Below are 91,403 nucleotides of genomic sequence, written 5' to 3'. Positions count from 1 at the left end.
TAAGATTTTCATAATCCTACGAATAAGCTACATAGCGAAACATCAGCGCACCAATCGAGCCACTCCTTGCATTAGCTTACTGAGATTGGGGCGACAGATACGATATACTTATTTTAACTTTATATTATATGCGTTCGTAGCTCAGTCGGATAGAGCACGTCCGAATAAGCTACATAGCGAAACATCAGCGCACCAATCGAGCAGCTCCTTGCATTAGCTTACTGAGATTGGGGCGACAAATACGATATACTTATTTTAACTTTATATTAATATGCGTTCGTAGCTCAGTGGATAGAGCAACGGTTTCCGGTACCGTGTGTCGCAGGTTCGAATCCTGTCGAGCGCGCTAAAAGAATAAACCGAGTGATAAAATCTGTAAATTAACAGATCTATCACTCGGTTTTTATATTTCCTCCGTTAACCCCTGAATCTCAGCCCTAAATCCTACCTTTACCCTACAACTAAAGATGTACTAAAACTCCATCCAATGAAGAATGGGTTCCCTTTATATAAAGTCATATATTTAAAGTAAATAAAGGAGGTCATTCAAATGGATATGAATTCTTGGTTCCTTGAAGAAATAGCACAAATCAATAAAGATGAAATAGAAAGAGAATTAAAATTTAAAGAGACCTATAAACTGTACTCAACATCTAAAAAGAAAAAATACTGGATCGATTTAAAAATCATTAAATTCTATATCTAAACAAGAGAATGCTTAAAATCATTTTAAATTTACTAAAAAAAGAGTAGATAAATTTTATATTTATAAAATTATTAGGTTCTTTTTGCTGCTTCTATTTTTTTCCTCTATCCTTTTTTCTAAATATATGTTATATTACTCTTTGCGATGAGCTAATTTGAGTAAGACGAGAGATATGCGCAAGCTAAACGCGCGGATGTGGCCGCCCGGTCTCTCGCCTCAAACGCATCAAGACGTCTGCTGCGGCAGGCGTCTTTCTTTTTGTTCATTTCTTTGTGTATAATAGTACATATTATAATTGAAGGGAATGTTTTTGTGTTAACGATTACAGAATACACTGTAGAAGAAATAAAAGATCCATTTGGTATCATTGAAGGGGATCGATATGAGTTTATTCTTTATATCAATGTACCAGAGGATGATGAATTATATAATGAAAAAGGTATATACATAAAAGCGCTTTTTGGAGTAAAGGGTGACGAGTCGAAATTAATTAAATATGACTTATATGAAGCTGAATCAAATCAGTATTTAGATTTTGATTTGGAAGAAGATGAAGAAAAAGAAGTATTCAAATTTTGTAAAACGCATTTAACAGTTGAAGATTAATATTAATGTGTTGTTAAATGACACACTTCAGCTTAGGAGATATCCTATATTGGGTATTTCGCAACACACTACTGTGTAATTGTAAACACAGTACCAATTGTGAGTACACACTTATAAAACACTAATAATTTGAAAAAATGTTGCGTTTTGAAAACCTTGATTTATCAAGGTTTTTTTGTTGTGATTTTAAATAAATAGATTTTTTGGAATATTGGCACAGATTTTGCAATATTTAAATTGATTACACAACTTGTCCTTGCAACGCGTAATTCTTTTGTCATTATTTGTAAAAATGTAAGCGTTTCATCGACGAGGAAAATTGAGGAGGTGTAGGATGAATATTTTATTGGTATGTTCTGCAGGAATGTCGACTAGTCTACTAGTTACAAAAATGGAACAAGCAGCTAAGGCAAAAGGGATTCAGGCAACAATATGGGCTGTTGCTGGTGATGAGGCAAAAGAAAATTTAGCCAAAGCGGATGTATTACTACTTGGTCCACAGGTTCGTTATCTTGCCTCAGAAATGAAGAAGCTGGCTGAACCTAAAGGGATACCAGTAGAAACGATTAATCCAGTGCATTATGGATTGATGAATGGGGAAGCTGTTTTGGAAATGGCTTTAAATTTGAAAAAATAAAACGGGGAATTAAAAATCTAGAGAGAAAAGAAGGTGTATTAGAATGATGCGTTTTGCTGAGAAGTATATAATGCCTGCCGCAGCGAAGTTTGGTAATCAACGTCATTTGTTAGCGATCCGTGATGCGTTAATTGGTATGATTGCCATTACGATGATTGGAGCTTTTGCTGTACTTATTAATAACTTAGGTGGCGCAATCCACGGCTACGATAAAATGATGGAAACAGTCTTTGGTGCAAACTGGAAAACGCTAGGTAGTGATATTTGGTGGGGAACATTTGCATTTATGACCGTATTTGCCGTAGTAGGGATTGCGCATAGATTAGCGCGTTCTTATGGTGATGAAGGTTTTGAAGCGATGCTTGTTGCATTAGCATGTTATTTTGTACTTGTTCCACAATCATTAGCTGCAGTATCTGTTACGTTAAATGGTGGTAAGACAGCTACAGGTGGAACTTGGGGCTTTATTAGTTGGAACTCATTAAACTCAACGGCTTTATTTACAGGAATTATCGTTGCGATTATTGCAACTGAAATTTTTGTACGCTTAGCTAGAGTGAAACAATTAGTTATAAAATTACCAGACGGCGTTCCGCCAGCAGTATCAAAAGCATTTGCAAAGTTATTACCGGGTATGTTAACAATTTTTATCGTTGCATTAGTTGGCTTATTGTTTAGATTATACATTTCAGATGGCGTATTCTTTAATGATTGGTTAAATTCAGTTCTTGTAAAGCCATTAACTGATGCAGCTGATTCATTAGGATTTGCGGTTGCAATTGCATTCTTTGTACATTTCTTCTGGGCGCTTGGATTGCATGGGCCAAATATTTTAGGGGGTATTACTACTCCTTTATTAACAACTCTAGGTAATCATAACATCGATTTATATGCCAAAGGTGTGACAGATTTAGATAAGTATTCCGTATTAGCAGGTCCATTCTTAGACGCATTCGTATATATGGGAGGATCAGGTACTACAATCGGTTTACTTATTGCAATGTTCTTAGTTAACCGTAAACGTCATAAACAGATGATAGCTTTAGGAACACCGCCAGGTTTATTTAATATTAATGAACCAATTATTTTCGGTTTACCAATCGTGTTAAACCCAGTATGGTTAATACCATTTATCTGTACTCCAATTATTTTAACCATTATTTCTTATTTAGCTGTTCAATCTCATATTGTTTTCCCAGTTGTTTCTACAATCCCTTGGGTAACTCCACCAGTTATAGGTGGCTATTTAGCAACTGGTGGTCACTGGAGCGGTGCAGTTTTAGCGCTTGTTAACGTAGTGATTTCAATCGTTATTTACTTACCATTCGTTGTAGTAGCAGAAAGAATGGAAGCTAGAAAGTCAACAGAAACGACAAGTAGTAATTCATTAAATGTATAATAGAATGTGAAGGAGAAGAGTGCAAATGCCTACCGACACAAATAATGAACAAATTGCATTTCAGCTTATATTACATTCTGGCAATGCTAAGAGTTTATTAATGGAAGCAATGTATAAAGCTCGTGATGGAGAGTTCGAGGAAGCTCGTGGGAAAGTAAATGAAGCGAATGCGGAACTTAGGCTAGCTCATCATTCACAAACTTCACTTATACAAAGTGAAGCAGGTGGGCAACAATACAAAATTAATATTCTTTTAGTTCATGCACAGGATCATTTAATGAACACGCTAACAACAAGAGATTTAGTAGAGGAAATTATTTACTTGCATGAAAAGATTTCACTTTAATACTTGATAAAAAAAGTGGTGTAGACTAATTCTACATCACTTTTTTTCATAGATTAGTAGAACAATATGTATAATTTAAGTGAAAATCGTAAAAGTGTTTTAAAACACTACAGTATATTGTATATAATTTACGACACACTAACTGGGTAACAACACACTAAAACAATTTAAGAAGATTAACGAACGATCTTTAACACACTAGACGGTTTAAGTTATTTTCCTTTTAAAGCAAAGAAAAAAGATTTCATGACTATGAATCCTTATAGGACAAGGTTTCTATGATTAAATTATATATTTTTCATTAAGTCAGAAAAAGTTGGCACGCCATTTGCTATATAAAGAGTGTACAAAATAAATTAATTAGCAGTTGCTTAAGAATTTTGTTTTTTACTTTCAATCAATTCTGTAAGCGCTACACTATATCTAATATTGGAGGAATAACGATGAATATTTTATTAGCTTGTTCAGCAGGAATGTCTACTAGTTTACTAGTAACTAAAATGGAGGATGCAGCAAAAGCAAAAGGGATTGACGTAAAGATTTGGGCAGTTTCAGGTGATGCTGCAAAAGAAAATTTAGATAAAGCAGATGTTCTTTTATTAGGACCACAAGTACGTTATTTAGCTTCTGAAATGAAAAAGGTTGCCGAGCCAAAAGGAATACCAGTTGATGTAATCAATCCAGTACATTATGGACTTATGAATGGTGAAGCTGTTTTAGAATTAGCACTTAGCTTAAAAAAATAGTCATGATCGTAGCATAACTTTTAAACAAAAGGGAGTCTTAAAAAATGATGAATTTTGTAGATAGATATATAATGCCAGCTGCAGCAAAATTCGGTAACCAACGTCATTTATTAGCAATACGCGATGCGTTAATCGGTATGATTGCCATTACAATGGTCGGTTCGTTTGCAGTTTTATTCAATAATTTAGGTGGAGCAATCAAAGGTTACGACAAAATGATGGAAGCTCTTTTTGGAGTGAACTGGAAGACATTAGGTGGAGACATTTGGTGGGGAACATTCGCATTTATGACTGTATTTGCAGTTGTAGGGATTGCTTATAAATTGGCTCGTTCTTATGGTGATGAAGGATTTGAAGCAATGCTTGTCGCATTAGCGTCATATTTTGTACTAGTGCCACAATCATTAAATGCTGTAACGGTTACATTAGAACATGGAAAAACAGCTACTGGTAGTGTTTGGGGATTAGTGAACTCTACTTATACTAATTCAACTGCACTTTTTACCGGAATAATCGTTGCAATTATCGCAACAGAAATTTTTGTTCGCTTATCAAGAGTAAAGCAATTAGTTATTAAATTACCAGATGGTGTACCACCAGCAGTTTCAAAAGCATTTGCGAAGCTATTGCCAGGTATGCTAACAATTTTTGTAATCGCGATTGTTGGATTGTTATTCAGATTATATTTATCGGATGGAGTATATTTTAATGATTGGTTAAGTTCAGTACTTGTTAAGCCATTAACGAATGCTGCAGACTCTTTACCGTTTGCAATCGGTATTGCATTCTTTATTCATTTCTTCTGGATGCTTGGCTTACATGGACCAAACATACTAGGTGGAATTACGACACCATTATTTACAGCTTTAGGAAACGAAAATATCGATTTAGCAGCAAAAGGTGTTACAAAGTGGAGTGAATACAATGTAATGGCAGGCCAGTTCTTTGATGCATTTGTATTCTTAGGTGGATCAGGTGCTACATTAGGGTTAATCATTTCAATGATATTAATTAATCGAAAACGTAATAAACAAATGATTGGATTAGGTGGGGCACCAGGCTTATTCCAAATTAATGAACCAGTTCTTTTCGGATTACCAATCGTCTTAAATCCAATGTGGTTAATTCCATTCATTGGTACTCCAATTATCTTAACGATTATTTCATATTCAGCGATTTCTTTAGGTATGGTTCACCCAGTAACTACAAATATTCCATGGGTAACACCACCAATTTTAGGTGGGTGGTTGATTACAGGGGGACATTGGACAGGTGCAGCTTTAGCAACATTTAACTTATTTATCTCAGTAGTCATCTATTTACCTTTCGTTGCACTACAAAGACGATTGGAATCTAAAAAAATGAGAGAAGCAGCAAATAATCAAAGTGCTGCTATGTAATGCAGTTTGAGGAGGATACGAAATGAGTACTGTAACGACGATCGAGCAAACAGCATTCCAATTAATCTTACACGCAGGAAACGCAAAAAGCTCACTAATGGAAGCTATGCAAGCTGCTAGAGCGGATAATTTAGAAGAAGCAAATAGTAAGATTGAAGAGGCAAAAGTAGAATTAAATCATGCGCACCATGCACAGACTTCTTTAATTCAAGGTGAAGCACGTGGAGAGAATGTCGCATTAAGTATCTTATTAATTCATGCACAAGATCATTTAATGAATGCATTAACGATGAGAGATTTAGTAACAGAAATAATTTTCTTACATGAAAAATTAAATAAATAAGAGAAACTAGAAAAGTAGTTTCCTAGAATAACCGGGCTACTTTTCATCTATCATTTAGAAGGAGTGAAGAAAATGAGAAACGGTATTAAAATAGCAACAATTGGTGGCGGTTCAAGTTATACTCCAGAATTAGTAGAAGGATTTATTAAACGTTATGATGAACTACCTGTAAGAGAGCTATGGCTAGTGGACATTGAAGAAGGTAGAGAGAAACTTGAAATCGTTGGAAATCTTGCGAAAAGAATGGTAGAAAAAGCAGGAGTACCAATGGAAATTCATTTAACTCTTGATCGACGTGCTGCTCTTAAAGATGCTGACTTTGTTACGACACAATTTCGTGTAGGTTTACTTGAAGCACGTATGAAGGATGAGCGTATTCCTTTAAAATATGGGGTGATTGGTCAAGAAACAAATGGTCCTGGTGGATTGTTTAAAGCACTTCGTACAATTCCAGTTATTTTAGATATCGTTAAGGATATTGAGGAGCTATGTCCAAATGCTTGGCTAGTAAACTTTACGAATCCTACAGGTATTTTAACAGAAGCGATTTTAAGATACACAAATTTCCGTAAAGTAGTTGGTTTATGTAATGTACCAATTCATATCCACATGAACATTGCAAAAGGTCTAGGTGTAGAAGCTGAACGTGTGCATATTGATTTTATGGGATTAAATCATATGGTTTACGGAACGAAAGTATTATTAGATGGTGAAGATGTAACAAGTCGTGTTGTAAGTGAGTTTGCACGCCCTGCTGAAAGTATGACGATGCAAAATATTAAGGCAATGGATTGGAATCCTGATTTTATTGAAGCACTTGGAGCGATTCCATGTCCGTATCATCGCTACTACTATCAAACGAAAGTAATGCTAGAAGAAGAGCTTGAAGCAGCGAAAAAAGAAGGTACGCGTGCTGAGGTTGTAAAAAAATTAGAAGAATCATTATTCGAATTATATAAAGATCCTAATTTAAATATTAAGCCACCACAATTAGAAAAACGCGGTGGAGCTTATTATAGCGATGCTGCATGCCGATTAATTTCATCACTATATAACAATAAAGGTGATATCCAACCTGTTAACACAATGAATAATGGTGCTATTGCATCAATTCCAGATGATTGTGCTGTTGAAGTAAGTGCTGTTATTACAAAGGATGGTCCAAAACCACTTACGATGGGTGACTTGCCGGTTGCAGTACGCGGTTTAGTTCAACAAATTAAATCATTCGAACGTGTTGCTGCGGAAGCTGGAGTAACCGGTGATTATAAAACAGCATTGCTTGCTATGTGTATTAACCCACTAGTTGGATCCGATAATTTAGCAAAACAAATTCTAGATGAAATGTTAGAAGCTCATAAAGAGCATTTACCTCAATTCTTCAAAAATGAAAAAGTAGCAGCAAATTAACGATTAAAAAGAGGGATGTAGCTCGAATGAAAGAGTGCATCCCTTTTTATCATACAAAAAGAAAAAGGGGATTGAATGATGACGAAGCTTATTGTGAATGCAGATGATTTCGGATATTCAAAAGGTGTAAATTATGGCATTATCGAGGCACATTTGAATGGAATAGTGAACTCCGCGACTATGATGATGAATATGTATGCTGTGGAGCATGGAATTGAATTAGCAAAACTACATCCTACATTAGGATTAGGTGTACATCTTGTATTAACTGCGGGCAAACCTTTATTAACAGATTTACAAACAATCGTAGATCAAAATGGCGCTTTCCTTAAAAATAGTTATTGGTATGACAATCCGGTTGCTAATGTAGAAGAAGTTGAAAAGGAATGGGATGCGCAAATTCAAAAGTTCCTTTCCTTTGGTTTGAAGCCTTCACATCTAGATAGTCATCACCATGTGCATATGATCCCAATTCTGCACCCAGTAATTGCAAAACTATCTCAAAAGTATGATCTTCCAGTCCGAATTTCTCCAAAAAGTCAAATAGACGGAATCACACCTTTTACGCATCAATTATTAACCGATTTTTATGGTAGTGATATTCCAGTAAACTATTTTGAGACAATAGAAGATAGAATAAATAATAGTATTGAGTCGGTAGAGGTTATGGTACATCCAGCATTGATAGATAATCATTTAAAAAATGGTACATCTTATTGTTTTGAGAGATTAACAGAACTAGATATCTTAACGAACTCAAAACTTCCTGAGGGAGTAGAGTTAGTAAAGTATTAATATAGTAGAGTAAAAAAAGCCAGTTTCTTCAACGAAGTAACTGGCTTTTTACTTATTTTATATAAAATTCTTCATCTAACCTGCTTATATCATTTCTAGAATAAAATTCCATTAAGTAACATATTTCATCATCAGGTATGATAATGTCACAAGCATCTTCAATTTGTTGCATTATTTTTTTAATTTTTAAATATAGCATATAGTCACTATTTATTTTATCTTCTTTATCTTTAAATGGGATTAGGGGCTGTGAGTTTTGAATTCGATCGATCATGCAACTCATATGAATTACAATTCCCATTAAATCCTCATTTTTGAAAAATTTATCTGTCTGGACTTGTATATCATTCAAGGCACGTCTAATCACACTGATTACTTTTTTAGCATCTTTTAAAGAAATAGTCTCTTGTAGTGTTTCAGCCATTTTTAAATACGTTTCTTCATAAGTTATCAATTCTTGTATCGTCTTTGTAGCCTTCATATTTAATACATCCTGTAAATGGAACGTATTAAATGGAACATTTATATCAAAATTCGAAACAATACAAACGATACTTCGTTCTTTAGATATATCATTTAACATTTTTTGTAATTCATCTTTATTTAAAAGGCTAATTGGCACGATTTCTAGCATCTCTTTATCATAGACCAAGTTATTCGCTAGTATATTTTTAATGGCTATTGCACTTCCCTGACCAGTCAGACATGCAGTTAAAATGACAGAACGATTAAATTCAGGTTGTTTCGTTTTATTCGAATGAGAATTGATGAAGAAAGTAGTTAAGTTTCTCACGTCCTGATAAAGCTCGTCTAAATTATAACCTAGTGTCGCTTTTCTAGAAGCTTCGATTACATGTGCAGTACTTACCATTTGAATTAAGCGAACAGGAATTGAAAATTCAGCTTCAATTATGTCACCGATATAAGATAATGACCCCATATCAATGCAAAGCAGAATTCCATTTAATTTACCTAATGATTTAATATAATCTTTAACTCGAATTAAAAAATCTTGTGGTGGTTCACTTAATGGCATATCGATTCCGATAACTTCCTCGTTTTCTAGTAGCTCATTTGTTACATTTGCCATCTCTCTAGCAATACCATTACCGTGAGCTAAAACTATTACTTTTACATTTGAACTAGGCACTTTAAAATCTTCGTTTCCATATACGAAAAACATCGTTATAAATGCTACTTCATCAAATGGAATTGAAACATTTGAAAAATCTTCAATCATTTTTACACATTCAATTGAAACGGAAAACTCGTTCCTATATTGATCTCGAATTTGCGTGATATTTGGATGATAAATTTTCTTGTTTGACTGTATACGTTGTAATAGCGTTTGTATATGGAGGCTAAGTGCAACAAGTATTTTTTCGTTAAATCTCTTATTTAACTTTTCTTCTGCTAGTTTAAGTACCTTTTCACTTAGTGTAACGATTTCAGGTTTGATTATTTTTTGAACATTTTCTTTGCTAGATAGTTTACGATTGATAGAAGTTAAATAATGCGTAAAATAACTTTCGATATCGTTTTCCATTAGTAAGGATAACTCGTCCTGAGCAACGCCACGTTGTTTCAGTTCTTCATATTTCGTATCAATTCGATCATAAATTGTATCTGCGGAATGATCCAATTGTTGGTTACTGGTTATACCTTTTGTTGGTGAAAATTCGAAATGCTCGTTTAACAGTGTGACAGCATGCTTCACTTTTTTTTCAATGAATAAGCCTTCCTTCACATACCAGTTCAAATCAGTACTATAAATTCGTATTTTGTCATGTTTATGAGTAATAAAATCTGCGTAAGCCTTTGCACAAGCTAATTGAATGTCGGCTTTAAGTTGACCGATATTGTTTTGACACGGATAAAATAGAAAAGAGCGAATTGTATTTGCACTTACAACGATCTCTTTTCCTAGACGAACACTTTCTTCCGTAAAAAAACGTTTAATGAGTGTCAATCTCTCTTCGTATGTTCGATCACGAAGAGCCGGCAATGTAATGACCATTGGGATTCGACGTGTAAATGTAGATAATAAAGTGGACTCGGGATCCTCTGTTGTTGCTGAAATGATTAAAACATTGGATGTTCGCTCGTTTTCTGTCTCTCCTAGTCTTCTATACAACTTATAATCAATGAACGTAAATAACATTTCTTGACCTTCAGGAGTAAGACGATGAACCTCATCTAAGAACAATATTCCATTATTTGCTTTCTCAAGTAGACCTTTTTGTTCTGTTGCACCTGTATAAGCACCTTTTCGTACACCGAAAAGCTGACCTAATAATAGTTGTGGATTATTTGCATAGTCTGCGCAATTAAAAATAATGAAGGGAGAATCCTTTTCTAAAACATTCGAACGAATCGCGTAATCATGCATTCTTTTAGCAAAAGCAGATTTACCAACACCAGTCTCACCTAGTATTAATGTATGCATACCATTTGGTGGATAGAGAATAGCTGATCTTGCTTTTTCAATGGCAGGTCTTAAACTAATATTTTCATCGTAAAAATATTCATATTTATAGTCCGAACTTGCTATCTTAATTTCAGATTTATTCGTTTGTTGTAAAGCATGAGACAGTAGCTTAAATACGACCGGTCTAGAATTTGTTTTAATTAATAATTCTTCTTTAACTAATTTATTTAAATCACTGCTAACGTTTGCTCTGTCTAAACCGAGGTTTTGAGCAATCTCATTTGCGGTAAAACCTTGCTCCTTACTTTGTAGAAAAACTTCATAAATCTGATTTTTTCTGTTCATAATGGCCCACCCATCATAAAGAGTTGTATACTTTTACTATACAGGAAAAAGTAAACGTTTTCACTATATTTAAATTAGTATAACAATTCGTCAAGTACTATGAAAAAGTTAAATATCGAGTAAAATAGTAATAAGGGAGTGAAGTAGTATGGAAATGAATTTAATGCAAAAACAATCATTGAAACTTGCAATGACTCAGGAACTACGACAAGCCATTACAATGCTTCAATTTAATGCCCAAGAACTTACTGATTTTTTATTTGAGCAATCATTAGAAAATCCCTTAATTGAAGTCGAAACTCCTTATAACGATTACACTTCTTCAAAAATCAAACAACAAACTACTTTGGGCGGACAAGGAATGGAGTTATATACTCGAAGAACAGAAACTTTACAAGAAGAACTTGTTAGTCAGTTAAATGAGTTGAAAATTGATAATGAGGAATATAAAATTATTAAATATTTGATTTATAACATAGATAAAAATGGATTTTTGATGGAATCAGATGAAGAGCTTATACATGAATTAAATATTTCTCTCGTTCAGTTACAAATCTGCATTGAAATACTTCAACGTTTTGAACCCTCAGGAGTTGGAGCAAGATCTGTTAAAGAGTGCTTATTGATTCAACTAAATGGCCTTGAAGTTGACACAACAATTGCAAAACAGGTCATTAAAGATTATTTTGATCTTTTTGTTAATAAAAACTGGAAAGAAATAGCGAAAAAACTTAAGATTAGCTTGCCTGATTTACAAAGGGAAATTGACTTAATCTTAACCCTTCAACCAAGACCAGGTTTAAATTATTTCCAAGACCAAGTAAATTATGTAGCGCCTGATTTAACAGTCGAAAAAATAGGCGGGGAATTTGTTGTACTTATTAATGATAAAATTATGCCACGTTTAAAAGTACTTAATGAATATTCTTCAATTTTAAATGGTCAACATGAGAAGGAAGTTTCAGTTTATTTAAAGGATAAAAATACTCAAGTTAACTGGTTAATGAAAAGTTTGGAAGAACGAAAATCAACGATGTTATCGGTAATGAATTGTATTCTTCGAAAGCAAATTGCTTTTTTTGAAAAAGGTCCTGCAAATTTAAAAACGCTTACTTTAAAAGAGATAGCGGAAGAACTTTCATTACATGAGTCAACAATTAGCCGTACTTGTAAAAACAAATATGTTCAGACACCGTTTGGTTTATTTGAAATGAAGAAATTCTTCCATCAAGGTGTGAGTGTAGATGGTGAGGAACTTGCATCAACGAGTGTACAGGTATTCATCAAGCAAATAGTTGATGAAGAAAACAAAGAAAAACCATTTTCAGATCAAAAGCTAGTTGAATTATTAGCTGAAAAACATGGAGTGGAAATCTCTAGAAGAACTGTAGCTAAATATAGAGATATACTTAGAATTCCTGGTTCATCAAAACGAAAGCGCTTTAGTTAAAAGGAGAATTGGATGTCGATTAAGTTAACTTTATTTACAAAAGAGAATTGTGGATTGTGCGAAGAGGCAAAAGAGGCAATTCATTTGGTCCAATTAGAATATGAAATCGAAGTAAATGAAATTGATATTTATTCTGATGATGCATTATTAGAGGAATATCAACTAATGATTCCTGTCATTCAAATGAATGGGGAAACTGTTGCATACGGAAGAATTCATAAAATTGACATATTAAATGCCATAAATGGGTAGTTATCAGTTGAAAGAAATGAATGACCCTGTTACAATGTAAATGTAGCAGGGTTAGTTCACTTCTGGAGTAAATCTTGTTCAAAAAAACAACGTTGCAAAACGCTGTAATTTTTTTAAAACAAGTGGGACATAATATGTCATAGTGGGACACATTTAGACCCGAATGAATACTCTATGAAAGAGGAGATGAAAATGAACCATATTTTAAAGCTACAACAAAAATTATTACCTGATCTAATACCTGTTATCCAAAAGAGATTTCAAATCCTACAATATATACGAATTATGCAGCCGATCGGACGAAGAAATTTGTCTGTTAGCGTAGGATTAACAGAAAGAGTACTTAGATCAGAAGTTGCTTTATTAAAAGAGCAAAGACTGATTAATGTCGCATCTTCTGGCATGACATTAACGGATGAAGGACTAAGCTTACTTCTAGACCTAGAAGAACCAATGCGTGAACTATTCGGTTTAAAAAATATCGAAGACTTGCTTAAGGAAACATTTAATCTTAAGGAAGTAATTGTTGTTTCAGGCGATAGTGACGAGCTGGACTGGGTAAAAAAGGAGATGGGTCGAGCGGCTGTTGGCTGTATAAACCAAAGGCTAGAAACAAATAATATTGTTGCTGTTACTGGTGGTTCCACTTTAGCTGCCGTAGCTGAAATGATGAATGATGACTCTAAAGATCTAAATACCTTATTTGTACCAGCACGAGGCGGTTTAGGTGAAGAAGTAAGAAATCAAGCAAATACAATTTGTGCAAAAATGGCTGAAATGGCAAAAGGTAATTATCGATTACTTCACTTGCCAGATGAACTTAGTGAAGAAGCCTACCTTACTATGATGGAAGAACCAAGAGTAAAAGAGGTTCTAAATTTAATTCGATCTTCTTCAATTGTCGTACACGGCATTGGAGATGCATTTACGATGGCAAAACGAAGACAATCTTCCTCAGAACAGTTAGAAATCTTAACTGAATCTGAAGCTGTTGGAGAGGCATTTGGATATTACTTTAATGAAAATGGTGAAGTTGTTTACAGAGTAAGAACAATTGGTTTACAACTGAATGAATTGGAGAATATACCTTATGTACTAGGAGTAGCTGGAGGATCTTCTAAAGCAAAAGCAATGGCTTCTTTCTTAAAGAAAGGTCATGTAAACATCCTCGTCACAGACGAAGGAGCAGCAAAAGAGTTAATTAAAGGATGTACCCTTTAAAATAAAAAAAGCTTCTACCTATTAAAAGGAGGAAATTAAAAATGGCAACTAAAATTGGTATTAATGGATTTGGACGTATCGGACGTATGGTTTTCCGCGCAGCTTTAAACAACCCAAACGTAGAGGTTGTAGCAATTAATGACTTAACAGATGCTAAAACTTTAGCTCACTTATTAAAATATGATTCAGTTCACGGTTCAGTAAACGCTGACGTAGCAGTTAATGGCGATTCTATCGTTGTAAACGGAAGTGAAATTAAAGTAATTGCTGAGCGTGACCCAGCAGTTTTACCTTGGAGCGATTACGGAGTAGAAGTTGTTGTAGAATCTACTGGTCGTTTCACAGATAAAAAAGATGCTGAAAAACACTTAGGTGGATCAGTTAAAAAAGTAATCATCTCTGCACCAGCTTCTAATGAAGATATCACGATCGTAATGGGTGTAAATGATGACAAATACGATGCAGCTAGCCACAATGTAATTTCTAATGCTTCTTGTACAACTAACTGTTTAGCTCCTTTTGCTAAAGTATTAGACGAAAAATTCGGTATCAAACGTGGTATGATGACAACTGTTCACTCTTACACAAATGACCAACAAATTTTAGATTTACCACACAAAGATTTACGTCGTGCACGTGCTGCTGCAATGAGCATGATTCCAACAACAACTGGTGCTGCTAAAGCAGTTTCATTAGTATTACCTCAATTAAAAGGTAAATTAAACGGTGGTGCTGTACGTGTACCAACTGCTAACGTATCTTTAGTTGACTTAGTAGTAGAATTAAACGCTGAAGTAACTGCTGAAGAAGTTAATGCTGCATTCAAAGCTGCTTCTGAAGGTGAATTAAAAGGTATCTTAGGATATTCTGAAGAGCCATTAGTATCAATCGATTATAACGGTTGCACAAACTCTTCTACAATCGATGCATTATCTACAATGACTATGGAAGGCAACATGGTTAAAATCCTTTCTTGGTACGATAATGAAACTGGTTACTCAACTCGTGTAGTTGACTTAGTAGCTCACATCGCTTCTAAAGGACTATAATTTTAATTAAAATTAATATGAGGGTGAGGGGAATTTCCAATTTCCTCCCCTCTTTTGTTTGATAAAAATCCTCTTTTGTCACTAATCCAACACAATATAAAAAAATACTCTAGAAATAAATTCCAATTGATGTACATAATCTGTTAAAATTGCGGTGACAATATCACAGAATAGATACGACTTTATATGAGACGGATCAACCAGTGAAATTGAATGGATGAATAAAAACAGTAATGGAGGCACCTACTATGAACAAAAAGTCATTACGTGACATTGATGTAAAAGGGAAACGCGTATTTTGCCGTGTAGATTTTAACGTACCGATGGCAAACGGTGAAGTAACAGATGATACACGTATTCGTGCTGCACTTCCTACGATTCAGTATTTAATAGAAAACGGAGCAAAAGTTATTTTAGCATCTCACTTAGGTCGTCCAAAAGGACAAGTAAATGAGGATATGCGTTTAAATGCTGTTGCTGTACGTTTAAGTGAAAAATTAGGTAAAAACGTTATTAAAACTGATGAGGCATATGGACCTAAAGTTCAAGAAGAAATTAGCAAAATGAACGAAGGCGATGTTTTATTATTAGAAAATGTTCGTTTCTACCCAGGCGAAGAGAAAAATGATGATACACTTGCAAAAGAATTTGCCTCTTTAGCTGATGTATATGTAAATGATGCGTTTGGTGCTGCACACCGTGCACATGCTACAACTGCTGGTATTGCAAAATATATCCCTGCGGTAGCTGGCTTCTTAATGGAAAAAGAAATAAGCGTTTTAGGTAAAGCACTTTCTAATCCAGAGCGCCCATTTACAGCTATTATCGGTGGAGCGAAAGTTCGAGATAAAATTAGTGTAATTGAAAACTTACTAGAAAAAGTAGATAACTTAATTATTGGTGGCGGTCTAGCTTATACATTCTTAAAAGCTAAAGGCTATGAAATAGGTCAATCTCTTTTAGAAGAAGATAAAATTGATTTAGCAAATGAATTTATGCAAAAAGCCGAAGCTAAAGGCGTTAAATTCTATATGCCAATTGATGCAATTATTGCTGACAAATTCGGAGAAGATGCAAATACCAGGGAGGTTGATATTGATAGCATTCCTGCGGATTGGCAAGCTCTTGATATTGGACCAAAAACAACTGCTCTTTATGCAGATGTCATTAATAGCTCTAAATTAGTCATTTGGAATGGACCTATGGGTGTATTTGAAATCGATAAATTTGCACAAGGTACTAAAGGAGTAGCGCAAGCATTAGCAGATTCTAATGCATACTCAATTATCGGTGGTGGAGACTCAGCTGCTGCTGCTGAAAAATTCGGTTTAGCAGATAAAATGAGCCATATTTCAACTGGTGGCGGTGCTTCATTAGAATTTATGGAAGGTAAAGAACTTCCAGGAGTTGCATTATTAAACGATAAATAAGTCTTATAGCTTTACAATATTTAGTAATTGAAATAGAGTAAGATGTTCTGTCTTACCAATTGTTAGGAAGGTGTTTCTCATGCGTAAACCAATTATCGCAGGTAACTGGAAAATGAATAAAACGCTTAACGAAGCGATGTCATTTGTTGAAGAAGTAAAAAATAGCATTCCATCATCTGAAACAGTAGATTCAGCAGTTTGTGCTCCTGCATTATTTATTGCACCTATGTTATACGGTGTGAAAGGAACTGATTTAAAGATTGGTTCTCAAAATGTAAGTGATCAAGATAGTGGCGCTTATACTGGTGAAATTAGCCCAGTAGCACTTAAAGATTTAGGTGTAACATATGCGATTATCGGACATTCTGAACGTCGTGAATATTATGGCGAAACAGATGAGTTTATTAATAGTAAAACAAAAAAAGCTTTCGAACATGGTCTTACACCAATTCTTTGCTGTGGCGAAACGCTTGAAGAACGTGAAGGCGGTAAATTTGAGGAAGTTATTCGTACTCAATTAACTGCAGATCTTGCAGGTCTTACAGATGAGCAAGTAAAGAATTTAGTAATTGCTTATGAGCCGATTTGGGCAATTGGAACAGGTAAATCTGCTACAGAAAAAGATGCACAAGATTCATGTAAATTTGTTCGTGATGTTGTAGCAAGTCTTTATGATGAAACTGTTGCAGAATCTGTACGTGTACAATATGGCGGTAGTGTAAAACCTGAAAACATTAAAGAATATATGGCTCAACCTGATATTGACGGTGCGTTAGTAGGTGGAGCAAGTTTAGAACCAGCTTCGTTCCTTGCATTATTGGAGGCTGTTAAGTAATGAGTAAACAACCAGTAGCGTTAATTATCCTAGATGGATTTGGTTTGCGCGATGAAACATTTGGAAATGCTGTTGCACAAGCGAAGAAACCAAATTATGATAGATATTGGAATAAATATCCTCATGCACAATTAACCGCTAGCGGTGAAGCAGTAGGGCTACCTGAAGGACAAATGGGTAATTCTGAAGTTGGTCATTTGAATATCGGAGCTGGACGAATTGTTTATCAAAGCTTAACACGTGTAAATAAGGCAATTCGTGAAGGCGAATTCGAAAAAAATGATACATTCATCGATGCAATTAAAAGTGCAAAAGAAAAAGATAAAGCATTACATATTTTTGGTTTACTATCTGATGGTGGTATTCACAGCCATATTAATCATATGTTCGCTTTATTAAAATTAGCTGCTGAAGAAGGTTTGAAAAAAGTATATTTACATGCTTTCCTTGATGGACGAGATGTTGGTCCAACTACAGCTAAAAAATATATCGATCAAACAGAAGCAAAGTTTAAAGAATATGGTATCGGAGAATTTGCAACAATTTCTGGTCGTTATTATTCTATGGACCGTGACAAACGTTGGGATCGCGTAGAAAAATGCTATTGTGCAATGGTATATGGAGAAGGACCAACTTATACAAGTCCTTATGAATTAATTGAAGACTCGTATGCGAATGGTATCCATGATGAATTCGTTTTACCTTCTGTAATGGTAAAAGAAGATGGAACTCCAGTTGCAACAATAAGTGATGAAGATTCAATTATCTTCTACAACTTCCGACCTGACCGTGCAATACAAATTTCAAATGTATTTACAAACGATGATTTCCGTGACTTTGATCGTGGAAGTAAGTTCCCTAAAAATGTTCATTTCGTTTGCTTAACACATTTTAGTGAAACAGTACAAGGTTATGTAGCATTTAAACCAACTAATTTGGATAACACTTTAGGTGAAGTTCTTGCTCAAAATAATTTAAATCAATTAAGAATTGCTGAAACGGAAAAGTATCCACACGTTACATTTTTCTTTAGTGGAGGCCGTGAAGCAGAGTTCCCAGGTGAAGAACGTATTTTGATTAACTCGCCAAAAGTTGCGACATACGATCTGCAACCTGAAATGAGTGCTTATGAAGTAAAAGATGCATTACTTAAAGAGATTGCTGCAGACAAGCATGATGTAATCATCTTGAACTTTGCAAATCCAGATATGGTAGGACATTCAGGAAAACTTGAGCCGACAATTAAAGCAATTGAAGCAGTTGACGAATGTTTAGGAGAAGTAGTTGATGCAATTCTTGCAAAAGGCGGAAAAGCAATCATTACTGCTGACCATGGAAATGCTGATGAGGAAATTACACCTGAAGGTGAACCTATGACAGCTCACACGACTAACCCTGTACCAGTGATTGTTACTGAAGAAGGTGTTACGTTACGTGAAGATGGGATTTTAGGTGACCTAGCTCCAACAATTCTTGATTTATTAAAAGTAGAACTACCAAAAGAAATGACTGGTAAATCACTTATTAAATAAGTGAACAGTTAATATAAAAGTTATTAATTATGCGTATAACGCAACAAAAGGAGAGATTTTATTATGTCAATGATTATTGATGTTTATGCTCGCGAAGTATTAGATTCTCGTGGTAACCCTACTGTTGAAGTAGAAGTTTATACAGAAGATGGTGGCTTTGGCCGTGCACTAGTACCAAGTGGTGCTTCAACTGGTGAATACGAAGCTGTTGAATTACGTGATGGAGACAAATCTCGTTACCTTGGTAAAGGTGTTGAGAAAGCTGTAGCTAACGTTAATGATATTTTAGCTGAAGAAATCGTTGGATTCGAAGTAACTGATCAAGTTTCAATCGACCGTCGTATGATTGAAGTAGACGGTACTGAAAACAAAGGTAAATTAGGAGCAAACGCAATCCTAGGTGTATCTATGGCAGTAGCTCGTGCAGCAGCTGATGAATTAGGTTTACCATTATACCAATACCTTGGTGGATTTAACGCGAAACAATTACCAGTTCCAATGATGAACATCATCAACGGTGGTTCTCATGCTGATAATAACGTAGACTTCCAAGAATTCATGATTTTACCTGTAGGTGCTGATAGCTTTAAAGAAGCAATCCGTATGGGTACTGAAATTTTCCACAACCTTAAAGCTGTATTACATGACAAAGGTTTAAACACTGCTGTAGGTGACGAAGGTGGATTCGCTCCAAACCTTGGTTCAAACCGTGAAGCCTTAGAAGTAATCATGGAAGCAATTGATAAATCTGGTTATAAAGCTGGAGAGCAAGTATTCTTAGGAATGGACGTTGCTTCTTCTGAATTCTTTAACAAAGAAACTGGTAAATACGATCTTGCAGGTGAAGGACGCACTGGCGTATCTTCAGCTGAAATGGTTGATTTCTATGAGCAACTTTGCAATGATTTCCCAATCCTTTCAATTGAAGATGGTTTAGATGAAAATGACTGGGATGGTCACAAATTATTAACAGAACGTTTAGGTAGCCGAGTACAATTAGTAGGTGACGATTTATTCGTTACAAACACTAAAAAATTAGCTGAAGGAATTGAAAAAGGTATCTCAAACTCAATCCTTATCAAAGTTAACCAAATCGGTACATTAACTGAAACTTTCGATGCAATCGAAATGGCTAAACGTGCTGGTTACACAGCAGTAGTTTCTCACCGTTCTGGTGAAACTGAAGATAGCACAATCGCTGATATCGCAGTTGCTACAAATGCTGGTCAAATTAAAACAGGTTCTGCTTCTCGTACAGACCGTATCGCTAAATACAACCAATTATTACGTATTCAAGACGAGTTAGGCGAAAGCGCAGTATACCAAGGATTAAAATCTTTCTACAACTTAAGAAAATAATTTAATCAAAACTAAGTGCATTAACAAAAAACATAATCCATTATAGACACGTTAAAAAGAGAAGGATCGTCACCTTCTCTTTTTTTTATTGCTAAAAATGTTTTGGTTTAAATATAATTTTAATTAGTAATAATTGGGATTGATTATTAAAGAATCCTAATGTTAAAATAAGAATACACGAACATTAGTTCTTGTGTTTAAGTAAGACGAATAAGGAATTAATTAAAAGTAAGAGAGGGGAAAAAATGTCTACATCTACTCCAACAGCTTCAAATCCTTCAATGGCTTCTTTGTTAAAAAATCCTTTTATCCAGACGATTCTTTCAGCAGGTTTGTTTATTCAAGTAGGTATTTGGATTCGTAATTTTGCAATATTATTATTTGTTGTGGAAAAGACAAATGGTGATGCAACAGCCGTATCACTGATTTCAGTTGCTGAATTTGCGCCGATTTTTATTTTTTCTTTTATCGGTGGAACTTTTGCCGATCGTTGGAAGCCAAAGCGAACAATGATTTGGTGCGATCTTTTAAGTGCTGTATCTATATTTGTTATTTTGCTAGCACTATTATATGGAACTTGGAAGTTTGTGTTTTTTGCTACATTAGTTTCAGCAATCTTGTCCCAGTTTTCTCAGCCTTCTAATATGAAATTATTTAAAGTTCATGTACCAGGTGAGCAAATGCAAGCAGGTATGTCTATATTTCAAACGATGATGGCAGTGTTTATGATTTTAGGTCCAGTATTAGGTACATTCGTATTTCAACAAGCTGGAATGCATGTTTCGATGGCAATTGTAGGTATTGCTTTTCTTATGTCAGCTTTAGTATTAACAAGATTACCTAAAGATCAAGAAGAAGAAAGGGCAGAACATACAACATCATTAACGGAAGAGATGAAGTTAGGATTCCAATACGTTTGGTCTAGAAAAATTCTCGTTTATTTAGGTGGAGTATTTGCAGCAGCAGGATTAGGTATAGGCCTTATTCATCCACTAGCGATTTTTTTAGTAACCGAACGACTAGGATTGGATAAAGAATATTTACAATGGATATTCGCTGCAAATGGAGCCGCTATGATTATAGGTGGTGGCCTAATAATGGTAATATCTAATAAGTTGGCACCGCATGTTTTATTATTAATTGGTATGGCGGTCAATGCGATTGGAATATTTGTAATAGGTTGGTCTGAGATGTTCTGGCTAACGTTAGTTGCTGAATTCTTTATCGGATTATTTATGCCCGCATTGCATATAGGTATTAATACAATCATCTTAAAAAATACTGATGAAAAATTTGTAGGCAGAGTAAACGGTATATTAACACCATTATTTATGGGAGCTATGGTCATTACAATGAGCTTGGCAGGGATTTTAAAGGAGCATTTTTCTTTAGTTTCTATTTATCAAGTTTCAGCATTCTTGTTCATTATTGGAATCATCATTATGGTACCGATGTTCAAGATTATGAAGAATGTCATAGTTGAGGCAAAATCAGAAAACTATTAATTAAAGCCTGATTATTCGTTAAGAGTAATCGGGTTTTTTATTGTGACTTTCGAGGAGTATATAACCACTGAAATCCAAGTGTGAAATTAAAATAAAATTGAATATTAAAGAGTTTTGGTAAATTTGTCGAAAAGATAATTTATTTGATAGTATGACAAAAGTACCTATTCAACAAGAAAGGATTATTTATTGCCTATCTATTGATATAATGGAGGAACTAGAAATTTTACTAAATATTTAAATAAAGGATGAGAAGTTTGAAAGAGAAATACGGCATCATTGATATAGGTTCAAATACAATCAGACTTGTTATATATGAAAAAAGTAAAAGCGGGCGTATAAAAGAAATTGAAAATATTAAAACGGTAGCCCGTTTACGTAAATATTTAAATGATCAAGAAGTTTTGAATACTGAAGGAAAGAATATATTACTTAAAACACTTCTGATGTTTCAGGAAATCACTCGTCATCATAAAATTAGTGAAGTCAAATGTGTAGCGACTGCAACGATTAGACAATCCATTAATCGAGACGAATTGATCCAACTAGTGGCCGAAAAAACTGATTTTACATTACAAATTTTATCGGGTTATGATGAAGCATTTTATGGATTTCTTGCTGTTGTAAATTCTACCCCGATACAAGAGGGAGTTACAATTGATATTGGCGGGGGTAGCACAGAGGTAACTTATTTTAAGAATCGTGAAATGATCCATTTTCATAGTTTTCCATTTGGAGCATTATCTTTAAAGCAGGATTTTATATCAAGCAATATTCCAACTGCTGAAGAAATGAAACGACTTACTCAATTTATACAAAAGCAATTTGAATCTTTAGATTGGCTTAGAGAAAAGCAAGTTCCGATTATCGCAGTTGGGGGAAGTGCTAGAAATGTAGTGCAAATACATCAAAGTTTGGTTAATTACCCGATCATAGGTATTCATCAATATGAGATGAATTTTGAAGAGATAAACTTTTTAAAAAAACATCTTTCATCATTAGAGTTTGACCATATTTTAAGAACGGAAGGTCTATCAAAAGATCGTGCTGATATCATTCTTCCTGCAATTGAGGTCTTTAAAGAGCTTTATTCAATTGTTAATGCGAAGAGCTTTATTTTCAGTAATAAAGGCTTGAGAGATGGTATCTTTATGGAAGAGTGTATATTAAACGGAGAAAAGTTACTTCCTAATGTATTAGACAAGAGTTTTAGTGATTTAGAAAAAGACTATGAAGTAAATATAAAACACGTAAATCATATTAAGGTTTTAGTAAACCAATTAGTAGAACAAATAAATTTATACAATTTAAATCAAATTAAGTCTGGAGATAAATTAGACATAAATCTAGCAGCACGGGTCTATAATATTGGACAATACATAGACGAAGAATCAAGTAGTCAGCATACTTTCTATTTATTATCTAATCGTACAATTGAAGGATTGAGCCATAAAGATCGCATAAAAATTGCTTTAATAGCTTCATATAAGAATAAAAATAGCTTTAAGCAATATGTTAAACCGTTTCTTGAGTGGTTTACAGCGGATGAGCTTAAGAAACTACGCTTTTTAGGGATACTTTTAAAGTTTACCAATAGTCTGAACGCATCGAAAAGAGAAGTAGTAAAGAATATTGAATTTAAATTAAACGACGATGATCTGATCGTACAACTTAAATGTATAGACGATTCAACGGTTGAAGAAATTGAATCTGAAAAACAGATAAAGCAATTAGAAAAGCTATTTAATAAATCAACATATATCTATTTTAAAAAGCACAAATCTGAGTAATCAGAATGTGCTTTTTTATTTTAATTCAAAATTGTCAGTAATTAACAAATTTTTCATATCTTTACAATTTATTAACATAGCGTTAATAATGGGTAAATTTTATTATTGTAGGATTATGGTGTAGATATTAATTAAAAAATAAAGAGATCGTATTTCTAGAATATGTTCAAAAAGGGTGTAAATGATGATAGCGACGAAAGAGTATAGTGGTAGAAAAATAGAGTTAGCAGATCCACAATATTATAATAATCGAGAATTAAGTTGGCTTGCTTTTAATGAACGTGTTTTAGAAGAGGCTTTAGACATACATAATCCATTGCTTGAACGTTTGAAATTTTTGGCAATATTTAGTTCAAATTTAGATGAGTTTTTTATGGTACGTTTTGCTGGCCTAAAGGATCAAGTAAAAGCAGGTTTTAATAAGCCAGAAAATAAGGCTGGTTTAACACCAAAACAGCAACTTTCACAAATTTCAACAGTTGGCCATGAACTTGTGAATTTACAATATAAAACATTCAGAGAAACATTACTTCCAAAATTAAAAGAAGAGAATGTTCATCTAGTAAAATATCATGAGCTTAGTGATCGTCAAAAAAATTATTTAGAAAATTACTTTGAAGAGCAAGTACTTCCCGTATTAACACCAATGGCAATCGATGCGTATAGGCCATTTCCAATGCTATTAAATAAAAGCTTAAATTTGGCAGTCTATTTAGAAGATATGGCAGGGGAAGAAGAAAAGCGCAATAAATTTGCGATTGTACAAGTCCCTTCTTTGTTAAAAAGATTTATATCAATACCTACACTTGATGAAAAGCATTGTTATATTTTATTGGAAGATGCTATTACTGCATATATACATCTTTTGTTTAGAGGTTTTATCGTACGAGAAGTAGCGCAGTTTAGAATTACAAGAAATGCTGATTTGACGATTCATGAAGAAGGTGCGAGGGATTTACTTCGTGAAATAGAAATAGAGTTAAAAAAACGAAAATGGGGTTCGGCGGTTCGACTTGAAATTGGACAGTCTGGCGCGAGTGATTACATTTTAAACTATTTATTAGATGAGCTAGATGTACACGGTAAGGATATATATAAGCTTGATGGTCCACTAGATTTAACATTTTTATTTAGTTTTTATAAGGAATTAGAAAAATATAAAGAGCATTTAGTGTATGAAACATTAATCCCACAGCCGCCACAAGACCTTGAATCTGATAAGGATATATTTGAAAAAATATTGGAACAAGATATATTGCTTCATCATCCGTATGAATCATTTGAGCCGGTATTAGATTTTGTATTAGATGCAGCAAATGATCCGGACGTTTTAGCGATTAAACAAACTTTGTATCGAGTAAGTGGTGATTCCCCAATTATTGAGGCGTTAAAGCGTGCAGCAGAAAATGGTAAACAAGTAACTGTTCTTGTAGAGTTGAAAGCTCGTTTTGATGAAGAAAACAATGTACATTGGGCAAAGGAATTAGAAAAAGAGGGTTGCCATGTTATTTATGGAATGACTCATTTAAAAACGCATAGTAAAATCACACTTGTTGTTCGTAAAAAGAATGGAAGAATTGAGCGGTTTGTCCACTTGGGCACTGGCAACTATAACGATGCAACTGCAAAAATTTATACAGACATGGGACTAATGACTGCTAATCGACAAATCGGAGTAGATGCTACAAATTTTTTTAACTTTTTAAGTGGGTTTATGGAAAAGCCTGACTTTAGGCATTTATCTGTCGCTCCGTATAGTATTCGACATGATTTTATTCGAATGATTGATGAGGAAATTGCTTTTCAAAAACAATATGGAAATGGAAGAATCATCGCCAAAATGAATTCTTTAACTGATAAGCAAATTATCATGAAGCTATATGAAGCATCTAAAGCTGGGGTAAAGATTGACTTAATTGTTCGCGGAACTTGCTGCTTGCGTCCTCAAATAAAAGGTGTGAGCGAAAATATTCGTGTCATTAGTATCGTTGGGCGATTTTTAGAGCATAGTCGAATCTATTATTTTTATCATAATGGGGAGCAGAAAATCTTTTTATCATCTGCTGATTTAATGACACGTAATATGGAAAAACGAGTTGAAATCTTTTTTCCAATTTTCGCTGATCATATAAAAAAGCGAATTATGAGTATCTTACTTATGATGCTCTTCGATACTGCAAAAGCACGTGAGCAAGATGAAAATGGTGTATATCAGTATGTAAAAAGTTCTGGGAATGAGAAATATAATAGTCAAAGTGAATTGTTTAATTTGGCGTATAACGTGTGGGATGATGAAGAGTAATAAACTGAAAGAGAAGGGGAGTTTCCTTCTCTTTTTTGTTCATATGAGCGAATTATTTTTACTAAATTTCTATTTTATAAGGATTTTAGAAATTTGTGCGACTTTCTCATGATGCTCCATTTCTATATAGTAATCATATAATACTTTAGCGTACTTGTTTATAAAAAAAGTATGTTCGTTTAACTGGAAGTTTGTAGGTCCTTTTATTATATGGTCATATAAGATTACATCTTTATTATTTTTGATGCCAGTTAAACCTTAATTATTTTTTCTCGATCTTCTTGCAAACCAAAATGCGATAATAAATGCTCCAATCGAGTCTGCGATTAGATCTGTCATCGTATCAAAATTACCGCCGCCTTGAGTATTAGTTCCAAAAAATTGGTCGCTACTGAATTCCCAAATTTCCCAAATCGCCCCACAAAATACTCCAAAACAAAATACAAATAGGAAAATGAATCCAGCGGACATTTCACTCCGAGACTGTTTGGTTGTCAATTTTCCCATTAAATCAATAGCTAAAAACGCGACTAGCGTGCCACTTAGAAAATGTAAAAACGTATCCCACCAGCCTAAACTATAAAATCTAAGCATTGAACCAAGACATAGGGACCCTATTAAAAAAGCAAAATAAGAAATAATAAACGGAAATGCAAATCGAATTTTAAAAATTTTATCTAGAATGAGTGGGACGAGTGCACAAACGAAGCCACCTAGTGCGATTGGATACCGATAAGAATCGTCTTTCATGTAAAAAATGACGAATAAGACAAGCATTACAATTGCAAAGACAATGCTTAAGATTGTTTGTATGCCTCTTTTCATTTCGAATCCCCCATTCATTTTGATTTTGTTTTATCTCAATTCAAACTTCAAAACAAAACATGCTTAATTTAAAATCCTAAAAATGAGCTTAACTTTGACATAAAAAGTTCACCAAATTGATGATAAATTGTTAAAAATTAAACTATAGAATTAGGAAATATGGATTAGTATTGAATTATGGATAAGAATGGCAATTAGTTGGGAGGATAATTATGAAATTTTTCGCATACTTAAAAGATTTTCTTTGGTATACTATAAAAACATATTTACTTCCATTTATGATAGTTATTGTTTCAATAGTAATTGTTTTTTGGAGACTATTAGGTGATGAATTTACATTTAAATACATACGATTAGAAATAATCTATTTCACTTGTTTTTTCTTATTAGTATCTTTTACAACATATGAGATGAAGGGGCATAAAAATGAATAATTGGGAAGGATTAATTTCGGCGAAGGATCGAACAAAAATCTATTTGCGAAAATATATTCCTGCTGAACCAATTGCTGTGATTCAAATTGTACATGGAATGGCAGAGCATGGTGGAGCTTATGAAAAATTTATTGAATATTTAGTTCATAATCAGTTTGCAGTGTTTATTCATGATCAAAGAGGTCATGGGAAAACAGCGGGGATTGAGGATGATCTAGGTTTTTTTGGTGAAGAAATCGGCTGGGATGAAGTGGCTAATGATATCATTTTTATAAGCAAGATGATCAGAAAAGAACTGAAAGATATTCCTTTAATTCTATTTGGGCATAGTATGGGATCTTATTTGAGCAGACGAGTTGTTCAATTAAATGGGGGACTATACGATGGGCTAATTATTTCTGGAACTGGATGTGATCCAGGAATACTAAGAAAATTAGGAGTTTTTATTTCAAGCGCAGAAGCATTTTTAATTGGAGCTAGTAAGAGAAGTAAGGTTTTAGACTTTTTAACTTTTGGAAACTTCAATAATCATTTTAAGTTTCCTAAAACAAAATATGACTGGCTAACAAGGGACGAGGCTGAGATTGATCGATATTTAAAGGATCCATTTTGTGGTTTTATTTGTTCTTCCAGCTTCTATCGTGAATTGTTAAAGGGGATTGGAATCATACATCGAAAAGATGAAATTAAGAAGACACCAACTTCACTTCCAATTTATATTTTTTCTGGAGATAAAGATCCAGTTGGTCAAAATGGTGACGGTGTAAAGAAGGTTTATGGGTTATATAAAGATATTGGGTGTACAGATGTAAAGTTGAAATTATATGAAGAAGGTCGCCATGAGATGCTTCATGAAACAAATAAAGATGAAGTACATCAAGATGTAAAAACTTGGATTGAAGAAACGATCTTAAAACATTAAATAAGTGTTGTACTCTCATGTTGAAGTATAGTATTCTTCATAGTAGAATAGGAAGTAACAGTATTTTACTGTGGAGGTGAAGAAATGCATACGTTTTTATCTGTACTTTTAATTATTGTTTCAGTACTTATGATTGTTTTAGTTCTACTTCAATCTAGTAAAAGTAACGGCCTATCAGGTGCGATATCTGGTGGTGCTGAGCAACTGTTTGGCAAGCAAAAAGCTCGTGGTTTTGAACTAGTTTTACAAAGAATAACAGTTGTTGTAGCAGTTTTATTCTTCATTCTAACGATTGCTGTAACATATTTTAAACTGTAATAAACAAGCTACCTAAAAGGGTGGCTTTTTATTTTGGTCATGTAAAATTATATCCCTAGATCAGGAAGATATTTCTTTAATAATTAGGGAAAAAAATACAGCCAGGTTTTTGGCTGTATTTTAGTATGTAGAAAATGTCCTAAGTATTAACCTTTCATTGCAGCCCATTCTTCTTTACTTGGACCGTACATTCCAGGAATAGCTAATCCTGCTTGTCTCATTAATACAGTCATTTGGCCACGGTGATGCGTTTGGTGTGAAATTGCCATACGTAGTAATGCATGGATAGGCATTTCAAGAAATCCAAAAGCGTTAATGATTTGATTTAAATCTTTTTCTTTCCACTCTTTTTGTGCTGCTTCAATCATAGCTTTACTAGCTTCTGCGTATTTTTCAGTAATTTCCTTTGCAGTTGCAGGCATTTCTTCCTTGCTCATAGATGCTTCAAATTGTAATCCTGATTGTGAAATGATCGCTTTAATTGCTGTAGTTATATGCCAAGCTAGTTCTCCTAAAGAGCTAAAATCTTCACCAATTGATTGATCAAGTGACTCATCTGTCATAGCATTTAGTAATTTGATTGTGTTTGCTTCTTCCATTTTCCATTCAGTAATAAATTCTTCAACATTATTAAACATAACGTATCCTCCTTTTGTTGGTTAAATTACCAACATTATTATTACCACACCTTTAATTAAATCATAACTAGTAATTTAAAAAAACTGTTTATTGGTAAATTATTGAATTGAAAGGTAAAATAAAAGAACAATTTCTTTACGTAAAATTAGTTAAATATTATTATTAATTACTTATATTGAAGATATCATTTTTTATTTTAAATAAACAAAATCAATTAAAGATAATATAAAAAGTAACGAAAGAAAAATGGATAGAAAAGTTTTGGAGTGAGTATATATGAGAGTAACAATGCCGAAGCCATTTACGTTTGAAGGTGGAGATCGAGCAGTTTTATTATTACATGGATTTACAGGTCATTCTGCGGATGTTCGTATGCTTGGCCGTTTTTTAGAAAAACAAGGATATACTTGTCATGCACCACATTATAAAGGACATGGTGTACCACCAGATGAGCTTGTTCATACTGGACCAGAGGACTGGTGGAAGGATGTAATGGAAGCTTATCAACTTCTAAAGGATAAAGGACATCAAAAAATTGCAGCGGTAGGTCTATCTTTAGGAGGAGTATTTGCACTAAAGCTAGGTTATACTGTTCCTTTGAATGGTATTGTCACAATGTGTTCGCCGATGTACATAAAAAGTGAAGAAATTATGTATGAAGGTGTCTTAGCTTACACAAGAGAGTTTAAAAAACGTGAAGGGAAATCTCCTGAAAAAATTGAAGTAGAGATGGAAGAGTTTAAAAAAACTCCGATGAATACATTAAAGGCTCTTCAAGGTTTAATTAAAGAAGTGCGTGAAAATGTTGATACAGTATATGCACCAACGTTTGTTGTACAATCTACTGTAGATGAGATGATTAATACAGACAGCGCAAATATTATTTATAATGAAGTGCAATCTGATCAGAAAAAATTAAAGTGGTACGAAAATTCAACACATGTTATTACGCTTGGACAGGAAAAAGACATGTTACATGAAGATGTACTAGCATTTCTTAATGAATTGGAATGGTAGAATGAAATCTTTCTGGACAAACTTAAACTAAATACCCTTTAACAGTTAGAAAAAGGAGGGAAAAGTATGAATCAACAATGGAAAGAAAAATTATTGGAATTAATGAAAAGTGAAGATTATAAGCCTTTAAATATTCAAGGGATTGAAGAGGCTATGGAGTTGACTGATGCAAGTGACTTTCGAGAAGTAGTAAAAACGCTCGTTATTTTAGAAGATGAGGGTTATATTGTACGTTCTCGAAACAATAAATACAGTTTACCTGATCAATCTAATTTAGTAAGAGGTAAATTAACTGGCCATGCTAAAGGCTTTGCGTTTGTCATTCCAGAAGAAGCAGGGGCAGAAGATGTATTTATTCCACCGTCAGATTTAAATGGCGCTTTACATGGAGACATTGTTTTAGCTCGTATTACAAAAGAAAAAAGTGATGCACGTAGAGAAGGTACTATCGTAAAAATTGTTGAACGTGGTCAAACGAAAATGGTAGGAACTTACCAGGCTCAGAAAAGTTTCGGTTTCGTTGTTCCAGATGATAAGCGATTCGGAAGCGATATTTTTATTACAAAGAGCAATTCTCAAGGTGCTGTAGAAGGTCATAAAGTTGTTGTAGAACTTACTCAATTTCCAGAGAATGGGAAAAGTGCAGAGGGTATTGTAGTTCAAGTACTAGGACATAAAAATGATCCTGGTGTTGATATTCTCTCGGTTATTCATAAGTTTGATTTACCTCAAGAATTCCCTAAGGAAGTAATGGATCAAGCGAATGCTGTACCAGATGAGATTGATGAATCCGCTATTGGCACTCGTCGCGATCTTCGTGATGAACAAATTGTAACGATAGATGGAGCAGATGCAAAGGACTTAGATGATGCCGTTACAGTAACAGCGCTTGAAAATGGTCATTACAAGTTAGGGGTACATATTGCAGACGTTTCTTACTATGTGACAGATAGCTCACCGATTGATCAAGAAGCACATGATCGTGGAACAAGTATTTACTTAGTTGACCGAGTTATACCGATGATTCCGCATCGCTTGTCTAATGGAATTTGTTCATTAAATCCAAAAGTAAATCGATTTACACTTTCATGTGAAATGGAAATTGACCAAAAAGGTGAAGTTGTTAAGCATGAAATTTTTGAAAGTATCATTAAAACAACTGAACGAATGACATATAGCGATGTAAATAAACTATTAGATGAGCAAGATGCTGAATTACGTGAACGTTACGAACCGTTAGTCCCAATGTTTGAAGAAATGGCTAAGTTAGCGAAAATTTTACGTAATAGACGTATGACTCGTGGAGCAATCGATTTTGATTTTAAAGAATCAAAAGTATTAGTTGATGAGGATGGTCATCCAACTGATGTCGTCATTCGCGAGCGTTCAACTGCAGAAAAACTAATTGAAGAATTTATGTTAGTAGCGAATGAAACAGTTGCTGAGCATTTTCATTGGTTAAATGTACCCTTCATATATCGAGTACATGAGGATCCAAAAGAAGAAAAATTACAACGATTCTTTGAATTTATTGCATCATTTGGTTATACAGTAAAAGGTGCTGGAAATGAAATTCACCCGAGAGCGTTGCAACAAGTTCTAGATATGGTTCATGGGCAACCAGAGGAGACAGTGATTTCAACAGTTATGCTTCGTTCAATGAAACAAGCGAAATATGAGGCTGATAATCTTGGCCATTTTGGATTAGCAGCAGAGTATTATACTCATTTCACATCACCGATTCGTCGATATCCGGATTTAATTGTTCATCGATTAATTCGTAAATATTTAATCGAAAGAAAAATGGATAATGAGACAAAACGTGAGTGGGATGATAAATTACCTGCAATCGCAGAGCATGCATCCAATATGGAGCGTCGCTCAGTTGAAGCAGAAAGAGAAACTGATGATTTGAAAAAAGCAGAGTACATGCTTGATAAAATTGGTGAAGAGTATGAAGGGATTATCAGCTCTGTAACAAATTTCGGTATGTTTATTGAACTGCCAAATACAATTGAAGGATTAGTTCGAGTTGCTGATTTATCAGATGACTACTATAACTATGACGAGCGTACGTACGCGATGATTGGTGAAAGAACAGGGAAAATTTTCAGAATCGGTGATGAAGTTTCTGTTCGAGTAATGAATGTTAATAAAGAAGAACGAGCTATTGATTTTGAAATAGTTGGAATGAAATCGAATAAACCACGTAGAAGCGGTGGTAGAGGACCAGTTAATCTTGGTGGCGGCTCAGGTGGTGGTAGAGGAAGAGGAGGACGCGGCAGAGGTTCTTCAGCTTCAGATCGAAATGGAGACAGCTCTCACAGTGGACGTTCTCGTGGAAGACGTGGCGATAGTTCACCTCGAAATGAAGAGAAAGATAGCGGACGTGGTGGTAAATCATCGAGAAATAAACGCGATGATCGTTTTAATCCAACGAAAAGCAAAAGTAAGAGCAAAAAGAACAAGCCTTTTTACGAAAAAGTAGCAAAAGGTAATAAAAAACGATAGTAAGGTAAAAAGCAGTGGATAAATTTGTCCACTGCTTTATGTATACAAACATAATTTATCATTATCCGACAGAAAACTACTTCCTCAATTACATGAAGGTGTCATAACACCAGTAATAGGTAGGAGATGAAAGACGGGTGGCGATAACCAAAACGCTTTCTTCTTATGCTACTATTCTGTACAATAGATAATGTAAATACCGTAGATAAAGAATGAATTCAAGTGTAGTGCTTGTTGCGTAAATAGAACTCGTCTGGTGGTTGTCATTCGCCTATACCATTCAAGAGTCGCAAATAGAACAACTGTAATACCCCTCAGTAAAAAACAGGCTGAGTACGTTTCTCCTAGCGTTAGGTGAAACCAAACCGTAGGTACTACGGGGTTAGCTTGGTAAATAAAAGTAACCTCTGCTGGTAAAGAATCACTAGTAAGTATGCTTTGTTCCCAAGAATCTCCCACTTCAAACAACCTGTAAGGGTGTTAAGTGGTGAATAGTTCAAGGTAAAATAAGTAAAGATAGAGAGGTGTTATTTATGCCAAAAGGTGAAGGGAAAGTAATTGCTCAAAATAAAAAAGCGTATCATGATTACTTTATTGAAGAAACGTATGAAACTGGTATCGTTTTACAGGGTACTGAAATAAAATCATTACGTGCTGGTAAAGCTAATTTAAAGGATTCCTTTGCACGTGTTCAGGGCGGAGAAGTATGGCTTCATAATATGCATATTAGTCCTTATGAACAAGGGAATCGTTACAATCACGAACCATTACGTACTAGAAAATTACTACTACATAATAGAGAAATCGTGAAATTAATCGGTTATACAAAGGAAACAGGTTATACTTTAGTACCTTTAAAAATTTATTTGAAAAATGGCTATGCTAAGCTATTACTCGGATTAGGTAAAGGTAAGAAACAATATGATAAACGTGATGATTTAAAGAAAAAAGAAGCAAAACGTGAAGTGGAACGTGCATTCAGAGATCGTCAGCGAATTTAATTGGATAAATGTTGAAGCGTTGGAATTCTGTATTTCTTTTAGAAACAATTGTTAATTGCATCTTTAGTTGGATATGCTATAATAAGTTTGTAAGTTAATCAGCAACACAAATTGCACGATGTGCAGTTTTTATAAATTATGAAGCCTTTGCTTTATGCTTCGTAAGTCACTCATAGCGAACAGATCTGAATAAGTTCTGGGAGCATTTTATATGGGGACGTTACGGATTCGACAGGGGTAGTTCGAGCTTAAGTTGCGAGTCGAGGGGTCGGCCTCGTTAAAACGCAAAAGCCAATAACTGGCAAAAACAACAATTTCTCTTTAGCTGCTTAATTGCACTAAAGGCTCCTCCTATGTATCGCCCATGTGCATAGCTTAGAGGGGTTCACTCATTAGTGGGCTACGCCGGACTTCGCCGTCTGAGGGGAATGGAAGAGATTAATCAGACTAGCTATCAGGAAGCCTGTCATTGGGCTGAATGGTATGCGAAATTCTAATACAGTGACTACGCTCGTAGAAGCTTAAGTGCCGATATTCTTGGACGTGGGTTCGACTCCCACCGTCTCCACCAATACATATTGTTTGGTGGTTTTTTTATGCCTAAAAATCGGGAAAATAAAGACCTCTTAAAACGTTGATTTATTATTGTTTTAAGAGGTTTTTTGTGACTTAATGCATATAAATGTCAGCATTACATTATTATGCTTTAAAATTAACCTGACAATTTTATACTTTAACATTAACTATGAGTTTTATTCTTGTTAATATTTCAATGTTCTCTTACAGTGAAGTTGAGAATTGGATTAATTGATGTTTCATGTTTCATTAACCTACTTTCAAATTGATTGGATTAAAAAAATTTATATAGGTTAATCCAAGCAAAAAGGATCTTCTTTGGGAATCCTTTTTTTATTTCATTAATTTCTGTAGAGATAAATTTCCTTGTAAGAACTTAATGAAATATTGGATACAATGTTGTCAATAAATAATAACTATATTAACTGACTAATAATTCTGAATAATTAGAATTAAATTTAGCAAAACTTCTACTTGAAGTAGTTCAGAGAGGTGAAAATAATAAATCCATTTTTCATTTACATAGATCAAAAAATGTCAAAAAATTAATAATAAAAAGTAAATTTTGTTAATGTAAATAATGGAATATAGAAATACACAATCAAGAGCTTAATAAAAAAGTGTAAATTCCCCCAAATTTGATGATTTTGCATTATTTTTTAAAAAAGGGGAATCTATCAGAATTTTCAGGTCTTTTGGACTGAAAAAACGGGATAAAAAGACTCGTTTCGACGAAAAAATGATAAAATATGTTAAATTTTATATCAAAACCAAGGATTTCTTTCGACGATTAAAGACAATTTCCTGCATATTCCCCCAATAAAGTTTTATTAACTTTTAGAGTAATATTAAGTCACAGGTTATTATTATTTAATATTCTTAAATATTTATAATAATTAATCATCAAGACGTTTAAAAGTGGGGGGAGTAACATGAAAAAGAGACAAAAGAAACGAACAATATCGGCTGTTGCGTTAAGTAGCGCGATGTTGCTAAATATGGTCTTACCACAAAGTGCCATTCTTGCACATGCGGAGTCGAATGCTGATCAGAAAAATCCATCTGATGGAACGTTCACAGCTGATGAGGTGAACAAGATTCTAGCTGGATTAACACCAGAACAAAAAGAAAGCATCAACAAACTGACTGGTGCAGATAACACACAAAAAATCCACGTCGATCAGAAAGATTTAAAAAGCGGAAAAAATATTGACGTCATCGTTCAATTTAAAGTGGATCCAGCAAAGATCCAAATCATAAAGCAATCACTTGAAAAAGGAAGCGCAAGTGCGCAAACATTTGCGGCTGATTACACAGAAGCAAAACAAAAAGTGGCGGATGCACATGCGAAATTTAAAGCGTTTGTCAAGACGCAACCAAGTAAGCAAATCACTGGTGGAAAAGAAGTTTCTTCTAATATAGAAATAACAAGAGAATACACGGATGCATTCAACGGGGTTGCGCTATCGGTACCTCCGAGTATGGTTCAATCGATTGCCAGTCAGGCGGATGTTGCTTCGATTTGGTCAGTTGTCCAATACGAAGTAGAAGAAGGAACACCTTCATCTGGTGAAACAGCGACAGCGACCGAGACACCGGCGACTGGAAAACCAACTGCAGGACTTTCATTAATGGGAATCGATAAGCTACATGCAGAAGGGAACACAGGGAAATTCCTGTCAGGTCCAAAACAAGGTCAACGAGTAAAAGTCGGGGTACTGGATACAGGGATTGATTACAACCATCCAGATTTATATAAAGTAACACACGATGCGGACGGCCATTTATATGAGGGGCACGACTTTGTTAACGCAACAGTTGATGCAGATGGAAACGAGAACCCGGTAGATGATCATGATCCGATGGAAACGATCTATCCGGATTGGGAAGCTGCAAGAGAAGCTTCACCTGGAAGTGTATCGTCTAATTACAAAGATTATATTACGGAGCATGGTACACACGTATCCGGTACGATTGCAGCAAGTACGACAGCGAATAATAACATTTTTTCAGCAGATGGTGTTGCACCTGATGTTGAACTTCACGGGTACCGTGTACTTGGTCCGGGTGGGCATGGTAATTCTTACTCCGTACTAAGCGGAATTGACCAAGCGGTGAAAGATAAAATGGACGTCGTGAATCTATCTCTAGGTGCATCGATTAATGACCCATTTTACCCGACTAGTATCGCGATTAACAATGCAACATTACAAGGTGTCGTTTGTTCAGTTTCTGCAGGAAATTCAGGACCAGGCGCCGCGACAGTTGGGGCACCAGGGGCTGCACCACTTGCCATTACGGTTGGTGCAAGTACGGTTCCAGAACAAATTCCTGTACAAACTGTCAAATTCGGTAACACGCCTTATCAAGCGCGTTTATTCGGGAAACATTTCGCAGACGCTGATGATGCGTTCAAAGGATTGTCGATTCCAGTCGTCGACGTTGGTCTAGGAAGCGAAGATGATTATGCAGGAAGAGACATGACCGGAAAAATTGCCCTTGTACAACGCGGAGGCGAGTATTTAACCCAAAAAATGGCTCACGCGAAAGAATCTGGGGCAAAAGGGATGATTATTTGGGATAACACAGCGGATGAAGCATCTCAAGGGTATACGCCAAATTTCTTAGGGATTAGCGGCGATAATGTGTATGCGATTTCCATTACACAAGCACAAGGCGAAGCGATGGTTAAAGCAGTCAAAGCCGACCCACAAAACGCAAAGATTACGTTCCCAATGACGCTGGATGCACCACTCAACAAACCGGCTGATGAATTGGCATCGTTCAGTTCAACAGGACCAGTAAAAGATTGGAGCATCAAACCAGACATCATCGCACCAGGTGTCGACATTTTCTCAACGCAACCATACGATGTGTGGGAACCAAATCCTAGTAAAGATTATAAATATGCTTATCAATCCATGTCGGGTACATCAATGGCTGCACCTCACGTAACAGGGATTTCAGCGCTTGTATTAGCTGCACATCCGGATTACACACCAGCCGATGTCAAAACGGCCTTAATGAATACAGCAAAAGATGTGAATACGGATTCAAAAACATACAGTGTGTACCAAGTTGGTGCAGGACGTGTGGATCCAGTCCGAGCAATTCACTCAAATATCAAAATTCAAGTGTTAGATAAAGCGACAAGTATCGATGGGCAAAATCAATATACACAAATCGATAACACAACAGGTAGCTTCTCGTTTGGCTTTAATGGACGCGGAGAAGGGGCAAAACCTGGTTCGGATGATGTCGTCCAGTCAAAAGAGTTTTCGATTACAAACCAAGGTTCAACAAATAAAACATTTAAGCTAAGTTCAAAGTTCATCACGACAAAATTTGCGGTTTCAAATCCAGTTGGACAAGGTACCGGAAATAATGTCAAAATCGATTTTTCGACTGGTGAGTCAAATGTAACATCTTTAAGTGTGGACGGAAATAGCGCAGTGAAAGCGAAAGCGACAATTACTGTACCAGCAAACGCAGTAGACGGTACGTACGAAGGATATGTAAATGTCGTGAATGCAAATGATGCGAACGAATCATACCGCTTGCCGTTTACAATCACTGTTGCTGAAAAAGGGATTGATTTTAGTGTAGACATCAAAGCGATGACACTAACCGAGCGTTATACTGGAAACTATAACCCAAATATTGGCGCACCTGGTTCAGGCTATCGATTCTCGGTTAACAGCTCAATGGATAGTGCCTATGTGCTATTGAAGGATAAAGATGGAAATTATATCGGAGTCGTACAAAATGTGAGCAATATCAGTGGCGCTGGTCCTGGGGTTGTTTATGGTCCGATCCAAATGCTGACTGGTGGACTCTATCTACCATTTACAAAACCATATAATGGCTCACTTGATCAAACTGGCATCGCGACCAAACCTGAGGTTCTAAAAGAAGGTGCCTATTCAGTTGAGATGGTCGCAACAGACAAAGATGGGAAAAAGTTTACAAAAGAAGACACGCTTTATGTCGACTACACAGCACCTACCTTAACGATGGATAGTGATTCGCAGCCAGGTATTTATGAAATCGACCCAACAGGATACAACCAAGGACAAGAATTCAAACAATTTTATGGGACAGTTTACGACTCGAATATTGATGTCATGAAAAAAAATGGCGAAACGTCGTTAATTGATCTTGGTACGCGTAAGCCTGCACCTGTCGATCAAGGGCAGAACACAGTGTATGGATATCAAGATGGTCCATTTGTCACGACAGTTTTTAATACGGATAAAGATGGACGATTCCATTTTGGCTTAACACCTGAAGACATTAAGGCAAGTGGAGAGAAATTTGTCATCTATCCTCAAGACTATGCTGGAGCAGGTGACTGGTATTCAACGAAGAAAAAGTATTACTTCATTAAAAAAGGTTCGCCGTATGTAACCGTTACAACTTCTGGAGGCGTAGACCCAACACTCGAAAGCAAAGGGAACGTGGTCGTTGAACCGAAAAAACCATTTAAAGTGTCACTAGCGACGAAAAATGGAATTGGCATGGCCGGCGGGACATTTACCATTAATGCTAGAGCTACCCTTGAATATTCGAATATTAAGCTTTCTGACGAATATCGTAACTATTTAAGTAGTAAAGGCATTACACCGACACTAACAGTTGGTCAACCTTATGTAGATCAACACACAGGTAGAAATTCAATCGATGTGACCATTTCAGGCGTTTCTGAAGCAGGCGCACTGACAAAAGACACGCAAGACATGAAGATTTTAGAAGCAGATTTAACGTATAAAGATGAAGAAGCATATGTTGGCCCACTCGACGAAGAGTTCGCTGTCGATCAATCGAGCTTCACAATGGCAGGAAAAGAGACAGTCGTTCCGGCTTTCTTAACGAATATGCCACTTCTCAAACAACCGATCTCACAAGTGACGGGCGGTCTGTTTGCGGAAAGCTTCAAAACAAACAATTTAAGTGGTAGCTTTACGAATATTACGAAGGATACAGGTGCGATTGTTACGGCAAAAGATGCCGATGGTAATACGTATGTAACCGATAACTCAAGTAACGCAAACACCATTGGATACTATGGTAATACAACAGGTACGTATGCGATTTCAATGAAAGCAAGTGATAAACCGTATTCAATTGAAACGTATATGCCGGGTCATTTCAAAGGCTATCAAACAACGCCAGTGATTGGTTACAATAAATTCGGTTATCAATCAGGCTCATACTTTGATTTCGCATCAATGAACACACCACTTTTACTTGGTGGAGATGTGAATGGCGATAATGTCATTGATATGAAAGATTTAGTTTCAGAAATCCAAGCATATGCTGATTTCGATTTTCTAAAAGGTGTATCAGCACCTTCTCAGGAAAAAGCGGAATTCTTTACAAATTCTATTGCTCATCGAAATAATGACATTAGCTATGCTTTCTCAGGACTAAATGGATTAGGCAGTTACTCTTTCAGTAGTATTGATTACAATGATTTTTACTATATCTTGAAAAACTTTGGTCAGAAAAATCAAAGTGCGATTGCTGCAGGTAAGGTAGTCCCAGAACCACAACTTACTTTGACAGACAATCTAACGATTACATCAAATAGAGGAAATCGTACTGCTTCTTCTGATGATTCGAAAGTGAAAACCTATACGTTATCTGCTGGTAATGGTCTAAACGATGTCTTGGCAAAACTGAATTTTGCAGGCCCGACGCAAAAGACTTCAGTAACGCAATTACCAACTTTCCAAGATTTGAAAAATGGTTCAACTGTTTCGCTTATCCCAACGAGCACTGTGCTATTAGACGATGTGATCTGGCGAAATGCGATTACAAAGGTTGAATTAGGAGTAGGCGGTAATTTCACGGATGTAACGAATGCAGTTGTACCAAATACAACTGATAAAGCCGTATCAATCACATCCGGTTATTCTAAGTTTGATCCGCAACTAGGAACCGTATTTGTACCGGCTACACTAAAATTACACGGTTCGTTATTTAATACGACTGGTACGTACACCGTTCGGATCACAGCGAATGGCTACCAACAAGTCACAACAAGCTTTACCATTGCATCTGTGCCGATTCCAACTCCTAGTATTCCAATGGTCACAGATCCAGCAAAAGCGCATGTCGGAAAAGATATCACGTTTAACTACACATTTGCTGACGATTCAAATTGGCGAAATGGGATCAATAAAATCGTTGTCAAAACAAGAGGTTATAGAACAGGAATTGACATTACGAATCTAAAAGATGCGAATGGTAATCTGTATTACGATCTTTCACAACCAGGAAAAATTACATTTAAAGCCGGTTTATTTAAAACAAATGCAACAATTGATCCGAATGTCTATACGGTTAATGCAGCGATTAATCCAGGTGGAACGAACGATTTACCAGAAACGTATTCATTCGAAATCAATTCAACTGGTTTAGACGGGACAATTTACCCGTTGGTCACAATCGGTGGAGATAGCACCTATGGTACGATGCAAGCAATTGGGTATAGCGTCTCATTTGATTCAAAAGGTGGAAGTATGGTTGACCCAATCTCATTCGGTTATAAACCAAGTCAATCTCGAAATGGTAGTGCAGGTAAATTAATTGCAAATAGCCCGCAAGCAAATGCAAGTAATCCACTATCTGTCAAATCTGGCTATAATTTTGTTGGATGGTATATTGTTGATCCAATCACGAATGAAATGACAAACGTCTTATGGGATGTAACTAAAAACTATACGTCGGATGTAAAAGTTGCGGCGAAATGGCAAGTGAATTACACGCAAAACTATTCACCTGTTGATGTGTCGAAACCAGCTGGTGATAATTTAGGTGGTACCGTACTGGGTGAAGGTCCGGTTAAGATTAAAATCCCAGACTATGCAACAACTACACCATGGTTAAAAACAAAGAATGATATCGCAAAAATTGACGCAACGTACAAAAAAATGAAAGCAGATGGCACATTTGAAACAACAAACAGTACGGTTACATTAGACCCAAGTACGTATAACTTAGTCGATAATGGTGACGGTAGTGGTTCGTTAACGTTCACAACGGCGACAGAGACTTATGCGACTGCTCACCCGAGTGAAAAGTTTGCATTTAGTCAAGCACCAGATTTCAATGGTTATCAATTGACCCTAACGTCAACAACTGGTGAAACCGTTCAAATTCCAAATGTGAAGCTAGGTTATCGCCGACACATTGATTTAAATGGTGGCACATTAAATTTAGCGACTGATACTTTCTTCGGCGACAAACTAGTCAACGGGAAAACAACTGGGATTGATATGACGACAGCAGCAAAAAAAGTAACAAATGGCGCCCTTTCGATGATGCCAAACCTTTATTATGATGCAGCTGGAACAAGCGGACAAACTGTACCGATTTCAATCTCAACTGGTAAAGTATTGAAAAACAATGAAACGTACTACATCGTTTGGATGAAAGCACCGCCTCAAGTCGCAAAAGATGTTGTAGGAAATATTGTTGGAAGCGATCTTACGTTACCGTTTACAGATGACGGAACGTGGCGAAATAATATTAAGCAAATTAGCATTGGTTCAAAAGTACTAAACGCGGGGACGGATTATAAGATAACGTATGATTCCGTTACACACAAAGGTTCAATTACACTTGATAAATCATTGTTTACAGCAGGACAAAAAGTAAATGTGAACATTACATCAGAAGGATATTTGGACGCGCAAGTGATAGACCAAGTCATTGGTAACACTGTATCGTTTGAAACAAGCGGTGGCGATGCAATCGAACCGCAAATCGTCGACTCACGTGTCACGAAGCCAACTGACCCAACAAAAGTTGGATACAAATTTATTGCATGGTACAGTGACGCAGCGTTAACGACACCGTTTGATTTCACAAGCGTTGTGACAAAACCAATGAAACTGTATGCAAAATATGCCTTAGCTACATCAATCGTATCAGCCGATACAACGGATAATGCATTAGGCAATGAGATCACACTTGAATTTAGCGACAGAGATTGGGCAAATGCGATTACGACTATCAAAGTGGCTGGCTCAGCGATTGATGCAACAAACTACAAAATCGATGCAGCGCACGGCACACTGACAATCAATCAAAGTGTATTCAAAAAAACAGGTGACTTTAGCATCAGTATTAGCGCAAAAGAATATGCAGATGTGACAGTGAGCCAAAAAATCGTAAACGGAAATACCATTCACTTTGTGTTAAAAGGTGAAAAAGCGCCATTTGACGTAAAAGACCAAATCGTCGTACGTCGTATTGCAGAACCAACCGTACACGGATACGATTTAAAATGGTTCGCAGATGAAGCTTGCACAATCCCTTGGGATTTCACAAATTCAATTTACTCTGCAAAAACAATTTACGGAACTTGGAAAGCAGCTAAATATACTGTAATCTATAACACACAAGATGCTGGACTAGTCGTATCAGTTAAAGCTGAGTACAACTCATTACTTGATGAAACAAAACCAACAAGAACAGGCTATACTTTCCTTGGTTGGACGAAAGATGCTGAAGGTAAAACACCATGGAACTTTGATACTGACAAAGTAACAGACAACACGATCCTTTATGCGAAATGGGATATTAATTCTTACACTGTTCACTTCAATAGTAATGACGGCAGTCAAGTTGCTGACAAAACTGCAACATATAACTCGGCGATCACTGCACCGACAACAAACAGAACAGGCTATACGTTCGTTGGATGGTACAAAGATGCTGAAGGTAAAGTAGCTTGGAACTTTGCAGCAGATAAAGTAACAAGTGATACAACGTTATATGCGAAATGGGATATTAATTCTTATAAAGTGAACTATGTAAGCAATGGTGGTTCAACAGTTCCTGCTCAAACTGCAGATTACAATAGCGTCGTTAATTTACCAAAACCAACAAGAACGGGCTATACGTTCGCAGGATGGTACAATGATGCTACATTAAAAACACCAGTAGGAAATTCTTTAAAATTAACAAATAACATCACACTTTATGCAAAATGGAACATTAACACGTATACTGTTAAATTTAACAGTAACGGAGGAAGTTCAGTTGCTTCAAAAACAGCAAATTACAATTCTACAATTAGCCAACCAGCATCACCAACAAGAAAAGGTTATGTCTTCGTTGGATGGTACAAAGATGCTGCAGGTAAAGTAGCTTGGAACTTTGCAAATGATCGAGTTACAGCAAACACGACGATTTACGCGAAATGGGTAGCAATTCCAGCTAAACCATCAAATTTTAAAGCAACAAAGAGCGGGAAATCTTCGGCTAAGTTAACGTGGTCAAGTGTGTCAGGTGCTACAGGTTATGAAATTGTTAAGTCAACATCTAAAACAGGTTCATATTCTCACCTAAGCGACGTAAAAACGACATCTTACACAAATAATGGATTAAGTAAAGGTAAAACTTATTATTACAAAGTTCGTTCTTTCAAATATGATGGATCGAAAAAAATCTATAGTGACTGGTCGAGTATTATAGCGATCAAACTATAAAAAAAAATAACAAATTACAAATTTCTCTTAAGCAAAAAATCAGAAAGGGTGCTGATATCCCATTAAGACATGTGATTAAACACCCTTTTTGAAAGTAAAACGATTAGAAAATTTTTTTCAAATACAAACTTTCCCTTAAAATAAATAAAAAAAACCATTCGTAATTGAATAATGCACCTCCAATTGTTAGTTGTGTCTTACAATTGAGGTACATTGCAATAATACGAGTGGTATTTTTTTGATATAATCTTTTTCAACCAAAATTTATATTGATTTGGTTATAAATTTAAAACAAAATCACTATCGAATGAACTTCGCGTACGTAGCCTTCTAATGACAATATAAATTGGAGAGACTGCGGATTCGCTTCATTAAGTATCATTGATTCAGAATAATATTTTTTTGCTAGGTCGTAGTTTTTTCTTAGGTAGTGTTCATAAACAAGATAATAATAAATTTTTGATTTTGAGGCTATGTATACAACTGTTCCTGGTATTAAAGTAAAAGAATGTTATAAGTAAATTTATAAAGTAAAAAGATGTTACAAGTTTAAATTTAGACAATTGAAAATGGTGTAGTAAGCTTCAAAAATTTATTTTAGTTATAGAAAAAGGTAGCTATTATTAATAAAACCTTGATAATACTGAATTTCTGGGGATGACATTATTATGCTTTAAAATGTAACATTATTATGATTTAAGTCACATTATGCCTAAAAATCGGGAAAATAAGGACCTCTTAAAACGTTGATTTATTATTGTTTTAAGAGGTTTTTCTATTTTAGGAGTAAATTATTTTTTTTATCGTATTATCTAAATTGATATATTATCTGAGGACAAAACGTTTAAACGACCTAATGCTTTTAAAGTATTTATACTGATATAAATTAAAGAGTGTTTAAACAACTTCTCCCTGTACCCAAAACTGTGATCTAATCTACTTACAGTTTTTATTTATTATAAAGAAATGAATAGCGAATCTTTGAGAATAGGAACAATTTAAAAACGACTTTAAAATTCATTGATGTTTTCTAATGTAAGAAAATAATGGGATTTATAATCAGAAAATTTAAAAAATATATTTAAATGTAGAAAATTCCCCCAAATCAGACTAAATTTCAATAAAATTATAAATATAGAATTTCACTGATAAATTAGGTATATAGAACTAATAGATGAAGATAAAGCAGTGTATTTATGCGTAAAAACCCATAGATTAGGCTGTTTTTGGTAGATAAATGAGTTGATTTTGTTCGTCAGATGACGACAATTTCCTGCAAATTCCCCCAATATAGTTTACGTATTTTTTAAAGTATTATTATGGTAGATTAATTAATTTGTATTTTTTTAGAATATTTTTAATTCTTAACCGAAAAGTTCACTCAAATGGGGGAGATTTAATGAAGAAGAGGCAAAAGAAACGAACGTTATCGGCTGTTGCATTGAGTAGTGCGATGTTACTAAATGTCGTATTACCCCAAAGTGCGATTCTTGCACATGCAGAGTCGAATGTCGATCAGAAAAGCTCATCTGATGGGAAATTTACAGCAGATGAAGTGAACCGCATTTTGGCTGGATTAACACCAGAACAAAAAGCGAGCATCAATAAGCTGACTGGTGCGGATAACACACAAAAAATCCACGTCGATCAGAAAGATTTAAAAAGCGGAAAAAATATTAACGTAATCGTTCAATTTAAAGTGGATCCAGCAAAGATCCAAATCATAAAGCAATCACTTGAAAAAGGAAGTGCAAGTGCGCAGACATTTTCTGATGATTACACTGAAGCAAAACAAAAAGTTGCGGATGCACATGCGAAATTTAAAGCGTTTGTCAAGACGCAACCAGCTAAGCAAATTACTGGTGGAAAAGAAGTTCAAACGGATGTCCGCATCACAAGAGAATACACAGATGCATTTAACGGGGTTGCACTATCGGTTCCACCGAGTATGGTTGAAGCGATTGCAAGTCAGGCGGATGTTGCTTCAGTCTGGTCGGTGGTTCAATACGAAGTAGAAGAAGGAACTCCTTCATCTGGCGAAACACAGGCAGCAACTGAAACTCCTTCGACTGGAAAACCAACTGCAGGACTTTCATTATTGGGTGTCGATAAACTACACGCTGAAGGAATCACAGGTAAATTTTTGTCAGGTTCAAGACAAGGTCAACGAGTGAAAGTTGGGGTACTTGATACAGGGATTGACTACAACCATCCTGATTTATATAAAGTAACTCACGATGCGGACGGTCATTTATACGAAGGACATGACTTTATTAATTCAAAAGTTGATGCAGATGGAACCGTGACTCCAGTAGATGATCATGACCCGATGGAAACGATCTATCCCGATTGGGAAGCGGCAAGAGAAAATCCGAATCCACAAGAAGGTGAGCCATCTCCTAATTACAAAGATTATATTACGGAACACGGTACACACGTATCAGGTACGATTGCGGCTAGTACGACAAATAATAATAACGTTTTTTCAGCGGATGGTGTTGCACCAGATGTTGAACTTCACGGGTACCGCGTACTTGGACCGGGTGGACATGGTTCTTCTTACGCTGTACTAAGCGGAATCGACCAAGCAGTAAAAGATAAAATGGATGTCGTGAATCTATCGCTCGGTGCGAATATTAATGACCCATTTTACCCAACGAGTATCGCGATCAACAACGCAACCTTACAAGGTGTTGTTTGTTCAGTTTCTGCAGGAAATGCAGGACCAGGCGTCGCGACACTTGGTTCACCAGGAACTTCACCACTTGCCATTACGGTTGGTGCAAGTACCGTTCCAGAACAAATTCCTGTGCAAACCTTAAAATTCGGTAATACGCCTTATCAAGCGCGATTATTCGGGAAACATTTTGCAGACGCTGATGATGCGTTCAAAGGATTGTCGATTCCAATCGTCGATGTTGGATTAGGAAGTAAAGATGATTATGTAGGAAGAGACATGAGTGGAAAAATCGCCCTTGTGAAACGCGGAGGCGATACTTTAACTCAAAAAATGGCCAATGCGAAAGATTCTGGAGCAAAAGGGATGATCATTTGGGATAACCAAGCGGATGAAGAAACACAAGGGTATAATCCAAACTTTTTAGGGATTAGCGCTGACAATGTATATGCAGTTTCGATTACACAAGCACAAGGTGAAGCACTCGCTAACGCAATCAAAGCCGATCCCGGGAACGCAAAAATTACGTTCCCAATGACGCTCGATGCCCCACTCAACAAACCGGCTGATCAATTGGCATCGTTCAGTTCAACAGGACCAGTAAAAGATTGGAGCATCAAACCAGACGTCATCGCACCAGGTGTTGACATTTTCTCAACGCAACCATACGATGTGTGGGAACCAAATAGTGATAAAGATTATAAATATGCCTATCAATCATTGTCAGGTACATCGATGGCTGCGCCTCACGTAACAGGGATTTCAGCACTTGTGTTAGCTGCACATCCGGATTACACACCAGCCGATGTGAAAACTGCATTAATGAATACAGCAAAAGACGTGAGTACCGATTCAAAAGCATACAGTGTGTACCAAATTGGTGCAGGACGTGTGGATCCAGTTCGAGCGGTTCACTCAAACGTCAAAATTCAAGTATTAGACAAAGCGACAAGCATTACAAATATCGATGGGCAAGATCAGTATACACCAATCGATAACACGACAGGTAGCTTCTCGTTTGGTTTTAATGGACGCGGAGAAGGAGCGAAACCTGGCTCGGATGATGTTGTCAAATCAAAAGACTTCACGATTACAAACCAAGGTTCAACAAGTAAAGCGTTCAAATTAAGTTCAACGTTCATCACAACAAAATTTGCGGGTTCAAATCCAGTTGGACAAGGCACCGGAAATAATGTGAAAATCGACTTTACGATTGGTGAGTCGAATGTAACGTCTGTCAGTGTGGACGGAAAAAGCTCTGTAAAAGCAAAAGCGACGATTACCGTGCCAGCAAATGCATTAGACGGTACGTATGAAGGATATGTGAATGTTGTAAATGCAAATGATGTGAGCGAATCATACCGCATCCCATTTACCATCACCATTGCTGAAAAAGGAATAGATTTTAAAGTAGATATCAAAGCGATGACACTGGGAGAACGTTATACAGGAAACTATAACCCTAATGGGGGACAACCTGGTTCAGGCTATACGTATTCTGTTAATGGTTCAATGAATAGTGCCTACGTACTATTGAAAGATAAAGATGGAAACTATATCGGAGTCGTACAAAATGTGAGCAATATCAGTGGGGCTGGTCCTGGGGTCGTTTATGGTCCGATTCAAATGCTGGTTAATGGACTCTATTTACCATTTACAAAACCATATAATGGCTCACTTGATCAAACTGGCATAGCGAAAACACCTGTGGAGCTAAAAGAAGGTGCCTATTCAGTTGAGATGATTGCAACGGACAAAGATGGTAAAAAGTTTACAAAAGAAGACACACTTTATGTAGACTACAAAGCACCTACCTTAACGATGGATAGTGATTCGCAGCCGGGTATTTATGAAATCGACCCAACTGGATACAATCCAGGACAAGAGGTGAAGAAGTTTTATGGAACCGTTTATGACTCGAATATTGATGTAATGAAAAATAATGGCGAAACGACGTTAAAAGATTACGATACGCTTAAGCCTGCACCTGTCAATCAAGGGCAGAACACAGTGTTTGGTTATCAAGATGGTCCATTTGTCACGAAAATATTCAAAACCGATGGAAATGGTCGTTTCGATTTCGGCTTAGAACCTGATGACATTAAAGCAAGTGGAATGAAATTTGTCATCTATCCTTCTGACTATGCTGGAGCAGGCGACTGGTATACAACGAAGAAAAAGTATTACTTCATCAAAAAAGGTTCGCCGTACGTAACCGTAACAGCTTCTGGAGGCGTCGACCCAGCACTAGAAAGCAAAGGGAATGTGGTGGTTGAACCGAATAAACCGTTTAAAGTGTCACTAGCGACGAAAAATGGAATTGGAATGACTGGCGGTACCTTTACAATTGAGGCGGATCCTATACTTGAATATTCGAACATTAAGCTTTCTGACGAATATAGTAACTATTTACGTGGTAAAGGCATTACACCTGCACTAACAGTTAGTCAACCTTATTTAAATAAACGCACAGGCAGAAATTCAATTGATGTGACCATTTCTGGTGTTTCTGAAGCAGGTGCACTAACGCAAGACATGAAGATTTTAGAAGCAGATTTGGTTTACAAAGATAAAAGTGCATTTGTTGGCCCAATTGACGAGAGTTTCGCTGTCGAAACATCGAGCTTCACAATTGATGGAAAAGACACAGACGTTCCGGCTTTCCCAACGAATATGCCACTTGTCAAACAACCGATCTCACAAGTGACGGGCCCACTGTTTGCTGAAAGCTTCCGAGCAAACAGTCTAAGTGGAAGTTTTGCGAATATAACGAAGGATACAGGCGCGTTCGTAACAGCAAAAGATGCGGATGGCAATACGTATGTAACCGATAACACAAGCGCCACAAACACGATTCAATACCAAAATCAATCGGCAGGCACATATTCCATTACAATGAAAGCAAGTGACAAACCGTATTCAATTGAAACGTATATGCCAGGTCACTTCAAAGGGTATCAAACAACGCCAGTGGTTGGTTCAAACAAATTCGGTTATCAATCAGGCTCATACTTTAATTTTGCATCGATGAACACACCACTTTTACTTGGTGGAGATGTAAATGGCGATAATGTGATTGATATGAAGGATTTAGTTTCAGAAATCCAAGCATATGCTGATTTCGATTTTCTAAAAAATGTGGTAACAGGTTCAACAGCTTCTAAGGAAAAAGCGGAATTCTTTACAAATTCTTCTGCGCATCGAAATAATGACATTAGCTGGGCTTTCTCAGGACTGAATTCATTTGGCAGTTACTCTTTCAGTAATATTGATTACAATGATTTTTACTATATCTTTAAAAACTTTGGTCAGAAAAATCAAAGTGCGATTGATGCAGGTAAGGTAGTTCCAGAACCACAACTTACTTTGCCAGAAAATCTTTCTATTACATCAAATAGAGGAACACATACTGCTTCTTCTGATGATTCGAAAGTTAAAACCTATAACTTATCTGCTGGTAATGGTCTAAGTGAAGTCATGGCAATGCTAAATTTTGCAGGTCCAACACAAAAAACATCCGTCACGCAATTACCAACTTTACAAGACTTGAAAAATGGTTCAACTGTTTCGTTAATCCCAACAAGCACTGTGCTATTAGACGATGTGATCTGGCGAAAAGCGATTACAAAGGTTGAATTAGGTCTAGGCGGTAATTTCACTGACGTAACGAATGCAGTTGTACCAAATACAACCGTTCCAGCAGTATCGATTACATCCGGCTACGTCAAGAATGACCCGACACAAGGGATCGTATATGTACCAGCTACACTAGCATTACATGGTTCATTATTTAATTCGACTGGTACGTACACGGTTCGTATCACGGCTGCTGGCTATCAACCAGTCACGAATAGCTTTACAATTGCATCAGTGCCAATTGCAACGCCTACCATTCCAATGGTCACTGATCCAGCAAAAGCGCATATCAGAAACGATATCACGTTTAACTATACATTTGCTGATGACGCAAATTGGCGAAATGGCATCAATAAAATCGTTGTAAAAACAGCGAATTTTACAACAGGCTTGGATATTACGAATCTAAAAGATGGAAATGGTAATCTGTATTACGATATTTCACAAACAGGAAAAATTACATTTAAAGCCGATTTATTTAAAACAAATGCAACAATTGATCCGAATGTCAATACGTCGTATAATGCAGCGATTAATCCAGGAGGAACGAACTATTTACCTCAATTGTATAAATTCGAGATCAACTCAACCGGTGTAGATGGAACCATTTATCCGACAGTAACGATTGGTGCAGATGGCACAAGTGCGGCTCAACCAATTGGATATGGCATTACGTTTGACTCAAAAGGTGGAAGCGCGATAAATCCAATTTCATTCGGATTTAAACCAAGCAACTCTCGATATAATGGAGGACAGTTTATTTTCAATAGTATCTCCGCAAATCGAAGTACGCCACTTTCTGTCAAACCTGGCTATAATTTTGTTGGTTGGTATAATGTCGATCCAGTGACGGGTGCATTAACGACTCCTTGGGTTGAATATAATAACTATGCTTCAGATATAAAGGTTGCTGCAAAATGGCAAGTGAATTACACGCAAAATTATTCACCTGTTGATGTGTCGAAACCAGATGGAGATAATTTAGGTGGTACCGTACTTGGTGAAGGTCCAGTTAAGATTAAAATCCCAGACTATACAACGAATACACCATGGTTAAAGACAAAGAACGATATCGCAAAAATTGACGCAACGTACAAAAAAATGAAAGCAGATGGCACGTTTGAAACAACAGACAGTACGTATACGTTAGATCCAACTACGTATGATTTAGTTGTTAATGGTGACGGTAGTGGTACGTTAACGTTTACAACGGCGACAGAAACTTATGCGACTGCTCATCCAACTGAAAAGTTTGCGTTTAGTCAAGCGCCAAGTTCAACTGGCTATCAACTAACACTAACGTCAACAACAGGAGAAACCGTTCAGATTCCAAGTGTGAAGCTAGGTTATCGCCGACACATTGATTTAAATGGAGGCACATTAAATTCACCAGGTGATGTATTCTTCAGTGACAAACTAGTCAACGGAAAAGCATTTGGTGTTGATATGACTACAGCAGCAACAAAAGTAAAAAATGGCACTCTTTCCATGATGCCAACCCTTTATTATGATGCGGAGGGATCAAGTGGACAAGATGTACCAATTTCAACAGGAACTGGTAAAGTATTGAAAAACAATGAAACGTATTACATCGCTTGGATGAAAACACCGCCACAAGTCACAAAAGATGTGGTAGGAAATGTTGTTGGAAGTGATATTACAATCGCCTTTACAGACGACGGAACTTGGCGAAATAATATCAAGAAAGTCAGCATTGGTTCAAAAGTACTAAATGCGGGTACTGATTATAAACTAACGTATGATTCAATAACACACAAAGGTTCAATTACACTTGATAAATCATTATTTACAGCTGGACAAAAAGTCAATGTGACCATTTCGTCAGAAGGGTACTTGGATGCGACTGTTACAGACCAAGTCATTGGTTACACAGTTACTTTTGAAACAAACGGAGGCGATGCAATTGAACCGCAAATCGTTGACTCACGTGTTACAATGCCAACTGCCCCAACTAAAGTTGGTTACAAATTTATGGGATGGTATAGTGACGAAGCGTTAACAACGCCGTTTGATTTCACAAGCATTGTGACAAAACCAATTAAACTATATGCAAAATATGCCTTAGCAACATCAATCGTATCAGCTGATACAACTGATAATGCGTTAGGCAATGAGATTACACTAGAATTTAGCGACAGAGATTGGGCAAATGCGATTACGAGTATCAAAGTAGCTGGCTCAGCGATTGATGCAACAAAATACAAAATCGATGCAACACATGGCACACTAACAATTGATCAGAGTGTATTCAAAAAAACAGGTGACTTTATCATCAGTATTAGCGCAAAAGAATATGCAGATGTTACAGTGACGCAAAAAATCGTAAACGGAAATAACATTCACTTTGTTCTAAAAGGTGAAAAAGCGCCATTTGAAGTAAAAGACCAAATCGTCGTACGTCGTATTGCAGAACCAACCGTACACGGATACGATTTAAAATGGTTCGCAGATGAAGATTGCACAATCCCTTGGGATTTCACAAATTCAATTTACTCTGCAAAAACAATTTACGGAACTTGGAAACCAGCTAAATATACTGTAATCTATAACACACAGGATGCTGGACTAGTCGTATCAGTGAAGGCTGAATACAACACACTTCTAGATGAAACAAAACCAACAAGAACAGGCTATACTTTCCTTGGTTGGACGAAAGATGCTGAAGGTAAAACACCATGGAACTTTGATACTGACAAAGTAACAGACAACATGATCCTTTATGCGAAATGGGATATTAATTCTTACACTGTTCACTTCAATAGTAATGACGGCAGTCAAGTTGCTGACAAAACTGCAACATATAACTCGGCGATCACTGCACCGACAACAAACAGAACAGGCTACACGTTAGTTGGATGGTACAAAGATGAGGAAGGTAAAGTAGCTTGGAACTTTGCAACAGATAAAGTAACAAGTAATACAACGTTATATGCGAAGTGGAAAATTAATTCTTATAAAGTGAACTATGTAAGCAATGGTGGTTCAACAGTTCCTGCTCAAACTGCAGATTACAATAGCGTCGTTAATTTACCAAAACCAACAAGAACGGGCTATACGTTCGCAGGATGGTACAATGATGCTACATTAAAAACACCAGCAGGAAATTCTTTAAAATTAACAGGTAACATCACACTTTATGCAAAATGGAACATCAACACGTATACTGTTAAATTTAACAGTAACGGTGGAAGTTCCGTTGCTTCAAAAACAGCAAATTACAATTCAACAATTAGCCAACCAGCGTCACCAACAAGAAAAGGTTATGTATTCCTTGGATGGTACAAAGATGCAGAAGGAAAAGTAGCTTGGAACTTTGCGAAGGATCTTGTTACAGCTAATACTACAATTTACGCGAAATGGGTAGCAATTCCAGCTAAACCATCAAATGCGAAATTAACGAAATCAGGAAAAGACGCTGTGAAACTAACGTGGTCAAAAGTATCAGGTGCAACAGGATATGAAATTGTTAAATCAACTTCAAAAACAGGCACATTTTCACACCTGAGCAGTGTAACAACAACAAATTACACAAATAAAGGATTAAGTAAAGGTAAAACATACTACTACAAAATCCGTTCTTACAAAATGGTTGGATCGCAAAAAATCTATGGTGAGTGGACAAGCGTAATGTCGATCAAGCTATAAAAAATGAAATAACTAGCAGTACAAATTTACTCTCAAGTAAAAAAGTCATAAAGGGTGTTTAATGATATTAAGAAGATGGATTAAACACCTTTTTTGGAAAAGTAAAACGATTTTATCTTTTTTCAATTAAAAACTTTCCCTTAAAAATAATAAAAGACAAGAATACAATTTCCGTATTCTTGTCTTATTTTTTTATAGAAGTTAATCTCTAAAAGCACTTGAATAAAAACAAAAGCTGGTTTCCAGGAAGAGAACCAGCGATTTATCTATAAATAGTTATACTATTAAAATATATAAGTGCTAAGCATTTACGATTAATTGTGCAATCTCCATTGCTTGCTCATTTAAATTCATCTTTTTATAATAATTAAATAATTCCTTTTTAGAGCGTTCTACTAAAAACGTAAAACCATTTTTTTCAAACATAGGTAAAGCTTTGCTGTTTAAATAATGATGGTATTCTTTCTCTTTTGATTTTAATAAATAAAGTAAAAGTTTAAATAAATGAACATATAAACTGTAATTATTCTTTTTCGCTATGAAAAGACCTTCTTCCGCACCATGCACAAGCTCTTCTATGTTAGAAAAACCTCCATCAAAGGAACTACGAATATAGCCTTCTAATGAAATTAAATACGATGAAGATTCTGAATCTTTTAGCATCATTGATTGTTTATAATATTTACTTGCTTCCTTATAATTTTTACCTCTATAAAACTCATAGGCTAAATTATGGAAAGCTTTTGCTTTTCGATCAGGAGCATTACACAACTCACAGCTTCTAATCAAATTTTTGAAACGATTAATAATTTCTTCCTCTAATGTGTCACCTTGAACTTGGATAATCATTAACATTTCAGCATCAATAACTCTAAGATAGTTATTAATTTGCTTAAAAAATTGATGAGATTTTTCAGCATAATAATAGGCTAACACAGGAGCAGTTAAAGTATGGTAAGCCGATGCTAGATGGTAGAAATATTCAGGATTTTTATAAACTGTATTATCAATCGACTTTAAGATTTCGATCACTTTACCGTATTCTTGCTTAGCTAGAGAATAAATTCCTAAAATATGCTTTAATAAATTTCTTTCATATGGTGCTAATTTGTCTTCTTTTTTTTGAAGCTTTTTAATGATTTTAAAAGCTTCATTGCATTTATTATGCGCAAGAAAATATTTCGCTCTTAGCAACTGATACATATCATTATATTCAGAGATTTGGATTAGTTCCTCCATTTCAAATTCATAGTAGATCTGATCCATCTCTTCAAATAACTGCATAACTATAACGTCATGCCAGTGAAGTAGTCGATGTTTAATATTCATAAAATTAGCTACTTCTAATTCCATATCAATTCCAAGTCTGTTTGATAATAAATTAATAATTTCAGGGGCGTACTTTGTTTGTGCACATTCTATTTTACTGATATGGGTAACGGAGCATATGTTTTTTCCTAATTGTTCTTGTGTTAGTTTGTATTTTTCTCTATAAAATTTGATAATTTTTCCTTCATACATAACTAAGTCCTCCTCCCATCCAAGATTTTAGAAATAGTACCTAATACTAAAATTCTACATTTAACAACAAAATTAGTATATTTAGAAAACCCGTGTAGCATGTGAAGTAATACTTAAAGATATGTTAAGTAAAAATGAAATTTGGATAGGATTACCTCAAGATAGGAAGAAATTAATTGAAGTTATTCATTCAATCTTCTAATACTTTACTAATATTTCCACGGACGACCATTTCGTATTTTTTATTGTTATTTCAGAATGTAATCGTTATCTCCACTCCTGAATAGCAGCTTATTAGTGGGACAAGAGGTTAAGAGCAGAGCCAAGGAAAGATTAGGATCGGTTTTAGAGGACTATCTTTATTTCCTACTTTTTCATTCCAATTTCTTTACCTTGGCACAGAATTTATACTTTGTTTCCAATTCTAAAAAGTAAAGATAATTGCATAGCCAGATATTGAGGGGTATACGGCATGTCATTTCTTAACCACGAGACAATTGTACCAATCAGAGCTGATGATCCATACCAGATAATAATATCCTTTTGAATATCTGTCTTAATGTGCAAAGAGTCAATTTCTCTTCTTTTCGTTATTGTTTCCGTAATGATTTTTAATAGTTGTTCTGTGAAGATTGGTGTTTTAGTAGAAGCAAGAACTACTTTATAAAACTTTGCATTCTCTGCTATATGTTCAAGTAAGTTTAAAAGCTTCACCGAGTCAGTTTCTTCTATAGAATTATAGGTTGTTGAATCTCTCATAATTTGTCCAAGTTTTTCACCCATTTCCAAAGCCATGTTCTCCATCATATCTTGTATGTCACGATAATGTAGATAAAATGTAACCCGATTAACTGTTGCGCGTTCAGCTATACGGTTAACCGTAATTTTATTTATGTCCATCTCTTGAAGCAAATCGATAAAAGCGTCTTTAATTAACTGGCGCGTACGAATGATCCTAGGATCTATTTTTGTTTTATCCTTCAAATCAAATCACCTTTTCCATGAAATTTACATTTTTTTCAGATGTGTTTATTATTTTTAGTTTTAACTACAGAACTAAAAAGAGTGATAACTACAATACACTTCTTCTAATATTGTTGGTTGTAAGAATGAACTAACTAATTATAATGTAATTTATATCATGTTAATTATTAAACACTTTGTAAATTATGTCCATGATAAAGAGAGAAAGGAATGATGGGGGATTGAGTAAAACTTCTGGAATTGACACAAATTCGTTAAAAAAGGGACCTATTATGTTCATTTTGATTTTAGGTGCCTTTCTGGCAACATTAAATCAAACGCTTATGAGTGTTGCCATACCTGAGCTAATGGTTGATTTTCATATCAAGGCAGCGACAGCACAGTGGTTAACAACAGGCTACATGCTAGTAAACGGTGTATTAATTCCGATTACAGCCTATTTAATGCTACGTTTCACCACACGAGAACTATTTCAAGCTTCAATGATTATCTTTTTAGCAGGAACAATTGTATCGGCAATTGCGACCGATTTCCCTGTTCTGTTAACAGGCCGCTTGATTCAGGCTGCAGGGGCAGGAATTATTATGCCACTATTAACGAACGTTATTTTGACACTTTTTCCGCCAGAAAAGCGCGGAGGAGCGATGGGGATGGTTGGGCTAGCGATTATCTTTGCTCCAGCAATTGGTCCTACACTTGCAGGTTATGTAATGGAGAATTACAAATGGGAAACGATGTTTTACGGAATGATTCCATTTGCTGTTCTTGTAATCGTGCTTGGTTACATTTATTTACGAAATGTATCGGATCGTATCAAAACAAAATTTGATCTTCTTAGCATTACATTGTCTACAGTTGGTTTTGGTGCAATGCTTTATGGTTTCAGCCGAGCTGGAAGTTTAGGTTGGTCGAATTCAGAAGTAATTAGTACGATTGTTGTCGGGGTATTGGCCCTTGTACTTTTCGCATGGAGACAAATGGTTTCGCAAAATCCTTTACTTGATTTGCGTGCATTCAAGTTCAGTATGTTCTCATTAACGACAGTTATTAATATCGCAGTAACGATGGTAATGTATGCAGATATGATGCTACTACCACTTTACTTACAAAATATCCGTGGTTATACACCTGTTGAGTCAGGTCTTCTATTACTTCCTGGTGCATTGGTAATGGGCTTCCTTATGCCGGTTACAGGTAGGTTATTTGATCGTGTAGGTGCAAAATGGCTAGCTATTTTCGGAATGATTATCACAATTGCAACGACACTTGGCTTTACAAACCTTACTGACTCAACTAGTTACACTTATCTAGTTCTTATGTCCACAGGTCGCCGAATCGGTATGGCATTAATGATGATGCCAATACAGACAGCTGGTTTAAATCAACTTCCAAAGCAATTAAATGCACACGGTACGGCAATTACGAATACAGTTCGTCAAGTTGCCGGAGCGGTTGGTACATCACTTCTAGTTACAATTATGACAGACCGTACTAAAACACATATACAGGATTTAATTCCTACAGCGGCTTCTAAGGGATTAACACAAGCTCAGATTATAAAAGAAGCTTCAATAAATGGAATTAACGATGCGTATCTAGTGATTGTTGGAATAGGGATCCTTGGATTACTACTTTCATTCTTTATCAAGAAGGTTAAACAAGCGGCTTCTGAAGAGGCAACAGTTAAATTAAAAAAGGTAACAGTTAAAGCATAATACACCATAATTAATTGGAGGAATATATCATGAGACTTCAAAACAAAGTAGCTGTAGTAACTGGTGCTGGTTCAGGAATGGGGAAAGCAATTGCTGTCCTTTATGCCAAGGAAGGTGCAAAAGTGGTAGTATCTGATATTAATGTAGATGCTGCAAATGTTACCGTTGAAGAAATAAAATCAAACGGTGGAGATGCAATAGCTGTTATGGCTAATGTTGCTCTCGAAAATGATATTCAAAACTTAATCGATTCTGCCGTTAATACCTTTGATACATTGGATATTCTAGTTAATAATGCAGGAATTATGGATAACTTTGAACCTGCTGGTGATATTGAAGATAATAAGTGGGAAAGAGTATTTGCGGTAAACACTACAAGTGTAATGCGTTCAACTAGAAAAGTCTTACCGATCTTTTTAGAAAAAGAGCAAGGGGTTATTATTAATGTAGCTTCGGCAGGTGGACTTCAAGGGGCTAGAGCTGGAGCGGCTTATACAGCGTCTAAGCATGCAGTTGTTGGATTCACGAAGAATACTGGGTTCATGTACGCAACGAATGGAATTCGATGCAACGCAATTGCCCCAGGTGGAGTTGAAACAAATATCGGTTCTTCCATGACAAATATTAACCAATTTGGTATGGGACGAATTCAAGCAGGATTAGGAGTTAATCCACGAGTAGGTAAACCAGAAGAAATTGCAGAAATAGCTTTATTCCTCGCTTCAGATGAATCAAGCTTTGTTAATGGTACTGTAATTACTGGTGATGCTGGTTGGACTGCTTATTAACATAAGAAAATTGAAATGAAGAGAAAGACCGTCTGGATAATCTAGACGGTTTTTTTATTTAGGATAAATATTAATTCCACATATTTTGTATTATTAATTGGTAATTTAAGGAGATGATGTTTTTCTGTAATTCAACCCTTTTTAAAATAATAATTCCTAATATAGTTTTAAAGGGAATATAGTTGCTTGTATAATGGTTTCCTAATGAGTTTCTTGAAAATAAAACAGAATGGATTACTACTATATTAAAGATTGATCATATTTGATATTAATTGAAAAAAATCAAAAACCATCATTCTGAAATGAACGATGGTTTTAATGCATTATCCAACGTTTTTCTTAACGTCTTTCTCATCAATCCAAGCCTCTAACTGATCACGACCTGGTAAGTTATCAATTTTATCAGCAGAGAAAACTGGATCCAATCCTTGTTTCTTTTGAGAAACATAATCTTTTAATAAAGCTTTTACAACTTTAGCTAAACGCGTAATTGCGTAAAGGTTAACTAGTACCATTAATCCCATGAAGATATCTGCTAAAGACCAAATTAATTCAGCGCTATATAATGCTCCGAATAATACCATTCCAATTACTGCAAAACGGTATAGGTAAATTGATTTTTTTGAATTCTTCATGAAGCTAATATTTGATTCACCGTAGTAATAGTTACCCATAATTGTACTTAATGCAAATAAGAATACTGAAATTGAAACGAATGTTGCAGCAAAATCACCTAGACTTACACGTAAAGATTCCTGTGTTAAAGGAATACCTGATAGTTCAGATGTTTTGTAAACGCCTGAAACTAATACGATCATAGCTGTAGATGAACAAATGATAAATGTATCGACAATTACACCTAGTGCTTGAATTAAACCTTGTTTTATGGGGTGAGTAACGTCAGCTGTTGCAGCTGCGTTTGGAGCAGAACCCATACCAGCTTCGTTTGAGAATAATCCACGACGAATACCGTGAAGAACTGCAGCACCCATGACACCACCAAACATTTGTTTAAACGTAAAAATTCCTTCAGAGAAAATTGCACCAAATACATCTGGTAAAATATCGAAATTTGAAAACATAACCCATAAAGCTAAAATAATGTAAACACCAGCTTTAATAGGTACTAAAACAGTTGAGAATTTTGCAACTGAATGTACGCCACCAAAAATAATTAGTGCTGTAATAATAGCCAGTACAATCGCAGTTGTTTTTGTATTTATACCAAATTCATTATTAATAGAAGCAGCAATCGTATTTGCTTGTACTGCGTTAAAAATAAGACCAAAAGATAAAGTAATTAAAATACTAAAAATAACACCAAGCTTTCGATTACCTAAAGCTTTTTCCATATAATAAGCAGGTCCACCACGCCATGAAGAACCATCTTTCACTTTATAAAGCTGAGCCAAAGTACTTTCTACAAATGCTGAAGCTGAACCAATTAATGCCATTAACCACATCCAAAATACTGCACCTGGTCCACCTAATGCCACTGCTGTTGCAACACCGGCAATATTCCCCGTACCAATACGAGCAGCCATTCCGATCATAAATGCTTGTAATGAAGAAACAGTCTTTTTGTCTTTGTCTCTGTTTCGACCATCACCTAATAATCGAATCATTTCAGGGAAGAATTTAAACTGAATAAATCCTAAATAAACTGTTAAAAATAGGCCGATTGCAACTAATAAAATAACAAGTAATTTAGCCCATAGATAGTCGTTGAGTACTGAAACCAATTCTGTCATGAATCCCTCTCCTTTGTAAGAATATTCGCAAAAATATCCGATAATTTTGACTACAAAGTGTAATAATAATTTATTCTGTCGACGAAGGCAACGATTTTTTTAATGATTATCCAATAAAAAAAGGTAACATTAAAATAAGATTAAAAAAGTAAGTGTTCACTTACTTTTTGTTGACGAAATTAATTTTGGTTAATATACTAGGAAAGTGAATAAACACTTACTTTTTTTGCAGCACGCTAAATAAGAAGATTTAATGCCTTTTTAACAACTTTTTTTAAGGAGGTAAAAAGTGAATAAGGGAGAAAGAACAAAACATCACATCCTAGAAAAGTCTATCCAACTATTTGCGAAAAATGGTTATGATGGTACGACAATTAATCAAATTGCAAAGGAAAGTAAAATTTCCGAAGCGACGATTTATAAGTATTTTAAAAGCAAGCTGGATGTATTGATTACTTGTGTCAAACCAGATATTCAAGACGTTTGGATGGAAGAGGATTTTAGTAAACTTTCAATTGAAGAATTGCTTAGATTATATGTTGAGAAAAGGATTAAATGGGTAGAAAAGAATCGAAATCAAATTGAAATCTTGATCAGTGAAACTTTAAGACACCCTGAGTTATCAGAAATTTTCTTCCAACAAATCTATCGTAAAACACCAATTGAAGAGGAAATAGAATCAAGAATGCTTGCAAAAGAAACAAATTTTCATTTAGAAATTCCAATACTAAGTTTAAGTATGATTACGACGATTATATCGATTCTTAATCTACAAAAGAGTGTACTGGATAAAGATCCAATGCATATTACAGATGATGCTATAAATAAAATGGTGCAATTAATTTTATTCGGATTAATAGGAAAAAAAAGTCCGGAATAACATGAAAATGAGTTTAACGGGAGAATGGTTTAGTATTACCTTTTATTTTTTAATAAAAGGGAGTATTAAACTATTTAAATGCAATAAAATGACCAAAATACACATTTGGTCAGATGGTCTAAAAGGGGAGTGATTTTGTGTTTAAACAGGAATGGAAAAATATTTTTAAGAAGCCAATGACAATTGCAACAATCATTGCGATTGGGCTTGTACCAATGCTTTACTCTTTAATTTTCTTATCTGCTTATTGGAATCCTTATAATAAAACAGAAAAATTATCTGTCGCAATTGTTAACAATGATAAGGGTACTGAGTTTAATGATAAAAAGCTTAATGTAGGGAAAGATTTTGTTGAAGGATTGAAAGATAATAAGTCATTCAAATGGAAAGTTACAAATAAAAAACAGGCAATGGAAGGATTAAACGATGAAAAATATTATTTAGTCATCGAATTACCTTCTAACTTCTCCAAAAATGCAGCTACGTTATTAGACGAAAAACCGCAGAAAATGAAATTAAATTATTACACGAATGCCGGTAAAAACTATGTAGGCGCACAAATTGGTACAAATGCAATGAAAGAAGTAAATGCTACTATCTCAAAAGAAATTACAGAACAATATGCTAAAACAGTTTTTGATAATTTCAAGGATATTGGAGATGGTATGACAAAAGCGTCCGATGGTGCAGGTAAAATCAATGATGGTGCATCAAAAATAACAGATGGAACAGATGTTTTAAATAAAAATTTAAAAAAATTAAATGACAGCATGATCACATTTGAAAATGGTAGTACAAAACTGAAAAGTGGAGCGACACAATTATCAGATGGTATTAAACAATCAAGTGATGGTGCTAATAAATTAAATACTGGTTTAAATACTCTTCTAGATGGAACTGGTACGTTAAAAGCTGGTTCTAGTGATTTAAATAATGGACTATCGCAACTAGTTGTAGGCGGCAATAAAATCGAAGCTGGCTCTTCTAAGCTAGAAGCTGGAAGTAACCAATTAAATGATGGACTAAAACAATCTTATGCTGGAGCAACCCAACTGCAAAAAAATGAAGCAGGATTTAATGCGAATCTTGGTGCTACTAATGATGCGCTTAAATCAATAGTTAATGGATTGCAAGATGGTTCATTAAGTAAAGAAGATTTACAGAAATTACAAGCAATCTCAAATAGTTTAGATCAACTATCAAAAGGAAGTAATCAAATTAAAAACGGTGTTGATCAAATTGCTGCAGCACAAGGTCAATTATACGAAGGTTCAAATAATCTACTTGCTGGACAAAAAGAATTAAATACAAATTTAAGTTTATTTAATAGTAAATTGCAAGAAGCATCTAATGGAGCAAATCAATTAGCTCAAGGAAGTAATGATTTATACAATGGTACAAAGGAATTAAGTGAAGGAAGTTCGTTACTTTCAATAGGCCTAGGTAAATTAAATACAGGCGGGGACCAATTAGTCCAAGGGATCAATCAATTAAATGATGGTTCTAAACGACTATCTGATGGAACGAATAAGCTATATAGTGGGTCTGGAGACTTATTAAAAGGTGCAACTGATTTAACAAAAGGAACAACTGAACTTCATAAATCTCTGAAAGATGGTGGAGATGAGGTAAACAAAGTTAAAACAGGTGATGAAACCGATAAATTCTTTGCAGAACCGACAGAGCTAGTTTCTCATAAATTGAATAATGTAAAAGAATATGGTGTAGGATTAACACCTTATATCTTATCAATTGGACTATTTGCAGGTGGGTTAATGTTCACTTCAGTTTATCCGATGAGAAAGAATTCTATTGTTCCGACTACTGGTTTAGCTTGGTTCTTTAGTAAATATAGCGTTCTAATCTTCGTGGGAATCATGCAATCAATCGTAGCAGATATGGTTTTAATTTATGGTATGGGTCTTGATGTGAAAAACATGTGGTTGTTCGTAGTGTTTACAATTATCACTAGCTTGACCTTCTATTCATTAATACAATTCTTAACTGTTACATTAGGAAATATAGGGCAATATTTAGTGTTTGTTATGATGTTATTACAAATTGGTGGAACTTCAGGTACTTTCCCAATATCTTTAACACCAACATTCTTCCAAACGATTCATCCATATTTACCTATGACGTATGCTATAAAAGGATTCAGAGAATTAATCTCTAGTTCTGTTAGCAAAGGGTTTGTATGGGATCAAGTCTACTATTTATGTGGATTTGCAGTGTTATTCATTATCTTAACAAATGTAACTTTTGCAGTTCGTGTTAAATTATCAAAGAAAAAACAATTAAGTGAAATCGAGGCTTAAAACGATAAAATAATAAAAAGGATTGAAGTCTAATAAAAAAAGATTTCAATCCTTTTTTATTATTAGTGAAATAAAAATCCAGTATCTTTAGGTCAATCTTTTATTGTAAAATTAGTAATGGAATATGGGAATAATGAAGGAAATAGTATAGAATCCCTTTACATTGTAAGGGACTTATCGTTAAAATTTTAACGTGGTTAATCTGATATTTGTACATCATGAGCACTTAACACTTGCTATTGTCCTATAAAATATAAAAAAATAAGGAAGCGTTTTCAATTGGTAGAAAAGTGGTGAATAAATGAAACTAACTGACATCGATAAAAAAATTCTAGAGATGCTCACTAAAAATGGTCGGATGTCATACGCCGATATTGGAAAAGAACTTAATTTATCAAGGGTTTCAATCCGTGAACGTGTGAATCAATTAATAAAAAACGGGGTTATTGAGAGGTTCTCAGTAGTCATTAATTCAGAAAAAGTAGGCAAAGGCGTATCTGCATTCTTTGAAGTAGATTGTGAACCAGCTTATTTAGTAGTCGTAGCCGAAGCACTTGCAGATAATCCTGTTGTAGCGAGTTGTTATCAAATGACAGGTCCAAGCACTTTACATATGCATGTATTAGTCGATGATTTTGTCAGATTAGAACAATTTATAAATAATGAATTATATGCTTTAGAAGGAATAACAAGGGTAGAAAGTCATATTTTATTACGAAGATTTAAGAGTAGAAATGGCTTAAAATTATAGTTGTCATGGCGAGAGATTGGGAATCTCTCGTCTTTTTTTACTATTTTTTGTAAAAATTCATAAAATTATAGAATATTCTGTCTACCGGGAGTATAATCGAAAATAACTAAAATTTACATTGTTAGGTTATACGGTGATTAAGGTTAACAAACGTATGTAATTTTAGTTAATATACTTACAAATGGAGTAGGTGGAAAGATGGCGTCACTCATATTAAGAAGGTTGTTTCAATTGTTTTTATTATTGCTAGGTATCTCCTTTTTAGTCTTTGCTTCTATGCATTTAGCACCTGGTGACCCAGCTGCAATTATTGGCGGACCTACAGCAACAAAAGCTGATCTAAATGCCATTCGGGAAAGTTTGGGACTGAATGACTCGTTTTTTGTCCAATATTGGCATTATTTATCAAGCGTATTACATGGGGATTTAGGATATTCCTTTCAAACGAAACAGTCGGTTGCAGAGGCAATTTCAATCCGTTTTCCTAATACTTTAAGTTTAGCAATCGCGAGTATGATTGTTGCAGTAGTAATCGGTGTAATAACAGGGATTGTCTCTGCGCTTAAGCAAAACTCGTGGATGGATGTATCAAGTACAATCATAGCCCTTGCAGGTATTTCAGTACCTAATTTTTGGCTAGGTGCCATCCTTATTCTTATTTTCGGAGTTAATCTACAAATTCTGCCCGTTGGGGGACTCGATTCACCAATTTGGACAGTAGAAGGTTTTAAGCAAATCATTTTACCTGCCATTGCACTTGGAACTGCTTCGGCTGCAATGATTGCAAGAATGAGCCGTTCATCTATGTTAGAGGTAATTCGAGCTGATTACATAAGAACTGCAAGAGCGAAAGGTGTAAAAGAAAAATCGATTGTTTGGATTCATGCTTTAAAAAACTCGATGATTCCAGTCATAACTGTTATTGGGTTAAACTTCGGATTTCTTCTTGGTGGAACAATCATTACAGAACAAGTATTTGCGATTAATGGTGTCGGCAGACTAATGATCGATGCAATTGCAGCTAGAGATTTTCCGATGGTTCAAGGGGCAGTATTACTTGTAGCATCTATGTTTGTAATCGTGAATTTACTTGTTGATATATTATACGTATTTATCGATCCAAGAATTAGCTACGATTAATCGCCAGAAGGGAGGAAGAATTTTGTCTACTGAAGTTGTCATTAATAACATAGGTGCAAAGCAAGCTATTACAAAAAAGAAAGAAAAATTTATCATTCAAACGTTTAAACGTTTAATCAAAAATAGATTAGCCGTTTTTGGATTAATCATTATTATTCTACAAATTTTAATGGCAGTATTTGCACCACTTATTACGATTCATGATCCGATTAAACAAAATTTGGCATCAACAGAACTGCCAATATTCTCTAGCGGACATTGGTTAGGTACAGATAATTATGGTCGGGATATGTGGAGTCGAATTGTATTCGGATCTAGAGTATCACTCATTGTTGGATTCAGTGCAGTGATTCTTGGATTAATTGGTGGAATTACAATAGGTATGCTAGCTGGCTATTTTTCAAAACTAGATGGCTTGCTTATGAGAATAGTAGATTTATTATTTGCTTTTCCTGGAATTCTACTCGCCATGCTAATTATTGCAATTCTTGGGACAAGTCTAGTGAATGTAGCAGTTGCGATTAGTATTTGGTCCATTCCTTCATGTGCAAGAATTGTTCGTGGTTCGGTTTTATCTATTAAGAAGCAAGAATACATACAAGCAATGAGGACTTTAGGTGCAAGTAATTTACGAATTATGGTGAAGCATATTTTACCAAACTGTATGGCACCAATCATAGTTTTTGCCACAATGAGAATGGCTACTGCTATTTTATCAACGGCATCACTAAGTTATTTAGGTCTTGGTGCACAACCTCCAACAGCCGAATGGGGATCAATGATCTCCCAAGGGCAAGATTATATGTTTTCTTCCCCACATATGACAATCGTACCAGGGATCGCAATTATGCTGATCGTTTTCTCTTTTAATGTCGTAGGTGATGGATTAAGAGATGCTTTAGATCCAAATATGAATATTAATGATTGAGGAGATGGGTAAATGAAAAAATGGATGGTTATCGTAATTAGTGCAATTCTTCTTCTTGCTGGATGCTCTAGTAAAACAACTGGATCAAATAGCGCTAATGTTTCACAAGAACTTACATATGCTTCTACATCAGATGTAGTAGGTTTATCACCAATCTTAACAAATGATTCTGTATCAGCTAATGTCATCATGCAAGTTTATGAAACTTTATTTAAAAGAAATCCTAAAACAATGCAAATCGAACCTTTATTAGCAGAATCTTATACGAATCCAAATGATAAAACTTGGGAAATTACATTGAAAAAAGGAATCAAATTCCAAGACGGAACAGATTTTAACGCAGAAGCAGTAAAATACACATTTGATAAATTCCGTGATCCAAAAACTGCTGCTCCACGTGCTTCATTATTAGAACCAATTCAATCAGTTAATGTAATTGATGATTACAAAGTAGAAATTAAAACGAAATATCCATATGGTCCACTTTTAGCTGCACTTGCTCATACTGCTGCTTCAATCGTAAGCCCTACAGCAGATAAAAATAGTGATTTAATGAAAACACCTGTAGGAACTGGGCCATTTAAGTTTGTTAGCTGGACACCTGGTGACCAAATCGTTCTTGAGGCAAACAAAGATTATTGGAATGGCGCACCTAAATTGAAAAAAGTTACTTTTAAAGTAGTGCCGGAAGTTTCTACAGCTATTTCAATGTTACAAACTGGAAAAGTACAATTTATTGATGCACTTCCAGCTGAACAAATTAAGCGTCTAGAATCAATTAAAAATGTAAAAGTGACAAAAGCAGAAGGAACACCTGTTTACTATTTAGGGTTTAACATGAAAAAAGCTCCAATGAATAACTTAGCGTTCCGTCAAGCAGTTGCTTATGGATTAGATCGTAAAGCATATATTAATCAGTTAAACGGATTAGGTGTTGAAGGTAATAGTGTTATTGGACCAAAAGTTTTCGGATATGATCAATCTGAAGAAGAAGTTGGCTATTCTTATGATTTAGAAAAAGCTAAGAAACTGATTAAAGATAATGGATTTGAAGGAAAAGAAGTAAAAATGCTAGTACCAAATCGAGATATGTATATGAAAATGGCTGAAATTGCTCAATCTCAAATGACGGAAATTGGCCTGAAAGTTAAGCTTGAAACGATGGAATGGGGCACTTTCTTAGATGCAGCAACGAAAGGTCAATACGATGTAACGTTCTTAGGATGGGCTAATAGTACAGCTGATGGTAGTGAATTATTGTATCCAAACTTCCATTCTGACAACGTTGGATCATCAAACCGAATTTCATATAGTAATAAGCAATTTGATCAGTTAGTTAATGAATCTCGTCAAACGATTGACCAAAATGCTCGAAAAGAAAAACTAAAAGAAGCAGATGAATTATTAGTAAAAGATGCTCCTGTAATCGTTATGAATCAAGGTGTAGTAACATCTGCAGTTGATCAATCGGTGAAAGGCATTGAAATTGATCCTACTGGCCAATGGTCATTATACAACGTACACAGAGAGTAGGTAATAGTATGTCAACAGAGCTTCTATCTGTAAATAATTTAGTAACAACGTTTCGAACAGCTGATGGAGAAATCCCAGCTGTTCGGAACGTATCCTTTTCAGTAAATAAAAGTGAAACTTTATGTATAGTTGGCGAATCAGGTTGCGGAAAAAGTATTACTTCATTGTCTATTATGGGATTATTGCCAAGTAATGGATCAATAAAAAGCGGTTCAATTCAATTGGAAGGAACTGATTTAACTAAGTTAACAACTGATGAATTTAGAAAAATTAGAGGCAATAAAATATCGATGATTTTTCAAGAACCGATGACTGCGTTAAATCCTGTAATCACAATTGGTTATCAGCTACGCGAGCCACTTATGATTCACCAAAAGCTTTCTAAACAAGAAGCAAATCAAAAAGGAATTGAACTCTTAAAGCAAGTAGGCATACCATATCCTGAAAAAAGAATGACTCAATATCCTCATGAACTAAGCGGTGGAATGAGACAAAGGGTTATGATTGCTATTTCATTAGCCTGTACCCCTGGACTTTTAATTGCAGATGAGCCAACGACTGCACTTGATGTTACGATTCAATCTCAAATATTAGATTTAATCCACGAGTTACAAGAACAACTCGGAATGGGTGTCATCATGGTTACTCATGACATGGGAGTCGTAGCTGAAATAGCTGATAAAGTGATGGTTATGTATGCAGGAGAAAAAATAGAAGAAGGTCCAGTCGAAGAGATTTTTAATCATCCAAGTCATCCATATACTAGGGGATTATTAAGCTCTGTACCAAATGTAGATGATCCTGATTTTGAATTAGAAGCAATCCCAGGCTCGACACCGAGCTTAAACGAACAAATAACTGGCTGCCGTTTTCATCCGCGTTGTGAACATGCATTAGCACGTTGCAAAGTTGAAGTCCCAAAGGAATTTACAATAAAGGATGGACACACAGTTAAATGTTGGCTAAGTGAGGGGGATGCGATATGACTCTAACAAAAAGTAAATCTTTATTAGAGCTGCGAAGTGTTAAAAAATATTATCCGATTCGTGGAGGCTTACTAAAAAAAGTTCAAGGTCATGTCAAGGCAGTTGAAGAGGTGAGTCTAACATTATTAGAAGGTGAAAGCTTAGGCGTTGTAGGTGAATCAGGTTGCGGTAAATCTACATTGGGAAAAACGATTTTAGGTCTTGAAGATATTACTGACGGAAAAGTATTTTTTAAAGATATAGAAATCCAACATTTATCGAATAAGAGTCGAAATGATTTTAAGAAACAAATGCAAATGATTTTCCAAGATCCATATGCTTCATTAAATCCAAGACAACGAATTGGAGATGCATTGGAGGAAGTATTTGTCATCCATACGAATCTATCAAAACAAGTACGAAAAGAGAAAGTAATCGGTTTGCTTCGCGAGGTAGGCTTAAATGAAGATCATTATAATCGATATCCTCATGAATTTAGTGGTGGTCAGCGTCAACGTATTGGAATTGCACGAGCGATTGCCCTTAACCCATCGTTAATTATCTGTGACGAGGCTGTGTCCGCACTTGATGTATCTGTACAAGCACAAGTATTAAAACTTTTAAAATCATTACAAGCAAAATATAACTTAACTTATTTATTTATCTCTCATGATTTAGGAGTCGTACGATATTTCTGTGATCGAGTTTTAGTAATGTATTTAGGAAATACAGTTGAGCTTGCTCCTGCGGACAAGCTATATAATAACCCATTACATCCTTATACAAAGGCGTTACTATCTGCGATTCCACGTCCAAAGGTTGGAAAAAGACCTGAGAAAATTCGTTTGACAGGTGAAATTCCAAATCCAGCTAACCCACCTTCAGGTTGTACATTTCGTACTCGTTGTCCACTAGCAACAGAGCTTTGTGGGCAAGTAAAACCAGAGTGGAAGGAAATTGAAGAAAATCATTTTGTTGCATGTCACCATGTAGATGCTTAAAGGAGAAGATACAAATGCAGTTTGATCATTTAAATAATCCATATTCAGCACAACGCCATACGACATTTGGAAAAAATGGAATGGTAGCTACTTCACAACCTTTAGCGGCACAAGCGGGGTTAGATATATTAAAAAAAGGTGGTAACGCAATCGATGCTGCAATTGCCACAGCTGCTGCTTTAACAGTGGTTGAACCAACATCAAATGGCATTGGTGGAGACGCCTTTGCACTAGTTTGGGTAAATGGGGAACTACATGGTTTAAACGGTAGTGGTCCTGCCCCGAAATCAATTTCGATTGAAAAGTTAAAAGAACAAGGACTTGAGAAGATGCCAACCCACGGGGTTATTCCAGTTACAGTACCTGGAGTACCTGCTGCATGGGCTGCATTATCAAAACGTTTTGGTAAATTACCATTAGAAGAGGTTTTACAACCGGCTATTACGATTGCAGAAGAAGGCTTCCCACTCTCGCCGATTTTAGGGAAGTTTTGGAATATAGCATACGAAAAGTTTAAAAAACAATTTACTTCACCAGAATTTGCTGAGTGGTTCAAAACATTCGCTCCAAATGATCGTGCACCAGAAATCGGCGAACTGTGGTCTTCAAAAGCACATGCAGAAACATTACGTGAAATCGGTGCAACGAATGCTGAGAGTTTTTATCGTGGTAACTTGGCAGAAAAAATCGTTTCCTATATGAAAGAACATAACGGATACCTTAGTTCAGAGGACTTAAGTGAATATAAAGTTGAATGGGTTAACCCAATCTCAACAAATTATCGTGGATACGATGTATGGGAAATTCCACCGAATGGGCAAGGCTTGGTGGCGTTAATGGCATTAAACATTGCTAAAGGTTTTAATTTTTCTACAAAAGATGATGTCGATACATATCATAAGCAAATAGAAGCTATGAAACTAGCTTTTACTGATGGAAAAGCGTTTATTACAGATTCTGAGCATATGGGTATTAATGTAGATGAGCTACTATCTGAAGAATATGCCGGGTCGCGTCGAGAATTAATTTGTGAAAAAGCGATAGAGCCAGAAAACTATACGCCTCCAAAAGGTGGCACAGTTTATTTAGCTACTGCTGATGGGGAGGGGAATATGGTTTCCTTTATTCAAAGTAACTATATGGGATTTGGTTCAGGGATTGTAATTCCTGATACGGGAATTGCTCTTCAAAATAGAGGCCATGATTTTACTTTAAATCCGGAGCATTCTAATGCACTTAAGCCCGGTAAAAGAACATATCACACAATAATCCCAGGGTTTTTAACAAAAGATGGTGAAGCAGTAGGGCCATTTGGCGTAATGGGTGGATATATGCAGCCACAAGGTCATGCACAAGTTGTCATGAATACTGTGGATTTTGGGCTGAACCCTCAAAGTGCATTAGATGCACCTAGATGGCAGTGGATGGAAGGAAAAAAAGTGGTCGTAGAACCTCATTTTCCAAATCACCTTGCCCAGGCACTAGCAAGAAAAGGCCATCAAATTCAAGTAGCTACAGATTGTAGCAGTTTCGGAAGGGGCCAAATTATTTGGCGCAATCCTAGGACCGGGGTGCTAATGGGAGGAACAGAATCTAGAACAGATGGCGCAATTGCAGTTTGGTAAAGGAATGATTCAATGAACAATCAATGGAAACTTTTTTTAGCTTTTTTTAGAGTAGGAATGCTAGGTTACGGAGGAGGTCCTTCTTCTATTCCACTAATCCACACAGAGGTTGTTGACAAGTATAAATGGTTAAATAAGGATGACTTTTCAGATGTACTAGCAATCGCAAATGCTCTTCCAGGACCAATCGCAACAAAGCTTGCAGGATATGTAGGTTGGAGAACAGGTGGCGTATTAGGTATGTTAAATGCCATTATCGCAACAACTCTACCGACTGTTTTCCTACTCATGCTACTATTATCAACACTAAATCACTTTAAAGGTGTTGCCTGGGTACAAGGTATGTCGAATGCAGTTGTTCCAGTAGTGGGAGTTATGTTAGCAACTTTAACATGGGAATTTATTGAGAAATCGAAAGAATCTCTTGGCTGGAAAATCACTAGTTTGATTGTAGTTGCTAGTTTTATCCTTTTATACTTTTTAAATGTACATCCTGCTATCTTAATTGGATGCTTAGTTGGATATGCCTTTTTCTCAAAAAGTAAAAATGAAAAGAAGAAGAAGGTGAAGGCATCATGATTTATTGGAAAATATTTTTAGCATTTTTCTTACCAGGTATATTCGGATACGGAGGAGGACCAGCTTCAATCCCTCTTATTGAGAATGAAGTTGTTGATAAGTACGGATGGTTAAGTTCAGTTGAATTTAGTAACGTGCTTGCACTAGGAAATGCGCTTCCAGGTCCGATTGCTACAAAGATGGCCGGATATATCGGCTATGTTGAGGGAGGCGTATTTGGTTCCTTTGTAGGATTATTTGCATCAATCGCACCCTCACTATTCTTGATGATTGCTTTATTAAGTATATTAATGAAGCATAAAAATTCACCAAAAGTCAAAAAGATGACTTCACTAGTTAGGCCTTTAATCGCCGTTTTACTTGGCATTATGGCCTTTGACTTTTTTAACGATTCATATAATGGGGTAGGTGTAATGCAAACAATTATTATTAGCGTACTTTCCTTATTATTTTTAGAACGTTGGAAAATTCACCCTGCATATGTAATTGGTGGGGCACTTGCTTATGGTGCAGTATTTTTATCTTAAATAATGAGAAACTTTTTGTTTAATTGGAGCATTATTGAAGCAATGCCAATATGGGTTGCTTTCAATAATGTTTTTTTCATTTAATCAGCTCAAAGCTAAGGAATAAAAAAGTGGCGATTATTTTATCATAAAAAAGTAACTTTCACTGTAAATGTGAATCACGTCACAAAATAGACAATTTATAGACACGAATTAGACAAATAAGATTAAGTCAAAAACCCCTTTGTAAAAGTAAACTAGAAGTAACAAGAGGTTCCAATAAATGGTTCTCTAAAATTTACTTAATGAATTATTTGTGAAAAAATGTTCAAAGTTAAACTCGAACTTAATGAAAATTTTTTTAAAATGTTCTTGATCATAAGGGGGATGTACTGTGAGTGTGTTAGAGCTTGCAAGAATACAATTTGGTTCCACTACGATTTTTCATTTTTTATTTGTACCACTTTCAATCGGTTTAGTATTTATGGTAGCAATTATGGAAACATTGTATGTTTTTCGAAAGAACGAGGAATATAAAAAGTTAACAAAATTCTTTGGACACTTATTTTTAATTAATTTTGCAGTTGGTGTTGTGACAGGTATTATTCAAGAGTTTCAATTTGGTATGAACTGGTCTGAATATTCCCGTTTTGTTGGGGATGTATTTGGAGCACCACTTGCAATTGAGGCACTTTTAGCATTTTTTATGGAGTCTACATTTTTAGGAATTTGGATATTTGGTTGGGAACGACTTAATAAAAAAATTCATTTAATGTGTATTTGGTTAGTTGCTTTCGGAACTTTAATGTCTGCGTTTTGGATTTTAGCAGCCAATTCTTTCATGCAGGAGCCAGTAGGCTTTGCGATTAAAAATGGTCGTGCAGAAATGACCGATTTCTTAGCAATCATAACAAATCCACAACTTAAAGTTGAGTTTCCTCACACGATTGCTGGTGCATTAGCAACTGGAGCGTTATTTGTTGCGGGTGTAAGTGCGTATAAAATCTTAAAAAAACAAGAATCAGAACTTTTTAAAAAGGCGTTTAATCTTGCAATGGTGTTCGCTCTAATTGCAGGAATTGGTGTTGCATTTAGTGGACATTCTCAAGCGAAACATTTAATGAAAACACAGCCGATGAAAATGGCTGCAAGTGAAGGGCTATGGAAAGACAGTGGTGACCCAGCAAGCTGGATGGTCTTTGGTCTGATTGATTCGAAAAAGAAAGAAAATAAATATGAGGTTGAAGTACCATATTTATTAAGTTATCTTGCTTATGAGAAGTTTGAAGGTAAAGTACCAGGTATGAATACTTTACAAAAACAATATGAAAAATTATATGGTCCTGGAAATTATATTCCACCAGTTAATACAACTTTCTGGAGCTTTAGAATTATGGCTGGAGCAGGAATGGTCATGATTTTAATGGCGATGCTAGGTTTATATTTTAGCTATCGTAAAAAATTAGAATCAAAAAATCTGTTCTTAAAGGCATCAATTTTACTAATTTCTTTACCGTTTATTGCAAATACAGCTGGATGGGTTATGACGGAAATTGGTCGTCAACCATGGACTGTATTCGGATTAATGACAACTGCTGCATCTGTATCTCCGAATGTTTCAAAAGGATCACTCATTTTTTCAATCGTAACCTTTACAACAATGTATTCAATTTTAGCAGTCGTTTTAGTTTACTTGTTTGTGAAAGAAATTAAAAAAGGAACACACCATGTTGAAACTGAAAAAGTTCCTACGGTCGATCCGTTTGAAAGGGAGGCTACCATTGTATGATTGCGTTAAATGAATTATGGTTTCTACTCGTAGCTGTTTTATTTATCGGATTCTTCTTTTTAGAAGGCTTCGATTTTGGTGTAGGTATATCTACAAAGCTACTAGCCAAAAATGATACTGAAAGAAGAATATTAATAAATACAATTGGCCCGTTTTGGGACGCAAATGAAGTGTGGCTATTAACTGCAGGTGGAGCAATTTTTGCAGCCTTCCCAAATTGGTATGCAACAATGTTTAGTGGATATTATATTCCGTTTGTATTTGTTTTAATCGCATTAATCGGACGTGGCGTTGCATTTGAATTTAGAGGGAAAGTCGAAAGTTCAAAATGGGCAAAATCTTGGGATTGGGTTATTTTCTTCGGAAGTTTATTACCACCATTTTTATTCGGTGTATTATTCTCAAGTATCCTTAGAGGAATGCCGATTGATCAAAATATGAATATATCTGCAGGTTTTACAGATTACGTTAATTTATTTACAGTAGTCGGCGGTGTAACTGTGACATTACTATGTCTATTACACGGATTAATGTTTTTAACATTAAAAACGGTTGGAGAATTAAGAAACCGTGCACGTTCTTTAGCACGGTTAGTTATCATACCAGTATTTTTATTCTTAGTTGCCTTTACTGGTATGGCATATTTTGAAACGGATATGTTTAAAGTAAAAGCACATATAACAGTTCCACTTATTTTATTAATCGTAGTATCTTATATTCTTGCTACAATATTCATCTTTAAAAAACGAGATGGTTGGTCATTTGCAATGTCGGGCCTTGGTATTGTACTAACAGTCGGGACACTGTTTACTTCTCTGTTTCCTAGAGTCATGATTAGTTCGATCAAAAATACGTATGACTTAACTGTTTATAATGCTTCATCAGGTCCTTATTCGTTAAAAGTAATGACGATCGTTGCATGTACATTATTACCATTTGTACTAGGTTATCAAATTTGGAGTTATTATGTGTTTAGAAAAAGAGTGGATGAGAAGGATTTGACTTATTAATGGGAAAAGATCTTATGAAATATAAAGGGATTAATCGTTTATTAATAATCCTATCTTTTTTAACAATTATACAAGTAACGGCAATTATTATTCAGGCATATATGCTTTCACAAGCTATTGTCAAATTGTTCAATGGAAAAAATAGTAGCGATATTTTATACGCTACTATTTTCTTCATCAGTGCATTTGTCTGTCGATATATTATTTCGACGATCAAACAAAAATGTTCAGAGCATTTTGCGGACATCGCTTCAACCGAAATGAAAATGAAAGTTTTGGAGAAGATTTTTAAACTTGGACCTAGATTTGCAAGAAAATCAGGAACCGGTAATATCGTAACGCTTATTATGGAAGGAACTACACAACTAAGAAATTACCTAGAAATCGTTCCATTGAAAATGATTAACTTAGCAATTGTCTCACCAGTAATCGTAATCTATATTTTCTTTGTTGATAAAGTTTCTGCACTTATACTAATCGTAACATTTCCAATCATTATTATTTTTATGATTCTACTCGGTTTGGCAGCTAAAAAGAAATCAAATAAACAATGGAAAGTTTACCGTATTTTATCGAACCATTTTACTGATTCATTACGTGGTTTAGAAACATTAAAATTTCTTGGCTTAAGTAGAAAACATATTAAAAAGATAGAAAGTGTAAGTGAAAGGTACAGAGAAGCAACGATGGGTACATTAAAAGTAGCTTTTTTATCATCATTTGCACTAGATTTATTCACAATGCTGTCAATCGCTACAGTTGCAGTCTTTTTAGGACTTCGTTTAATTGACGGAGTAATTTTACTAGGCCCAGCACTAACAATTTTAATTTTAGCTCCTGAATATTTCTTACCAGTTCGTGAAGTTGGTGCTGATTATCATGCTACATTAAATGGTCAAGAAGCTGGAAAGGCAATGAAAGATATATTAGATGAGCAGGAGTTTAAAGATCAAGAAGTTACTCCTCTACCAGATTGGAATCGTGCTAGTAAAATTAATTTTAAAGATTTATCGGTAAAACCCGAAAAAGATGGTCAAACGATTTTATCAAATATAAATTTGAATATAACAGGGTTTCAAAAAATTGGGATTGTTGGAGAAAGTGGTTCTGGTAAGTCAACGCTTATTGATTTAATAGGTGGATTTTTAGAGCCAGCAAATGGGACTATTCAAATTTCTGGTGAAGAGGTATCACATCTGCAAATACAAGATTGGCATAAACAGTTAATCTACATTCCACAAAGTCCTTATATTTTCTCAAAATCATTAAGCGATAATATAAGCTTTTATAAGCCTAATGCTACTAAAGAAGAAATTGTTAATGCATCTGTTCAAGCTGGGTTAACTTCTTTAATGGAAGAATTACCAAAAGGATTAGAAGAAAAAATTGGTGAAGGTGGAAGATCTTTAAGTGGTGGGCAAAGTCAACGCGTCGCCCTTGCTAGAGCATATCTTGAAAATCGCCCAATTCTTTTGTTAGATGAACCTACTAGTCATCTTGATATTGAAACTGAGTTTGAATTAAAACAAACAATGCTTCAGTTATTTTCTAATAAATTAGTGTTTTTGGCTACACATCGCTTACATTGGATGAAAGAAATGGATCAAATTATTGTGATGAATGAAGGTAGCATCATTGAAGTTGGTACCCATGAAGAACTATTAATGAAAAAAGGTCATTATTATCGATTAATTCATAGTTAGAAGGTAAATTAAATGCTAATTAAAAATGGATGGATTTTACCATATATAAAAGAAAATCGTCGTTTATTTATAGTTGTGATTTTCTTAAGTTCACTTACTATATTTGCAGCGGCTTCTCTTATGTACACTTCCGGCTATTTAATCTCTAAAGCAGCAACTAGACCTGAAAATATATTAATGATTTATGTCCCAATCGTAGCTGTACGCACATTTGGTATTTTAAGGTCAGCTTCTAAATATGTTGAAAGATTAGTCGGACACAATACAATTTTAAAAATCTTGTCTCGAATGAGAACAAGATTATTTAGTAATCTTGAACCGTATGCACTTACGATCAATTCGAAGTTTAAAACAGGAGATATTTTAGGGTTATTAGCAAATGACATTGAATATTTACAGGATCTTTATTTGAAAACTATTTTCCCTGGAATTGCCGCATTGTTTATTTATTTTATATCGGTCGTTGCACTTGGTTTCTTCTCCATTCCATTTGCAATCTTAACAGCAGTAATATCCTTTGTTTTAATAGGAGTTCTACCGTATTTTTCATTATTAGTTGAAAAAGCGCGAGCTTACCAAATAAAAGAGGAAAAGAATCATTTATATGAAAATTTAACTGATGCGGTTATGGGCATTAGTGATTGGCTGTTTAGTGGTAAACAAACTAGCTTTATAAAACAATATAGAGAAATGGATGAATCGTTAAGAAACATCCAAAGTAAGGAAAAAGGTTTTAGAAGAAGGCGCGATTTAATTGCGCAATTTATTGTAGCGATTTTAGTTTTAATGATGCTTTATTGGGCAGGTAATGAAAGTTTAGCCGGAGAAATTCCAAGAACTTTTATCGCTGCATTTGTTTTAGTTTTATTTCCTTTAACAGAAGCTTTTATTCCACTATCAAATTCTCTAGGAAGTGTCCCTTTATATACTGATTCAATTAATCGCTTAGAAGGGATTAAAGAAGTGAGTCGTGATCAGAAATCACCTATTATTGAAGGAAATATTGAAGATTATCGAAAAATTGAGTTTAAAGATGTAACCTTTCATTACGCGGAAAACGAAACGATCTTAAATAATGTTTCTTTTACAATTGAGGAAAACAAAAAAACTGCTTTATTAGGTCCGAGTGGTTCAGGAAAATCGACTATTCTTAAGCTAATTGAAGGAGTAGAGACCCCTATTGGAGGAAGCGTTAAAATAAATGAGATCGAAAGTATAGCTTTAGGAGACCAAATTTCAAAAGTTGTGTCTGTACTTAATCAAAAGCCATATTTATTTGATACAACAGTTATAAATAATATTCGTTTAGGAAATCCAGCAGCAAGTGATGAAGAGGTAATAGAGGTTACGAAAATGGTTGAACTGCATGATTATATAGCCTCACTTCCAGAAGGCTATAATACACCAATGCAAGAAACCGGTGTAAGATTCTCTGGTGGAGAACGACAAAGAATAGCCTTGGCCAGAATACTTCTTCAAAATACACCAATTGTTATTTTAGATGAACCAACTGTCGGATTAGATTCAATAACAGAACGAAAACTACTTCATACGATCTTTAAAGTATTAGAAGGAAAGACAGTATTATGGATCACACACCATTTAATCGGTGCAGAAATGGCTGATCATATTCTTTTCTTAGATAAAGGTAAAATTGCCATGAAAGGTTCACACGATGAACTTATAAAAAGTGAAGATCGATATCGTAATTTATTTGAATTAGACCGACCATTTAGATTAAGTGAATAGTTGCTGACTCTGACTAAATTGTCGGAGTCTTTTTTTATAATAAATACAGTTTGACGGAAAATGATATACATGATATGTTTATCTCGAATTCGAGATATCTTGAATTCAAAATAATTTTTACTAACTCTTTACTAATTTTTTTAGTATTCTTCAGCAATAGATTCACAAAATAAAAAAGCTTATATATAAATAACTATTTTAAATGGAGGAATTCGTATGAAAGGCTTAAAAGGGATCCATCACGTAACAGCTATAACTAGCAGTGCAGAAAAAAACTATGAATTTTTTACTTATGTTTTAGGTATGCGTTTAGTAAAGAAAACGGTCAATCAGGACGATATTCAAACGTACCATTTATTCTTTGCAGATGATAAAGGAAGTGCTGGAACGGACATGACATTCTTCGATTTCCCTGGAATTCCAAAAGGAGTACATGGAACAAATGAAATATCAAAAACATCCTTCCGAGTACCAACTGATGCAGCATTAGATTATTGGGTGAAGCGTTTTGACCGATTAGAAGTGAAACACTCAGGAATCAAAACACAATTCGGTAAGAAAACATTATCTTTTGTTGATTTCGACGACCAACAATATCAACTAATTTCAGATGAGCATAATAAAGGGATTGCTTCAGGCACACCGTGGCAAAAAGGACCAATTCCATTAGAATACGCAATTACAGGACTAGGACCAATTTTTATCCGAGTAGCTAATTTCGAATTCTTTAAAGAAGTAATTGAAAAAGTACTTTTATTTAAAGAGATTAATAAAGAAGGTTCATTCCATTTATTCGAAGTCGGTGAAGGTGGAAACGGAGCACAAATTATTGCGGAGCATAATGAAATATTACCTCAAAGCTTCCAAGGTTTCGGTACCGTTCACCATGTCGCATTCCGTGTAGAAGATACATCCGTATTAAAAGAATGGATTAAACGTCTAGATTCATTTAGATTACCAAACTCTGGCTATGTAGATCGTCATTTCTTTGAATCTTTATACGCAAGAGTTGCGCCACAAATTTTATTTGAGTTTGCGACTGATGGTCCTGGATTTATGGGAGACGAACCTTATGAAACACTTGGGGAAAAACTATCTTTACCTCCTTTCTTAGAACCAAAACGCGATGAAATTGAAGGAATGGTTCGTCAGATTGATACTGTAAGAAGTACGAAGGAATTTGTGAAAGAATAAATCCTCAATTAAAAACAACACTCACTGTTAAAGTTAGTGTACAGACTGTCGACACTTACTAATGTTATTAGTGAGTGTTTTTTTGTTTAATCAAATTGTTAAAAATTCCCAAAAAAATTAATGCATAAAACGATTTGTTATTCTAATGAAATATTTCACTGAATAAAAATCTTATGAACTAAAATATTTTTTTAGGAGAGGGAACATGAATAGTACATCTGGTAGGCGTTTATCGAAGGATGAAATGGTTACTTTAATACAAAATGGACTAGAACGGACAAATAATCCGAAAAAGATTGTTATAGTAGGAGCGGGAATTTCGGGATTAGTAGCGGGTTCTTTACTAAAAGAAGCAGGGCATGAGGTGACGATTTTAGAAGCAAATGGTCGAGTAGGCGGTCGAGTTTTTACGAAAAGAGCACCTTTTATTAATGATCAATACTTGGAATTGGGTGCAATGCGTATTGCTTCTGATCACAAGCTGGTACTTGAATATATTCGTAAATTTAATTTAAAGATAAACGAATTTATAAATGGGAAGTCAGAGGATATTATCTACGTTAACGGGATAAAAACAACTCAGAAGCAATATGAACAAAATCCAGATATTTTAGGTTATCGTGTAGCGGCTAATGAAAAAGGAGTAAATGTTGATCAGTTAATTGAAAGGTCGTTAAAATCTGTAATGGATTTTATTCATCAAAACCCTGATGAAAATTGGAAAACCATTATTGAAAATTATGATCACCATTCAATGGAGTCGTTTTTAAGATATAACCCAATTGGAGATTCTTTATCAGCTGGTGCTGTAGAAAAAGTGAAAGTACTTCAAGGGATGGAGGGATTTCCTGAACTTGCTTTTACTGCTATTTTAAGAGAGTTCATTGTATTATTTTCAAAGGAAATTAAGTTTTACGAGATTACGGGTGGAAATGATCAACTACCTAGAAAGTTTTTAACACAATTGAAGGATAATCTATTCTTTGGACAAAAAATGAATAAAATCGTGCAAGAGAATAATCAAGTAACAATTCACTCAGATCATTATACAAGCCATCTGCCTTATCAAACTACTGCTGACTATGCCATTATTACTATCCCCTTTTCATTATTAAACTTCATCGAAGTGGTTCCAAGAAATTCATTTTCTTCTGATAAATGGAAAGCAATACGAGAATTACACTATGTTCCTTCTACTAAAATTGGACTTCAGTTTAAAACTAGATTTTGGGAGAAAAATGGGACATTAGGTGGGAAATTAACCACAGATTTACCAATTCGATTTGCATATTATCCAAGTAATCATAATGGTAAAAATGGCTCGGGAATCGTTTTAGCTAGTTATACTTGGGAAGATGATGCATTGATTTGGGATAGTATGTCTGAAAATGATCGGATAATGAATGCTTTAAGTAATTTGGCCACTATCCATGGTAATCAAGTTTATACAGAATTTATTACAGGTTACACTCATAGTTGGGCTCTATATCCATACTCTGGAGGAGCGTTTTCTATGTTCAAACCAGAACAAAATAGAGAGCTGACACCTTATATTTCTGCTCCTGAGGGGAGAGTTCATTTTGCTGGTGAACATACATCTTCTGCACCTGCATGGATTGAAGGCGCAGTTGAATCTGGCATTCAATCAGCATTTGAAGTAAATAGCAGAACTTTCATAGAACGATAAAAATTCATTTTTTATATTTCCGATGAATATAGTGAAAATAGTGGATGTCTTTTTATTTTAGGGAGTGATCAGTTTGAACGAAAATAATCAAGGACTTCAATTTACCCCTGTGAAATCATGGAATGTTTTTCATGGCCCAAATGACCCGTGTCCACCAATTGGTAAAAAATATTACTCTACACCACCACACTTATATTTAGGATTTCAACCACCAGGACTAGAGCAATTTTCTTACAAAGAGGCATTGAAAAAAGGTACTTTATGGAAAGTATTTTATGACTTTTACGAAAATCCATATAAAGCTAGGAGGGATTAATAATGACTGAGCAACTTCCTCCAGAGTATTATCAGGATTTAGAGGAACTGCAAGCTGTTGATTTCGTACTTGTAGAACTAACTTTATATTTGGATACTCATCCCAATGATCAAAATGCAATTAACCAATTTAATCAATATGTTCAATATAAAAAACAAATTGAAGCTAATTTCGAGTCAAAATATGGACCATTATATCAGTTTGGTGGCAGTTATTCAGATCAAAACTGGAACTGGCATAAAGGCCCATGGCCATGGCAGGTTTAGAAGGAGGGAGTATTCATGTGGGTTTATCAAAAAAAATTACAATATCCAGTTAAGGTAAGCACTTGTAACCCAATGCTTGCCAAATTTTTAGTTGAACAATATGGAGGAGCAGACGGTGAGTTAGCAGCTGCTTTAAGATACTTAAATCAACGTTATTCAATTCCGGATAAAGTTATTGGGCTTTTAACAGATATCGGAACAGAGGAATTTGCTCATTTGGAAATGATTGCTACGATGATTTATAAGCTAACAAAAGACGCAACCCCAGACCAAATGAAAGCTGCCGGACTAGATACACACTATGCATCTCATGATAGTGCATTGTTCTACCATAATTCAGACGGTGTACCGTTCACTACTGCATACATCCAAGCAAAAGGAGATCCAATTGCGGATTTATATGAGGATATTGCAGCTGAAGAAAAGGCTAGGGCAACATATCAATGGATCATTGATCTTTCTGATGACCCGGATTTAAATGATAGTTTAAGATTTTTAAGAGAACGTGAGATTGTACATTCACAGAGATTTAGGGAAGCTGTGGAAATACTGAAAGATGATCGACAACAGCGGAAGATATTTTAAGTAGGTTTATATATAATTAAAACCTGTTCCTTATCGGGAACAGGTTTTAGTTTTTATAATGGTAGATAAAAAGGATGAGTAAGCTTTACTAATAAATAATGATCTTTTTATTGTAATGTAGCTCTAGTATGAGGTATTTCAACAGTGCTTTTTATTTTACGTTGATTAAATTATTCTTTTTTATAGATAAATAGAAGATTTTTATCAAGTTTTTATTCTGCAGATTATATTTGTTAGTTATTCATTTAGAAATAAGCTATTTTATAAAGTTTTTAGGTCATAATATCTTAACTGGTACGGGTATTTATTAATTTTAATTGCGGTTTTGTAGAATTTAATTGCAGTTTTGCTAAATTTATCTGCGATTCTCAAAATTTAATTGCATTTTTGTCAATTTTAATTGCGATTTTCAGATTTTATTTGCAGTCCACTGTTTATTTGCAATTCTAACAGACTTAGTTGCAGCTGAGCCTCAACTCGCTACAACATAAGCATTAAAAAAATGAGGGGTCTCTGGGACACCCTCATTTTTTCTTATTTCTTCTTAAGAATCGCAATCAGTAAAGCAATTACCGAAAGGACAGCTGCCCCAATCGACATCACCAAAGATGTATTACTTGAATTTGATTTTTCAGTATCATCCTTAACCGTTTCATCTTTTGTCGTTTTAACAGTTTCACCTTTTACTGTTGTGTCTTTTACGATATTCGTAATTGAGTGTGGTGCTTCTGATTTTTCGTCACCAGTCCACTCAACAATACTGCCATCTTTATAATATTGGTATGCATCCCAAGCTCCATTTACTTCAGCGTCTGGGTTTTTGGCCATAAATACGAATTGTTGAAATTGTCCCGCTAAAATACCTTCTTTTTCTGCACTCCAAGTAACGGAAGTAACAATACCGTTTGCATCTTTTGTTTCGCTAAACTTCCATCCTGGGATTGGTTGATATGAAACAAATTCAAATTTTGAAGGAATTTTAAGTGTAACTTTTGTTGTAGCTATTTCTTTTTCAGATGGTACTTTCATTGTGTATGTTTCCCAAGCACCAGGGGTTGAAATTTTAGGGTTTACTACAACATGCGCACTCGCAATTCCAGTAAAGAACATTGTCATAGCGAAAGCTGAAGCGATAATTTTAGCCGTTTTTGAAATGAATTTTTTCATTTTTTGTTAGTCTCCTTTGAATGTAATTAACTATTTACTTCCTACTATATATTTAAAATCTACATCTACAGAATCGAGGGAATTCGTTAAAATATGGACTTTTACATTCCAATGACCTGCCATATCTGTAAAAAATCCTTGCGCTTCATAAACACCTGACGAAGTTTCTTTAACTTGAGTTGTGTTAGTTCCCATATTCATGTCAGTGTTTTTAAAGGTAAGCGTGACTTGTTGGATAGAAGACACAGGTTTATTGTTTTTGTCACGTATATTTATTTTAAATGTGTTTTTACCGACTATGTTCGGAGTAGCATGCAATGAAATTGAATATCCTTTATTTTGCTTTGTGTCACTAAAGGGACCTGGAGATTCCATTGCAGTAGGTAGGTTTGTTAATAAGGATGTTAGGATTAGAACGATGATTCCTATACTTATTTCAAGCCAGACTGACTTTCCTAGTTTATTTTTGCTACGTTTTCCTTTGATAAAATGAATAAACCCTAAAATTAGCATGATAACAAATAAGATAACTTTTCCACATAAAACTTTGCCATAGGTTGTATGTAATAAAGCGTAAAAGTTAGGTACATACTTTAAGCTTGCATAAATTCCTGTTCCTATAAGTAAAGTTACAGATATAGTCGCCCAAATAGAATATCGTTGAATGGTTTTCCAATAATTCTCATTTCCCTCATGTTTCTTTTGAATTTTAGGAAGTAAATAACTGATTCCTATTAATCCTCCTAGCCAAATAGAAACCGCGAGTAAATGAATGGAATCAAGCAAAATTGGTAAAAAATCATTTTGCATTGATGCGTGACCGATAAAAGCTTTTGAGATTAGTAAGAAAAAGCTAACTAATAAAGCACTTAACCACCAATAGAAAGAACTTTTTTGTTCACTTCTCCAAGCCATGTACAGTGAATTAGCTAGAACAATAAGTAGTAGAAGTTGGATTACCCATACATTTCCGAATTTTGTACTCTTTATTGTTTCCAATAATAAATCGTTGTGAAAAATACTTTGCCATGAACCATTTGTATAGTTTTTTGTTTCAACCAAAAGGCTGAAAAGAACACTAAATAAAATTCCAAAATAGAAGATTAACAATAAAGCTTTAGAATTTTTAAAGGCAATCATTCTATTTTTCTGATCGCTTTTGTAAACGAATAACCCAAAAAATAAAAGTCCAACAAATAAAAGTAAACTCATATATTCAATCCAGTAGGTTCCCATTACGTCAGTGTTGGGTAAGGATTGGCTTGCTTTATTGGAGATTGTTGATGAACCATCAACTTTTCCTACTCTGAATGGAATTACACCGTTTACTGAATGTCCGTCACTAGAAATCACTTTCCATACAATGTGATAATTTCCATCTGGTAAATTAGGTTTTAAGTTCCCCTCTAAAATTGAATGATTTTGCTTGTTTATTTTTCCATTTCGCAAATCAACTCGATTACCTGATTCATCTAAAACTTGTAAAGAATGAAATGCAGACTGTACTGATTCATCAAACTGTATTTGAATACGTTGAGGAGAATTCATAAAAACTTGATTCTCAGAAGGCGTAGATTTGATGATATAAGCATGTGCTGAAGCTAAGGACGGAAATAAAGTAGCAGCAATCAATAATAGTAAGAAAGAAAACCCTATAACTCTGATTTTCATTTTTTTATGTCACCTCATATCTATTAGAGCGAATTAGAAATTAAAACAACTTCTAAATTCTAAAGTAAAATTGTGATAGAAATGTGATAAATTATAAATTTTTCTTAACACATTCCTAATAAATTATGAAGAATGGATTAGATAGTAAGATTATTAAACAGTACTAGACTCTTTATGCAAGCTGGTGAAAACACAAATAATCCACAAGTAAAACCAATTACTTGTGGATTATTTTATTCATTAATTATTTATTTAACAACCAACTTACCAACAGAGTTAGAAGGCTCCAAAGAGATGTTATATTCTCCTTTTAATGGATTATTTAATAAGAGAATATTTTTTCCAGTTTTCAATGGAATGTTTATACCTAAGTCAGTAGAGGCTAATCTTGCATTGCCCCCGGCATCTTGATCAACATCAACAATAATTTTAGTCATGGTCGCAGGTTTAAAGATTGTATTTTTCGGACTAAAACCTGATGGCGTTACGTGAATTGTTGCGTATTGAAGGTCATTTTGATCATCTTGTTTTGCAGCTTGCTTTTCTGGTTGCCCAATTACACCAATTTTTACTTTATTCATATTAACGGTAAATATGATGACAAAAATAAGTAGGATTGAAGTTAATACTACAGTACTGTTTGATGATTTGGCTTGATCTTTCTTAATCTTATTTTTTTGATTTGAATTTGAAACTAGCTTTCGATCAACGAAAAATAATAATAGATAGATGAAAACGATAAACAGAATATCCACAATAACGACGCTTATGCTTGAAATGAATGTCATATATCCGATGACATTCCCTACAAATGCACCGAGCAAGGACGCTAATATTCTAGTAATGCCATTATTAAATAGTTTCTTCGATAAAACCAAAAATAATATGACTAGTAATAGATTGAGAATGATCGATAATAGTACATTATAATTTGTAGTTAACATGATTAAGAAACTAATTGTAGCTGAAGATACACCGATCAATAAAGAGATAATTGATTTTAAAGTACTAGGAAATCTCTCTTTATTTCGATAAAAATGATTAATGCTATAACACGTAAGAAGGAGTACTAAGAAAAGACTTCCATACTTCAATACCATATAAACACCTCTAAATTAGTTTTAAGGCTACAGCTTTGATCCAAAGTTCCAATCTGGATACACGTATTGAACACTTGGAGATTTAGCTGGCTCTGATTGTTGAACGTTTATTTTAATGACTGTTTGACCATTAAAGCTTGTTTTTCCGATTGTTCCTGTAATTGTTACCCAAGAATCATTCGTAAATTGCTGTGAATTGGTTGATTCTGCAATAATACCAAATGGTGAAATATCGGCGATACAATGAGTCATACCCATTCGTGCGATAATAAATTGATTAGCTGATAACTTAGGGTCTCTATAGATAAAGCCTTTAATTTTAATTTGTTTATTTTGGAAATTGTCGACAAACGTATTCATGGATTGTAGTTTTTCAATAAACCACTTATCCTTCATTTCGATTGTACTCTGTTTGTACAGTAGCATCCCAAGTTTAGCGTAATCTTGATCATACACATTTGTTTTGAACATTTTTTTTAAAGCAGGGTCCTCATGACCTTCCACTTCAACAGCCTGTCCATTCGAAGAAGCCTGAACAGCTAGTCCTTTAAAATTCATTTCCTTGTTATTAGCAAGAGAACTAGAACTCGCATGGTTAGGCAAAATATACCCGAGCAATAGAGGGAATAAAAATAGGCTGTAAATAAGTACGTCTTTTACGACTGACTTTTTTAAAAGATGATGATGCTCATGACTAAAAACTTGGTCGTGACTATGATCATGACCACAATCACAAATTATGACATGTCTTTTTAATGAAAGAACGGCTATATAGATTTGAACTACTGCGACACAAAAAAGAATAACAGTTGCAATTTTTACATAAATGACAAGCTCCGGAACGATAAATTGCAGGATCTCGTCTGTAAGTGTTAATTGAAAAATATAGACAGCAAGTCCTAAGAGAATAGCAGCTTTTATAAAATGATGAATCGAAGTCGAATTGATTTTATTTTTCAAAATAGATCACTGCCTTTTATAAATTAATAGACTGCAAAACAAGCGTTCCGATAAAAACTAATATGAAAACTAGTGTACTTAGTAATAAAACGAATCGTGATCGGAAAACAGCAAGCATCATCAAGATCCCTTTAATATTGATCATTGGTCCGAAAACCATGAATCCGATTAAAGAGCTCTTTGTAAAAATTGTTTGAAGTGATTGAGCAACAAAGGCGTCTGATGTTGAACAAAGAGATAAAATAAAGCCTAATCCCATCATTAGGAAGTTTGCCGATGGACCACTTTTTCCTAATTCAATTAAACTACTTTGAGAAATGATAATTTGAAGTAGAGCAACAATGATTGAACCGAAAACTAAGTATTTCCCCATATCAAAAAATTCATTTACTGCATGGCCTACGATCGCAATGAATTTATTATTAGATGCATTATCGTGTTTATGATCATGATGGTGGTGATCTACCTTCGTTTGATCGACCTGTTCTCGTAACTGGTTTGACTTAACAAATTGAAAAACGATTAGTCCCACGATTAGTGCAACTACAAAAGCAAGTCCCATACGATAATATGCAACAGTTGGTTGATTACGAAAAGCTGTTAATGTTGATAAAAATACGATTGGATTTAAAATCGGTCCTACTAATATAAAAGTGACCGCAACATACAATGGCATGCCTTTCTTAATCAGCTTACGAATAGCAGGTACCATTCCACACTCGCAAATCGGGAAAATGATTCCTAATACACTTGCTGCGATTATACCTAATAAAGGATTTTTCGGTATAAATCGTTGGACCATTTGATCTGTAACGAAAACCTGAAGGATCGCTGAAACGAATACACCGATTAAAATAAAAGGCAGAGCTTCAATAATAATGCTAATAAAGATCATCTTAAAGACTTGTAGTTTTGTAGTTGAAAAAACTGAACTTAATCCTGTTGTAGATGAAATATATAATAGGCATACAAATAGTAAGCAAATAATGATTAGAAAATGTCGATTTGAGTTGACTGGCGATTGTTTCTCGGTAGCAATACTTCGCAAAGGATTCACTCTTTCTGTTTAAGATATGACGCGTTCAAATAACCAAATTCCACCTAATATAAAAGCAATCGTAGATGTGGAAATAATTGCATTCCTCGAATACTTTGAGCGATGTAATTGAGTTAATAGTGGTAATAATAAAAGTACAATCGAAAGCTGGACTACTTCAATACCAAGGTTAAAGCTAACTAAATCAGCTGCTAATTCACTTTTTGAAAGATGCATTGCTGTTAATAAGTCTGCAAAACCCATTCCATGAATTAATCCAAAAATAAAAGTTAATACCCAACGATGACCAATGTTTTTACGGAATATATTTTCAATTGCTACGTAACAAATACTAAGCGCTATTGCAGGTTCGACGATATAAGAAGGAATTGAAATGATTCCTAAAACAGTTAGTGTCAAAGTTAAACTATGTGCGACTGTAAATGCAGTAATTACTTTAGCAAACTGCTTAAAGCTTTGTCTTGCAATCAGTAGTGAAAGTAAAAATAGCAAATGATCATAACCGGTAAGTATATGGTTCATACCAAGCTTTAAAAACGTAACCCATCCTTTAGATGAAGTATTTGTAGTAGAATCCGAATTGGATTCTTTTTTTATTACGGCCTGTTGCTGTTGTTTTGCAGGCTGGATTGTGTTCGGATTATTGCTTAATCCCTCATAAGCACTGTCACTAAGAATCATAGACCACATGCGGCCTTGATCTGAAAGTGCGGCAGTACTACTTTCATTTCCGTAGTTCACTTTCAACAAATCAACATAGGTCGTACTAGTATTTGTATCATTTTCATACAAATGATCAGCAAGACTAATAGATTGGGAAGGTTGAATTGCAGGGTAATCAACCTCAAGGATAAGCTGAGTCCTATCACCTTTACGATTAAGCTCCAATCTATTTACCTTTGTCCAACTTTGTTTTTCTCCATTTATTTTAAGAATAATGTTGCTCTGGATAGTAGATTCTATTTTCTTCTTTATTGCCTCAAATTCATCTGGATCTAGCATTCCGTTCTTATTAACATCTCCGCCTGTTAACTCCATGACAGAAACTTCATCTAGAGCAAAGTTCATTGTAGTTTTTGATTTTAAGAGATTTAATATAGTGTAACTAGCGCTTAATGAATGAGCTTCAGCTGTTCGAAAAGAGGTACTAAAAAAAATAAGTAAGCAAAAAAATAGGGGAAAAGAACGACAGAATTTATTTGTTGTTAAGAAAAAAATACTATTTTTCATTTGTTTCCTCCGGGAAATAAATTAAGAAAGTTATTGTTATCATACATAGTAAACATTACAGAATTGTTATATAATTGTAAAGAATTTGTATTTTTTGGATAATTTTGTAGAAATTGCTCGGTTATTCGTAATATAGTTAATGGGCGATCACTACATTTTCGTGAGGGGAGGAGCGAAACTATAATTATTTCCCAATAGTAAAATAGTCTTGTTTTTTGAAGGAAGGTTTTGGTTATTAGAAATAATAAAATAAAGTGGGGAAATTTTCATGCACAAAATAATGCATAAGTACAAAAGGTATTTTGGTCTTTTGGCAACGATTCTATTGCTATTATCAACAATTAGTCCACAAATGGCTAATGCAGCCACTTCAACTACTTTAGCAAAATGGGATTTTAGTAATGGACAAGTAACAACACCATCAGCTGGAATACCAGACAATATGAATAGTAATATAACGACAACTGGTTCTAAAGTTACTGGTTATAATGCCGGTCCTTCCGGGAATACAGTTATTAACGCAAATACATGGTCAAATAATAGTTCATATTGGGAAGTTTCATTATCAACAAAAAACTATGAAAATATAACTCTTTCATCTAAACAATATAGTTCTACTACGGGGCCAAAAGATTTCAAACTTCAATATAGTTTGGATGAAAACTCATGGGTTGATGTACCGGATGCTACTGTTTCAACGGGAAGTGGTACATGGTCAAGTGGGGGACAATTAAATAATGTAGCGTTGCCAACTGAGGTAAGCGACAAGAATTTAGTTTATTTAAGATGGATTGTCAATTCACCATTAGCTGCAAAAAATGACGGTAGTAATTTCAGTACGACAACTGGTACGAGTCGTATTGCTGATATTGTTATTAACGGTGAGACAAACGGCTCTCCAGCTTTAGAAAAAACCGCTACACCTGACGCAACAAAAATCAACTATTCTACAAATTCAACAGTCACTGGAAATGCTGGAGCAGTTGCTAGTAATTCCATTGTAAAGGTTTATAGCGATAATAATAAACTAGCTGGTACGACTACGGCTTCAGCGGATGGTTCATTTACCGCTACAATTACCAATTCACAATCGGTTGTATATGTTACTGCACAAGAAAACGGAAAAGCTGAAAGTGATAAAGTTTCAGTAAATTTCTCAGGTTCTGTCGTTCAGAAAACAGCCCCTCCAATAGCTACAAAAATTACTTTTAATACGTATACAAATGTATCAGGTACTGCAGGTGCAGTTGCTGGTAATGCAATCGTAAATGTCTATTTTGATGACAATACAATAGTAGCAACTACAACAGCTGCAGCAGATGGTTC

Annotated in this window: 64 protein-coding genes, 1 tRNA gene and 1 other RNA gene (1 of these 66 cut by a window edge); 54 read left to right on the top strand and 12 right to left on the bottom strand. The window is 35.0% G+C overall.

All coding sequences use genetic code 11. The annotated features are described in order from the left end of the window. Positions 1–273 precede the first annotated feature (273 nt). The 11 genes from ACFVR2_RS12425 (at position 274) to chbG (ending at position 8,388) form a co-directional block, all read left to right on the top strand. Positions 274–346 (top strand) — tRNA-Arg (locus tag ACFVR2_RS12425). Between the two features lie 204 nt (positions 347–550). Then, complete coding sequence (locus ACFVR2_RS12420) at positions 551–706, top strand: hypothetical protein (protein WP_387362076.1); 156 nt, start codon at positions 551–553, stop codon at positions 704–706. Between the two features lie 312 nt (positions 707–1,018). Then, the gene (locus ACFVR2_RS12415; RefSeq protein WP_387362074.1) at positions 1,019–1,312 is read left to right on the top strand and encodes a DUF6509 family protein; all 294 of its coding nucleotides are present in this window, start codon (positions 1,019–1,021) and stop codon (positions 1,310–1,312) included. A gap of 334 nt (positions 1,313–1,646) precedes the next feature. Then, positions 1,647–1,949: a PTS sugar transporter subunit IIB gene (locus ACFVR2_RS12410; RefSeq protein WP_387362072.1), complete on the top strand. Its 303-nt coding sequence runs from the start codon at positions 1,647–1,649 to the stop codon at positions 1,947–1,949. Positions 1,950–1,992: 43 nt separating this feature from the next. Then, positions 1,993–3,348 (top strand): PTS sugar transporter subunit IIC, encoded by a 1,356-nt coding sequence (locus ACFVR2_RS12405; RefSeq protein ID WP_387362070.1) that lies wholly within the window; start codon positions 1,993–1,995, stop codon positions 3,346–3,348. A gap of 25 nt (positions 3,349–3,373) precedes the next feature. Next, on the top strand, positions 3,374–3,694 hold the full coding sequence (locus ACFVR2_RS12400; protein ID WP_056469854.1) for a PTS lactose/cellobiose transporter subunit IIA: 321 nt from the start codon (positions 3,374–3,376) through the stop codon (positions 3,692–3,694). A gap of 443 nt (positions 3,695–4,137) precedes the next feature. After that, the gene (locus tag ACFVR2_RS12395; RefSeq protein WP_088014865.1) at positions 4,138–4,440 is read left to right on the top strand and encodes a PTS sugar transporter subunit IIB; all 303 of its coding nucleotides are present in this window, start codon (positions 4,138–4,140) and stop codon (positions 4,438–4,440) included. A gap of 44 nt (positions 4,441–4,484) precedes the next feature. Beyond that, complete coding sequence (locus ACFVR2_RS12390; RefSeq protein ID WP_387362068.1) at positions 4,485–5,840, top strand: PTS sugar transporter subunit IIC; 1,356 nt, start codon at positions 4,485–4,487, stop codon at positions 5,838–5,840. 22 nt (positions 5,841–5,862) lie between these two features. Next, on the top strand, positions 5,863–6,183 hold the full coding sequence (locus tag ACFVR2_RS12385) for a PTS lactose/cellobiose transporter subunit IIA (RefSeq protein WP_387362066.1): 321 nt from the start codon (positions 5,863–5,865) through the stop codon (positions 6,181–6,183). A gap of 72 nt (positions 6,184–6,255) precedes the next feature. After that, on the top strand, positions 6,256–7,593 hold the full coding sequence (locus ACFVR2_RS12380) for a 6-phospho-beta-glucosidase (RefSeq protein WP_387362064.1): 1,338 nt from the start codon (positions 6,256–6,258) through the stop codon (positions 7,591–7,593). Between the two features lie 75 nt (positions 7,594–7,668). Continuing rightward, positions 7,669–8,388 (top strand): chitin disaccharide deacetylase, encoded by a 720-nt coding sequence (gene chbG, locus ACFVR2_RS12375; RefSeq protein ID WP_387362062.1) that lies wholly within the window; start codon positions 7,669–7,671, stop codon positions 8,386–8,388. 52 nt (positions 8,389–8,440) lie between these two features. On the opposite strand, the gene ACFVR2_RS12370 is transcribed toward chbG, so the two are convergent. Further along, complete coding sequence (locus ACFVR2_RS12370; protein ID WP_387362060.1) at positions 8,441–11,161, bottom strand: sigma-54-dependent transcriptional regulator; 2,721 nt, start codon at positions 11,159–11,161, stop codon at positions 8,441–8,443. Between the two features lie 148 nt (positions 11,162–11,309). Here ACFVR2_RS12370 and rpoN point away from each other — a divergent pair, with 148 nt between their 5' ends. From rpoN to ACFVR2_RS12315, 11 genes are all read left to right on the top strand, one after another. Then, positions 11,310–12,611: an RNA polymerase factor sigma-54 gene (gene rpoN, locus ACFVR2_RS12365; protein WP_387362058.1), complete on the top strand. Its 1,302-nt coding sequence runs from the start codon at positions 11,310–11,312 to the stop codon at positions 12,609–12,611. Positions 12,612–12,629: 18 nt separating this feature from the next. Next, a complete protein-coding gene (locus tag ACFVR2_RS12360) occupies positions 12,630–12,863 on the top strand; it encodes a glutaredoxin family protein (RefSeq protein WP_387362785.1) in 234 nt (77 codons plus the stop codon). A gap of 192 nt (positions 12,864–13,055) precedes the next feature. Further along, positions 13,056–14,084, top strand: a complete 1,029-nt coding sequence (locus ACFVR2_RS12355; RefSeq protein WP_387362056.1) for a sugar-binding transcriptional regulator — start codon at positions 13,056–13,058, stop codon at positions 14,082–14,084. Positions 14,085–14,125: 41 nt separating this feature from the next. Continuing rightward, positions 14,126–15,133, top strand: coding sequence for a type I glyceraldehyde-3-phosphate dehydrogenase (gene gap / locus ACFVR2_RS12350; protein ID WP_056469875.1), 1,008 nt, complete (start codon positions 14,126–14,128; stop codon positions 15,131–15,133). Between the two features lie 248 nt (positions 15,134–15,381). Beyond that, on the top strand, positions 15,382–16,563 hold the full coding sequence (locus ACFVR2_RS12345) for a phosphoglycerate kinase (protein ID WP_387362054.1): 1,182 nt from the start codon (positions 15,382–15,384) through the stop codon (positions 16,561–16,563). Between the two features lie 79 nt (positions 16,564–16,642). Beyond that, positions 16,643–17,398: a triose-phosphate isomerase gene (tpiA, locus tag ACFVR2_RS12340; protein WP_387362052.1), complete on the top strand. Its 756-nt coding sequence runs from the start codon at positions 16,643–16,645 to the stop codon at positions 17,396–17,398. Next, positions 17,398–18,930 carry a 2,3-bisphosphoglycerate-independent phosphoglycerate mutase gene (gene gpmI, locus ACFVR2_RS12335; protein ID WP_387362050.1) on the top strand — a complete coding sequence of 511 codons (1,533 nt, stop codon included), beginning with the start codon at positions 17,398–17,400 and terminating at the stop codon, positions 18,928–18,930. The genes tpiA and gpmI overlap by 1 nt, the downstream gene beginning before the upstream one ends. Before the next feature lie 63 nt (positions 18,931–18,993). Beyond that, the gene (eno, locus tag ACFVR2_RS12330) at positions 18,994–20,289 is read left to right on the top strand and encodes a phosphopyruvate hydratase (RefSeq protein WP_387362048.1); all 1,296 of its coding nucleotides are present in this window, start codon (positions 18,994–18,996) and stop codon (positions 20,287–20,289) included. A 245-nt stretch (positions 20,290–20,534) separates the two neighbouring features. After that, positions 20,535–21,794, top strand: a complete 1,260-nt coding sequence (locus tag ACFVR2_RS12325) for an MFS transporter (protein ID WP_387362046.1) — start codon at positions 20,535–20,537, stop codon at positions 21,792–21,794. A gap of 248 nt (positions 21,795–22,042) precedes the next feature. Then, positions 22,043–23,584, top strand: a complete 1,542-nt coding sequence (locus ACFVR2_RS12320; RefSeq protein WP_387362044.1) for a Ppx/GppA phosphatase family protein — start codon at positions 22,043–22,045, stop codon at positions 23,582–23,584. A 184-nt stretch (positions 23,585–23,768) separates the two neighbouring features. After that, positions 23,769–25,886 carry an RNA degradosome polyphosphate kinase gene (locus ACFVR2_RS12315; RefSeq protein WP_387362042.1) on the top strand — a complete coding sequence of 706 codons (2,118 nt, stop codon included), beginning with the start codon at positions 23,769–23,771 and terminating at the stop codon, positions 25,884–25,886. Between the two features lie 258 nt (positions 25,887–26,144). Here the strand turns inward: ACFVR2_RS12315 and ACFVR2_RS12310 are convergent, their stop codons facing one another. Next, positions 26,145–26,711: a DUF2238 domain-containing protein gene (locus tag ACFVR2_RS12310; RefSeq protein ID WP_387362040.1), complete on the bottom strand. Its 567-nt coding sequence runs from the start codon at positions 26,709–26,711 to the stop codon at positions 26,145–26,147. Positions 26,712–26,923: 212 nt separating this feature from the next. On the opposite strand from ACFVR2_RS12310, the gene ACFVR2_RS12305 reads away from it, so the two are divergent. From ACFVR2_RS12305 to secG, 3 genes are all read left to right on the top strand, one after another. Further along, positions 26,924–27,145, top strand: a complete 222-nt coding sequence (locus ACFVR2_RS12305; protein ID WP_335473999.1) for a hypothetical protein — start codon at positions 26,924–26,926, stop codon at positions 27,143–27,145. Beyond that, complete coding sequence (locus tag ACFVR2_RS12300; RefSeq protein ID WP_387362038.1) at positions 27,138–28,067, top strand: alpha/beta fold hydrolase; 930 nt, start codon at positions 27,138–27,140, stop codon at positions 28,065–28,067. Before ACFVR2_RS12305 ends, ACFVR2_RS12300 begins: the two co-directional genes overlap by 8 nt. 84 nt (positions 28,068–28,151) lie before the next feature. Next, entirely contained in the window at positions 28,152–28,385 is a 234-nt protein-coding gene (secG, locus tag ACFVR2_RS12295) for a preprotein translocase subunit SecG (protein ID WP_025569105.1), read from the top strand. Between the two features lie 146 nt (positions 28,386–28,531). Here the strand turns inward: secG and ACFVR2_RS12290 are convergent, their stop codons facing one another. Next, complete coding sequence (locus ACFVR2_RS12290) at positions 28,532–29,023, bottom strand: DinB family protein (RefSeq protein WP_098233456.1); 492 nt, start codon at positions 29,021–29,023, stop codon at positions 28,532–28,534. A 277-nt stretch (positions 29,024–29,300) separates the two neighbouring features. Here ACFVR2_RS12290 and ACFVR2_RS12285 point away from each other — a divergent pair, with 277 nt between their 5' ends. The 6 genes from ACFVR2_RS12285 (at position 29,301) to ACFVR2_RS12260 (ending at position 53,608) form a co-directional block, all read left to right on the top strand. Further along, positions 29,301–30,041 (top strand): alpha/beta hydrolase, encoded by a 741-nt coding sequence (locus ACFVR2_RS12285; RefSeq protein ID WP_387362036.1) that lies wholly within the window; start codon positions 29,301–29,303, stop codon positions 30,039–30,041. Between the two features lie 66 nt (positions 30,042–30,107). Next, the gene (rnr, locus tag ACFVR2_RS12280; protein ID WP_387362034.1) at positions 30,108–32,552 is read left to right on the top strand and encodes a ribonuclease R; all 2,445 of its coding nucleotides are present in this window, start codon (positions 30,108–30,110) and stop codon (positions 32,550–32,552) included. Between the two features lie 533 nt (positions 32,553–33,085). Further along, positions 33,086–33,553 carry an SsrA-binding protein SmpB gene (gene smpB / locus ACFVR2_RS12275; protein ID WP_056469927.1) on the top strand — a complete coding sequence of 156 codons (468 nt, stop codon included), beginning with the start codon at positions 33,086–33,088 and terminating at the stop codon, positions 33,551–33,553. 213 nt (positions 33,554–33,766) lie between these two features. Further along, positions 33,767–34,124: a transfer-messenger RNA gene (gene ssrA / locus ACFVR2_RS12270) on the top strand. Positions 34,125–35,061: 937 nt separating this feature from the next. Beyond that, positions 35,062–43,629: an InlB B-repeat-containing protein gene (locus tag ACFVR2_RS12265; protein ID WP_387362032.1), complete on the top strand. Its 8,568-nt coding sequence runs from the start codon at positions 35,062–35,064 to the stop codon at positions 43,627–43,629. Between the two features lie 1,399 nt (positions 43,630–45,028). Beyond that, the gene (locus tag ACFVR2_RS12260) at positions 45,029–53,608 is read left to right on the top strand and encodes an InlB B-repeat-containing protein (protein ID WP_387362030.1); all 8,580 of its coding nucleotides are present in this window, start codon (positions 45,029–45,031) and stop codon (positions 53,606–53,608) included. Between the two features lie 300 nt (positions 53,609–53,908). On the opposite strand, the gene ACFVR2_RS12255 is transcribed toward ACFVR2_RS12260, so the two are convergent. Beyond that, entirely contained in the window at positions 53,909–55,129 is a 1,221-nt protein-coding gene (locus ACFVR2_RS12255; RefSeq protein ID WP_387362028.1) for a helix-turn-helix domain-containing protein, read from the bottom strand. A 405-nt stretch (positions 55,130–55,534) separates the two neighbouring features. Then, a complete protein-coding gene (locus ACFVR2_RS12250) occupies positions 55,535–56,113 on the bottom strand; it encodes a TetR/AcrR family transcriptional regulator (protein WP_387362026.1) in 579 nt (192 codons plus the stop codon). 272 nt (positions 56,114–56,385) lie between these two features. On the opposite strand from ACFVR2_RS12250, the gene ACFVR2_RS12245 reads away from it, so the two are divergent. Together ACFVR2_RS12245 and ACFVR2_RS12240 are read left to right on the top strand one after the other, a co-directional pair. Beyond that, positions 56,386–57,828 carry a DHA2 family efflux MFS transporter permease subunit gene (locus tag ACFVR2_RS12245; RefSeq protein ID WP_387362024.1) on the top strand — a complete coding sequence of 481 codons (1,443 nt, stop codon included), beginning with the start codon at positions 56,386–56,388 and terminating at the stop codon, positions 57,826–57,828. A gap of 29 nt (positions 57,829–57,857) precedes the next feature. Further along, complete coding sequence (locus ACFVR2_RS12240; RefSeq protein WP_387362022.1) at positions 57,858–58,616, top strand: SDR family oxidoreductase; 759 nt, start codon at positions 57,858–57,860, stop codon at positions 58,614–58,616. Positions 58,617–58,939: 323 nt separating this feature from the next. Here ACFVR2_RS12240 and ACFVR2_RS12235 read toward each other — a convergent pair whose 3' ends face one another. Next, the gene (locus ACFVR2_RS12235) at positions 58,940–60,367 is read right to left on the bottom strand and encodes an alanine/glycine:cation symporter family protein (protein WP_387362020.1); all 1,428 of its coding nucleotides are present in this window, start codon (positions 60,365–60,367) and stop codon (positions 58,940–58,942) included. A 289-nt stretch (positions 60,368–60,656) separates the two neighbouring features. On the opposite strand from ACFVR2_RS12235, the gene ACFVR2_RS12230 reads away from it, so the two are divergent. The 20 genes from ACFVR2_RS12230 to ACFVR2_RS12135 all read left to right on the top strand — a co-directional run bounded on the left by ACFVR2_RS12230 (position 60,657) and on the right by ACFVR2_RS12135 (position 82,892). After that, on the top strand, positions 60,657–61,247 hold the full coding sequence (locus ACFVR2_RS12230) for a TetR/AcrR family transcriptional regulator (protein WP_387362018.1): 591 nt from the start codon (positions 60,657–60,659) through the stop codon (positions 61,245–61,247). 137 nt (positions 61,248–61,384) lie between these two features. Further along, positions 61,385–63,565, top strand: coding sequence for a YhgE/Pip family protein (locus tag ACFVR2_RS12225; protein WP_387362016.1), 2,181 nt, complete (start codon positions 61,385–61,387; stop codon positions 63,563–63,565). A 301-nt stretch (positions 63,566–63,866) separates the two neighbouring features. After that, positions 63,867–64,316, top strand: a complete 450-nt coding sequence (locus tag ACFVR2_RS12220; protein WP_056468974.1) for an Lrp/AsnC family transcriptional regulator — start codon at positions 63,867–63,869, stop codon at positions 64,314–64,316. 198 nt (positions 64,317–64,514) lie between these two features. Further along, complete coding sequence (gene nikB / locus ACFVR2_RS12215; RefSeq protein ID WP_056468971.1) at positions 64,515–65,456, top strand: nickel ABC transporter permease; 942 nt, start codon at positions 64,515–64,517, stop codon at positions 65,454–65,456. A 22-nt stretch (positions 65,457–65,478) separates the two neighbouring features. Beyond that, positions 65,479–66,384: an ABC transporter permease gene (locus ACFVR2_RS12210; RefSeq protein WP_387362013.1), complete on the top strand. Its 906-nt coding sequence runs from the start codon at positions 65,479–65,481 to the stop codon at positions 66,382–66,384. A gap of 12 nt (positions 66,385–66,396) precedes the next feature. Next, entirely contained in the window at positions 66,397–67,917 is a 1,521-nt protein-coding gene (locus ACFVR2_RS12205; RefSeq protein WP_387362011.1) for a glutathione ABC transporter substrate-binding protein, read from the top strand. 8 nt (positions 67,918–67,925) lie between these two features. Beyond that, a complete protein-coding gene (locus ACFVR2_RS12200) occupies positions 67,926–68,903 on the top strand; it encodes an ABC transporter ATP-binding protein (protein ID WP_387362009.1) in 978 nt (325 codons plus the stop codon). Continuing rightward, positions 68,900–69,883, top strand: coding sequence for an ABC transporter ATP-binding protein (locus tag ACFVR2_RS12195; RefSeq protein ID WP_387362007.1), 984 nt, complete (start codon positions 68,900–68,902; stop codon positions 69,881–69,883). Before ACFVR2_RS12200 ends, ACFVR2_RS12195 begins: the two co-directional genes overlap by 4 nt. A gap of 14 nt (positions 69,884–69,897) precedes the next feature. Next, positions 69,898–71,508 (top strand): gamma-glutamyltransferase, encoded by a 1,611-nt coding sequence (ggt, locus tag ACFVR2_RS12190; RefSeq protein WP_387362005.1) that lies wholly within the window; start codon positions 69,898–69,900, stop codon positions 71,506–71,508. 12 nt (positions 71,509–71,520) lie between these two features. After that, entirely contained in the window at positions 71,521–72,087 is a 567-nt protein-coding gene (locus ACFVR2_RS12185) for a chromate transporter (protein ID WP_387362003.1), read from the top strand. After that, positions 72,084–72,614, top strand: coding sequence for a chromate transporter (locus tag ACFVR2_RS12180; RefSeq protein ID WP_387362001.1), 531 nt, complete (start codon positions 72,084–72,086; stop codon positions 72,612–72,614). Before ACFVR2_RS12185 ends, ACFVR2_RS12180 begins: the two co-directional genes overlap by 4 nt. Positions 72,615–72,987: 373 nt before the next feature. Beyond that, positions 72,988–74,382 carry a cytochrome ubiquinol oxidase subunit I gene (locus ACFVR2_RS12175; protein WP_387361999.1) on the top strand — a complete coding sequence of 465 codons (1,395 nt, stop codon included), beginning with the start codon at positions 72,988–72,990 and terminating at the stop codon, positions 74,380–74,382. Beyond that, positions 74,379–75,392 (top strand): cytochrome d ubiquinol oxidase subunit II, encoded by a 1,014-nt coding sequence (cydB, locus tag ACFVR2_RS12170; protein WP_387361997.1) that lies wholly within the window; start codon positions 74,379–74,381, stop codon positions 75,390–75,392. Before ACFVR2_RS12175 ends, cydB begins: the two co-directional genes overlap by 4 nt. Then, a complete protein-coding gene (cydD, locus tag ACFVR2_RS12165; protein ID WP_387361995.1) occupies positions 75,392–77,095 on the top strand; it encodes a thiol reductant ABC exporter subunit CydD in 1,704 nt (567 codons plus the stop codon). The genes cydB and cydD overlap by 1 nt, the downstream gene beginning before the upstream one ends. Before the next feature lie 12 nt (positions 77,096–77,107). Then, entirely contained in the window at positions 77,108–78,844 is a 1,737-nt protein-coding gene (cydC, locus tag ACFVR2_RS12160) for a thiol reductant ABC exporter subunit CydC (protein ID WP_387361993.1), read from the top strand. Positions 78,845–79,060: 216 nt separating this feature from the next. Continuing rightward, positions 79,061–80,038, top strand: a complete 978-nt coding sequence (locus ACFVR2_RS12155) for a ring-cleaving dioxygenase (RefSeq protein ID WP_387361991.1) — start codon at positions 79,061–79,063, stop codon at positions 80,036–80,038. A 205-nt stretch (positions 80,039–80,243) separates the two neighbouring features. Continuing rightward, positions 80,244–81,725: a flavin monoamine oxidase family protein gene (locus tag ACFVR2_RS12150; RefSeq protein ID WP_387361989.1), complete on the top strand. Its 1,482-nt coding sequence runs from the start codon at positions 80,244–80,246 to the stop codon at positions 81,723–81,725. 109 nt (positions 81,726–81,834) lie between these two features. Beyond that, a complete protein-coding gene (locus ACFVR2_RS12145) occupies positions 81,835–82,041 on the top strand; it encodes a spore coat associated protein CotJA (protein ID WP_387362783.1) in 207 nt (68 codons plus the stop codon). Positions 82,042–82,043: 2 nt separating this feature from the next. Further along, complete coding sequence (locus ACFVR2_RS12140; protein ID WP_056468917.1) at positions 82,044–82,307, top strand: spore coat protein CotJB; 264 nt, start codon at positions 82,044–82,046, stop codon at positions 82,305–82,307. A 15-nt stretch (positions 82,308–82,322) separates the two neighbouring features. Continuing rightward, a complete protein-coding gene (locus tag ACFVR2_RS12135) occupies positions 82,323–82,892 on the top strand; it encodes a manganese catalase family protein (protein ID WP_025569244.1) in 570 nt (189 codons plus the stop codon). A gap of 534 nt (positions 82,893–83,426) precedes the next feature. Here the strand turns inward: ACFVR2_RS12135 and ACFVR2_RS12130 are convergent. The 6 genes from ACFVR2_RS12130 to ACFVR2_RS12105 form a co-directional block, all read right to left on the bottom strand. Continuing rightward, positions 83,427–84,059: a YcnI family copper-binding membrane protein gene (locus ACFVR2_RS12130; RefSeq protein WP_387361987.1), complete on the bottom strand. Its 633-nt coding sequence runs from the start codon at positions 84,057–84,059 to the stop codon at positions 83,427–83,429. 30 nt (positions 84,060–84,089) lie between these two features. Next, complete coding sequence (locus ACFVR2_RS12125; protein ID WP_387361985.1) at positions 84,090–85,730, bottom strand: copper resistance CopC/CopD family protein; 1,641 nt, start codon at positions 85,728–85,730, stop codon at positions 84,090–84,092. Between the two features lie 248 nt (positions 85,731–85,978). Then, positions 85,979–86,830, bottom strand: coding sequence for a hypothetical protein (locus ACFVR2_RS12120; RefSeq protein ID WP_387361983.1), 852 nt, complete (start codon positions 86,828–86,830; stop codon positions 85,979–85,981). 27 nt (positions 86,831–86,857) lie between these two features. Further along, complete coding sequence (locus ACFVR2_RS12115) at positions 86,858–87,790, bottom strand: TIGR03943 family putative permease subunit (protein ID WP_387361981.1); 933 nt, start codon at positions 87,788–87,790, stop codon at positions 86,858–86,860. A gap of 16 nt (positions 87,791–87,806) precedes the next feature. Further along, positions 87,807–88,838, bottom strand: a complete 1,032-nt coding sequence (locus ACFVR2_RS12110) for a permease (protein ID WP_387361979.1) — start codon at positions 88,836–88,838, stop codon at positions 87,807–87,809. An 18-nt stretch (positions 88,839–88,856) separates the two neighbouring features. Beyond that, a complete protein-coding gene (locus tag ACFVR2_RS12105; protein ID WP_387361978.1) occupies positions 88,857–90,077 on the bottom strand; it encodes a HupE/UreJ family protein in 1,221 nt (406 codons plus the stop codon). 268 nt (positions 90,078–90,345) lie between these two features. Here ACFVR2_RS12105 and ACFVR2_RS12100 point away from each other — a divergent pair, with 268 nt between their 5' ends. Beyond that, positions 90,346–91,403 carry the 5' portion of an Ig-like domain-containing protein gene (locus ACFVR2_RS12100; RefSeq protein WP_387361976.1) on the top strand. The gene runs 6,280 nt beyond the window's last position, so the window shows 1,058 of its 7,338 coding nt (coding positions 1–1,058); its start codon is at positions 90,346–90,348; its stop codon lies off the right edge, out of view.

The sequence above is a fragment of the Gottfriedia sp. NPDC057991 genome, from assembly GCF_042886615.1.
Taxonomy (GTDB): domain Bacteria; phylum Bacillota; class Bacilli; order Bacillales; family Bacillaceae_G; genus Gottfriedia.
Note: the sequence above shows the minus strand (reverse complement) of the source record. Positions and strands in the feature narration are given on the sequence as shown.

Excerpts from the sequence above, each read along its gene's own strand:
- ACFVR2_RS12310 (WP_387362040.1), bottom strand. The coding sequence starts at position 26,711 with ATGAAAAGAGGCATACAAACAATCTTAAGCATTGTCTTTGCAATTGTA.
- cydB (WP_387361997.1), top strand. The coding sequence starts at position 74,379 with ATGATTGCGTTAAATGAATTATGGTTTCTACTCGTAGCTGTTTTATTT.
- ACFVR2_RS12245 (WP_387362024.1), top strand. The coding sequence starts at position 56,386 with ATGTTCATTTTGATTTTAGGTGCCTTTCTGGCAACATTAAATCAAACG.
- ACFVR2_RS12135 (WP_025569244.1), top strand. The coding sequence starts at position 82,323 with ATGTGGGTTTATCAAAAAAAATTACAATATCCAGTTAAGGTAAGCACT.
- ACFVR2_RS12185 (WP_387362003.1), top strand. The coding sequence starts at position 71,521 with ATGAACAATCAATGGAAACTTTTTTTAGCTTTTTTTAGAGTAGGAATG.
- ACFVR2_RS12400 (WP_056469854.1), top strand. The coding sequence starts at position 3,374 with ATGCCTACCGACACAAATAATGAACAAATTGCATTTCAGCTTATATTA.
- tpiA (WP_387362052.1), top strand. The coding sequence starts at position 16,643 with ATGCGTAAACCAATTATCGCAGGTAACTGGAAAATGAATAAAACGCTT.
- eno (WP_387362048.1), top strand. The coding sequence starts at position 18,994 with ATGTCAATGATTATTGATGTTTATGCTCGCGAAGTATTAGATTCTCGT.
- ACFVR2_RS12205 (WP_387362011.1), top strand. The coding sequence starts at position 66,397 with ATGAAAAAATGGATGGTTATCGTAATTAGTGCAATTCTTCTTCTTGCT.
- ACFVR2_RS12285 (WP_387362036.1), top strand. The coding sequence starts at position 29,301 with ATGAGAGTAACAATGCCGAAGCCATTTACGTTTGAAGGTGGAGATCGA.
- rpoN (WP_387362058.1), top strand. The coding sequence starts at position 11,310 with ATGGAAATGAATTTAATGCAAAAACAATCATTGAAACTTGCAATGACT.
- ACFVR2_RS12390 (WP_387362068.1), top strand. The coding sequence starts at position 4,485 with ATGATGAATTTTGTAGATAGATATATAATGCCAGCTGCAGCAAAATTC.
- smpB (WP_056469927.1), top strand. The coding sequence starts at position 33,086 with ATGCCAAAAGGTGAAGGGAAAGTAATTGCTCAAAATAAAAAAGCGTAT.
- ACFVR2_RS12345 (WP_387362054.1), top strand. The coding sequence starts at position 15,382 with ATGAACAAAAAGTCATTACGTGACATTGATGTAAAAGGGAAACGCGTA.
- ACFVR2_RS12370 (WP_387362060.1), bottom strand. The coding sequence starts at position 11,161 with ATGAACAGAAAAAATCAGATTTATGAAGTTTTTCTACAAAGTAAGGAG.
- gpmI (WP_387362050.1), top strand. The coding sequence starts at position 17,398 with ATGAGTAAACAACCAGTAGCGTTAATTATCCTAGATGGATTTGGTTTG.
- ACFVR2_RS12315 (WP_387362042.1), top strand. The coding sequence starts at position 23,769 with ATGATAGCGACGAAAGAGTATAGTGGTAGAAAAATAGAGTTAGCAGAT.
- ACFVR2_RS12380 (WP_387362064.1), top strand. The coding sequence starts at position 6,256 with ATGAGAAACGGTATTAAAATAGCAACAATTGGTGGCGGTTCAAGTTAT.
- ACFVR2_RS12155 (WP_387361991.1), top strand. The coding sequence starts at position 79,061 with ATGAAAGGCTTAAAAGGGATCCATCACGTAACAGCTATAACTAGCAGT.
- ACFVR2_RS12420 (WP_387362076.1), top strand. The coding sequence starts at position 551 with ATGGATATGAATTCTTGGTTCCTTGAAGAAATAGCACAAATCAATAAA.
- ACFVR2_RS12195 (WP_387362007.1), top strand. The coding sequence starts at position 68,900 with ATGACTCTAACAAAAAGTAAATCTTTATTAGAGCTGCGAAGTGTTAAA.
- ACFVR2_RS12260 (WP_387362030.1), top strand. The coding sequence starts at position 45,029 with ATGAAGAAGAGGCAAAAGAAACGAACGTTATCGGCTGTTGCATTGAGT.
- cydD (WP_387361995.1), top strand. The coding sequence starts at position 75,392 with ATGGGAAAAGATCTTATGAAATATAAAGGGATTAATCGTTTATTAATA.
- ACFVR2_RS12395 (WP_088014865.1), top strand. The coding sequence starts at position 4,138 with ATGAATATTTTATTAGCTTGTTCAGCAGGAATGTCTACTAGTTTACTA.
- ggt (WP_387362005.1), top strand. The coding sequence starts at position 69,898 with ATGCAGTTTGATCATTTAAATAATCCATATTCAGCACAACGCCATACG.
- ACFVR2_RS12125 (WP_387361985.1), bottom strand. The coding sequence starts at position 85,730 with ATGAAAATCAGAGTTATAGGGTTTTCTTTCTTACTATTATTGATTGCT.
- ACFVR2_RS12140 (WP_056468917.1), top strand. The coding sequence starts at position 82,044 with ATGACTGAGCAACTTCCTCCAGAGTATTATCAGGATTTAGAGGAACTG.
- ACFVR2_RS12325 (WP_387362046.1), top strand. The coding sequence starts at position 20,535 with ATGTCTACATCTACTCCAACAGCTTCAAATCCTTCAATGGCTTCTTTG.
- ACFVR2_RS12300 (WP_387362038.1), top strand. The coding sequence starts at position 27,138 with ATGAATAATTGGGAAGGATTAATTTCGGCGAAGGATCGAACAAAAATC.
- ACFVR2_RS12265 (WP_387362032.1), top strand. The coding sequence starts at position 35,062 with ATGAAAAAGAGACAAAAGAAACGAACAATATCGGCTGTTGCGTTAAGT.
- ACFVR2_RS12130 (WP_387361987.1), bottom strand. The coding sequence starts at position 84,059 with ATGAAAAAATTCATTTCAAAAACGGCTAAAATTATCGCTTCAGCTTTC.
- ACFVR2_RS12405 (WP_387362070.1), top strand. The coding sequence starts at position 1,993 with ATGATGCGTTTTGCTGAGAAGTATATAATGCCTGCCGCAGCGAAGTTT.
- chbG (WP_387362062.1), top strand. The coding sequence starts at position 7,669 with ATGATGACGAAGCTTATTGTGAATGCAGATGATTTCGGATATTCAAAA.
- ACFVR2_RS12385 (WP_387362066.1), top strand. The coding sequence starts at position 5,863 with ATGAGTACTGTAACGACGATCGAGCAAACAGCATTCCAATTAATCTTA.
- nikB (WP_056468971.1), top strand. The coding sequence starts at position 64,515 with ATGGCGTCACTCATATTAAGAAGGTTGTTTCAATTGTTTTTATTATTG.
- ACFVR2_RS12105 (WP_387361978.1), bottom strand. The coding sequence starts at position 90,077 with ATGAAAAATAGTATTTTTTTCTTAACAACAAATAAATTCTGTCGTTCT.
- rnr (WP_387362034.1), top strand. The coding sequence starts at position 30,108 with ATGAATCAACAATGGAAAGAAAAATTATTGGAATTAATGAAAAGTGAA.
- ACFVR2_RS12355 (WP_387362056.1), top strand. The coding sequence starts at position 13,056 with ATGAACCATATTTTAAAGCTACAACAAAAATTATTACCTGATCTAATA.
- ACFVR2_RS12180 (WP_387362001.1), top strand. The coding sequence starts at position 72,084 with ATGATTTATTGGAAAATATTTTTAGCATTTTTCTTACCAGGTATATTC.
- secG (WP_025569105.1), top strand. The coding sequence starts at position 28,152 with ATGCATACGTTTTTATCTGTACTTTTAATTATTGTTTCAGTACTTATG.
- ACFVR2_RS12235 (WP_387362020.1), bottom strand. The coding sequence starts at position 60,367 with ATGACAGAATTGGTTTCAGTACTCAACGACTATCTATGGGCTAAATTA.
- ACFVR2_RS12120 (WP_387361983.1), bottom strand. The coding sequence starts at position 86,830 with ATGGTATTGAAGTATGGAAGTCTTTTCTTAGTACTCCTTCTTACGTGT.
- ACFVR2_RS12200 (WP_387362009.1), top strand. The coding sequence starts at position 67,926 with ATGTCAACAGAGCTTCTATCTGTAAATAATTTAGTAACAACGTTTCGA.
- ACFVR2_RS12150 (WP_387361989.1), top strand. The coding sequence starts at position 80,244 with ATGAATAGTACATCTGGTAGGCGTTTATCGAAGGATGAAATGGTTACT.
- gap (WP_056469875.1), top strand. The coding sequence starts at position 14,126 with ATGGCAACTAAAATTGGTATTAATGGATTTGGACGTATCGGACGTATG.
- ACFVR2_RS12320 (WP_387362044.1), top strand. The coding sequence starts at position 22,043 with ATGAGAAGTTTGAAAGAGAAATACGGCATCATTGATATAGGTTCAAAT.
- ACFVR2_RS12290 (WP_098233456.1), bottom strand. The coding sequence starts at position 29,023 with ATGTTTAATAATGTTGAAGAATTTATTACTGAATGGAAAATGGAAGAA.
- ACFVR2_RS12220 (WP_056468974.1), top strand. The coding sequence starts at position 63,867 with ATGAAACTAACTGACATCGATAAAAAAATTCTAGAGATGCTCACTAAA.
- ACFVR2_RS12255 (WP_387362028.1), bottom strand. The coding sequence starts at position 55,129 with ATGTATGAAGGAAAAATTATCAAATTTTATAGAGAAAAATACAAACTA.
- cydC (WP_387361993.1), top strand. The coding sequence starts at position 77,108 with ATGCTAATTAAAAATGGATGGATTTTACCATATATAAAAGAAAATCGT.
- ACFVR2_RS12305 (WP_335473999.1), top strand. The coding sequence starts at position 26,924 with ATGAAATTTTTCGCATACTTAAAAGATTTTCTTTGGTATACTATAAAA.
- ACFVR2_RS12410 (WP_387362072.1), top strand. The coding sequence starts at position 1,647 with ATGAATATTTTATTGGTATGTTCTGCAGGAATGTCGACTAGTCTACTA.
- ACFVR2_RS12240 (WP_387362022.1), top strand. The coding sequence starts at position 57,858 with ATGAGACTTCAAAACAAAGTAGCTGTAGTAACTGGTGCTGGTTCAGGA.